At 38.0% G+C, this 115,343-nt stretch carries 107 protein-coding genes, 3 tRNA genes, 5 pseudogenes, 1 riboswitch and 2 other annotated features (2 of these 118 only partly in view); of the genes and pseudogenes, 104 read left to right on the top strand and 11 right to left on the bottom strand.

The features are described 5' to 3' along the window. The 10 genes and pseudogenes from NXS10_RS02515 to NXS10_RS02465 form a co-directional block, all read left to right on the top strand. Positions 1-167: the final stretch of a GNAT family N-acetyltransferase gene (locus tag NXS10_RS02515; RefSeq protein ID WP_259137290.1), read on the top strand. Its footprint begins 448 nt before the window's first position; 167 of the gene's 615 nt are visible here — the last part of the coding sequence; its start codon lies beyond the left edge, outside the window; it ends in the stop codon at positions 165-167. A gap of 563 nt (positions 168-730) precedes the next feature. Continuing rightward, complete coding sequence (locus NXS10_RS02510; protein WP_259137288.1) at positions 731-1,267, top strand: hypothetical protein; 537 nt, start codon at positions 731-733, stop codon at positions 1,265-1,267. Positions 1,268-1,291: 24 nt separating this feature from the next. Then, positions 1,292-1,420, top strand: a pseudogene (locus NXS10_RS02505) (helix-hairpin-helix domain-containing protein); the annotation flags it as partial. 144 nt (positions 1,421-1,564) lie between these two features. Further along, positions 1,565-3,544, top strand: a complete 1,980-nt coding sequence (locus NXS10_RS02500; protein WP_259137283.1) for an HsdM family class I SAM-dependent methyltransferase — start codon at positions 1,565-1,567, stop codon at positions 3,542-3,544. Continuing rightward, positions 3,537-4,547, top strand: a complete 1,011-nt coding sequence (locus NXS10_RS02495) for a virulence RhuM family protein (protein ID WP_259137282.1) — start codon at positions 3,537-3,539, stop codon at positions 4,545-4,547. Before NXS10_RS02500 ends, NXS10_RS02495 begins: the two co-directional genes overlap by 8 nt. Then, positions 4,540-6,115: pseudogene (locus NXS10_RS02490) on the top strand (restriction endonuclease subunit S). Before NXS10_RS02495 ends, NXS10_RS02490 begins: the two are co-directional and overlap by 8 nt. Beyond that, on the top strand, positions 6,116-8,767 hold the full coding sequence (locus NXS10_RS02480; protein ID WP_259137274.1) for a valine--tRNA ligase: 2,652 nt from the start codon (positions 6,116-6,118) through the stop codon (positions 8,765-8,767). A 182-nt stretch (positions 8,768-8,949) separates the two neighbouring features. Continuing rightward, complete coding sequence (gene pbp2b, locus NXS10_RS02475) at positions 8,950-10,983, top strand: penicillin-binding protein PBP2B (protein WP_259137272.1); 2,034 nt, start codon at positions 8,950-8,952, stop codon at positions 10,981-10,983. 17 nt (positions 10,984-11,000) lie between these two features. Further along, complete coding sequence (recR, locus tag NXS10_RS02470; protein ID WP_259137269.1) at positions 11,001-11,597, top strand: recombination mediator RecR; 597 nt, start codon at positions 11,001-11,003, stop codon at positions 11,595-11,597. Between the two features lie 53 nt (positions 11,598-11,650). Then, positions 11,651-11,863, top strand: coding sequence for a YdbC family protein (locus NXS10_RS02465; protein WP_259137267.1), 213 nt, complete (start codon positions 11,651-11,653; stop codon positions 11,861-11,863). A gap of 318 nt (positions 11,864-12,181) precedes the next feature. On the opposite strand, the gene NXS10_RS02460 is transcribed toward NXS10_RS02465, so the two are convergent. The 3 genes from NXS10_RS02460 to NXS10_RS02450 all read right to left on the bottom strand — a co-directional run bounded on the left by NXS10_RS02460 (position 12,182) and on the right by NXS10_RS02450 (position 15,585). Beyond that, on the bottom strand, positions 12,182-13,396 hold the full coding sequence (locus tag NXS10_RS02460; RefSeq protein ID WP_259137265.1) for an aminoacyltransferase: 1,215 nt from the start codon (positions 13,394-13,396) through the stop codon (positions 12,182-12,184). Next, entirely contained in the window at positions 13,396-14,205 is an 810-nt protein-coding gene (gene yidA / locus NXS10_RS02455) for a sugar-phosphatase (RefSeq protein ID WP_259137262.1), read from the bottom strand. Before yidA ends, NXS10_RS02460 begins: the two co-directional genes overlap by 1 nt. Positions 14,206-14,286: 81 nt before the next feature. Then, the gene (locus tag NXS10_RS02450; RefSeq protein ID WP_259137260.1) at positions 14,287-15,585 is read right to left on the bottom strand and encodes an HD domain-containing protein; all 1,299 of its coding nucleotides are present in this window, start codon (positions 15,583-15,585) and stop codon (positions 14,287-14,289) included. 75 nt (positions 15,586-15,660) lie between these two features. Between NXS10_RS02450 and NXS10_RS02445 the strand changes: the two genes are divergently transcribed. The 12 genes from NXS10_RS02445 (at position 15,661) to ftsX (ending at position 31,064) form a co-directional block, all read left to right on the top strand. Beyond that, entirely contained in the window at positions 15,661-16,044 is a 384-nt protein-coding gene (locus tag NXS10_RS02445; protein WP_259137258.1) for a YwiB family protein, read from the top strand. A 232-nt stretch (positions 16,045-16,276) separates the two neighbouring features. Beyond that, positions 16,277-18,970, top strand: a complete 2,694-nt coding sequence (locus tag NXS10_RS02440) for a cation-translocating P-type ATPase (RefSeq protein ID WP_259137256.1) — start codon at positions 16,277-16,279, stop codon at positions 18,968-18,970. Positions 18,971-19,097: 127 nt separating this feature from the next. After that, positions 19,098-20,885, top strand: coding sequence for an ABC transporter ATP-binding protein/permease (locus tag NXS10_RS02435; RefSeq protein WP_259137254.1), 1,788 nt, complete (start codon positions 19,098-19,100; stop codon positions 20,883-20,885). After that, positions 20,866-22,521 (top strand): amino acid ABC transporter ATP-binding/permease protein, encoded by a 1,656-nt coding sequence (locus NXS10_RS02430; RefSeq protein ID WP_259137252.1) that lies wholly within the window; start codon positions 20,866-20,868, stop codon positions 22,519-22,521. The genes NXS10_RS02435 and NXS10_RS02430 overlap by 20 nt, the downstream gene beginning before the upstream one ends. Before the next feature lie 12 nt (positions 22,522-22,533). Beyond that, entirely contained in the window at positions 22,534-23,130 is a 597-nt protein-coding gene (locus tag NXS10_RS02425) for an MptD family putative ECF transporter S component (RefSeq protein WP_259137250.1), read from the top strand. Further along, entirely contained in the window at positions 23,102-23,794 is a 693-nt protein-coding gene (locus NXS10_RS02420) for an energy-coupling factor transporter transmembrane component T (protein WP_259137248.1), read from the top strand. Before NXS10_RS02425 ends, NXS10_RS02420 begins: the two co-directional genes overlap by 29 nt. Then, on the top strand, positions 23,749-25,161 hold the full coding sequence (locus tag NXS10_RS02415; protein WP_259137246.1) for an ABC transporter ATP-binding protein: 1,413 nt from the start codon (positions 23,749-23,751) through the stop codon (positions 25,159-25,161). The genes NXS10_RS02420 and NXS10_RS02415 overlap by 46 nt, the downstream gene beginning before the upstream one ends. Positions 25,162-26,149: 988 nt before the next feature. Continuing rightward, positions 26,150-26,854, top strand: coding sequence for a class III lanthionine synthetase LanKC N-terminal domain-containing protein (locus NXS10_RS02410; RefSeq protein ID WP_259137244.1), 705 nt, complete (start codon positions 26,150-26,152; stop codon positions 26,852-26,854). 18 nt (positions 26,855-26,872) lie between these two features. After that, positions 26,873-28,135, top strand: a complete 1,263-nt coding sequence (locus NXS10_RS02405) for an MFS transporter (protein ID WP_259137241.1) — start codon at positions 26,873-26,875, stop codon at positions 28,133-28,135. A 193-nt stretch (positions 28,136-28,328) separates the two neighbouring features. Further along, a protein-coding gene (gene prfB, locus NXS10_RS02400) for a peptide chain release factor 2 (RefSeq protein WP_259137239.1) occupies positions 28,329-29,430 on the top strand; the annotation gives its coding sequence in 2 pieces (ribosomal slippage) (positions 28,329-28,400 and positions 28,402-29,430; 1,101 coding nt in all). A gap of 25 nt (positions 29,431-29,455) precedes the next feature. Then, positions 29,456-30,148, top strand: a complete 693-nt coding sequence (gene ftsE, locus NXS10_RS02395; RefSeq protein ID WP_259137237.1) for a cell division ATP-binding protein FtsE — start codon at positions 29,456-29,458, stop codon at positions 30,146-30,148. Next, positions 30,141-31,064: a permease-like cell division protein FtsX gene (ftsX, locus tag NXS10_RS02390; protein WP_259137235.1), complete on the top strand. Its 924-nt coding sequence runs from the start codon at positions 30,141-30,143 to the stop codon at positions 31,062-31,064. The genes ftsE and ftsX overlap by 8 nt, the downstream gene beginning before the upstream one ends. A gap of 74 nt (positions 31,065-31,138) precedes the next feature. Here ftsX and NXS10_RS02385 read toward each other — a convergent pair whose 3' ends face one another. Beyond that, the gene (locus NXS10_RS02385) at positions 31,139-31,777 is read right to left on the bottom strand and encodes an MBL fold metallo-hydrolase (protein ID WP_259137233.1); all 639 of its coding nucleotides are present in this window, start codon (positions 31,775-31,777) and stop codon (positions 31,139-31,141) included. A gap of 90 nt (positions 31,778-31,867) precedes the next feature. Between NXS10_RS02385 and NXS10_RS02380 the strand changes: the two genes are divergently transcribed. From NXS10_RS02380 to NXS10_RS02370, 3 genes are read left to right on the top strand one after another with little or no spacing between them, the layout of a single operon-like run. Then, on the top strand, positions 31,868-34,348 hold the full coding sequence (locus NXS10_RS02380; protein WP_259137231.1) for a bifunctional DnaQ family exonuclease/ATP-dependent helicase: 2,481 nt from the start codon (positions 31,868-31,870) through the stop codon (positions 34,346-34,348). A gap of 27 nt (positions 34,349-34,375) precedes the next feature. Then, positions 34,376-35,617, top strand: coding sequence for a peptidase T (gene pepT / locus NXS10_RS02375; RefSeq protein WP_259137229.1), 1,242 nt, complete (start codon positions 34,376-34,378; stop codon positions 35,615-35,617). Next, complete coding sequence (locus NXS10_RS02370) at positions 35,614-36,102, top strand: EbsA family protein (protein WP_259137227.1); 489 nt, start codon at positions 35,614-35,616, stop codon at positions 36,100-36,102. The genes pepT and NXS10_RS02370 overlap by 4 nt, the downstream gene beginning before the upstream one ends. On the opposite strand, the gene NXS10_RS02365 is transcribed toward NXS10_RS02370, so the two are convergent. Then, complete coding sequence (locus NXS10_RS02365; RefSeq protein WP_259137225.1) at positions 36,089-36,286, bottom strand: ferredoxin; 198 nt, start codon at positions 36,284-36,286, stop codon at positions 36,089-36,091. The genes NXS10_RS02370 and NXS10_RS02365 overlap by 14 nt on opposite strands. Positions 36,287-36,331: 45 nt before the next feature. Between NXS10_RS02365 and NXS10_RS02360 the strand changes: the two genes are divergently transcribed. The 9 genes from NXS10_RS02360 to ilvD all read left to right on the top strand — a co-directional run bounded on the left by NXS10_RS02360 (position 36,332) and on the right by ilvD (position 42,444). Then, a complete protein-coding gene (locus tag NXS10_RS02360; RefSeq protein ID WP_259137223.1) occupies positions 36,332-36,802 on the top strand; it encodes an SAG1386/EF1546 family surface-associated protein in 471 nt (156 codons plus the stop codon). Positions 36,803-36,812: 10 nt separating this feature from the next. Next, a complete protein-coding gene (gene cmk, locus NXS10_RS02355; RefSeq protein ID WP_259137221.1) occupies positions 36,813-37,496 on the top strand; it encodes a (d)CMP kinase in 684 nt (227 codons plus the stop codon). 21 nt (positions 37,497-37,517) lie between these two features. Beyond that, positions 37,518-37,646: a sequence feature (ribosomal protein L20 leader region), on the top strand. A gap of 14 nt (positions 37,647-37,660) precedes the next feature. Then, complete coding sequence (gene infC, locus NXS10_RS02350; protein ID WP_259137219.1) at positions 37,661-38,191, top strand: translation initiation factor IF-3; 531 nt, start codon at positions 37,661-37,663, stop codon at positions 38,189-38,191. A 38-nt stretch (positions 38,192-38,229) separates the two neighbouring features. Continuing rightward, the gene (gene rpmI, locus NXS10_RS02345) at positions 38,230-38,430 is read left to right on the top strand and encodes a 50S ribosomal protein L35 (protein WP_259137217.1); all 201 of its coding nucleotides are present in this window, start codon (positions 38,230-38,232) and stop codon (positions 38,428-38,430) included. Between the two features lie 41 nt (positions 38,431-38,471). After that, on the top strand, positions 38,472-38,831 hold the full coding sequence (rplT, locus tag NXS10_RS02340; protein ID WP_259137215.1) for a 50S ribosomal protein L20: 360 nt from the start codon (positions 38,472-38,474) through the stop codon (positions 38,829-38,831). Positions 38,832-39,488: 657 nt separating this feature from the next. Beyond that, positions 39,489-39,614, top strand: a complete 126-nt coding sequence (locus tag NXS10_RS02335) for a hypothetical protein (RefSeq protein WP_259137214.1) — start codon at positions 39,489-39,491, stop codon at positions 39,612-39,614. Between the two features lie 145 nt (positions 39,615-39,759). Then, positions 39,760-40,311: a GNAT family N-acetyltransferase gene (locus NXS10_RS02330; protein ID WP_259137212.1), complete on the top strand. Its 552-nt coding sequence runs from the start codon at positions 39,760-39,762 to the stop codon at positions 40,309-40,311. 66 nt (positions 40,312-40,377) lie between these two features. Next, a complete protein-coding gene (locus NXS10_RS02325) occupies positions 40,378-40,719 on the top strand; it encodes a metal-sulfur cluster assembly factor (RefSeq protein ID WP_259137210.1) in 342 nt (113 codons plus the stop codon). Positions 40,720-40,725: 6 nt separating this feature from the next. Next, entirely contained in the window at positions 40,726-42,444 is a 1,719-nt protein-coding gene (gene ilvD, locus NXS10_RS02320) for a dihydroxy-acid dehydratase (RefSeq protein WP_259137208.1), read from the top strand. A 227-nt stretch (positions 42,445-42,671) separates the two neighbouring features. On the opposite strand, the gene NXS10_RS08690 is transcribed toward ilvD, so the two are convergent. Then, positions 42,672-42,977, bottom strand: coding sequence for a transposase-like zinc-binding domain-containing protein (locus NXS10_RS08690; RefSeq protein WP_444544870.1), 306 nt, complete (start codon positions 42,975-42,977; stop codon positions 42,672-42,674). Positions 42,978-43,184: 207 nt separating this feature from the next. Beyond that, positions 43,185-43,258 (top strand) — a sequence feature (ribosomal protein L21 leader region). Between the two features lie 17 nt (positions 43,259-43,275). Here NXS10_RS08690 and rplU point away from each other — a divergent pair. From rplU to NXS10_RS02190, 26 genes and pseudogenes are all read left to right on the top strand, one after another. Continuing rightward, complete coding sequence (rplU, locus tag NXS10_RS02315) at positions 43,276-43,590, top strand: 50S ribosomal protein L21 (RefSeq protein WP_259137206.1); 315 nt, start codon at positions 43,276-43,278, stop codon at positions 43,588-43,590. A 5-nt stretch (positions 43,591-43,595) separates the two neighbouring features. Then, positions 43,596-43,955: a ribosomal-processing cysteine protease Prp gene (locus NXS10_RS02310; RefSeq protein WP_259137204.1), complete on the top strand. Its 360-nt coding sequence runs from the start codon at positions 43,596-43,598 to the stop codon at positions 43,953-43,955. After that, a complete protein-coding gene (gene rpmA, locus NXS10_RS02305) occupies positions 43,952-44,245 on the top strand; it encodes a 50S ribosomal protein L27 (protein ID WP_259137202.1) in 294 nt (97 codons plus the stop codon). Before NXS10_RS02310 ends, rpmA begins: the two co-directional genes overlap by 4 nt. Before the next feature lie 241 nt (positions 44,246-44,486). Continuing rightward, positions 44,487-45,500, top strand: coding sequence for an ornithine carbamoyltransferase (gene argF, locus NXS10_RS02300; protein ID WP_259137200.1), 1,014 nt, complete (start codon positions 44,487-44,489; stop codon positions 45,498-45,500). Between the two features lie 200 nt (positions 45,501-45,700). After that, positions 45,701-45,859 (top strand): hypothetical protein, encoded by a 159-nt coding sequence (locus NXS10_RS02295; protein ID WP_259137198.1) that lies wholly within the window; start codon positions 45,701-45,703, stop codon positions 45,857-45,859. 52 nt (positions 45,860-45,911) lie between these two features. Then, the gene (locus tag NXS10_RS02290; protein WP_259137196.1) at positions 45,912-46,955 is read left to right on the top strand and encodes a YcaO-like family protein; all 1,044 of its coding nucleotides are present in this window, start codon (positions 45,912-45,914) and stop codon (positions 46,953-46,955) included. A gap of 100 nt (positions 46,956-47,055) precedes the next feature. After that, positions 47,056-48,006 (top strand): ABC transporter ATP-binding protein, encoded by a 951-nt coding sequence (locus NXS10_RS02285; protein WP_259137194.1) that lies wholly within the window; start codon positions 47,056-47,058, stop codon positions 48,004-48,006. Between the two features lies 1 nt (position 48,007). Further along, a complete protein-coding gene (locus NXS10_RS02280) occupies positions 48,008-48,790 on the top strand; it encodes a hypothetical protein (RefSeq protein WP_259137192.1) in 783 nt (260 codons plus the stop codon). Position 48,791: 1 nt separating this feature from the next. Beyond that, positions 48,792-49,565, top strand: coding sequence for an ABC transporter permease (locus NXS10_RS02275; protein ID WP_259137190.1), 774 nt, complete (start codon positions 48,792-48,794; stop codon positions 49,563-49,565). 114 nt (positions 49,566-49,679) lie between these two features. Next, complete coding sequence (locus NXS10_RS02270) at positions 49,680-50,597, top strand: LysR family transcriptional regulator (RefSeq protein ID WP_259137188.1); 918 nt, start codon at positions 49,680-49,682, stop codon at positions 50,595-50,597. Positions 50,598-50,609: 12 nt separating this feature from the next. Beyond that, positions 50,610-51,074 carry a signal peptidase II gene (gene lspA / locus NXS10_RS02265; protein WP_259137186.1) on the top strand — a complete coding sequence of 155 codons (465 nt, stop codon included), beginning with the start codon at positions 50,610-50,612 and terminating at the stop codon, positions 51,072-51,074. Beyond that, positions 51,058-51,945 (top strand): RluA family pseudouridine synthase, encoded by an 888-nt coding sequence (locus NXS10_RS02260; RefSeq protein ID WP_259137185.1) that lies wholly within the window; start codon positions 51,058-51,060, stop codon positions 51,943-51,945. The genes lspA and NXS10_RS02260 overlap by 17 nt, the downstream gene beginning before the upstream one ends. Before the next feature lie 183 nt (positions 51,946-52,128). After that, positions 52,129-52,650: a bifunctional pyr operon transcriptional regulator/uracil phosphoribosyltransferase PyrR gene (gene pyrR, locus NXS10_RS02255; RefSeq protein WP_259137182.1), complete on the top strand. Its 522-nt coding sequence runs from the start codon at positions 52,129-52,131 to the stop codon at positions 52,648-52,650. 47 nt (positions 52,651-52,697) lie between these two features. Continuing rightward, positions 52,698-53,624, top strand: a complete 927-nt coding sequence (locus NXS10_RS02250; protein WP_259137180.1) for an aspartate carbamoyltransferase catalytic subunit — start codon at positions 52,698-52,700, stop codon at positions 53,622-53,624. Positions 53,625-53,658: 34 nt separating this feature from the next. Then, entirely contained in the window at positions 53,659-54,747 is a 1,089-nt protein-coding gene (locus NXS10_RS02245; RefSeq protein ID WP_259137179.1) for a carbamoyl phosphate synthase small subunit, read from the top strand. Between the two features lie 62 nt (positions 54,748-54,809). Then, positions 54,810-57,989, top strand: a complete 3,180-nt coding sequence (carB, locus tag NXS10_RS02240) for a carbamoyl-phosphate synthase large subunit (protein ID WP_259137177.1) — start codon at positions 54,810-54,812, stop codon at positions 57,987-57,989. 148 nt (positions 57,990-58,137) lie between these two features. Then, positions 58,138-59,349, top strand: coding sequence for an efflux RND transporter periplasmic adaptor subunit (locus tag NXS10_RS02235; RefSeq protein ID WP_259137175.1), 1,212 nt, complete (start codon positions 58,138-58,140; stop codon positions 59,347-59,349). A gap of 24 nt (positions 59,350-59,373) precedes the next feature. After that, positions 59,374-60,084: an ABC transporter ATP-binding protein gene (locus tag NXS10_RS02230; RefSeq protein ID WP_259137173.1), complete on the top strand. Its 711-nt coding sequence runs from the start codon at positions 59,374-59,376 to the stop codon at positions 60,082-60,084. Positions 60,085-60,094: 10 nt separating this feature from the next. Next, entirely contained in the window at positions 60,095-61,339 is a 1,245-nt protein-coding gene (locus NXS10_RS02225) for an ABC transporter permease (protein WP_259137171.1), read from the top strand. A gap of 142 nt (positions 61,340-61,481) precedes the next feature. Further along, on the top strand, positions 61,482-61,931 hold the full coding sequence (locus tag NXS10_RS02220) for a MarR family winged helix-turn-helix transcriptional regulator (protein ID WP_259137169.1): 450 nt from the start codon (positions 61,482-61,484) through the stop codon (positions 61,929-61,931). Beyond that, positions 61,925-63,754 (top strand): ABC transporter ATP-binding protein, encoded by a 1,830-nt coding sequence (locus tag NXS10_RS02215; protein ID WP_259137166.1) that lies wholly within the window; start codon positions 61,925-61,927, stop codon positions 63,752-63,754. The genes NXS10_RS02220 and NXS10_RS02215 overlap by 7 nt, the downstream gene beginning before the upstream one ends. Beyond that, a complete protein-coding gene (locus NXS10_RS02210; protein WP_259137164.1) occupies positions 63,744-65,558 on the top strand; it encodes an ABC transporter ATP-binding protein in 1,815 nt (604 codons plus the stop codon). Before NXS10_RS02215 ends, NXS10_RS02210 begins: the two co-directional genes overlap by 11 nt. A gap of 98 nt (positions 65,559-65,656) precedes the next feature. Further along, positions 65,657-66,211 carry a GNAT family N-acetyltransferase gene (locus NXS10_RS02205; RefSeq protein ID WP_259137162.1) on the top strand — a complete coding sequence of 185 codons (555 nt, stop codon included), beginning with the start codon at positions 65,657-65,659 and terminating at the stop codon, positions 66,209-66,211. Next, complete coding sequence (spxR, locus tag NXS10_RS02200; RefSeq protein WP_259137161.1) at positions 66,204-67,487, top strand: CBS-HotDog domain-containing transcription factor SpxR; 1,284 nt, start codon at positions 66,204-66,206, stop codon at positions 67,485-67,487. The genes NXS10_RS02205 and spxR overlap by 8 nt, the downstream gene beginning before the upstream one ends. 21 nt (positions 67,488-67,508) lie before the next feature. Then, complete coding sequence (locus tag NXS10_RS02195; protein ID WP_259137159.1) at positions 67,509-68,369, top strand: methionyl aminopeptidase; 861 nt, start codon at positions 67,509-67,511, stop codon at positions 68,367-68,369. Positions 68,370-68,417: 48 nt separating this feature from the next. Beyond that, positions 68,418-68,600 (top strand): annotated as a pseudogene (locus tag NXS10_RS02190) (YihY/virulence factor BrkB family protein); the annotation flags it as partial. A 129-nt stretch (positions 68,601-68,729) separates the two neighbouring features. On the opposite strand, the gene NXS10_RS02185 reads toward NXS10_RS02190, so the two are convergent. Beyond that, positions 68,730-69,170, bottom strand: a complete 441-nt coding sequence (locus tag NXS10_RS02185) for a GtrA family protein (protein WP_373317977.1) — start codon at positions 69,168-69,170, stop codon at positions 68,730-68,732. 80 nt (positions 69,171-69,250) lie between these two features. Then, positions 69,251-69,355: riboswitch (PreQ1 riboswitch) on the top strand. On the opposite strand from NXS10_RS02185, the gene NXS10_RS02180 reads away from it, so the two are divergent. The 11 genes from NXS10_RS02180 (at position 69,353) to NXS10_RS02130 (ending at position 79,550) form a co-directional block, all read left to right on the top strand. After that, complete coding sequence (locus NXS10_RS02180) at positions 69,353-69,862, top strand: QueT transporter family protein (protein ID WP_259137155.1); 510 nt, start codon at positions 69,353-69,355, stop codon at positions 69,860-69,862. (Overlaps the previous riboswitch by 3 nt.) 101 nt (positions 69,863-69,963) lie before the next feature. Beyond that, the gene (gene ligA / locus NXS10_RS02175) at positions 69,964-71,922 is read left to right on the top strand and encodes an NAD-dependent DNA ligase LigA (RefSeq protein ID WP_259137153.1); all 1,959 of its coding nucleotides are present in this window, start codon (positions 69,964-69,966) and stop codon (positions 71,920-71,922) included. Between the two features lie 29 nt (positions 71,923-71,951). Then, a complete protein-coding gene (locus tag NXS10_RS02170; protein WP_259137151.1) occupies positions 71,952-72,965 on the top strand; it encodes a diacylglycerol kinase family lipid kinase in 1,014 nt (337 codons plus the stop codon). A 232-nt stretch (positions 72,966-73,197) separates the two neighbouring features. Beyond that, entirely contained in the window at positions 73,198-73,398 is a 201-nt protein-coding gene (locus NXS10_RS02165; RefSeq protein ID WP_259137149.1) for a F0F1 ATP synthase subunit C, read from the top strand. 31 nt (positions 73,399-73,429) lie between these two features. Continuing rightward, positions 73,430-74,143: a F0F1 ATP synthase subunit A gene (gene atpB / locus NXS10_RS02160; RefSeq protein WP_259137147.1), complete on the top strand. Its 714-nt coding sequence runs from the start codon at positions 73,430-73,432 to the stop codon at positions 74,141-74,143. 19 nt (positions 74,144-74,162) lie between these two features. Next, entirely contained in the window at positions 74,163-74,660 is a 498-nt protein-coding gene (gene atpF, locus NXS10_RS02155; RefSeq protein WP_259137145.1) for a F0F1 ATP synthase subunit B, read from the top strand. Further along, positions 74,660-75,196: a F0F1 ATP synthase subunit delta gene (locus tag NXS10_RS02150; protein WP_259137143.1), complete on the top strand. Its 537-nt coding sequence runs from the start codon at positions 74,660-74,662 to the stop codon at positions 75,194-75,196. The genes atpF and NXS10_RS02150 overlap by 1 nt, the downstream gene beginning before the upstream one ends. 16 nt (positions 75,197-75,212) lie before the next feature. Continuing rightward, the gene (gene atpA, locus NXS10_RS02145; RefSeq protein WP_259137141.1) at positions 75,213-76,721 is read left to right on the top strand and encodes a F0F1 ATP synthase subunit alpha; all 1,509 of its coding nucleotides are present in this window, start codon (positions 75,213-75,215) and stop codon (positions 76,719-76,721) included. 11 nt (positions 76,722-76,732) lie between these two features. Beyond that, positions 76,733-77,611 (top strand): F0F1 ATP synthase subunit gamma, encoded by an 879-nt coding sequence (locus NXS10_RS02140; RefSeq protein WP_259137139.1) that lies wholly within the window; start codon positions 76,733-76,735, stop codon positions 77,609-77,611. A gap of 100 nt (positions 77,612-77,711) precedes the next feature. After that, positions 77,712-79,118: a F0F1 ATP synthase subunit beta gene (gene atpD / locus NXS10_RS02135; protein WP_259137136.1), complete on the top strand. Its 1,407-nt coding sequence runs from the start codon at positions 77,712-77,714 to the stop codon at positions 79,116-79,118. A 12-nt stretch (positions 79,119-79,130) separates the two neighbouring features. Then, entirely contained in the window at positions 79,131-79,550 is a 420-nt protein-coding gene (locus NXS10_RS02130; protein ID WP_259137134.1) for a F0F1 ATP synthase subunit epsilon, read from the top strand. Positions 79,551-79,591: 41 nt separating this feature from the next. On the opposite strand, the gene NXS10_RS02125 is transcribed toward NXS10_RS02130, so the two are convergent. Together NXS10_RS02125 and NXS10_RS02120 are read right to left on the bottom strand one after the other, a co-directional pair. Beyond that, positions 79,592-80,437, bottom strand: a complete 846-nt coding sequence (locus NXS10_RS02125; protein WP_373317970.1) for an alpha/beta hydrolase — start codon at positions 80,435-80,437, stop codon at positions 79,592-79,594. Further along, positions 80,421-81,551 (bottom strand): PTS sugar transporter subunit IIC, encoded by a 1,131-nt coding sequence (locus tag NXS10_RS02120; RefSeq protein WP_259137132.1) that lies wholly within the window; start codon positions 81,549-81,551, stop codon positions 80,421-80,423. The genes NXS10_RS02125 and NXS10_RS02120 overlap by 17 nt, the downstream gene beginning before the upstream one ends. Before the next feature lie 260 nt (positions 81,552-81,811). Here NXS10_RS02120 and NXS10_RS02115 point away from each other — a divergent pair, with 260 nt between their 5' ends. The 10 genes and pseudogenes from NXS10_RS02115 (at position 81,812) to NXS10_RS02070 (ending at position 91,758) form a co-directional block, all read left to right on the top strand. Beyond that, entirely contained in the window at positions 81,812-82,045 is a 234-nt protein-coding gene (locus NXS10_RS02115) for a DUF1146 family protein (protein WP_259137129.1), read from the top strand. A gap of 66 nt (positions 82,046-82,111) precedes the next feature. Beyond that, a complete protein-coding gene (murA, locus tag NXS10_RS02110) occupies positions 82,112-83,386 on the top strand; it encodes a UDP-N-acetylglucosamine 1-carboxyvinyltransferase (RefSeq protein WP_259137127.1) in 1,275 nt (424 codons plus the stop codon). Continuing rightward, the gene (locus tag NXS10_RS02105; RefSeq protein WP_259137125.1) at positions 83,386-83,574 is read left to right on the top strand and encodes a DNA-directed RNA polymerase subunit beta; all 189 of its coding nucleotides are present in this window, start codon (positions 83,386-83,388) and stop codon (positions 83,572-83,574) included. The genes murA and NXS10_RS02105 overlap by 1 nt, the downstream gene beginning before the upstream one ends. Before the next feature lie 175 nt (positions 83,575-83,749). Further along, positions 83,750-84,430: pseudogene (locus NXS10_RS02100) on the top strand (DNA/RNA non-specific endonuclease); the annotation flags it as partial. Positions 84,431-84,699: 269 nt separating this feature from the next. Continuing rightward, on the top strand, positions 84,700-85,740 hold the full coding sequence (gene pheS / locus NXS10_RS02095; protein ID WP_259137120.1) for a phenylalanine--tRNA ligase subunit alpha: 1,041 nt from the start codon (positions 84,700-84,702) through the stop codon (positions 85,738-85,740). Between the two features lie 103 nt (positions 85,741-85,843). Further along, the gene (pheT, locus tag NXS10_RS02090; RefSeq protein WP_259137117.1) at positions 85,844-88,249 is read left to right on the top strand and encodes a phenylalanine--tRNA ligase subunit beta; all 2,406 of its coding nucleotides are present in this window, start codon (positions 85,844-85,846) and stop codon (positions 88,247-88,249) included. Positions 88,250-88,347: 98 nt separating this feature from the next. Beyond that, a complete protein-coding gene (gene serB / locus NXS10_RS02085; RefSeq protein ID WP_259137115.1) occupies positions 88,348-88,998 on the top strand; it encodes a phosphoserine phosphatase SerB in 651 nt (216 codons plus the stop codon). 644 nt (positions 88,999-89,642) lie between these two features. Then, positions 89,643-90,038, top strand: coding sequence for a MarR family winged helix-turn-helix transcriptional regulator (locus tag NXS10_RS02080; RefSeq protein ID WP_259137112.1), 396 nt, complete (start codon positions 89,643-89,645; stop codon positions 90,036-90,038). A 10-nt stretch (positions 90,039-90,048) separates the two neighbouring features. Beyond that, positions 90,049-90,789 carry a pirin family protein gene (locus tag NXS10_RS02075; protein WP_259137109.1) on the top strand — a complete coding sequence of 247 codons (741 nt, stop codon included), beginning with the start codon at positions 90,049-90,051 and terminating at the stop codon, positions 90,787-90,789. Positions 90,790-90,801: 12 nt separating this feature from the next. Beyond that, positions 90,802-91,758 (top strand): glutathione S-transferase family protein, encoded by a 957-nt coding sequence (locus NXS10_RS02070; protein ID WP_259137106.1) that lies wholly within the window; start codon positions 90,802-90,804, stop codon positions 91,756-91,758. A 194-nt stretch (positions 91,759-91,952) separates the two neighbouring features. On the opposite strand, the gene NXS10_RS02065 is transcribed toward NXS10_RS02070, so the two are convergent. After that, positions 91,953-92,405 (bottom strand): DUF1694 domain-containing protein, encoded by a 453-nt coding sequence (locus tag NXS10_RS02065; protein WP_259137103.1) that lies wholly within the window; start codon positions 92,403-92,405, stop codon positions 91,953-91,955. A gap of 704 nt (positions 92,406-93,109) precedes the next feature. Between NXS10_RS02065 and eno the strand changes: the two genes are divergently transcribed. The 6 genes from eno (at position 93,110) to NXS10_RS02035 (ending at position 99,299) form a co-directional block, all read left to right on the top strand. Then, positions 93,110-94,408, top strand: a complete 1,299-nt coding sequence (eno, locus tag NXS10_RS02060; RefSeq protein WP_259137101.1) for a surface-displayed alpha-enolase — start codon at positions 93,110-93,112, stop codon at positions 94,406-94,408. A gap of 189 nt (positions 94,409-94,597) precedes the next feature. Next, positions 94,598-95,503 carry a UDP-N-acetylmuramate dehydrogenase gene (gene murB, locus NXS10_RS02055; RefSeq protein ID WP_259137098.1) on the top strand — a complete coding sequence of 302 codons (906 nt, stop codon included), beginning with the start codon at positions 94,598-94,600 and terminating at the stop codon, positions 95,501-95,503. Between the two features lie 24 nt (positions 95,504-95,527). Then, on the top strand, positions 95,528-96,682 hold the full coding sequence (locus NXS10_RS02050; RefSeq protein ID WP_259137096.1) for an ABC transporter ATP-binding protein: 1,155 nt from the start codon (positions 95,528-95,530) through the stop codon (positions 96,680-96,682). Continuing rightward, positions 96,666-97,460 carry an ABC transporter permease gene (locus NXS10_RS02045; protein ID WP_259137094.1) on the top strand — a complete coding sequence of 265 codons (795 nt, stop codon included), beginning with the start codon at positions 96,666-96,668 and terminating at the stop codon, positions 97,458-97,460. Before NXS10_RS02050 ends, NXS10_RS02045 begins: the two co-directional genes overlap by 17 nt. Continuing rightward, on the top strand, positions 97,457-98,233 hold the full coding sequence (locus NXS10_RS02040; protein WP_259137091.1) for an ABC transporter permease: 777 nt from the start codon (positions 97,457-97,459) through the stop codon (positions 98,231-98,233). Before NXS10_RS02045 ends, NXS10_RS02040 begins: the two co-directional genes overlap by 4 nt. Next, positions 98,226-99,299: an ABC transporter substrate-binding protein gene (locus tag NXS10_RS02035; RefSeq protein WP_259137088.1), complete on the top strand. Its 1,074-nt coding sequence runs from the start codon at positions 98,226-98,228 to the stop codon at positions 99,297-99,299. The genes NXS10_RS02040 and NXS10_RS02035 overlap by 8 nt, the downstream gene beginning before the upstream one ends. A 328-nt stretch (positions 99,300-99,627) precedes the next feature. Here the strand turns inward: NXS10_RS02035 and plsY are convergent, their stop codons facing one another. Further along, positions 99,628-100,266, bottom strand: a complete 639-nt coding sequence (gene plsY / locus NXS10_RS02030) for a glycerol-3-phosphate 1-O-acyltransferase PlsY (RefSeq protein ID WP_259137343.1) — start codon at positions 100,264-100,266, stop codon at positions 99,628-99,630. A 161-nt stretch (positions 100,267-100,427) separates the two neighbouring features. On the opposite strand from plsY, the gene NXS10_RS02025 reads away from it, so the two are divergent. The 17 genes and pseudogenes from NXS10_RS02025 to NXS10_RS01945 form a co-directional block, all read left to right on the top strand. Continuing rightward, entirely contained in the window at positions 100,428-101,255 is an 828-nt protein-coding gene (locus tag NXS10_RS02025; RefSeq protein ID WP_259137085.1) for a GIY-YIG nuclease family protein, read from the top strand. Positions 101,256-101,558: 303 nt separating this feature from the next. Further along, positions 101,559-101,750, top strand: coding sequence for a hypothetical protein (locus tag NXS10_RS02020; protein ID WP_259137082.1), 192 nt, complete (start codon positions 101,559-101,561; stop codon positions 101,748-101,750). After that, positions 101,747-101,947 carry a hypothetical protein gene (locus NXS10_RS02015; RefSeq protein ID WP_259137080.1) on the top strand — a complete coding sequence of 67 codons (201 nt, stop codon included), beginning with the start codon at positions 101,747-101,749 and terminating at the stop codon, positions 101,945-101,947. The genes NXS10_RS02020 and NXS10_RS02015 overlap by 4 nt, the downstream gene beginning before the upstream one ends. Positions 101,948-101,996: 49 nt before the next feature. Continuing rightward, positions 101,997-102,467: a hypothetical protein gene (locus NXS10_RS02010; RefSeq protein ID WP_259137078.1), complete on the top strand. Its 471-nt coding sequence runs from the start codon at positions 101,997-101,999 to the stop codon at positions 102,465-102,467. 230 nt (positions 102,468-102,697) lie between these two features. Further along, positions 102,698-104,641, top strand: coding sequence for a DNA topoisomerase IV subunit B (gene parE / locus NXS10_RS02005; RefSeq protein ID WP_259137075.1), 1,944 nt, complete (start codon positions 102,698-102,700; stop codon positions 104,639-104,641). Positions 104,642-104,771: 130 nt separating this feature from the next. Further along, positions 104,772-105,395, top strand: a pseudogene (fic, locus tag NXS10_RS02000) (protein adenylyltransferase Fic). Between the two features lie 255 nt (positions 105,396-105,650). Continuing rightward, positions 105,651-108,092, top strand: coding sequence for a DNA topoisomerase IV subunit A (parC, locus tag NXS10_RS01995; protein ID WP_259137073.1), 2,442 nt, complete (start codon positions 105,651-105,653; stop codon positions 108,090-108,092). An 84-nt stretch (positions 108,093-108,176) separates the two neighbouring features. Further along, positions 108,177-109,895: an aminodeoxychorismate synthase component I gene (gene pabB / locus NXS10_RS01990; protein WP_259137071.1), complete on the top strand. Its 1,719-nt coding sequence runs from the start codon at positions 108,177-108,179 to the stop codon at positions 109,893-109,895. 59 nt (positions 109,896-109,954) lie between these two features. After that, complete coding sequence (locus NXS10_RS01985; protein ID WP_259137069.1) at positions 109,955-111,037, top strand: branched-chain amino acid aminotransferase; 1,083 nt, start codon at positions 109,955-109,957, stop codon at positions 111,035-111,037. 68 nt (positions 111,038-111,105) lie between these two features. Beyond that, a complete protein-coding gene (locus NXS10_RS01980; RefSeq protein ID WP_259137067.1) occupies positions 111,106-111,336 on the top strand; it encodes a DUF2969 domain-containing protein in 231 nt (76 codons plus the stop codon). 97 nt (positions 111,337-111,433) lie between these two features. Continuing rightward, positions 111,434-111,514: transfer RNA gene (locus tag NXS10_RS01975), tRNA-Tyr, on the top strand. Positions 111,515-111,554: 40 nt separating this feature from the next. Next, a tRNA-Gln gene (locus NXS10_RS01970) sits at positions 111,555-111,626 on the top strand. A gap of 122 nt (positions 111,627-111,748) precedes the next feature. After that, the gene (gene rpsA / locus NXS10_RS01965; RefSeq protein ID WP_259137066.1) at positions 111,749-112,951 is read left to right on the top strand and encodes a 30S ribosomal protein S1; all 1,203 of its coding nucleotides are present in this window, start codon (positions 111,749-111,751) and stop codon (positions 112,949-112,951) included. A gap of 72 nt (positions 112,952-113,023) precedes the next feature. Beyond that, positions 113,024-113,095: transfer RNA gene (locus tag NXS10_RS01960), tRNA-Arg, on the top strand. A gap of 156 nt (positions 113,096-113,251) precedes the next feature. After that, positions 113,252-113,743 carry an NUDIX hydrolase gene (locus tag NXS10_RS01955; protein ID WP_259137064.1) on the top strand — a complete coding sequence of 164 codons (492 nt, stop codon included), beginning with the start codon at positions 113,252-113,254 and terminating at the stop codon, positions 113,741-113,743. Between the two features lie 10 nt (positions 113,744-113,753). Next, positions 113,754-114,938, top strand: coding sequence for an AI-2E family transporter (locus tag NXS10_RS01950; protein ID WP_259137062.1), 1,185 nt, complete (start codon positions 113,754-113,756; stop codon positions 114,936-114,938). Then, positions 114,928-115,343: the 5' portion of a tetratricopeptide repeat protein gene (locus NXS10_RS01945; protein WP_259137341.1), read on the top strand. It continues 823 nt past the right edge of the window; 416 of the gene's 1,239 nt are visible here — the first part of the coding sequence; it begins with the start codon at positions 114,928-114,930; the stop codon falls past the right edge of the window. Before NXS10_RS01950 ends, NXS10_RS01945 begins: the two co-directional genes overlap by 11 nt.

Below are 115,343 nucleotides of genomic sequence, written 5' to 3'. Positions count from 1 at the left end.
CAAGCTGGCGTATTGCTGAAAAACTAGGTTTTACCCTCGAAGCTCGAATCCGTGACCGCAAAGACGCACAAGGAAAACGCTGTGATTTATTACGTTATGGATTGTTGAAAAGTGAGTGGGAGGACATAGAAATAATAGGACGCGAAAATATTCCAACTAAAAAATAACTTATAAAGTATGTTATGGAGAAGTTGTGTAGTCAACTTGATAATTCAAGATAAAAAGGAAGACATCATGGCTAAAAAGAGAAATCGGAAAAAGAATTGAATCAGAAGCAAAAACAAGAAGATAACAAAATTATTGATTTTGCTTCCCCTTTCAGAAAAAGTTAATTATCCACTAGCTTTTTCTGAACCTGAATTAGATACAGAATCAGTTAATAGACTTTTTAAGGAATTTGAGCGTACTGGTAACCCTGAATTCTGGAAAAATTAGCTTCTATTTTAGATTTTGGAGATATTAAAATAGATGAAACAGATGAGCGTTTTTACCAAGTAATGTAAGAGGAAGACGAAGGGGTACAGCTTCGTTTACTTACCGACCTATTAGCAGATTATCCTAACCATTTTGAAGCAAACTTTCAGTCCTTGCTCTTAAGAAGCACAGAGTTTTCAGATAACTATTTAAAAGAGTTGTAAGATTTTTATCAAGTTGCTTTATTGGAATGGAAGAAGGTAGGTTATGAATCATGGTATAGTTTGGAAGCGCGCTCTTTTGATGGTTATCACTTTTGTGGACTTACTTGCAGGAAGGGCTGATTGGTCTGGCAGGGCAGGTAGTAGAGTTTGTTTGTTCGAAGATTGATGACGGTTTTCCACCTGGTTTTATCTATCTTATGATGAGTGTTTACAATGCGCTCTATCAAGAAGAGAAAATTGAAAATTTTTATAAAGAGCAGTTAGCCCAAGATTGGCAGGGTGACGGTGTCCTTGCACATCTGATTATTGTTAAGTTGCTAAAAGGGGACATTGAAGTAGCTAAATCGCTGTTTGCTGACTTAGTTGCAATTAATGGTGAAGTTATACAAGTTTTTGATACTCCTTATTGGGTATACTTGCTTGATATGGCTAATGAGGTTTTGACCTATAGCCTTAATTCAGCTTTATCTATCCAGATTGCCTTGCATCCTCTCCAGATCTTTTTGGAGACAAAAAACTTTGTTATTCATCAAATGGTCGTCTTAGCAGAAGACTATCAGGATAGTCTGCCTAATTTTCCACGTAAACGATTAGAATTTTTAAATTCTTCTTGCATGACGGGAATCTAGGTAGATAAAATCCGATATCTATGCGATGCTGGTATTATGAGCAAAGAAGATTTAGAAAAGTGTACTGAAAAAGAAATCTTAGCCATTCCAGGCATTGGGTCAGCAACAGTCAAAAAGCTCAAAGAAAATGGTGTGAGGTTTAAAAAGAACTAGGAACTCATGCAAAATTTGCACAAGTTCAACTGTTCGAAAAAATTGAACAGTTAGGAAAAACTATAAATGGGTATTGGTAAAGGTTTGACTTTCAAGGTTGCTAGAGAATGAATCTATCAACATATTTTATGAGGAATAAATTGTATGGCAAAAAAAGAAGTAAATACAGATTTATGGGTTCATGAGCTTTTAAAAGAAGCTGGAATTCGTGATAAATTTGATGCTCAAGGAAGCAATATAAAAGAAATTGACGAAGCTCTGAAGTCTGCTTCAAAAAGTGGAACAGGGAACTCAGGATATCCAGAGTATGTTGGTATTGTCAAAGATTTTTTGATTGTTATTGAAGATAAGTCTAGCTTATCCAAACATGTCAATTATACGGATGATGACTTAATTGCTGATGATGTCAAATCAAATACAGATTATGCAGTAAATGGTGCTGTATTTTATGCTAAGCACTTAGCAGATAAGGTCAGTTATAAAAAAATTATCGCCCTAGGCATTAGTGGTAATGAAAAAAAGCATCGTATTACACCTGTTTTTGTGAATGAGCGTGGTGAATATGTTGAGCTAGCCGATATTGAGACATTAATTTCGTTCTCATTGCAAAATATTGATGAATATTATATAAAAGAAATTCTTCAAGAAGAAACAAATTTTGAAAAAGAAACGGCTGAAATTTTAAAAGATGCAGCTACTTTACATAATGATTTAAGAAATTATGGAAACATTGAAGAAAAAAATAAACCATTGATTGTTTCGGGAATTTTACTTGCTTTAAGAGAAACAGAATATGGTACATTTTCAATTGACAGCTTAACAGCTGATCAGATTAAAACGGATGGCGCAAAAATATATGATGCCATTGAGAATAATCTAAAACGTGCTAACGTTTCTCCAGAGGTAAAAAAAGATAAATTGCTTAGTCAATTTTCTATTATTCGAGATGATATCAAAATCAATGAAGTGAATACTAGTTTAGGCAAAACACCAGTTAAGCATTTCACAGAGTTTCTTTATAAAAGTATCTATCAAAGTTTAAGATATCATAGTTCAGCAGAAGACTATCTTGGTCGCTTCTATGGAGAATTTATGTCATACTCTGGAGGAGATGGGCAGAACCTTGGAATTGTCTTAACGCCCAAACATATTACGGAACTTTTTTGTGATTTGGTTGACCTAAAACCAACTGATAAAGTTTTAGACCCTACCTGTGGCACAGCTGGTTTCTTGATTGCTGCGATGCACGATATGTTACAGAAGGCAAATAGTGATTATCAGTGTGAGCAGATTCGAAAACACCAATTATTTGGAATAGAAGAACAGTCGTATATGTTCACTATTGCTACAACGAATATGATTCTGCGTGGTGATGGTAAAAGTAATTTGGAAAACCAAGATTTCTTACGTCAAAATCCTAGTCAACTCCAATTAAAAGGTTGTAATGTAGGAATGATGAATCCTCCTTATTCTATGGGGTCAAAGGCAAATACTGATTTGTATGAAATTAACTTTACAGAACATTTGTTAAATTCTGTTGTAGAAGGTGGGAAAGTAGTTGTTATCGTACCTCAGTCAACTTTCACAGGAAAGACAAAATTTGAAAAAGAAACTAAACAAAATATTTTAAAATACCATACATTAGAAGGTGTCATCACTCTAAATAAAAATACTTTTTATGGTGTAGGAACCAATCCATGTATTGCTGTTTTTACTGTTGGTATTCCACATCGTCCTGATAAAGAATGTAAATTCATCAATTTTGAAAATGATGGTTTCGAAGTTTCTAAGCATATAGGCCTAGTAGAAACTGCTTCTGCTAAAGATAAAAAGCAACACTTGCTTGATGTTTGGTTTAACCGTACAGAAGCTGAGACAAAATTTTGTGTTAAAACAACGATTGAAGCTTCTGATGAATGGCTACATTCTTTTTATTACTTTAACGATGAAATTCCAACGGAAGAAGATTTTCAAAAAACAATTGCGGACTATTTGACCTTTGAAGTCAATATGATTACGCATGGTCGTGGATATCTCTTTGGATTAGAAGATGAGACTGAAAATTATGAACTTGGAAAAGAGTCAGATTTACTAGTAGCAGAGGAGGCAAGTGACTATGAATGAAGTCTCTAATTTTATCCTTTATACCACACCGAATGGTGATGTACATCTAGATATTCTTTTACAAGACGAAAACCTCTGGCTAACCCAAAGAGGGATTGCAGAGTTGTTTGGGACAAGTCCGCAAAATATAACAACCCACTTAAAAAATATTTATGAAAGTGGTGAATTGGAGCAGTCAGCAACTTGTAAAGAATTTTTACAAGTTCGTGAAGAGGGACAACGTCTTGTTAAGCGAAATGCTAAGTTCTACAATCTCGATGCCATTATCTCCGTTGGTTACCGTGTAAACTCAAATAAAGCCACCCAATTTCGTATCTGGGCAACTAATACTTTGAAAGAATTCATTATCAAAGGGTTTGTTCTTGATGATGGGCGATTAAAACAAGGGCAGACTGTTTTTGGGAAAGATTATTTCCGTGAGCTTCTAGAGCGTGTACGTTCTATTCGTGCTAGTGAGCGCCGGGTTTATCAGCAAATCACAGATATTTTTGCTGAATGTGCGATTGATTATAATCCTCATTCAGAAATTACAAAGAATTTCTACGCCATGGTACAAAATAAATTTCACTTCGCTATCACTGGAAATACAGCAGCGGAGATTGTTTATCATAAAGCCGATGCGGATAAAGAAAAAATGGGTTTAACCACTTGGAAGAACGCACCAGATGGCCGTATTTTGAAATCGGATGTCATGATAGCCAAAAATTATCTCCAAGAAACAGAAATTCGCCAACTAGAACGGACAGTTACTTCTTATTTTGACTATATTGAGGGACTGATAGAGCGTCAAAATACCTTTACTATGCAATCTTTGGCAGAGAGCATTGACCGTTTTCTATCGTTTAATGAATATAAAATTTTAGAGGGCAAAGGAAAGATCTCTAAAAAACAAGCCGAAGAAAAAGCTGGACAAGAGTATGAGAAATTCAACCGTACCCAAAAAATCGTGTCAGATTTTGATAAGCAAATCCAGAAACTGATGGCAGGTGATAAAGATGAGTAACTTAAAATTGACAGATGTGGAGTGGGGAGAATTTAAGATAGGGGATATTTTTGAAATAACTAGAGGAAAGCGTCACATTGAAAAGAATAGAAATAAAGGAAATATTCCATACTATTCAGCTAGTTCTGTGAATAACGGGGTAACAGATTTCATCTCTAATCCACTATTTACAATGAAAAATAAGATTGTAGTGACTACATTTTGTGATGCTTTTTATGCAATAAATACTTTTACAGCTAGTGATGAAATGACTATTTTAGATAATAAATATCTTAATAAGTATAATGGATTATTTATATCAAATAGTATAATGTCCAATAAATCTAAGTATGCATTTGGTAGAAAGGCATTTACTGAAAGAGTTAGAGAACAAATTATCTTACTTCCAATTGATTCTCAAGGTCAACTCAACTGGCAATTTATGGAAGACTACGTTAAACAGGAGCAGCAGCAACAAGCTCAGCAAGTCATTGACTATTATGAGCGTAAACTGGTTGAATTAGCTAGTGATGTGGTTGGATTGGAGAAAGTTGAGTATAAAACATTTCAGTTTACAGAAGTCTTTCAAGAAATCCAAAGAGGAAAGCGCCTAACAAGGGCTAACCAGACAGATGGACTTAAACCTTATATTTCCTCAACTGCTGAAAATAACGGTGTAGATGGCTTTATTGGAAATAATGCAGGAGTTAGGGAATTTGAAAATGTTCTAACACTTGCTAATAGTGGTAGTGTCGGTTCAACTTTTTATCAACAATTTGAGTTTGTAGCTAGTGATCATGTGACAGCTTTAAAATCAGAAAATGCAGATAAATATGCTTATTTATTTTTATCATCAGTCGTCAAACGCTTAGAAGAAAAATATTCTTTCAATAGGGAAATCAATGATACTCGTATAAAAAGAGAAAAAATCATTCTTCCTGCTGACAAAAATGGCAATCCTGATTTTCAATATATGTCAGACTTTGTGAAAAAATTAGAACTTGATAAAGTCCAAGAAGTGCTTGAATATATATATATATATATATATCAAACTGAAGACAATGATTAAAGAAAAAGTTTGTGAAATTTCTTGGAAAGATTTCTGGATTGAAGATATTTGTGACGTTAAATCTGGTGTTCGTCTGACAAAAGCTAATCAAGAAGTTGGGGAGCGCCCTTTTATTGGTGCCAGTGATAGCGACAACGGAGTGACGGCATTTGTATCCAATACGAATAAAAGTCTTGATGAAGATGTACTTGGTGTTAATTATAATGGCAGTGTTGTCGAAAATTTCTATCACCCTTACCAAGCTATTTTTTCAGATGATGTCAAACGCGTGAAATGGAAAGATGAGGCAAAGGGCAGTAAATACACCTATCTTTTCTTAAAGCAAATGATTTTATCTCAAAAAATCAAATATGCCTATGGTTATAAATTTAATGGTGAACGGATGAAACGCCAGAAGATTATGTTACCAGTTACTGAGGCTGGACTGCCAGATTATGACCATATGAAATCGTATATGCAGAAACAAGAGTTAGAGCAAATTTTTAATATTTTGAATTATTTAAAAAAGGAGAAAAAATAAATGTCAAAAGAACTTTCACCAAAATATAACCCAGCTGAGGTTGAGGCTGGGCGTTATCAAAAATGGTTAGATGAGGATGTTTTCAAGCCTTCTGGCGATAAGAAAGCTCATCCGTATTCTATCGTTATTCCACCACCAAACGTAACTGGTAAACTTCACCTTGGTCACGCTTGGGATACCACTTTGCAGGATATTATTATCCGTCAAAAACGTATGCAAGGTTTTGATACTTTATGGCTTCCTGGTATGGACCATGCAGGGATTGCAACACAAGCAAAAGTTGAAGCACGTCTTGCTGAAGATGGAATCTCACGTTACGACCTTGGTCGTGAATCTTTCTTGCAGAAAGTTTGGGAATGGAAAGATGAGTACGCATCAACAATCAAACAACAATGGGGTAAACTAGGTATTTCCGTAGATTATTCACGTGAACGTTTCACCCTTGATGAAGGATTGTCAAAAGCGGTTCGTAAAGTCTTTGTTGAACTTTATAAAAAAGGTTGGATTTATCGTGGTGAATTTATCATCAACTGGGATCCAAAAGCTCGTACAGCTCTTTCTGATATCGAAGTTATCCACAAAGATGTCGAAGGTGCTTTCTACCACATGAACTACATATTGGAAGATGGTTCACGTAGCCTTGAAGTTGCCACAACTCGTCCTGAAACAATGTTTGGTGACGTTGCCGTTGCGGTTAATCCAAATGATGACCGTTACAAAGATTTGATTGGCAAAAATGTTATCCTTCCAATCGTTAACAAAGCTATCCCAATCGTTGGTGATGAACACGCTGACCCAGAGTTTGGTACTGGTGTAGTTAAAATCACTCCAGCACATGATCCTAATGACTTCTTAGTTGGTCAGCGTCATAATTTGCCACAAATCAACGTCATGAATGATGACGGTACAATGAACGAACTTGCTGGTGAATTTGCTGGTATGGATCGCTTTGAAGCTCGCAAAGCTGTTGTTAAAAAATTGGAAGAAATCGGTGCGCTTGTTGAAATCGAAAAAATGGTTCACAGCGTTGGTCATTCAGAACGTACAGGTGTACCAGTTGAGCCACGTTTATCAACACAATGGTTCGTTAAAATGGATCAATTAGCTAAAAACGCTATTGCCAACCAAGATACTGATGACAAGGTGAAATTCTATCCACCACGTTTCAACGATACTTTCCTTCAATGGATGGAAAATGTTCACGACTGGGTTATTTCACGCCAGCTCTGGTGGGGACATCAAATCCCAGCATGGTACAACGCTGAAGGTGAAATGTATGTCGGTGAAGAAGCACCAGAAGGTGACGGATGGACTCAAGATGAAGATGTACTTGACACTTGGTTTAGCTCAGCACTATGGCCATTTTCAACAATGGGGTGGCCTGATATGGAAAGCGAAGACTTCAAACGTTACTTCCCAACATCTACATTGGTAACTGGTTATGACATCATCTTCTTCTGGGTATCACGTATGATTTTCCAATCATTGGAATTCACAGGACGCCGTCCATTTGAAAACGTGCTTATCCATGGTCTTATCCGTGACGAACAAGGACGTAAAATGTCTAAATCACTTGGTAATGGTATTGACCCAATGGATGTTATCGAGAAATACGGTGCTGATGCCCTTCGTTGGTTCTTATCAAACGGTTCTGCACCAGGTCAAGACGTTCGTTTCTCTTACGAAAAAATGGATGCTGCTTGGAACTTCATTAACAAAATCTGGAACATTTCTCGTTACATTTTGATGAACAATGAAGATCTTACGCTTGACCAAGCTAGCGCAAATGTTGACAAAGTTGTTGCTGGTACGGCTGGTAACGTAACTGACCGCTGGATTCTTCATAACTTGAATGAAACAATTGCCAAAGTTACTGAAAACTTTGATAAATTTGAATTTGGTGTGGCGGGTCACATCCTTTACAACTTCATCTGGGATGAATTTGCTGACTGGTACGTTGAATTGACAAAAGAAGTGCTTTATAGCGATAACGAAGACGAGAAAGTCATCACTCGTTCAACTCTTCTTTACACCCTTGATAAGATTCTTTGTTTACTTCACCCAATCATGCCATTTGTTACGGAAGAAATCTTTGAACAAATTTCTGAGGGTTCAATCGTAACAGCCAAATACCCAACAGTTAACCCAGCATTTGAAAATGAAGCTGCGCATAAAGGTGTTGAAAGCCTTAAAGACCTTATCCGTGCTGTCCGTAACGCACGTAGCGAGGTGAATGTTGCTCCAAGTAAACCAATCACACTTCTTGTGAAAACAAGTGATAAAGAATTGGAAGACTTCTTTAACAGCAATGTGAACTATATCAAGCGCTTCACAAATCCTGAAAAACTAGAAATGTCTTCTGACATTGAAGCGCCAGAATTGGCAATGTCTAGCGTTATCACAGGCGCTGAAATCTTCTTGCCACTTGCTGACCTTCTTAATGTCGAAGAAGAATTGGCACGTCTTGACAAAGAACTTGCTAAATGGCAAAAAGAATTGGACATGGTGGCACGTAAACTCAGCAACGAAAAATTCGTCGCTAATGCGAATCCAGAAGTTGTTCAAAAAGAACGCAACAAACAAGTTGACTACCAAGCCAAATACGATGCAACAGTCGCTCGTATTGCTGAGATGGAAATGTTAGTTAAATAATCTATAAAACCCAGTTATTGACTGGGTTTTATAGATTATTTTGACTATTTTTGGATATGCTTTAAATGTTTTTCATGAATTTGCCCTTTTAGATAAGATTTCTTTGTCGTTTTTGTGTTAAAATAGTAAGGAGAGTTTTTGGAAAGAGGTAAAAAATCCTTAGAAATGAGATGGGAACGTAAATGATTAAACGACAACATAAAAAGAAGATTAAGCGTATTGCTAATCTTCCTTTTCGCTTGAACGCTCTATTTTTTGCAGTAGCGCTTTTGTTTTCTATTTTACTTTTTCGTCTAGTCCAGATGCAGCTAGTGAATCATGAATTTTATCAAAAGAAGTTAACTGCCTCAACAACCTATACTGTTAAGACAGCTAATCAGCGAGGACAAATCTATGATGCCAATGGCACATCCCTTGTTAGCAATGTCGAAAAAAATGTTGTAACCTTTACTCGTAGCAATACTATGACTACTCAATACATTAGAGAGCTAGCACAAAAGTTACCTAATTATGTGACCCTTGGGGGAGGAACTGTTAGTACACGTGATAAAAAAGACTATTATTTAGCAGATACAGAGACCTATCAAAAGGTTGTTGACGCTCTGCCAAGGTCTAAAAAAGTGGATTATTTTGGAAATTCTCTCGCTCAGTCAACGATTTATAAGAATGCTGTCGCTAGTGTTCCTGACTCTGCTATTGATTATTCTGACGAAGAGTTACGTGTAGTATATGCTTTTACTGAGATGAATGCAGCGCAGACCTTTGCTACAGTTAATATCACGACAGAAGATTTGACACAGGATCAGATTGATGCGATTAGCGCTGCTAAATCATCTCTAAAAGGATTAGCTATTTCTAAGACTTGGGATCGTGATGTAGCGAATACGAGTCTAGCGAGTCTAGTGGGTAGTATCTCATCTGAAAAAACTGGTTTACCAAAAGAGGAAGCTAAAAATTACATCAAAAAAGGTTATTCGCTTAATGACCGTGTGGGAACGTCTTATCTCGAAAAGGCTTATGAGAGCGATTTGCAAGGTGAACATACAGTCAGAACAGTAGTGGTTGATCGCAATAATAAAATTGTCAGTGATAGAGTGACGAAAAAAGGTTCGGTAGGAAATTCACTCAAATTAACCATTAATCTTGATTTTCAAAATAAAGTCCAATCCATTTTGCAACAGTACTACAATGTTGATATTTCAAACGGTGAGGCGGTTAATTCAGATGGTATCTACGCAGTAGCTATTGAACCATCAACAGGGAAAGTGCTTGCTATGGCTGGACTCAAGCACGAAACTGGATCAAGCGCTACTACAGAGGATATATTAGGTAATATCAACAATGTCTTTACTCCAGGTTCTGTTGTGAAAGGAGCGACTCTTAGCGCTGGTTGGCAAAATAATGTTCTCTCAGGAAATGAAGTTCTTTATGACCAAGAAATCTCAGGTATTAAATCTTGGTTTACTTCAGGTAAAATGCCAATTACTGCAGTGCAGGCGCTCGAATACTCTTCAAATACTTATATGGTGCAGATAGCACTCAAACTCATGGGGCAAAGCTACACAGCAGGGGTTCCGTTATCTGATGATGGCTATACAGATGCTATGAGTAAACTACGTGCCACTTATGCAGAGTATGGACTTGGAACGACGACTGGACTTGATTTGCCAGAAGCGCAAGGCTATATTCCGTCTGACTTTACAGTCAGTGATACTTTGTTTGAATCTTTCGGACAATACGACTCTTACAGTCCTATTCAGTTAGCGCAGTATGTTGCTACAGTCGCTAATGGAGGCAATCGAGTATCAACACATGTTGTTGAGGGTATTTATAATCAGAAAGATGGCGCCCTTGGTGATAAAATAAAAGATATCACAGGCTCAATACTCAATACTGTGACACTTCCTGATGATGATATGGCATTGATTCAAGAAGGTTTCTACAATGTAGTCAATAGCAATTCCGCCTATGCTACAGGTAGTCAGATGAGAAGTAGTGTTACCACTATCAGCGGAAAGACTGGTACTGCTGAAACCTATACTAAAAATGTAAATGGAATAACAGTTAAAACTGTCAATCTTAATGCAGTAGCTTACGATGCCAATAAGACTATCGCTGTTGCGATTATGTATCCGCATGCAGCTTCATCAAACACTTATATTCATCAACAAATTGCGCGTGATATTATTAACCAATATGTCTCTAGCAATAACTAATCAAAAAGGAGGGCAATGTGCTTTATCCAACACCTATTTCTAAACTCATCGATAGTTTTTCAAAATTGCCAGGTATTGGTATAAAAACTGCTACACGACTCGCTTTTTACACGATTGGCATGAGCGATGAGGATGTTAATACGTTTGCGAAAAATCTCTTATCTGCTAAACGTGAGCTAACTTACTGCTCCGTTTGTGGAAATCTAACAGATGATAATCCTTGTGGTATCTGTACGGATGAGACTAGAGATGTATCAACGATTTTAGTCGTAGAAGATAGCAAGGATGTGACAGCCATGGAAAAAATTCAAGAGTATCATGGTCTTTATCATGTCTTGCAAGGTCTCATCTCACCGATGAATGGTGTGGGGCCTGATGACATCAATCTTAAGTCTCTGATTACACGATTGATGGATAGTGAGGTGTCGGAAGTAATTATTGCGACCAATGCTACTGCAGATGGAGAAGCGACAGCTATGTATATCTCACGTGTCCTCAAACCCGCTGGTATCAAAGTGACACGACTGGCAAGAGGACTTGCTGTTGGATCTGATATTGAGTACGCAGACGAAGTAACCCTACTACGTGCCATCGAAAATCGTACAGAACTTTAAAAAGAATGATTATTTTTAAAAATGATCGCGAATAAACAAGTGGAGGTAATAAAATGGCAGAATTTACATTTGAAATCGTTGAAAAATTATTAGTTCTTTCAGAAAACAATAAAGGCTGGACAAAGGAGTTGAATCGTGTCAGCTTTAATGGTGCAGAACCCAAGTTTGATATTCGCACGTGGAGTCCTGATCATAGCAAGATGGGAAAGGGTATTACACTTACTAATGAGGAATTTCAAGTTATTCTTGATGCTTTTCGTGGTTAAGAAAAAGTATCCTGCTAGATCTAGCAGGATACTTTTAGCGTCTGAATATTTTTGAGAGTTTGTTGAAGTTTTATGATTTTTTTAGTTAGCTTATCTTGGCCAGCTATTAGATGTTCAAAGTAGGTCTTAAAATGAGGTATTGCCACCGTAAATTCTGATTGTCAAAACTCTCATAGAAGTATTCGTAATAAGATAACAGAGTGATAGAAAATCGTCTAATAGTATCGTGTTTTCTTGACCGATTGCATAAATGATTTGTAAGAGACGGTGTTGTAAAAAGTCTCAAAAACTTTTTTTCGATAATCTCAAGAGAGGTTATTAATGGCTATTTCTTCTTTGTTTGCGAATATTGTAAGCCAAGTTTGAAAGTTTGTAAAGGAATGGATTGACTGGAATGTTAAATTCTCCAATGAATTCTTCAATAGTTGGGTTGAAGTTTGATTTAAATTTAGTTAAACCGTCATCAAGTGTTCCTTCAACTCCCCCCATATTTGCCCAAATAATATCGTCAGCGTAAGCATCTTCGAATACTTTTGGATAAAGGGAATATTGTGGGTAAAATTTCTTGAATTCATCATTCATACCAGCATAAAGCATTTCCATGACATTACCAAATGACACAGATAAGATACCTGCAATGATGAGTTCATCTGGGTATTTTTCAACAAATTCTTCAAACTCAGTGATATATTTTGTAACAGAATTTTTTTGTTGTGTTAACTTAGTCAAACGTTTTTTCTGATGTTCAGCGGTTTCAGACAAATCTTTTTCGATTTGAGCGAGTTGCTCTTTGTATTCAGTTAAGCGTTTTGGCAAATTAACTTTGGCAAGGTGTAGGTAAGCATCGTCACCGTAAGTTTCCATCATTTTGCGGAAATAATCTTCGTTACGAAGGGCAACGCCTTTACGGTTTTCAGTAAGAGCGACAACATCAGCGAAAGCTTTAACGTCATCAATTGTACCACGGCTAGTGATGACACCACGATGAATAGCATCTTTCATCAAACGTTTTGTGTGTTTAGGGAAAGTTGCTGTCATGTCTTCTTGAGTATAGACATTTGCTTGAAAACGAGGTTGGATACTTTCAGCAATTGTTGTTGTGCGTCCAGTCCATTTACAACCCGCTGCTTTCAGATTATCAACAGCAGTAAGTGTGTCTTTATTTTCATCAACTTCTTCACCGATTTTGTATTGTTTAAACAGTAAAGCAGGGTCCATTTTGATGAAGAGGGAGCGTTTTGTTTTACCGTACTTCTTAAGTGAGCTGATAACAAAGGCAACAAGTTCTTTGTCACTGTAGTCCATGATTGGTCCACGAGGGATATAAAGCATGGTAAAGCCAAGTGGTAAAGCTTTGATAAGGATAGAAGCAGAAGCAACTAAGATATCATCTTTGTAGAAACCAATGCGTTCGTTATCCCAATTATCTTTAATTTTTGCCCAATTTGATGATTGTAAAAGGTTTGTTTGGTTACTTGATTTTGCAAAATTATCGTGTTCTTCTGCAGAAATACCGATTTTATAGCTATACATTATTTTAAGACCCACTTTCTAAGGGCGTATGCAACGCCACTTTCTTCATTTGATTTTGTGATGTATTTGGCTATTTTCTTTAACTCAGAGTTACCATTTTCCATGACAACAGGATTTCCTACAACCTCGAGCATAGCACGATCATTTTCCTCATCGCCAATAGCCATGGTTTGTGCTTTTTCCAAGTTCATTTTTTTAGCGAGATGCAAGAGAGCGTTGCCTTTGCTGACTGTTTTAGGGAGAAGTTCTAGATAAAATGGTGTCGATTTGACGATATTGAAACGATCGTAGTACTGTTCTGGGATTTTTGCAATAGCAGCATCTAAGACGTCAGGCTCATCAATGAACATCATCTTAATAATAGATTTATCTATCATTTCTTCAGGTGTACGATAAAAGATTGGCATATGAACAAGATTAGACTCATGAACTGTGTATTTTCCAATATTACGGTTAGCAGTATAGATGCCTTTTTTTGTGATGGCATGCATATGCACTCCTAGCTTTCGGCTCAGAAATTCTAAATCAAGATAGTCGTCATAACTTAATGTCTCAGAGACAATAGTGTTACCGTTTACTGTATCTTGAACTAATCCTCCGTTGAAAGTGATCACATAGTCACCGTGTTCTTTGAGATTAAGTTCTTTAAGAAGATTCTCAACCCCTGCTATAGGACGTCCTGTTGCAATGACAACTTTAACTCCTTGTTTTTTAGCTTTCTGAACAGCAGCAAAAACCTCAGGAGTGATTTCTTTTTTATTATTTAATAAGGTTCCATCGATATCAACAGCTACAAGTTTGATAGACATAAATGTTTTCTCCTTCTTGTTATTTCGAAAAACTCAACTACTATGTTACTAAAAAAAAGTGACTTTGTCATGATATGCTAGCTAATCTGCTAGAAAATGGTCGTTTTCGAGATACGCTCCAAATTTCTTTTTGATGTCGGAGAACAAGTCATCCTGTATGAGCATTTCTTTTGGAAAATAAAATCTACAATCACCATAAGTTTCTCCAGAGATTGCACGTACTATAGGAGAGAGGGTTGATAGTTCTGCGAGACTGCCATTTTTTTGTAAAATTTCAATTTGGGTTCTAGGTTCTTTCTTCTCAGGGCGATAAATATCATAAGGTAAGTCAAAATTAATATGGATACCAGTGTAGTAGCGCGAATCAAAACCTACTTGAGCAACAAGATTCCTAAGAATATCAAGTTTATGCACATCGCCTTTATCAAAGGTCACAGACTTAAAAACATTACGATTGATGAAACGACTAGCAAGATCCGATAAGATAATATCACTGGAATGCATCCAAGACTGAAAGTAAGTGTTCATCACACCATCATCAAGAGCTAAGTAATCTACCAAGGTCTGTTCTTTTTTGAAAAAAGGTAACAAATGAGGCGATGTTTGTTCAAAAAAAGTAGGGTCATCTTGATAGAGCTCTTTGGCACGCTTTAGTAGTTGCTGTAAGAGTAACTCCATCGCTCGGCTAGCTGGGTGAAAATAAACCTGCATATACATCTGAAATCGACTTATGATATAATCCTCAACCGCATGCATGCCATTTTTTGCAAATGCAATGCCATTTTCGATAGGGCGAATAACTCGTAAAATGCGAGTTAAATCAAACTGACCGTAGTGAGCAGCGGTATAGTAGGAATCTCGCAAGAGATAATCCATACGGTCACAGTCAATCTGGCTTGAGATGAGCTCAACTACCTGTTTATTGGGATAAGTATGGTTAATGACGCTAGCCACCTTATCTGGGAAATCAGGTGCTACTTGACGTAAGATAGCATTTATTTGCGTTTTTGGGCTAATGATGATTTCCTGTGTGTAGCTCTCGTGGTCAGTCTCAAAGAGACGCTCAAAGGTGTGCGAGTAAGCACCGTGCCCAACATCGTGTAAAAGTGCAGCCACCATGACAAGAAGACTTTCATCGGCATTCCAGATATCTTTATAATCTTGCTCAAAAATAGAGACGACCTGTCTTGCAATCTCGTAGACACCAAGAGAGTGTGAAAAACGGCTATGCTCTGCTCCGTGAAAAGTGAAAGCAGTTGTTGGTACTTGCTTGATGCGGCGCAGACGCTGAAATTCACTTGTATTGATGAGGTCATAGATGACCTTGTGATTAATGTGTATATAGTTGTGAATAGGATCACGAAATACTTTTTCATTCATAGTTTTATTATATCAAAAATTGCAACTTTCTTCAGAAATTGTTACAATTGAGAAAATAGAAGGGATAGTGAACATATGCAATTAACACTGAATAATGAAATTAACCTTGGTGATCAGACAGAGCTTATTCGTGAAGTGCATACCTGTGATGTTATCCAAAAGGGTGGTTTTTATTATCTGGTTTATCACAATGAGGAAAATGAAAAAGTTGTTATGAAATATAATCATGAGATGATGATAATGACACGCTTCTCAACACCTAAATCTGTCATGCGTTTTCATCATAAGGAGATGGCTGTTGGCATGATTCCGACACCTATGGGGGTTCAGCACTTGACTACAAAAACAAAGTATTATCATTTGGATGTGACAAAACAGACACTTGCTATTCATTATACACTCACACAAGAAAGTGGTACCAAATTTGCTTCGTATCGGTTAGTTATTTCTTGGGTTTAGATTTAAAAAAAGAAGAATCTGTGTTCTTGTTTGTTGTACGAAATTTTGCTATAATAGAAACCATATCAAGGGAGTAGCAGACGGTTCTGGGATATGGGTTGGCTAGATACCGTGGCATAGTCGTCATTACGAAAGAAATTTCCGGCTATGTCTTAAACAGCGAGACTTGTTTTTTAGAAAACAGGTCTCTTTTTTGTAGCCCTGTGGAAAATATCAATGGAGGAATGAATTTTTGTCAAAAAAACAAAATAAAGCAAACTTTTATGCTAAAAGCCAAGAAGATGTATTGAAGAGTGTCGATGCAAACAAAGAGGGTCTTACTTCAGCAGAAGTCCAATCACGTCTTCAACTATATGGGCGTAATGAGCTTGAAGAGGGAGAAAAACGCTCTATTGTAGCAAAATTTTTAGATCAGTTTAAAGATTTAATGATTATCATCTTACTAGTGGCAGCTGTTTTATCTATCATTACCTCAGGTGGTGAGGGGATAACAGATGCAGTTATTATTTTGATGGTTGTTATTTTAAATGCTGCTTTTGGTGTTTATCAAGAAGGACAAGCAGAAGCAGCTGTTGAGGCACTCAAAAACATGTCTAGCCCCTTAGCTCGTGTGCGTCGTGATGGTCATGTGGTAGAGGTTGATTCTAAAGATTTAGTACTAGGTGATATTGTATTATTAGAGGCTGGAGACGTTGTACCAGCTGATATACGCCTTTTAGAGGCTTCTTCACTAAAAATTGAAGAAGCTGCTTTGACTGGTGAGTCTGTTCCTGTTGAGAAAGATGCGGACGCAGATGTTGCTTTAGATGCTGGAATCGGTGATCGTCTCAATATGGTCTATCAAAACTCAAATGTTACCTACGGACGAGGAGTTGGGGTCGTTACCAATACGGGTATGTATACTGAGGTTGGGCATATTGCTGGTATGCTAGCAAGTGCTGATGAGACAGATACCCCTCTTAAACAAAGTCTCAACCAGCTCTCAAAAGTTCTCACTTATGTGATTATCGTCATTGCCATTATTACTTTTGTTGTTGGTGTCTTTTTACGTGGCGAAGCTCCTCTATCTGGTCTGATGACAGCTGTTGCTCTTGCAGTTGCGGCTATTCCAGAGGGACTTCCTGCTATCGTGACAGTTGTTCTTTCATTGGGAACAAAGACTCTTGCAAAACGCAATGCTATTGTTCGCAAGTTGCCAGCTGTTGAGACGCTTGGCTCAACAGAGATTATCGCATCGGATAAGACGGGTACACTGACCATGAACCAGATGACGGTGGAAAAAGTCTTTTATGATGGTGTTTTGCATGAGGCGACTGCAACTATTCCTTTAGGTCTTGATTTGCCACTCTTGAAATCTGTTATTTTGGCAAATGATACCAAAATTGATAAAGAAGGTAATCTTATCGGAGATCCAACAGAAACTGCTTTTTTCCAATTTGCTTTAGATAAAGGTTATGATGTCGAAGCTTATTTGAAAGCTTATCCTAGGATTGCAGAGGTACCATTTGATTCTGAGCGTAAGCTTATGTCAACTATTCACCAATTGCCAAATGGGCAATATCTGGTTGCTGTCAAAGGTGCCCCAGATCAGCTTTTAAAACGTTGTGTAACACGTGATGATGCTGGTAACATAACAGCTATTACATCACAAGTCACATCTCTCATCGCAGAAAATAACTCTATGATGGCGCACCAAGCTCTTCGTGTTTTGGCGGGAGCGTACAAGATTATAGATAACCTGCCAGAAAATATTTCTTCTGAGACAGTGGAGACGGATCTTATCTTTGCAGGACTTGTAGGTATGATTGATCCTGAGAGACCAGAAGCTGCTCAAGCTGTATCTGTGGCAAAAGAAGCAGGTATTCGACCGATCATGATTACAGGGGATCACCAAGATACAGCGCAAGCTATTGCCAAACGCCTTGGTATCATTGAAGATGATGGCCAAGACCATGTCTTTACTGGTGCTGAACTTAATGAGTTTTCTGATGAAGAATTTCAAAAAGTTTTCAAACAATATTCAGTCTATGCGCGTGTGTCGCCAGAGCATAAAGTGCGTATCGTAAAAGCTTGGCAAAATGAAGGTAAGATTGTCGCTATGACTGGTGATGGTGTTAATGATGCGCCTTCACTCAAGACAGCTGATATTGGTATTGGCATGGGAATTACAGGTACAGAAGTATCTAAAGGTGCTTCTGATATGGTTCTTGCTGATGATAACTTTGCTACAATTATTGTTGCAGTTGAGGAAGGACGTAAAGTTTTTTCAAACATTCAAAAATCTATTCAATACCTTCTCTCAGCTAATATGGCAGAAGTCTTTACAATTTTCTTTGCGACATTATTTGGTTGGGATGTACTTCAGCCAGTGCATCTTCTGTGGATTAATCTTGTGACCGATACACTGCCTGCCATTGCTCTTGGGGTAGAACCAGCTGAACCTGGTGTCATGGGTCACAAACCTCGTGGTCGTAAATCTAATTTCTTTTCAGGAGGTGTTATGGGAGCTATCATTTATCAAGGTATCTTCCAGACTCTTCTAGTACTTGGTGTTTACGGTTGGGCATTGCTCTTTCCAGAACATGCTGGTAATAGCCGTGCTATTCATGAGGATGCTTTGACCATGGCTTATGCGACGCTTGGATTGATTCAGCTTATCCATGCCTTTAATGTCAAATCTGTTTATCAGTCTATCTTGACAGTTGGACCTTTTAGGAACAAGCTCTTTAATTGGTCGATTCCTTTAGCCTTTGTCCTTTTGATGATAACTATTGCTATTCCAGGGTTTAACGCATTTTTCCATGTGTCACAACTCTCTTTGACTCAATGGGGAGCTGTAATCATTGGAAGTCTGCTCATGATTGTCCTTGTTGAAATGGTCAAAGCCTTTCAGCGTGTATCTGGGCAAGATAAAAAAGCGATTTGATGTATGAAAGAAGCTAAGTTTATTTAGCTTCTTTTTTATAGTGGTTCTATTTTATTAGAATTGTATAGATAATTTAGAAAGAAAAGGTTATAATATAAGAATATCATTTTTATAAAAGGAGGAAATCATGGCAAATTCACAGCCAAAAAAGATTTCTCGTGAACGCAAAAAAGCGCTCTTAAAACGGTTGAAAGAGCAAGTTTCAATCAAGAAGAGCTTGATTTATAGATCGGCGATATTATCTTGGATACAGTTTCTCATGCGAGTGGCAAGTTTTGCTCTCATCGCCTATTATATAGCGATAGGTTTTAAAAGAGGCTTCGAACAGCTCAACTGGACTTTATTTGTACTGATTATTTTAGGACTTAATCTCACAGGTTTTCTGGTGGCAAGCCTAGCCAAAAAGTTTCAAGGAATCGTCTCTCAGTACGCTAGAAATCAGCTAAAGATGCAGTTTTTTGAGGCTTTTCAAACAAAAGCTGCTCAGTTTGAGGATAGTGCGACTGCTGCTGATGTATTGACAGTTGCTTCTCAAGGAATTGATAGTCTCGATACTTATTATGGACATTACCTTAATTTGTCCTTTCGGACTTATTTCAATTGTGCAACGATTTTGATTTTGATTACTTTCCTCTATCCTTTGGGTGGTGTCATTTTTCTCCTTTGTTTGCCTCTGATTCCTATCTCTATTGTACTGATGCAAAAGCGCTCGCGTCATATTATGGATCGTTATTGGGGATCTTATATGGACGTGGGCAATCGCTTTATGGATAATCTATCAGGTCTTAACACTCTCTATACTTATCAGGCAGATGACAAATATGCCAAGGATTTCGCTATGCAAGCAGAAGAATTTAGACAGGCCACCATGCTTCTTTTGCGTTTTCAGTTACAGTCTGTGGGCTATATGGATGCAGTCATGTATCTAGGTGTTGGATTGGCCGGTTTTGTAGCAGTTATGCAGTTGCTAGCAGGACATATCAGTCTTTTTACCATGATTTTCTTTATTCTCATTGCAACGGAATTTTTTGCACCCATTCGTGAGATGGGTTACGGTATGCATTTGGTCATGATGAATACTAAGATGGCAGATCGCATTTTTAGTTTTTTGGATGGTGTCAAAAAGAGCACAGAAAATAAGAATGGGTCTTTATCTTCCTTTTCTGATTTGAAGGTAAAAAATGTATCTTTTGGTTATACAAGGGATAAGCAAGTGTTATCAAGACTTGATTTTACCTTAGAAAAAGGACAGGTATTAGCAGTTGCGGGAGCATCTGGACAAGGAAAGACCACTCTCTCTGCTTTACTGACAGGCAGTTTGATAGCAAGTAGTGGCGATATTTTTTTTGGTGAGGTTTCTATTTCAAGCTTAGATAAACAAAGTATCGCCAAGGAGGTGGTTTATGTATCAAGTGAGAGCTATCTCTTTAACAAAACTATCTATGATAATCTGGTAATGGCAAGACCTATGACAAAAGAAGAAGTTTTGTCATGGGCAGACACACATGGTGTTTTACAGTTTATTCATGAGTTGCCAGAGGGGTTAGATACACCAGTCGGTGAAAATGGACGCAATCTTTCGAATGGACAACGTCAGCAAATTCTCTGTGCGCGTGGTGTTTTAGCAAAACGTAGTCTCTACATTTTTGATGAAATGACTTCAAGTGTAGATAGAGATAACGAGCGTGCCATCTCTGAACTCATTCATCTTATATCAAAAGAAGCTATGGTTATCATCATTACGCATAAGATGGCGCAGGTTATGGTGGAACCTTATGTGCTTTATTTGGACAATACGGGTGCGCATTTTGACAGTCCACAAGCCTTGTACGAGAAGGTAGAGAGTTTTAGAAATTTGGTGGACACTCAAGCTAATTTAGAAAGGGTAGTTTTTCATGAAAACAAAGTCAACTAAACAGTTACTTCTGCGACTTTTGTCTGTTATGAAACATCGTTTACCAGCTATTGGTTTAGCGATTGCTTTTGCTGTCATGGGATTTGTCATGACAGTGGCTATTCCTGTGTTATTGGTCAGATTGACTTTTGTAGCGTTAGCTGGTGAGTCCCCACGATTGATAAGTCTGGGTGTTCTCCTTCTCTTTGCACTTTTACGTGGGATTTTTCGCTACGGTGAGCATTATTTTGGACATTGGGTGGCTTTTCATACGTTGGCGGATTTTAGAAATATGGTTTTTGATAAATTACGTCGTTTAGCACCTAGCAAGTTAGATCGAACCGATAGTGGTCAATTGATTAAATTAATCGGAGAAGATATAGAAGCGTTAGAAGTATTCTTCGCTCATACTTTAGCACCTATTGGTACAGCCATCATTACTACTTTTGTCATGATATTTTATTTAGGACGGTATTCATTGGTTAATGCTGGGGTAGCTGTTATCACCTATTTTTTCCTTGCAGTGATTTTACCGATATTCTTTGCTAAAGTATTAACACCAAAGCTTGCTGAGCAAAGTCAAGTCAGAAAGGCCTATACGAGTAACTTTTTAGAAAGTCTGCGTGGCGGATCAGACTTGGCACAATACCAAAAAACAGCAGACACTTTTCAGCATTTGCAGACAGAAAGTCAGCGAGTCAATAAATTAGAATGTGAGGTGGCACAAGCCAACTTCATGCAACAAGCTTGGACGTTTTTAGTCGTTGGCTTATCTATTTTAGTGGTAACTATAGTCAGTCTGACAAGTGTGCAAAACAAGAATATAGAGTTGCCAAATGCTGTTGTTATGATTACTGCTTTTTCAGCCTCCTTTGCACCATTTTTGGAGCTTAGTCGTCTGCCGCTTGGCTTTAAACGTGCCATGAATGCAGGACAGCGTGTTTTTGAACTTTTGGAAGAGATTGAACCGTCTGCAAAAGGTTCTGTGCTACAAGAAAAAGTCACTCCCATTGCTTTGCATGAGATTAGCTTTGCTTATGATAATCGCAGTCAGCGAGTGTTGAACAGAGTATCAGTCAATTTTGATCAGCCAGTTATTATTGGTATCGTTGGAACATCTGGAGCTGGGAAATCTACACTTGTCAAGCTTATCATGCGTTGGTATGATGTGACGTCTGGTAAGATTGAATTGTCAGGAATTGGAATCAATCAGCTAGATAGGCAGAGCTTACAAGCGCATTTTGCTTACGTACCACAGACTGCTCAGATTTTCAATCAGACGATTAGGGAAAATCTGGTTTTATCAAATTCAAACATCACGGATGAAGCGATTTGGCAAGTGGCAGATAAATGCGACATGACTAGACGATTGCAGGAGGCGGAGTCTGGATTAGATACCGTCATCAGTCCTAGCCAGTTTTCAGCTGGAGAACGCCAGCGTTTGGAGCTGATGCGTGCTCTGCTTAAACAAACAGAAATCTATATCTTTGATGAGCCAACCAGTAATCTGGATGCTCTTAGCGAAGCTGCTTTTATTCACATTATAAAGACTTACTTCACAGGCACTGTCTTTCTTATCAGCCACCGTTCTTCAACGGTTGCTTCAGCTGATCTCATCTATGAAGTGAAGGAAGGTCAACTTTTAAGAAAACACTAAAGTGAGGTTCCTATGAAACAACTTACAATTAAAGATATCATTTTAACAGGTGCCCTGTCTGCTCTCTACTTTATTGGTGTGGGATTGGGGACACTTTTAGCCGTTCTAATATTTCATTCAGCAAATATGGCTGAAGCACCAGCGATTGCAGCGCTACTGTGCGGTGTCGTCTATATGCTTCTGATTGCCAAGGTTCAAAAGTTTGGTGCAGTATCTCTTATGGGTGCTATTATGGCTGTCTTTTTCTTCTTGTCTGGACACTTCATCTTGTCTTTTTTTCCAAGTTTGATTTGTGGTTTTTTAGCAGATAGTTTGGCAAAGTATGGAAACTACAAAAACCATCGGTATAATCTCTTGTCTTACGTCCTTTTTTCCTTTGGAAATCTAGGTCCTATATTTCTGATGTGGTTTATGCGTGATGCTTATATCCAAAAACTCTTAGAGCGTGGCAAGGATATGGCTTACGTTCAAAAAATTATGGTAGATTTCACTGTGGGTAATGTTCTCTATCTGGCAAGTTTTATCGTGTTCTGTGCTTTGGTAGGAGGTTGGTCAGGTCAACGACTTATTGCTAAACATTTTGCAGAAAGGGTGGACAATGGCGCTTGATGTCAGAACAAAAATCATTTGTCTGCTATTTTGCAACTTGCTCTTTCTCTACAATGTTACAGGGATTTTAGAATATCTTCTTTTTACAAGTCTTTTGTTTTTACAAATCAGCTATGGACAGTGGAGGAAAGCATTGGCTTATTTTCTCTTTTTTCTATTAAGTATAGCTTATGTAGATTTTGGCAATACCTCTTTATTGGATAGTCTGGCTCTTCTTTTGGTGGGAACAAGACGACTTCTCCCTAGTTTTATGGCTGGTGGTCTTATTTTTAGTACAACAACCAGTTACGATTTAGTGCATGCTCTTAGAAAATGGTACTTACCAGAAAGTTTACTCTTGACCTTAGCGGTTTGTCTGCGCTTTTTGCCGATGATTTGGAAAACGAGTCGTCAACTACATCGCAATTTACATCTCCGAAGTTGTTTTACAAGCTCTTGGGACTATCTGCGCCATCCCCACCGTTATGTCAGTTACCTCATCGTTCCTTTGCTTTTTGCGCTCTTACGACAAGTGGAAGATTTAACTATTGCTATTATGACAAAAGGTTTGGTGCTTTCTAAAAGACCAAGCTCTGCTTATCCTAAATGTTTTTCTGTTATAGATTGGAGTTTTTGCCTATGTTACCTGATGAGCAGTCTTTGGATTGTCCTCAAATTTCATTAAAAAATGTCAGTCTCACCTATCAAGGAGCAAAAAATCCTGCCTTTCAAGTGGCAGATATTAGCATTTCATCAGGCGAATGTGTGCTAGTTACAGGACGATCTGGAGCTGGTAAATCAACTTTTTTGCATCTTTTAAGTGGACTTTTACCAGATGAAGAGAGCCAGTTGTTTGGTACTATCAGAGTAGGTCGTTGTCGGGCTGGAAAAGAAACATCAAAAGAATTTGCTCATCAGGTGGCAAGCACTTTTCAAGAACCTATTCGTCAGTTTTTTCACCAAAAAGTAAAACATGAGTTGGCTTTTCCAGCAGAAAATCAAGGTTTAGCGACTACTCTTATCCAAAAACGTCTGGCAGAAGTAGCTGATTGTTTTGAACTCACTCATTTACTTGAACGTGATTGCTTGACACTTTCTGGAGGTGAACAGCAACGTTTAGCGATGGCAGTGGCAGTCATGCAGGATACCCCCATTATTATCTTGGACGAGCCAACCAGTCACTTGGATGCTGCTAGTATTACTCAATTACGCTCACAAATCATTCAATTGAAAAAAAGGGGAAAGACACTTCTTATTGCAGAGCACATGCTAGCGTATCTGCTAGATTTAGCAGATCGTGTGCTTTATATTGATAGCGGTCATTTGCGCTATGATTGGCTACCTAGTCAAGTGCTGTCCTTATCATCTGACAAGAGAAAGCAACTTGGCTTGCGTCAGCTAGATTTATCCACTTGTCAAACGCTTCTTGAACATAAAATTCAAGAGACATCGCCTAATTATTCGTCGGGACTAAGTATTGAAAATATTTCTCTTTTTTCAGATAGTCAATGTCTCTTATCTCATTTGTCAGTTGCTTGTGGTGAGATTGTAGGTTTGGTGGGTTCTAATGGACGAGGAAAATCAACATTAGCACAGATACTAGCGGGGACTATAAAGCCCAAACAAGGACGCATTTTTTGGCAAAGTAAAGTCACTAAGTCAAAAGAGAGATTAAAACTTGTTAGTTTAGTTCTACAAGATGTGCGTTTGCAACTCTTTACTGCTAATGTAGCAGAGGAGTTACGCTTGGGAGGGGCTAAAAAAGAGATACCCATTGATTTACTGTCTCATCTAGGTTTAGTTGATTTGCTTAAACGTCATCCACAGAAGCTTTCAGGAGGTGAGCAACAACGTCTTATGATTGCTGCTAGCCTTTTGTCTGAAAAACCAATATTTATTTTTGATGAGCCAACGAGTAACTTAGACGGAGCACAACTTCAAGCCTTTATGACACAAGTGATTCAGCTCAAACAAGAGGGCAAAGCTATTCTCATTATCAGCCATGATGTGGAGTTGCTGGCAAGTATTTGTGATTGGATATATCGGTTATAATAGGTTAAAACCACTCTTTTTGTTGAGTGGTTTTTGAAATGTTTACAAAAACTAAAAAGAGAGAGTGCTTTATGACAAATGGAAGATTATTGCAAGGATGAGTGGTATTTAAAAGTTGCTGGCAAGTACAGGATATGATTACTAAGGGAATTTCTTGTTTTGCTGGTCTATTTATCACTAAAACATGGACATCTCCAGCCTACAAAGCAACGAGTAATTATGATGTGGGCTATATATAGTATGTAATTTGTTTGCCTTAGGGGGCTATTCTTACCAATATAATTTTAAAAATGACGATATAAAATTGATAGCAATATTAAAAGAAAATGGCATTTTAGCTATTTCTTGTAAAAGTGGCTAGAAAGGAGTGCACTTGAGTGTTGATAAAATCCTTTGAGATGAAAGGTTGATAGATAAGGAAAATGATAATCGTAACTATACGATGTATGCTGAACTTTATCTTAAACACCTAGCAGAAGTTGTTCAAAATGCGTGATTGGGCGCATGGATACAACGATGTAGTAGATGTTGAACGCTGTCAATCACATTGCTTCTTTTTTAGGAATCATCATTATAATTTTTTGAAGCTAGGTTTGAAAAGGCGTGTTATAACTGACGTTTGATTTTTGACGAAACATCAGTCAAACATCATTCGGATAAATCTGCTAGTGTTTGGAGTTAGAAAAATTGACAGGAGCAAATGATCGAATCAGCTTCTACTGAATAAATGATACCACAAACACGATTAATATCTTTACTAGTCATATTTATATTAAAAAATAAAGACTTATCAAAATTTACAGAATATATTGACATCTAAAAAATGATGGTGCTATAATAACGATGTATTCGGATACATTGTTATTAAAATTGGAGGCTTTAATCATGGAAATACTATTAAAATTACCTAAAAAGAAAAAGAGATACTCATCAATGGCCCGTTCTACTAAGTGTCCACCTAGGGAGGAGTAGGATTGTCAACAAACAAATGAAAAGTGGGTCTGTTTTTGGCTCACTTTTTATTTTAGAAAGAGGTAATAATATGTTTTATTATGAGAATAACAATCTCATCTCTTTTGAGATACCACAATGTGAAAATCTAAAAGATGAATTTTTTAGATACTTTATATTTGAAAGAGGGAGGAGACAAGGATGGAAAATCCATATCTCTTGTACTGTTGATAATCATTTAAATATTATTAATGTTGTCGGAGATTATCTTTTGGAAAATAAGATTAGTTTTAAATATATTGATAATATAAATTCGCTATATTATTTGTTATCTGGGGATGCCCCTTATGGGCAGGCAGGAAAGTTTGTTACAATTTATCCTAAATCAGATAAACAATTTAAATCCATTATAGAAGATTTATATCCTAAATTGTATGGAATGGATGGTATCTATATTATTTCTGATAGGCAGTTCAAGGACTCGATTATTTATTATCGTTTTGGTTTATTTGAGAACGATGGTATCCCTTATTTAATCGATGGATTAGCTGGTTTAGTATTTATAGCTTTGGAATTATATAAACTAACGAAAAATCTTGAGTATAAAACTATGTTAGAAAAAGATATTATTAAGCCCTATTGCGAGACGTTGCGGAGGATAAAGTGGTGTAAAACTAGCGGTCTATTTTTTGGAGGATTAGGAGTTGTGATGATAGTGTTAAATCCCATCTTTTTGTTTTGAATGTTATAGGAATTTGATATGATAAAATTTTTTATAAAAAATCCACTGTTTAGAAATCTTCTATTATCAAATAGTTTTTCTGTGCTTGGAAAAACACTTTTTGATCTTGTTTTTATTATCTATGCGGCAACTTTTCCAAATCCGAAGTTAGCAGTAGGGATAGCTGGTATTGTATCTTCGCTCCCCTATGTGTTTTCGTTCATTGTCGGATATCTTTCGGATAAAACTTACAATAAATACTATTATTTGTTGAGAACAAAATTATGTCAGATTATTTTATATCTTATTTTTGCAGTTTCTACTTTGTTTGGTAAAAATATCGTATTATTTATTTTTATTATTTTTATCAATATTGTTAGTGATATTATTTCAGCTTATAACGGTTATTTAACTTTATCTTTGAATCAGAGGCTAGTTGAATCGGATGATTTATCCTATGCTTTAGGTATTCAGAATGGTTTTTATGACTCTCTTTCGTTAGTTGGGCAAGCTTTAGGCACATTTTTGCTAACGTTATTAGCCTATAATTATTTTCAATTCGGACTGGTTAATGCTGCTTTTTTTGCTCTATCTTTTATTTTTGCTCTATCTTTACGATCTTCTTTATCACATCAGGAGTATAAAACGAAGACAGTAACAGTAAAAGGTACTATTCATGGTAAGATAACAGAATTTTTCAAAGATACTATTCAAAATTTAAAATCTTTGGTTAAAATAAAAGTTATTTTTAAGTTTGTGTCTTTATTCTTAGCTATGAATTTTGTGTCATCAGGCCTGTATTCTCTTATGACTATGGCATTTGTGAGCAATTCTTCCTTACGGATAGGAAATCTAGCTTTAACTTTGACTATTGTAGAAGTTGTAGAAGTCTCTTCTAGTATTGTGGGCTCACTTTTTCCGATCAAATGGTATAGGAATTTGAAGTTAGAGTACAATATATTGGCAGAATTGGTATTTACTATTTTATTAATTATAAGTCTGGGTTATATTTCAAACATAGTTATGGTACTTTTTTCAAGCCTTGTTATGGGTTATCTAGGGGGGATATCTAATCCTAAAATTACAACTTTAATTTTAAAAACAGTTCCAAAGGAAAGACAGAATTCTATCTTTAGTATTTATGGTACACTTGTTACCTTCACGGTTCCTTTAGCAGCGGTTCTTATTGTAGCTATAAGTAATTTATTTGGTTTAGCTATATCATTTTTCTTATTACTCTGTATAATCATTATTTGTTTCGCTTATTTGGTTAATCGTTTAGTACAAGAAAGTGTATTTTAATATCCCCTTAGAAATTAAATTTTCATGATAAAAGCATGCGATACGAAAAAGTCAACTTGATACAGATAACTAGTTGTTTTTTGATAATAAAAAATAAGATATATTCAATTTTTCTAAAAAGGTAAAATATCCTATCTGGTAAAATATTTTATCTTATGGTAAAATAGATAGGATTACAAAAATGAGGTTTTTTATGGATATATTAGAAATACGGCAAAAAATAGTAGAAAACACAGAGAAGTTGACTAGCTTCAGGAGGTCTCTTTGACTTAGATAAATTGGAAGAAGAGATTGCTCTTTTGGAGAATCGCATGACTGAGCCTGATTTTTGGGATGATAATTTAGCCGCTCAAAAGGTTTCTCAGGAGTTAAATGAACTAAAGCAGACCTATGATACCTTTAATACTATGCAAGAACTCTCAGAAGAAAGTGAACTTTTACTTGAAATGCTGGATGAGGACGCTAGTTTGATGACAGAGCTTGAGGAAAATTTGGGTAAATTAGATAAGCTCATGACAAACTATGAGATGACATTGTTATTATCTGAGCCTTACGATCACAACAATGCGATTTTAGAAATCCATCCAGGGTCTGGAGGGACAGAAGCTCAGGACTGGGGAGATATGTTACTCCGTATGTACACTCGCTATGGCAATGCTAAGGGGTTTAAGGTTGAAGTTTTAGATTATCAAGCAGGTGATGAGGCCGGTATCAAGTCGGTGACCCTCTCTTTTGAAGGACCTAATGCTTATGGACTTTTAAAGTCAGAAATGGGAGTACATCGCTTGGTACGTATCTCCCCATTTGATTCGGCGAAACGTCGCCATACATCGTTTACATCTGTTGAAGTTATGCCAGAGCTTGATGAAACCATCGAAGTAGAAATTCATGATGATGATATCAAGATGGATACTTTCCGCAGTGGTGGTGCTGGTGGGCAAAATGTCAATAAGGTATCAACAGGTGTACGTTTAACTCATATTCCGACAGGTATTGTTGTCGCTTCTACAGTGGATAGAACGCAGTATGGTAACCGTGATCGTGCTATGAAGATGCTTCAAGCCAAACTTTACCAGCTTGAGCAAGAAAAAAAAGCGCAAGAAGTCAATGCTCTAAAGGGAGATAAGAAAGAAATCACTTGGGGGAGTCAAATTCGTTCTTATGTTTTTACCCCCTATACCATGGTCAAAGATCATCGTACAGGTTACGAAGTAGCGCAAGTGGATAAAGTTATGGATGGTGAAATTGATGACTTTATTGATGCTTATCTCAAATGGCGCCTCAACGGAGATTAGAAAGTGTAGAACAAAGGGGAAACATATGGCTTTAATTGAAATGCGAGACGTAAGCAAAAAGTATCGTCGTGCCTCAACCGCATTAAGAGGGATTAACTTGGCGGTCAATCAAGGAGAATTTGTCTATCTTGTTGGACCATCAGGAGCAGGTAAATCAAGTTTTATCAAACTATTGTACCGTGAAGAAGAAATAACATCTGGTCATCTAAAAGTCGGCAATGTTGATCTTACTAAAATAAAACGACGTAATATTCCCAAACTGCGACGTAGTATCGGCGTTGTTTTTCAAGATTTTAAATTGTTGCCGACAAAGACTGTTTATGAAAATGTAGCCTTTGCTATGCAGGTTATCGGCAGTCGTAGACGTGAGATAAAAAAACGTGTTCCTGAGGTATTGGAGCTTGTTGGGCTCAAGCATAAGCAACGTTCCTTTCCAACTCAACTCTCTGGTGGTGAGCAACAGCGTGTAGCGATTGCCCGTGCTATTGTCAATAATCCTAAATTGCTGATTGCAGATGAGCCAACAGGAAATCTTGACCCCGATATTTCTATGGAGATTATGAAAGTGCTGGAGCGAATCAATCTTCAAGGAACAACAGTTATCATGGCGACACACAATAGCCAAATTGTCAATCAGTTGCGTCACCGTGTTGTAGCGATTGAGGATGGACGTATTGTCCGTGATGAAGAGAGAGGAGAATACGGTTATCATGATTAGATATTTCTTCAGTCCCTTGTGGCAGTCTATCAAGAACTTAAAGCGTAATTTTTGGATGACTTTTGCTTCTATTACATCTATGGTTATTACACTGGCTTTGCTTGGTGTGGTCTCAGCGGTTCTTCTAAATGTTGAAAAAGTTGCATCAAATGTTGAGAACAAAGTGCAAATCAGCGTTTACTTAAACTATGATTCAACCGATGGTGCTAAAGAAATTACAGACCTTTCCGGACAGACAGGGGCAAATCCCAACTATCACAAGATTTATAATCAAATTAAGAAGATTGACGGTGTCAAGTCCATTACGTACTCTAGCAAAGACCAAGAGTTGAAAAAACTTCAAAAAACGTCACCAGATACCTTTAAATCACTAGAGGGTGACGCTAATCCCCTCCAAGATGTTTACTACATCAAGGTAAGTAAAGATAGTCAAGTTAAATCTGTTGCTAAGTCAATAAAAAAAATATCAGGTGTTGAGGACGTGACTTATGGTGGATCTGATGCTGATCAGATGATAAGTTTCTTACGAGGTGTTCGCCTTTGGGGAATTGTCGGTGTTGTTGCTTTCATTATTATCGCTATTTTGTTGACATCTAACACTGTGCGCTTGACAATTCGTGCACGTAAGCGCGATATTGAAATTATGCGATTGGTAGGTGCTAAAAATTCTTATATTCGTGGGCCATTTTTCTTTGAAGGAGCATGGATTGGTGTCTTAGGAGCTATTTTACCGACTATTATTCTATATGTTGGCTATCAGTTTGTCTATAAAGACTTGGTGTCAAATTACAAGGGTCTAGTACTTTATACACCACAAGAATTTTTGCCGTATGGTATAGGTGCGCTTTTTGCTTTTGGGATTATCATTGGAGCTTTTGCCTCAACTCTTTCCATGCGTCGCTATTTAAGAACATAAAACAAAATCCACAAGTTCTAAAACTTGTGGATTTTTCGTATTTTATTAAAACGAATGACTTTTGAGTAGGAAAATCAGTTGATAAAAAAGGGATTGCATTGTTTTTCGTGTCCGATAGTGGTATCAAAACCATGTCCAGGATATACTCGATAATGACTTGGAAGGGTAAAGAGTTGAGTTTTAATACTATCTAAAAGCAACGCCTTATTTCCTGTTGGAAGATCATAACGTCCGATAGACTCTCTAAAAAGAGCATCACCAGAAAGGATAAGAGCATCTTTCTTAAAAATAAAGGATACACCACCAATAGAGTGCCCAGGGGTTTGACGTACTTCAAAAACGAAACCGTTTAATGCATAAGTTTTTCCGATTTCAAAGAAAGCATCTGCAGGACTAACGATAACATCCACCATATCATTATGGCGAGGAAGCCCAGAGAGATTATCAAGAGGAGATCCTAGCCAGTCGGCTTCCTCAGCAGAGATATAGACAGGTGGATTGTCAAAATCGTGACGTACCAAATCAAGACTCATAATGTGGTCATAGTGCGCATGGGTTAGTAAAATGGCTGCAATCGGTTTTCCGATAGAGGATATGACCTTGTGGATTTTGACATAGTCACTCCCTGGATCCACCAAAAGGATGTGGCTATCATTGATGAGATAGTAAGTGTTTTCGTATGCAATAGCATTGATTGTTCTTTTTATTTCCATGCTGTCAGTATAACATAAAAAGTTTAAAAGTACTTTGTTTTAAAGATGATATTATCTATAACGAAAAAAGAGTGCTATAATAGAAGTATTATGTATGAAAATGCTAAACGAAAATATGCCGTTGTTGATTTAGAAGCTACCTCGGCAGGAAGTAATGCGGCAATTATTCAAGTTGGAATTGTTATCATTGAAAATAATCAGATATCAAAGACTTATAGTACAGATGTCAATCCACATGAAACATTAGAGAAAAACATCATCCAGCTAACAGGTATTACTGATGCTCAGTTGGCAAAGGCACCGGACTTTTCCCAAGTAGCTAGAGAAATTTTTGATCTCATTGAAGACTGTGTTTTTGTGGCTCATAATGTCAAATTTGATGCTAATCTTTTGGCTGAGCAATTGTTTTTGGAAGGCTATGAATTGAGAACACCTCGTGTGGATACAGTAGAGTTGTCCCAAGTCTTTTATCCTAGTTTTGAAAAATATGGACTGAGCTATTTAGCGGATGCTTTAGATTTAGATTTGTCGCAGGCGCACACAGCTGTTTCGGACGCCTATGCGACAGCTCAACTTTTTTTACAAGTAAAAGAAAAGATTGAAAATCTTCCAAAAGAGTTGCTAGAGAGCATACTTCCTTTTGCTGATGCGCTTTTATTTGAGAGCCGTATGCTTATTGATGATGCCTATCAGCTTGCTAGACCTTTGATGAATCCTGACTATGATCTGCGCCATGGATTGGTTTTACGTCGTGAAAAAAGAGTGAAAATATCAAAACAGATGTCACAGCAATTTGAGATCAATAGACATCTCTTAGGATTAGAGGATCGCCAGCAGCAAGAGCAATTTGTGCATGAGATATTAGCTGCATTCGAAGAAAATAGACCGACTTTTATCGAAGCACAGTCAGGTATAGGTAAGACCTATGGGTATCTTCTGTCATTATTGGCTAAAAAAGAGGTTGATCAGCTGATTGTTGCTGTGCCGACGAAGGTGTTACAGGATCAAATCATGGCGCAAGAAGCTACTGCTATCAAACGAGTTTTTGGTATAGAGGCATGTAGTCTAAAAGGACCAGCTAATTATATTAAATTAGATGCCTTTTATCATAGCTTGAAAAATCCGAGTGATAATAATTTGGTCAATCGTTTTAAGATGCAGTTGCTAATTTGGCTAATGGAAACTCAAACGGGAGATCTTGATGAGATTAAGCAAAAAAATCGCTTTGAGAGCTATTTTGATACGTTAAAGCATGATGGTTATCTAGCGTCAAACTCTTTGTTTAAGGATGTAGATTTTTGGGAACGTTGCTATGAGAGATCTAAATTTTGCAAACTTCTTGTGACCAATCATGCTTATTTTTTAGAGCGCATTCAAGATGATAAGGCTTTTGCAAAGGGGAAGCATATTATTTTTGACGAAGCACAGCGGTTAGTTTTAACACTAGATACTTTTTCACGTCAACAATTAGAGATCAAGAAATTGTTGATAGACCTCCAAAAAGCGTTGAATGAAACAGACTCTCTGCTTGATAAACGTCTCCTTGAGGAAATCATCTTTGAGTTGAATAATTTGGCAGAAAATGTTTATAAAGAACATTATGATAGAGGAATAAAGCAACTTGAACAAGATGACTTAGTCCTTTTAAAACAAGCTTTATCAGAACTATCACTTGCTTGTGTAAAACCTCTTCAAGATACGCTTTTATCACATTATAGCGACTTTTGGATTAGTACAGTCTACGATAGTGAAAGTGATATGCGTCATATTTTCTTCAATGCAGGAAGTAAAGAATTACTGAATTTTAAAAACATGCTACCTGACATGCAGAAACTCTACTTTATTTCAGCGACTCTTAAAATTAGTCATAACGTTAATCTAGCCAATCTTTTGGGCTTTGATACAGCTAGTTTTATTACATTACCACGACAAAAGGATAAACATCAACGTCTGTTGATTGATAGTAGTATGCCTTTGCTATCTGATATTAGCGAACAGCAGTATGCCTTAGAAATCGCTAAAAGAATTGATTTGCTTTTTCATTATCATTACCCTATCTTGGTTTTATTTACTAGTAAGCAAATGATGCTTTGGGTTTCTGAATATTTAGATTCTTGGTCAATTAAGCACCTTACTCAGATAAAAAATGGTACACCTTATCAGCTCAAAAAACGCTTTGATAGAGGAGATAGCACGATTCTTCTTGGAACGGGGGCTTTCTGGGAGGGAGTTGATTTTGTGCAGGCAGACCGTATGATTGAGATGATAGCACGTTTACCTTTTGACAATCCTAAAGATCCCTTGTCAAAAAAAATAGAGTTACAGTTAAAAGCGCAAGGCAAACAACCCTTTTGGGATTACTTTCTACCTTTATCTGTTTTAAAATTGAAACAAGCTATTGGAAGAACTCAGAGGCGTTATCAGCAAAAATCTGTTGTTCTTATCCTAGATAGTAGGATGTTGCATCGTCCTTATGGTTCTTTTGTTTATGAAGTGTTGAAAGAAGATTTTTATATTTCTTCGCAAAATTTTGCTAAATCTTTAGTAGAGATTTCAGAATTTTTGTTATAATAGAAAGAGAAAAAAATGAGGTGAACGATGTCGTACCAACACTTATTAGAACGTTTTTTGACCTATGTCAAAGTGAATACACGCAGTAATCCAAATAGCAAGACAACCCCAACAACACAAAGTCAAGTAGAGTTTGCTTTAGATGTCTTGAAGCCAGAAATGGAAGCTATAGGACTAAAAGATGTGCATTATTTGTATGATAATGGTTATCTTGTAGGTACCTTGCCGGCTACTAGCAAAGAGTTGACACATAAAATTGGTTTTATTGCTCACATGGATACTGCTGATTTTAATGCTGAAGGCGTTCGTCCACAGGTTGTTCAATATACAGGCGGAGATATTGTTTTAGGAGAGTCAGATTGTGTTTTGAGTCCTCTTGATTTCCCTGCGCTTAATGGTTATATTGGACAAACGCTTATAACGACAGACGGTACGACTCTTTTAGGGGCTGATGATAAGGCAGGGATTGCTGAGATTATGACAGCTATGGCTTATCTAGCAAAGCACCCTGAAATTCCACACGGTGAGATTCGTGTTGGTTTTGGACCTGATGAAGAGATTGGTATTGGGGCAGATAAGTTTGATGTTGCTGATTTCGATGTCGATTTTGCTTATACTGTAGATGGAGGTCCTCTTGGGGAATTGCAGTACGAGACTTTTAGTGCAGCTGGGCTTGAACTCACTTTTTTAGGTCGTAATGTTCATCCTGGAACAGCTAAAGATCAGATGATTAATGCTCTGCAATTAGCTGTTGATTTTCACAATCAACTACCAGAGGTTGAACGTCCAGAACTGACAGATGGCTATCAAGGATTTTTTCACTTACTCTCTTTAGAAGGTACTGTCGAGGAAGCTAAGAGTATTTATATCATCCGAGATTTTGAAGATAACGATTTTAAAAAGCGTAAAGAACTCGTTAAAACAATTGCAGCTGAGATGAATGCAAACTTTGATACAGAGCGTATTAAGGTTAATCTCTATGATCAATACTATAACATGAAAAAAATTATTGAAAAAGATATGACACCGGTTGTTATAGCTGAGAAAGTTATGAAAGATTTGGGAATTAAGCCTATCATTGAGCCAATTCGTGGTGGAACAGACGGTTCTAAAATTTCTTTTATGGGTATTCCAACACCAAATTTATTCGCAGGTGGAGAGAATATGCACGGTCGTTATGAGTTTGTCAGTCTCGAAACGATGCAAAAAGCTGTTGATGTCATTATTGGTATTGTTAAAGAGTCATCAGTTCAAAGGAGAACGACATGATAAAACTTTTAGGAAAAGTTAGGTATCATTGGCAACCTGAGTTGTCATGGTTGATTATCTATTGGTCTATCGCTTTTATTCCCGTTTTCCTTGGGGCAGCTTTAATTTTTGAAAATCTCACAGTATCAAAACAAGTCTTGATGTTATTTGCTATTTTTATCGTCTTGCTTGGTGTAGGGTTTCATCGCTACTTTGTCATTGAAAATGGTCGATTAGGTATTGTTTCTTTGAATGTTTTTAGGAAATCTTGTATTCCGTTGGAAAATGTCACCAAAGTGGAAGTGACTAAGTCGACAGTGACTCTGTACGTAAAAAATCAGAGAAAGCGTACTTTTTACATGCGAAAATGGCCTAAAAAATACTTTATCGATGCTCTTACTGTTGATTTAGCTTTTCAGGGTGAGGTTGAGCTAGTTGATAATTTTATCAAGCTAGACTATTTTAAGACTTATGAAAATGAGAAAAAAGCTCTTACAAAATCGTAAGAGCTTTGGTTGGACAGGATTTGACAGCTAAAATAGCATTATTGTCATCTGGTGAGAGAGAGCATTCTTTATCTTTTGTTTTTGCTAAAGTAACGATACCTTCATCATCGTAGTCAAATAGATTTGAATACGTTTGGCAAAGTCCACAAGCAATGCATTTTTCTGGAATAATTTTCATTTTCATACTCATATTGTAATATGATTTTATCAATTTAACAAGGGGGATAGCATGGCTAAAGAACCATGGGAAGAAAAAATCATTGAAACCAGAGAAGGGGCACGCTCAAAGCGTAATACCATTAGTACATCTTGGATTACAGGTGTTTTAAGCGTTTTCTTTATCATTATCGTCGCTATTTTGTTTGTTGTTTTTTATACTTCCAATAGAGGGGGAAACAAAGCGAGTGAAACGGCTGGTTTTGCTAGTTCATCATCTACTGTCAAAAGTTCTAATAAAGACACTTCAACATCACAAGAAAGTCAAAATAGTGAAAGTGCGACTGATAGTTCTTCAAGCACGAAAGAATCCTCTTCAACTCAAGGTAGTGGCGAGACTATTACGGTTCTTGCAGGTGAGGGTGCTGCTTCTATTGCGGCTCGTGCTGGCATTTCTGTTGCGAAACTGCAAGAACTCAATCCTGACCATATGACACTTGGTTATTGGTATGCAAATCCAGGTGATCAGGTTTATATTAACTAGAGAGGTCTTTATGAAATCTATTTGTATTGCCATTGACGGTCCTGCTTCTAGTGGTAAGAGTACAGTAGCTAAAATTATTGCTAAAAATCTTGGTTATACTTACTTAGATACAGGAGCAATGTACCGTTCGGCGACTTACTTAGTTTTAAAAGAGAAACTGACAAAAAACGATGTGGATACTATTTTAGACTTGTTGATTCAGTATCCTATTTCTTTTAGAAAGCAAGGAGATGGTACTCAGGCCATCTTTGTTGGTGATAAAGATGTTACACTCGCTATTCGTCAAAATGATGTGACCAATAACGTCTCTTGGGTAGCTGCCATACCAGAAGTACGCACTGAGCTTGTTAATCAACAGCGTCGTATCGCTGAACAGGGTGCTATTATCATGGACGGGCGCGATATTGGAACGGTTGTTCTACCAAATGCTGAACTCAAGATTTTTCTGATTGCTTCTGTTGATGAAAGAGCGGAGCGCAGATACAAGGAAAATCTCGAAAAAGGCATTGCAACAAATCTTGAACGCTTAAAAGAAGAAATTGTTGCGCGTGATTATAAGGATAGCCATCGTAAGGTATCTCCTCTAAAGGCGGCTGATGATGCTATTATATTCGATACCAGTGGTATTCCAATTGAAGAAGTTGTTCAATTTATTCAAGAAAAAGCTCAAAAAAAGATTGACAGCCTTTCTTAGATGTGCTACAATCATTATCAATGAGAAAAGCAGAAGTGAGAACTTCTCGCCTTGCGACTAACGTTGTCTGGCTCTACAAGTCAAGTTTCAGAGATGAGCTATAACTCGTAGTGCGGATTTGTGTTAGCAAGTCCGTTTTCGTTTTTCTCTAAAAATATGAAGAGGTGAAGAACATAGCTAAAAAAGATCTATTTATTAATGATGAAATTCGCGTTCGTGAAGTTCGTCTTGTTGGTCTTGATGGTGAGCAGCTAGGTATAAAACCATTGTCAGAAGCACAAGCTATTGCTGATGATGCTAATGTTGATCTGGTACTTATCCAACCACAAGCTACGCCACCTGTTGCGAAAATTATGGACTATGGAAAGTTCAAATTTGAGTATCAAAAGAAACGTAAAGAGCAACGCAAAAAACAAAGCGTTGTAACGGTTAAGGAGATTCGTCTTAGTCCTGTTATTGATAAAGGAGACTTTGAGACAAAGCTTCGTAATGGTCGTAAGTTCCTTCAAAAAGGAAACAAAGTTAAAGTTTCAATACGTTTTAGAGGACGTATGATTACTCATAAAGATATTGGAGCAAAAGTGTTGGCGGACTTTGCTGAAGCAACGCAAGATATTGCGATTATCGAGCAGAGAGCTAAGATGGATGGACGTCAAATGTTCATGCAACTTGCACCAATTTCAGACAAAAAATAATTGTCACTTACTACTATTATTAAAAGGAGAAATCTATCATGCCAAAACAAAAAACACATCGTGCATCAGCAAAGCGTTTTAAACGTACAGGTTCTGGTGGTTTGAAACGCTTCCGTGCTTATACTTCACACCGTTTTCATGGGAAAACTAAAAAACAACGTCGTCATCTTCGTAAAGCTTCTATGGTACACTCAGGCGACTTCAAACGTATCAAAGCAATGCTTACTCGCATGAAATAAGCAACTCATTTACTAAATTAAGATTTTCGGAGGATATATAAATGGCACGTGTTAAAGGTGGCGTTGTATCACGCAAACGCCGTAAACGTATTTTAAAATTAGCTAAAGGTTACTATGGAGCAAAACATATCTTGTTCCGTACTGCAAAAGAGCAAGTGATGAACTCTTACTACTATGCATACCGTGACCGCCGTCAGAAAAAACGTGATTTCCGTAAATTATGGATAACACGTATCAATGCGGCTGCTCGTATGAACGGTCTTTCGTACTCACAACTTATGCATGGTTTGAAGTTGGCTGAAATTGAAGTAAACCGTAAAATGCTTGCAGATCTTGCTGTCAATGATGCAGCAGCTTTCACAGCTCTTGCAGAAGCAGCTAAAGAAAAACTTGGTAAATAATGATTTTTAGACCTGAGTTCATCTCAGGTTTTTACTTATTTTTAGAATTATGCTTTAGATCTATCTTCTCTAATGCTATAATGGTAGTTGAAAGGCAGTGCGATGAAACAAATGAACAACAATTATCTCACTTGAGCTTGTTATTGATTTTGACTGTTGGGGAGGCATTCGATAAAAATTCTCCTTCACAAACAAAAAAAATTAAAAGAGACTATCAAGACAGATCGAGTTGTTGTGGATGGAGATACTTTCATTCACAATGTCCTTTACGCTAGCTCATAAAAAGTAGATGGTAACTATGACTCTTTATTCCTTACTCCTTACTTTACTTCTTATTTTAAATAGGGAAAGAACTGGATTTTAGAAGCGGATTTAGTTACGATTATGATTTATATGGTTATCCCTTGTTTGATGCGCCTGGAAATATCGCACAAGCTATTAAGGATATAGGCTATGATGTTGATTAAACACACAATCGTATCTTGGATTCTGGATTACAAGAAGCGCTTTATCATAAAATGATTGACTGAGGTACTGAGGTCGTCTTTGAGGATTACCCACGTGTGGTAGAGCTTGCTGAAACACTTACAAAGTACAGTGATAAAGAATATCATTTATTTTATGGGCAATTTCCTGTCAAATCAGCGGATCGAGAGCATGAATGGTGTTGAAAATGCTAAGTGGACAGAGCGTAGGTTGTTGATGGATGTGACTTTTAGGAAAAAAGGAAATCAAAAATCATTCTGGAAAAAGCTCACCCCCACTTGTTTGGGCTTGAAGTAAAGGTATTTATGGTAGTGAGGGGATGTGAGCGTTTTTATTAGCAAACTTATCTTAGCAGACTTTATTTAAGGCGATAAGTACCGTTATGAACTGGATACAACAACGAAAAAAAGAGTAGATACAGTTTATAAAGAAATGGTAGAGCATGTTAATCTTAAATAGTAATATGAAAAAACGACAGGTTAGATTATTTTCAAAGACATATAGACAAGTCAAAAAACTTTATGAGCAAGCTTTTCCAGCTTATGAGCGCTTACCTTATCTTCCTTTGATATTATTATCAGCACGGAGAAATACCCATTTTACAGCATACTATGATGAGGAAAAGTTTTGTGGCTTTACGTATAGTGTCGAATCCGAGGAAACAGTTTATATTTTATTTTTAGCAGTTAATGCCACTTATAGAGGTAAGGGATATGGTAGTGCTATTTTAGAGGATTGTAAACAACTTTCTAAAGGGCGTGCGCTTGTTTTAACGATTGAGCCTCTAGACAGTGATGCTGATAATTACGAAGAACGTATAAAGCGATTAGCCTTTTATGAGCGTAACGGCTTTAAAGAGACACCTTATGCTTACTATGAAGGAAAAGAGCATTACACGGTTTTAGCGACACAGATGAACCTAGATGAAAATAAACTTTTACGCTTATTTAAGCGAGCTGTCTGTTATTTAGTGCCTGTTTCGTTGGAAAAATAAAGATTTTTCTGATAAATCAAATATTTGTGGTATAATAGATACAGTAAGTCAAAAAGGGGTGGTGCAATGCGAGAGGATATTAAGGTTAATGACCTAGCGTTGGCAATTAGTGAGCAGTTGGTAGACAAGTTGCAGACCATTTATGATCCTGAGATTGAACTTGATATTTATAATTTGGGATTGGTTTATGAGATTTGCTTAGATGAGTCTGGGCATTGTCATGTGGTTATTACCTTTACAGAAGCCAGTTGTACCTGTGTTGATACTTTGCCGGCAGATATTGTCAAAGTACTCAGCAGTATTGATGAGGTTACATCTGTATCAGTGGAGGTTGTCTGGACACCTGCTTGGAAGATGACACGTATCAGTCGCCTAGGTCGTATTACACTAGGTATCAGTCCTAAATAAGGACATATGAAAGGGGAAAAAATGACAGAAGAAACAAAAGATTTTCGTATCAGAAGCCATGTCTATGATGGAATGGTTCGATCACCAAATCGCGCTATGTTACGTGCAACAGGTATGCGTGATGACAATTTTGAAAAGCCAATTGTAGGGGTTATTTCGACGTGGGCTGAAAATACGCCGTGTAATATCCACTTGCATGACTTTGGAAAGTTAGCCAAGGAAGGTGTGAAATCTGAGGGTGCTTGGCCTGTCCAGTTTGGGACTATAACGGTTGCAGATGGTATTGCTATGGGAACGCCAGGTATGCGTTTTTCACTACCTTCACGTGATATTATCGCAGATTCTATTGAAACAGCGATTAGTGGGCATAATTGTGACGCTTTAGTAGCCATAGGTGGTTGTGATAAGAACATGCCAGGTTCTATGATTGCTATTGCTAATACAGGTATTCCTGCTATCTTTGTTTATGGTGGTACGATTGCACCAGGAAATCTTGATGGTAAGGATATCGACCTTGTTTCTGTTTTTGAGGGTGTTGGTCAATGGAATCATGGAGACTTGAGCGCTGAGGAAGTACGCCGTATTGAGTGCAATGCCTGTCCTGGTCCTGGTGGTTGTGGCGGTATGTATACAGCAAATACTATGGCATCTGCTATCGAAGCTATGGGAATGAGTCTACCAGGTTCCTCCTCTCATCCGGCAGCTTCTGCTGAAAAACAGAAAGATGTTGAAGAAGCAGGTCGTGCTATTGTCAAATTACTGGAAATGGGTATCACTCCTAAAGACATCATGACACGCAAAGCTTTTGAAAATGCCATTACTGTCGTAATGGCGCTTGGTGGATCTACAAACGCTATTTTGCACCTTTTGGCTATTGCTCATGCTGCCAATGTAGAGTTGACTTTAGATGATTTCAATGATTTCCAAGCTCGTGTTCCGCACTTAGCAGATCTCAAACCGAGTGGTCAATACGTTTTCCAAGATTTGTATAATGTTGGTGGTGTGCAAGCTGTCATGAAATACCTCTATCAAAATGGCTATTTACATGGCGATTGCCTAACTTGTACTGGTAAGACATTAGCAGAAAATCTGGCTGAAGCTCCAGATCTCAAGGAAGGTCAAAAAGTCATCATGCCACTTGATAAGCCAAAACGTGTGGATGGACCACTTATCATTCTTCGTGGAAATCTTGCACCTGATGGTGCTGTTGCTAAAGTTTCAGGGGTCAAGGTTCGGCGACACGAAGGTCCGGCTAAAGTCTTTAATAGTGAAGAGGATGCCGTTAATGCAGTATTAGCAGATGAGATTGTGGATGGTGATGTTGTTGTAGTACGTTATGTTGGACCAAAAGGCGGTCCAGGTATGCCAGAAATGCTCTCACTTTCTTCTATCCTTGTTGGTAAAGGTCAGGGCGAGTCTGTCTGTCTCTTGACTGATGGTCGTTTTTCTGGTGGGACTTATGGTTTAGTTGTTGGTCATATTGCGCCAGAAGCTCAAGATGGTGGTCCGATTGCTTATCTTCGTGATGGTGATATTGTTGTTGTTGACCAAGATACCAAAGAAATCACTATGAAAGTTTCTGAAAAAGAGCTAGCTAAGCGTCAATCAGAAACCGAATTGCAACCACTTTATTCACGTGGTGTTCTTGGAAAATATGCCCACATCGTCTCAAGCTCTGCAAAAGGTGCTATTACAGACTTTTGGCATAAAGAAGATAACGAATAGATAAATACCTATCCTTGCGATAGGTATTTTATATTTGAAGTATTATTCTTCAATTTTTAAAAAATAATGTGTTTTTCCATAAAAATTATGGGAACTATATATATTGCATCTAGTGTAAATGGGGATATAGCTCCTTCAAAATCTTATTAAGGATGCTTTCTATCTCACTTTGAAAAGCTGAGTAGTAACCATTATAGACTCGTTAGTTTTGGATATAAGTGAAAGGATCAGTTTATAGAAACATTTGTCGCATCTTTGATGGAATGACTGCTGATAGTCATTTCTAGGACTTTAATCCAAATACTCCAATGCCAGCGTGCTTTTTCTAAAATTGTATTCATAAAGCGTGTAAGCCGTCTGTTGCAGATTTTGTATTTGAATTGTTGTATATTCTGCTTTTTTCCATTTTTAACCACGTTACTAGAAAAACACTCAGGGCAAGAGGAGTTAATCTTTAATTGTTCCAGACGGTTTTCAAAATGAGATATGGTTAGTTTATTTAAGTTATCAGTAAAATCACTGCCGAATAGCATTCAAATACATTTTTAAATTGAGTGCACTATTATACAAAACACACGTAAATCTTAACGATAAACCGCATAGAATAAAGGAAGTTAGATATAGAATAAGTTGATAAATAGAAAGTTATAGACATCACATTATTATTGGATAATATTTTTAATCATTTTTACTTGTCAGAAGGTAGAAAGTGTAGTATACTTGAGAAGTTGACTAATGCACATCCTGTGCAACCGCACGAACACTGTTTTTAAGTAGTTGATGCTCACAGTGCTAGGCGAGTCTTCACTAATATTTTATAGGAGGTGCATCATGAGCACATACGCAATCATTAAAACTGGCGGAAAACAAGTTAAAGTTGAAGCAGGTCAAGCAATCTACGTTGAAAAATTGAACGTTGAAGCAGGTCAAGAAGTAACATTTAACGAAGTTGTTCTTGTTGGTGGTGAAAAAACTGTTGTCGGAACTCCACTTGTTTCAGGAGCTACTGTAGTTGGAACTGTTGAAAAACAAGGCAAACAAAAGAAAGTTGTTACTTACAAGTACAAACCTAAAAAAGGTAGTCACCGTAAACAAGGGCATCGTCAACCTTATACTAAAGTTGTTATTAAGGCTATCAACGCTTAATAGCAATGATTCAAGCAATATTTACAAAGGATGTTGCAGGATGGTCTGAGATGACTATCACAGGTCATGCTGGTAGTGGTGAGTATGGCTTTGATATAGTATGTGCCTCGGTATCTATGTTAGTTCTTAACTTTGCTAATTCTATCGAAGTAATGACGCAGAAGATGCCACAGGTGGAAATGGTAGACGATGGTGGTTATTTGGTTATTCAAAAGCCACATAACCTGACAAAGGCAGATGATACGGTGTGGCAGACGCTTTTTGAATCAGTGGTGATTGGACTTGAAAATCTCTCTGAAAATGAAGGTGACTATGTGGCGACACCTATTATTCAACAATGTTCAACGAAAGGAAAAAACTCATGATTAAACTTAATCTTTTAAACTTACAATACTTCGCCCACAAAAAAGGTGGAGGTTCAACATCTAACGGACGTGACTCTGAAAGCAAGCGTCTTGGTGCTAAAGCAGCAGACGGTCAAACTGTAACAGGTGGTTCTATTCTTTACCGTCAACGTGGGACACACATCTACCCAGGTGTTAATGTTGGTCGTGGTGGAGACGATACACTTTTTGCTAAAGTTGAAGGTGTTGTACGCTTTGAACGTAAAGGACGCGATAAAAAGCAAGTTTCAGTTTATCCAATCGCAAAATAGTATCAAAAAGGCTTCTAAAACGAGGTCTTTTTGAATTGTATTGAAAGATGATGTGTATATAAATAAGTTAAGGTAGAGCAATTATTAAGAGATTTAAGAGAAAATGAGTATTATCTTACAGATGGACTTGACAAAAGAAGAGGCTATACGATACAATCATTAAAAATAACAAATTTAATAATGTATAAGCTATTGATTTATTCTATAAAAAATTAAATAAACTAAGAAAGAGGATAGATCCATGACATCAGTATTTCAAGGAAGAAGTTTTTTGGCAGAGAAGGACTTTACACGATCAGAATTAGAATATCTCATCGGTTTATCAGCTCACTTGAAGGACTTGAAGAAACGCAATGTTTCTCACCGCTACCTTGAAGGTAAAAATATTGCCCTTCTATTTGAAAAAACTTCAACTCGTACACGCGCAGCTTTCACAACTGCGGCTATCGACCTTGGTGCTCATCCAGAATATCTAGGGTCAAATGACATCCAACTTGGTAAAAAAGAATCAATAGAAGATACAGCTAAAGTATTGGGACGTATGTTTGACGGTATCGAATTCCGTGGCTTCAGTCAAGACACGGTTGAAGAATTGGCCAAATTCTCTGGTGTTCCAGTTTGGAACGGTTTGACAGACGTATGGCATCCAACTCAAATGCTTGCTGATTTTCTAACGATTCAAGAAAATTTTGGAAAATTAGAAGCCCTTACATTGGTGTACTGTGGTGATGGTCGTAACAATGTAGCGAACAGCCTTCTTGTAACTGGTGCTATCCTTGGTGTGAATGTTCGTATCTTTTCACCAAAAGAACTCTTTCCAGAAAAAGAAGTTGTTGATTTTGCAGAAACATTTGCAAAAGAAAGCGGAGCTCGTATCCTCATCACTGACAATGTTGATGAAGCGGTCAAAGGTGCTGACGTTCTCTACACAGACGTTTGGGTATCAATGGGTGAAGAAGACAAATTTGCAGAACGTGTTGCTCTCTTGAAACCTTACCAAGTGAACATGGAGCTTGTGAAGAAAGCAGAAAATGAAAATCTTATCTTCTTGCACTGCTTGCCAGCCTTCCACGATACTAAGACTGTTTACGGTAAAGATGTTGCTGAAAAATTCGACATAGAAGAAATGGAAGTAACAGACGAAGTCTTCCGAAGTAAATACGCTCGTCACTTTGATCAGGCTGAAAACCGTATGCACACTATCAAGGCTGTTATGGCAGCTACCTTAGGAAACCTCTATATTCCAAAAGTTTAGACAAAAGTAAATATTACAGTCGTTCTGGTCGTTTTAATATGAAAGAAGACGATAAATTAAGTTTATTGTGAATACTCTATTGACTTTTTTACTAATTAATGATATGTTGTATGCATAATTAAACAATACAAATCCTTCCTTAGGACGGTTTGGTTATATAAATCGACTAGGTAATGATTAGTATTTAAGGGGGTATTTATATGGGAAGAGCTAGATCAGAGATGACAGATAAGGGAACTTTGATGGTATGGAGTGATAAAGAGTTATCTGTTCTATCTAAAATTTTAGATGCTAATCAAACGTTAGTTCGCAACTCGCTGTCGAATTCTAAGTACACAGATGTGCAGATTGTTCGATAAAAAACTAGGTCTCTTTTAGAGGCTTAGTTTTTAGATTAAAGAGGAGAGTCAGATGTTTTATGAAAGAGATAATGATGTACAGTACTCCATAGGTTTAGCTAAGGATATTTTAGAGCGTTTAGGCATAGCTTACCAACTTAAAAGCTTCAATACTCACAGTAATGAATTTACTTCTGTAGCGGTGACTGTTAATGAAAATGGTAAGTTACTTCCCCTTTCTTCTGGAAAGGGACATTATAGTCAAGCTATAGCTAGTGGTTTATTTGAAGCGATAGAACATTATTATCTAAATGGAAGAGATACACATATTAAAATGTTATCTGTTCCAGATATTATAAAACAAAAGAAATCATTATTAGGTATAGTTCCTTTAAATTTACTTATGGATGTAGATATTCCTTGCTTAAAACTGAAAAATCTTGTTTTAGATGATACTATATGGTATCCTAAATGCTTTATAATGGATAGTAAGGATAAAATTGATATTCCCAATTTTGTTTTAAAGTATGTTTCTAATAATGGTATAGCAGTTGGATTAAGTGAAAAAGAATCTCTAATTCATGCATTGAATGAAATTATGGAGAGAGAAACACTCTCACGACATTTACAAGAAGTATTTTTGATGAACAATTTCAGCACGTTTCGTCAATTAGATATTGATACACTTCCTTGCTATTTGAGAAAAAAGATAATTGATATAGAGAAAACGACTGGTGAGGATTTAACAATATTAGACATTACCTGTTATGAAGGTTTTTATACATATTATGCATGGATAAAAGGAAATGTTGTTCCATTCAAAGGTAGTGGTACATCACAAGATCCTGAAATTGCACTTAATAGAGCACTATCAGAGTTATATCAATCCTATGCTATGTATAGTAATGAAGAATATGAGAAGGATTTATTATCTGTTAAGAATTTTAAGGCTATTCCACCGTATTTAGCTATTTTAAAATGCCACTACCCTAATGATGATTATGAGCTTGTTTCGTTTAAAACAATGAAAAATCAATTTAGATCATGCACTGAACTTCTAGAAAATATAAAGAATATTTTAATTAGTCAGAGATTATCAGCATATTGTATGTACTAAGGTCATCGTATTGGAGGCAGATAATTTTCAGTTAGTTAATCATGGTATAGGAGTTATCCCAAGAGAAAGATAATGATTATTTGATTAGAAGAGAGAAAAAATGATTCAAGTAGAAGAACTAACCTATGTCTATAAAACGTTTGAAAAATCAGTTGGTTTTTGGGGTTCTCTAAAGGATTTTTGGTCAAGACGCTATAAAACGATAGCTGCACTTGAAGCTATTCATTTTGAGATTGAAGAAGGCGAATGCATAGGACTTTTAGGGGCTAACGGAGCTGGTAAAACAACCTTAATAAAGTTATTGACAGGCATCTTAACGCCGACTAGTGGGACTCTATCAAATCAAGGATATACACCGTCTTTAAGACAAAAAGATTATTTAAAATCAATCGGTGTTGTCTTAGGGCAAAAAAGTCAACTGATTTGGGATTTACCAGCAAAAGAGACGCTCGAGATGCTAAAAGTCATCTATGAGGTGCCACAAAAGGATTATGATGAGCGCTTGGGGGAGCTTTGCCAATTATTGAGTGTTAGTCATAAACTGCAAACACCTGTCCGTAGTTTATCCTTGGGTGAGCGTATGAAGTTTGAGTTAATCTGTGCGCTTATTCACTCTCCTAAGATGTTGTTTTTAGATGAGCCAACGATTGGATTAGACATCAATAGTCAGCGCACTATTAGACATTTTTTAAAGGAAATTAACCGTAAAGAGAAGGTCACGATTTTGCTGACTTCCCACTATATGCAAGATATAGAAGAGACTTGTCAACGTGTCATGGTTTTATCAAAAGGGAGACTTTTGGATGATTTATCTATTGTAGATTTAAAGAAAAAATACGGAGCGCCCAAGGAAATCGTCATTACCTTTCAATCAGCTATTCCAGATAAACTCTCTCTTTATAAGATAAGCGATAGGAGTATAAAAATATCAGAAACATCCTATCAATCACTAGCGCTTACCTTGGATATAAAAGATATTGAAACGGTAACCAAGTATGACAGTCCTTTTGAGGATATTATTGCAGCATTATTTGAAACGGATAGGAGATGAGATGAAAAAGTATGTGGTCATTTTGGTTAATCACCTTCAAATACAGCTGACCTATAAGTTTAATGTTATCGTGGGGCTGTTTAATCAGTTACTTGGAGTGCTAGTTGCATTACTAACTTGGTCAGCGATTTTTAGCAGTAGTTCTCAAGGAGTTGTTGGTCACTTTACTCGCTCTCAGATGTTTGTGTATTTGATTATTGTGAACTTCAGTACTGTTCTTTTTTCGATGACAAGGGTTTCGTACTTGGGGGATTTGGTGCATACAGGTAAGTTGACTATGCACTTATTGCGACCGTATTCTTTTTTGGGACAAGAGATAGTATCCTTTTTGGGAGACCAATTTTTGCAGTTGCTCCTGTATCTTGTAGCGATTGTAAGTACTACTTTAGTTATAGGATATGAGTGGTATTACACGCTAGCGCTCTTAGTGCTTTTGATGAGTAACCTGATGATGTTTTCCTTATTGATTAATTTCATCGCTAATTTAGGATTTTGGATGATACAGACGTGGCCACTTCGACCAATATTAAATGCAGCCTATAGTTTATTAGGTGGCTTGCTCTTTCCGCTAAATTTATTGCCAAATCCGTTGTACCAGATAGTTGTTAACAATCCTTTCTCACTAGTAGGTTTTCAGTATACGCTTGCTTTGCAACACCGTTTGTTATTAGCAGAAATTTGGCAAAATAGTATTCTAGCTTTCTTGTGGTCATTTCTATTTTATATCGGTTATCTCTGGAGTTTTAAGTGTGGTTTAAAGCGTTACGAAGGAATGGGGGCTTAAGATGTCTTTTGCTTTATGGAAAAAGCTGGTGAGTCACAGTATTCAAGAAGTGCTCATCAATCGTCAAACAGCTGTCATAACCTTTGTGCTCGGTTCTTTATTCTTTACTTTAGAGATTATAGCTGGTTTTGTTTTCTTTGAATATACAGATACCCTTTTAGGATTTACCAAACAAGATTATCTGCTTTTGGTAGCGACCTCTTCAACTATAACTTTTCTTTATCAGACTTTGTTTGTTGTTTCTCATGAACATTTAGCAGAGACTATTCTAGAGGGGGAGCTAGACGCTACTCTCCTTAAACCTGTGGATTCGTTTTGGTATTTTGTGCTGTATCGACTTGATATTCCAAGTTTTTGTGACCTTATTATCAGTGTGGTGGCGCAGATTTACTTTTTATCAAGTTATAAGCTAGAATGGCTCCAGCTCGTTTTCTTCGTTATTAGTATATTGCTGGCTACTTATTTACTGTTTTTATTGAACCAACTAGCGGTGTCTATTGTTTTTTGGAAAGATAATGCAAATAGTATCCTTGGTTTACCAGAGTACCTGATGGAGTTCTCATCAAGACCGCTGACGATTTATCCATCATCTGTTCGTTTTATTCTGACTTGGGGTGTTCCAATTTTGATTAGCACAAACCTCCCTGTACTTATTGTCAAAGGGAAATTAGATATAGTGTATCTCGTTTTTTTGATAATCATGGATGTTCTAGGAACCTTTGTGGCTCGTTGGGTATGGAAGAAAGGTGTCGTTCGATATCATTCGGCTAATTAAAAAGACGTTGCTATGAGCGATAGTCTTTTTTCTTGTGAATTCTTATTTCCCTGTCGCACCTTAGCTTATTTTAGTGTATAATAGAAGAGACATCGTCAAAGAAAAGTGAGAAAAATGAATATACAACAATTACGTTACGTCGTAGCTATCGCAAATAGTGGCACTTTCCGTGAGGCTGCTAGCAAACTTTATGTCAGTCAACCGAGTTTATCTGTTGCCATTCGTGATTTGGAGAGTGAGATGGGCTTTCAGATTTTCACTAGAACAACGACAGGTGCTGTGCTGACCAGCCAAGGCATGTCTTTTTATGAAAAGGCACTTGAGGTTGTTAAAAGTTTTGACTCTTTTGAAAAAGCTTTTTCGCAGTCAGATGCTGACCAAAACGAGTTTTCGATTGCTAGTCAGCACTATGACTTTTTACCACCCTTGATTACGAGCTTTGCAACCGAATATCCTGATTATAAAAATTTCCGAATTTTTGAGTCAACAACCATTCAGATTTTGGATGAGGTTGCACAAGGTGATAGTGAAATTGGCATCATTTACATGAACAATCAAAACCGTAAGGGGCTTTTGCAACGTTTTGAAAAGCTAGGTTTGGAATTTGTCGAATTGAGTTCTTTTCAGACACATATTTATATAGGAAAAAATCATCCTCTGGCACAGAAGAAATCGCTGGTACTACAAGATTTAGTAGGGCTGCCAACGGTTCGTTTTACGCAAGAAAAAGATGAATATCTGTATTATTCTGAAAATTTTGTAGATACAAGTGATAGTTCAGCATTATTTAACGTCACTGACAGAGCGACACTTAATGGTATTTTGGAGCGAACAGACGCTTATGCGACAGGTTCGGGCTTTTTAGATAGCAGAAGTGTTAATGGTATTACCGTTGTTCCGCTTGAAAATCATTTGGATAATTACATGGTTTATATCAAGCGTCGGGATAAAAATCTGACTGTCTGTGCTGAAAAGTTTGTCGCTACCATGAAAGCATATTTTAAAAAATTTATGCCACGTCAACAAAAGTAGGAATAAAAAAGTATGGCTAAAAAGATAGGAGTTATGGTTAGTGTTGTCGTCTTGATTGTATTGGATCAGTTGAGTAAACTTTGGATTGTTAATAACATTTCCTTAGGTAGTCTCAGCCCTTTTTTAAAGGGTGTCTTTAGTTTGACTTACTTACAAAATCGAGGAGCAGCCTTTTCAATGTTGCAAAACCAGCAATGGTTTTTTATGTTTATCACAGTTATTGTTGTTAGTCTTGCTATTTATTATCTGATAAGGCATATTAATGGCAGTTGCTGGCTATTGATAGGCTTGATTTTAGTTATCGCTGGTGGTCTGGGGAATTTTTGTGATCGTTTGCGTCTTGGGTATGTAGTGGATATGGTTCATTTGGATTTTATGGACTTTGCTATATTTAATGTCGCTGACGCTTACCTCAGTATCGGTGTTGTTATTCTCATGATTGCACTATGGAGGGAAGAAGATGAAAGTCATCGTTAAAGAGGCGGGGATGCGCCTTGATAAGGCAGTTGCTGATTTGACTGAGTTATCGCGTAGCCAAGCCAATGAAGCGATAAAAACTGGCATGATTTTGGTCAACAATCAAACACAAAAAGCAAAATATGCTGTTAAGATAGGTGATGTCATCAGCTACGAGTTACCAAAAGAAGAAGTTCTGGATTATCAACCTGAAAATATCCCTATCGATATTATCTACGAAGATAAGGATGTAGCGGTTGTCAATAAACCTCAAGGAATGGTAGTTCATCCTTCGGTAGGGCATACGAGTGGTACCTTAGTTAATGCTCTACTTTACCACATCAAGGATTTATCTACTATCAATGGTGTTGTTCGTCCAGGAATAGTACATCGTATTGATAAGGATACTTCAGGGCTTTTGATGGTGGCAAAAAATGACAAAGCGCATCAATCTCTTGCAAAAGAACTCAAAAAGAAAAAATCTCTTCGTCAATACGTGGCTATTGTACATGGCAATTTACAAAATAATTGCGGTGTGATTGAAGCTCCGATAGGTCGTAGCGACAAAGACCGTAAAAAACAAGCGGTCACAGCAAAAGGAAAACCTGCTCTGACACGTTTTCAAGTTTTGGAGCGTTTTGGAAATTATACGTTTTTAAAGCTGACGCTCGAGACAGGACGGACGCACCAAATCAGGGTGCACATGGCTTATATCGGACATCCCATTGCTGGGGATCCTGTCTATGGGGTACGAAAGACCCTTTCTGGTCACGGACAGTTTCTTCATGCCAAAACGCTTGGTTTTACCCATCCGACAACAGGTGAGCTCATGACCTTTAGTGTGGATGCGCCAGCTATTTTCCAAGAAACGTTAGAGAAATTGCGTAACTAAGCATGTAATACTTGCAAAATGGTTTTGTTTTGGTATAATAGTGACAACAATATCCTTTAATCTTGTCCCGTGAGGCAAGTAAGGAGACGACGATAAAAGGACAGGGTGCTTTTTGCACGCAGTTATTTGTGGAATCTCCTTAACGTTAAGGAGATTTTTTCTATATTTCTAGAGAGGTGACTGATGAAATTCAAAGAAATTGTCGATGATATTACCATGAAACGTGCTATTACTCGTATTGCTTATGAGATTATTGAGCGTAACAAATCGCTAGATAAGATTGTTCTTGCTGGTATCAAGACACGTGGTGTTTATATCGCAAAACGTATTCAAGAGCGTCTAAAACAGATTGAAAATATTGATATTCCAGTTGGTGAAATTGATACTAAACCGTTTCGTGATGATGTGAAAGTTGAAGAGGACACAACGATGATGCCTGTTGATATTACGGAACGTGATGTGATTTTGGTCGATGATGTACTTTATACAGGTCGTACTATCCGTGCTGCTATTGATAATATCGTCAGTCTTGGTCGCCCAGCTTGTATTAGCTTAGCGGTTTTGGTGGATAGAGGTCATCGTGAATTACCTATTCGCGCAGATTATGTTGGTAAAAATATCCCAACCAGCAGTTTTGAAGAAATTGAAGTGCAAGTTATAGAACATGATGGTAAAGATAGTATCAGTATTATTGATCCTAGATAAAGAGTAGCGACAATAGAGTAAAAGATTAAGGAATCGAGGGTAAACTAATGGTTGTTACAGATGGACAAGTATCGCTAAAGCATTTAGTGGCGATGGACACTTTGACAAACGATGAGGTTCTAGGTTTGATTGAGCGTGGTATTGCTTTTAAAAAAGGGTGTGCTGAGTTTTCCTTGGATAGACAATATTTTGCAGCTAATCTTTTCTTTGAGTCGTCAACACGGACGCATAAGTCGTTTGAAGTAGCTGAGCGTAAGTTAGGACTGGATGTCATTGAGTTTGATGCAAAGACAAGTTCAGTCAATAAGGGTGAGACTCTTTATGATACTATTTTAACGATGAGCGCACTTGGTGTGGATATCTGTGTCGTTCGTCACCAAGAAGTGGATTATTACAAACAGCTGATTGATAGCAGAACGATTCAAACTGCTATTGTCAATGGAGGTGATGGTTCTGGGCAACATCCGAGTCAGTGCCTGTTAGATTTAATGACCATTTACCAAGAATTTGGATGCTTTGATCAGTTGAAAATTGCTATCGCAGGTGATTTGACACATTCGCGTGTTGCAAAATCTAATATGCAGATTTTAAAACGTCTAGGTGCTAAACTTTACTTTGCAGGTCCTAAAGAGTGGTACTCAAGTGAGTTTGATGTTTATGGAACTTACGTTGATCTTGATGATGTCATTGAGGAATTGGACGTTTTGATGTTATTGCGTGTTCAGCATGAGCGTCATGATGGTAAAGAGAGCTTTTCAAAAGAGGCTTATCACAAACAGTTTGGTCTTACAATGGAGCGTTATGAGCGTCTAAGAGATCATGCTATCATCATGCATCCAGCGCCTGTTAATCGTGGTGTTGAAATCGCAGATAACTTAGTTGAATCTCCCAAAGCACGCATTGTAACACAAATGCAAAATGGTGTCTTTGTGCGCATGGCTATTTTGGAAGCTATTTTACGTGGAAAGTCCTAATAAAATCAAGTACATGATAAGAAAGGGTGGAGATATGAGACGACTTTTAATATTAGAAGATGGAACAATCTTTGAAGGAGATGCTTTTGGTGCAGATATTGATGTCACTGGTGAGATTGTCTTTAATACTGGAATGACGGGTTACCAAGAATCCATCACTGACCAATCATATAACGGACAAATTCTAACTTTCACATATCCTTTGATTGGTAATTATGGGATTAATAGAGATGATTATGAGTCCATCCAGCCGACGTGTAAGGGAGTTGTTGTCAGTGAAAATACTCGACTTGCTAGTAATTGGCGAAACCAAATGTCACTAGATACATTTTTGAAAGCTAAAAATATCCCAGGAATTTCTGGAATTGACACACGTGCTTTGACTAAGATTATCCGTCAGCATGGGACAATGAAAGCGACTTTGACAGACAGACTCAATGATAGTATGGATCATCTTTGTGATCAATTGCAAGCAACAGTTCTTGCTACTAATAATATCGAGCAAGTCTCAACTAAAACACCTTATCCAGCACCGGGTGTTGGTAAGAATATTGTTCTTGTGGATTTTGGCTTGAAGCATTCCATTTTGCGTGAATTTTCAAAGCGTGATTGCAACGTAACGGTTGTGCCTTATAATACAACTGCCAAAGAGATTTTAACGCTAAATCCTGATGGTGTTATGCTCTCAAATGGGCCTGGTAATCCCAAAGATCTTTCTGAAGCGCTTGAGATGATTCGGGGTATTCAGGGGAAAATTCCGATTTTTGGTATCTGTATGGGACATCAGCTTTTTAGTCTAGCTAATGGTGCTAAAACCTATAAAATGACCTTTGGTCATCGTGGATTTAACCACGCTGTGCGTGAGATTGCAACAGGTCGTATTGATTTTACCAGTCAAAACCATGGTTATGCGGTTGAACGCGATACACTTCCAGATTGTCTCATCATCACTCACGAAGAAATAAACGACAAGTCTGTGGAAGGTGTGAGACATCGTGACTTTCCTGCTTTTTCAGTACAATTTCACCCCGATGCAGCGCCAGGTCCGCATGATGCTAGCTATCTGTTTGATGAATTTTTAGAAATGATTGAAGCCTATCAAGCAGATTTTGCTAAACGTTAAAGCAGATTGATCTCTTATCATGTAGAGATGTGATAAATAAGGAAAGGATTTGTATCATCATTATGCCAAAACGTACAGATATAAAGAAAATCATGGTCATCGGTTCTGGTCCAATTATTATTGGTCAGGCGGCTGAATTTGATTATGCAGGGACACAAGCTTGTCTTGCACTCAAAGAAGAAGGCTATAGCGTTGTTCTTGTCAACTCAAACCCAGCAACCATCATGACAGATAAGGAGATTGCTGATAAGGTCTATATCGAGCCTATCACAATGGAGTTTGTGACACGTATTCTTAGAAAAGAGCGCCCAGATGCTCTTTTACCGACCCTTGGTGGTCAGACAGGGCTAAATATGGCAATGGAATTGTCAAAAGCAGGGATTCTTGATGAGCTTGGTGTGGAATTGCTGGGTACTAAACTTTCTGCTATTGACCAAGCAGAGGATCGTGATCTCTTCAAGCAACTCATGGAAGATCTTAAACAGCCTATTCCAGAATCTGAAATTGTTCATACGGTTGAACAAGCAATTGTTTTTGCCAATAGTATTGGCTATCCGGTCATCGTGCGTCCTGCTTTTACTCTTGGAGGAACAGGTGGTGGTATGTGTGCTAATGAAGAGGAACTCCGTGAAATTGCTGAAAACGGACTTAAACTTTCACCAGTCACCCAATGTTTGATTGAGCGTTCAATTGCTGGTTTCAAAGAAATTGAATACGAAGTGATGCGTGATGCTGCTGACAATGCTCTTGTTGTTTGTAATATGGAAAACTTTGATCCCGTTGGGATTCATACTGGTGATTCAATCGTATTTGCTCCAACGCAAACCCTCTCAGATATTGAAAATCAGATGCTACGTGATGCTAGTCTCAAAATCATTCGTGCTCTAAAAATTGAAGGAGGATGTAATGTCCAACTTGCACTTGATCCAAATAGCTTTAAATACTATGTCATCGAAGTGAACCCACGTGTATCACGTTCATCAGCTCTTGCTTCAAAAGCAACCGGTTACCCAATTGCGAAACTAGCTGCCAAAATTGCTGTAGGCTTAACACTAGATGAGATGATTAACCCTGTTACAGGAACAACTTATGCTATGTTTGAACCAGCTCTTGATTATGTGGTCGCTAAAATTCCGCGTTTTCCATTTGATAAGTTTGAGCATGGGGAACGTCGCTTAGGAACACAGATGAAAGCGACTGGTGAAGTGATGGCGATTGGACGTAATATCGAGGAAAGTCTCCTCAAAGCCTGTCGTTCACTTGAAGTTGGTGTCCACCACAATGAAATGCCAGAACTTGCTGATGTGAGTGATGATAATCTTGTTGATAAAATCGTGAAAGCACAAGACGATCGCCTCTTCTATCTTTCTGAAGCTATTTGTCGCGGTTATACGATTAATGAGTTGGCTAACTTGACTAAGATTGACCTCTTTTTCCTCGATAAATTACTCCATATCTTTGAAATTGAGCAAGACTTAGCGGTTCATATTGGAGACGTTGACGTTCTTAAAACAGCAAAACGCAATGGCTTTTCTGATTGTAAGATTGCAGAGCTTTGGAACATGACTGCCGATGATGTGCGTATCATTCGTGTTAAAAATAACATCATTCCAGTTTATAAGATGGTTGATACATGTGCAGCCGAATTTGAATCATCAACACCTTATTTTTACTCAACTTATGAGTGGGAAAATGAATCAATCAAATCTGATAAAGAATCAATCTTGGTGCTTGGTTCTGGTCCTATTCGTATCGGACAAGGAGTCGAATTTGACTATGCAACGGTGCATTCTGTTAAGGCTATACAAGCAGCAGGCTATGAAGCAATTATTATGAACTCAAATCCAGAAACGGTCTCCACAGATTTTTCTGTTTCAGATAAGCTTTATTTTGAACCATTGACATTTGAAGATGTGATGAATGTCATTGATCTTGAGAAACCAAAAGGTGTCGTGGTGCAGTTTGGCGGACAAACAGCTATTAATCTCGCTGAAAGTCTCTCCAATGCAGGTGTCAAAATATTAGGAACACAAGTAGCCGATCTTGATCGAGCAGAAGATCGTGATTTGTTTGAGCAAGCTCTTAAAGAACTTAATATTCCTCAGCCACCAGGTCAAACTGCAACCGATGAGGAAGGTGCAGTGGCAGCTGCAAATAAGATAGGCTTTCCAGTTCTTGTTCGTCCATCATACGTACTTGGAGGACGTGCTATGGAAATTGTAGAAAATGAAGCAGATTTGCGTTCTTATATGCGTACAGCTGTTAAAGCTAGCCCAGATCATCCAGTCCTTGTTGATTCGTACATTGTTGGTCGCGAATGTGAAGTGGATGCTATTTCAGATGGGAAGGACGTGCTTATCCCTGGTATCATGGAGCATATAGAGCGTGCAGGTGTTCACTCTGGAGATTCAATGGCGGTCTATCCTCCACAAGGTCTATCTGAAAAAGTGAAAGAAATAATCACGAATTATACAAGAAGATTGGCTCTTGGACTAAACTGTATCGGTATGATGAATATCCAATTTGTTATTAAAGACGAAACAGTCTATGTTATCGAGGTGAATCCACGTGCTAGTCGTACCGTGCCTTTCCTTTCTAAAGTCACAGATATTCCGATGGCGCAGGTAGCCACCAAGATTATTCTTGGTGAGAGTCTTAAAGATCAAGGTTACAAGGATGGTCTTTATCCAGAAAGCCAGCAAGTCCACGTCAAAGCACCCGTTTTCTCATTCACCAAACTGGCTAAAGTCGATAGTCTTCTAGGACCTGAGATGAAATCTACTGGTGAGGTTATGGGAACGGATACGACGCTTGAAAAAGCACTTTACAAAGCGTTTGAAGCCACTTACTTCCACTTACCTCCATTTGGCAATGTTATCTTTACGATTGCTGATGATACAAAAGAAGAAGCGCTTATATTAGCAAAACGTTTCGCAAATATTGGTTACAGTATTTTAGCGACTGCTGGAACAGCACAATTCTTTAATACAAACGGTGTAACATCAACTTTAGTTCATAAGTTAGGAGAAAATGACGATAATGATATTCCTGCTCTTGTCCGCCAAGGAAAGGTACAAGCTATCATCAACACCGTTGGTACAAAACGCACCTTTGATGGTGATGGTCAAGTGATTCGTAGCTCAGCTATTGAACATGGCGTTCCTCTCTTTACAGCACTGGATACCGCTGATGCTATGGTGCGTGTGCTGGAGAGCAGAAGCTTCCTCACACAAGCTATTTAGGAAAAAGTACACTTCTTAAAGAGGTGTGCTTTTTTAGTATTATCATATTGTATGATTATCTATATATAATATAAAAAGACTTGCATTTAAGATTTCTTTAGGATATAATACAATTGTTAGATTGTATTATATAAAGGAGAAAGGTCGTATGGCAAGACGTCAAAAGAAAAAATGGTCTAAAAAGAAAAAAGTGCTTATTTTTGGAGGATTAGCAGTAGCTATTGTAGTAGGTATTTATAGTGCTATAGTGACGGGGAATGCTAGTAAAAAACAGGCAGTTACAGCTGATTCATATAAAACTTATCAGGTTAAGGAAGGGACTGTTTCGACATCTACTATATTGACGGGTATTGTGAAAGCAAACGCTGAGCAATATGTCTACTTTGATAGTAGCAAAGGAGCGAGTGCGCAAGTTTTGGTATCTGTTGGACAACAGGTTGATGCAGGAGAGCAAGTTGTTCAATATGATAAGACAACCGCTCAAGCCGCTTACGATACTGCTGTGCGCAATCTTAACAAGATTGGACGTCAGATTGATTATCTAAAGACATATGGGGTTGCTCCAGCAACAACGCAAACGACATCGAATGAGACAAGTGATGAGGAGAATGCAACTACTGTTCAGCAAAGTCAACAACAAGCAACACAGGATAAGGCTAACTACAATCAGCAGTTGCAGGATTTGAATGACAGCTATGCTGATGCACAAGCAGAAGTCAATAAAGCTCAAGTTGCCTTGAATGATACTGTCGTGACGAGTCGTGTGTCAGGAACAGTTGTAGAAGTTAACAATGATATTGATCCCTCTTCAAAGGAAAATAAAACATTGGTTCATATCGCGACAGAAGGAGAGTTGCAAGTTCAAGGAAATCTTAGTGAGTATGATTTATCAACAGTCAAGGTTGGACAAGCTGTTACTATCAAATCAAAAGTCTATACTGATAAAACATGGCAAGGACAGATTTCTTATATTTCCAATTATCCAAATGATTCGTCAACAACTGCTACTACAACTGCGACAAATAGTGGTGCTTCAGCGTCGAACTATGAGTTCAAAGCAGATATTACGAGTCCTTTAGATGAGTTGAAGCAAGGTTACACGGTATCTCTTGAAGTGCAAAATAATGATAAGCATACCTTAGTACCGATATCGGCTATTGTCAAAAAGAATAAGAAAGCTTATGTCTGGGTTTACGATAAGGACAAGCAAAAAATTGCCAAAGCAGAGGTCAGCTTGGGGCAAGCCGACGCTAAATCGCAGGAAGTTTTAACAGGGTTGCAAACAGGACAAACGGTTATTGCAAACCCAAGTTCAGATTTTAAAAACGGACAAAAACTAGATGATGTAGTATCCGAATGAGATAAGAGATTGAGGTGATATACCATGACAGCTAATCCTAAAACGATAATCAAACTCAGTCAGATTGTGAAAAGTTATCAGAATGGTGAAGAAGAACTTCAAATTCTAAAAGGCATTGATTTGACGGTAAAAGAGGGCGAATTTCTAGCTATTATGGGTCCTTCTGGATCAGGAAAGTCAACTTTGATGAACATGATAGGACTTCTAGATCATCCAACATCTGGTGATTATTGGCTCAATGATGAGAATGTTGAAGTACTCAATGAAAAGGAACAAGCAAGAGTACGCAACGAGGAAATTGGATTTGTTTTTCAACAATTTTTCTTGCTTTCAAAGTTGGATGCGAGACAAAATGTGGAGTTGCCCTTAGTCTATGCAGGAATGTCTGCTAAAAAAAGAAAATTGCTTGCTGAACAATATTTATCAAAGGTAGAGTTAAAAGAGCGTATGAATCATTTACCATCTGAACTATCTGGTGGGCAAAAGCAACGAGTCGCTATTGCAAGAGCTTTGGTTAATAGCCCCTCAATTATCCTTGCTGATGAGCCTACTGGAGCGCTAGATACCAAGACAGGTGAGCAAATTATGGAGCTTCTAACCGCTCTCAACGAAGAGGGAAAAACCATTATCATGGTAACCCATGAACCAGAAATTGCAGATTATGCTAAACGCAAGATTGTCATTCGTGATGGTGAGATTACACTAGATACGACAGATAGCGTCCGAATAGGGTAAGGAGAAGTGAATGGAAAATTGGAAATTTGCTTTAAGTTCAATCATGGCGCATAAGATGCGCTCTCTTTTGACGATGTTGGGTATTATCATCGGAGTTGCATCTGTGGTTCTGATTATGGCTTTGGGGGACGGTATGCGGGCAGGTGTCTTAGATGAGATAACTGCAACGCAAAAGGATTTACAAGTTTATTACAAGTCTAAAGAAACCGAAAAACTTGAGCAAGCAGCAGCTAAAGAGGGGGGGATGATAGAAGCTGGTGGCGATGAGACGAATGAACCGGAAATAAAAGAAGAGTGGCTAGCCTCTATCGTCAAAGATTTCCCAGAAGTAACAGGCTACTATGTCACAAACCAATCAGTAGGGAAAGTCAGCTATCAGAAGAAAACAATGGATAATGTGGCTATTACAGGAATCAATCGCACTTTTATGGGAATAAAGAAGTATAATGTAGTCGCAGGACGTTCTTTTCAAGAGAGTGACTATACAAACTTTTCACGTGTGATGTTACTAGAAGAAAAGGTTGCTAAGTACTTGTTTCAAACACCGAAAAAAGCGTTGAATAAATTAGTTACCGTTTCAAATAAAGAATATCGTGTCATTGGAGTTTATAAAGACCCTGATGCGGGTAGTGCATTGTATGGTGCTGGGGATGGAAATGCTTTGATGACCAATACTCAGCTGGCTTCTGAAATGGGAGAAAAAGAAATAGGCAATATGTATTTCCACATTGAGGATGTAACGCAAGCCAATCGCTTAGGTGAGGAGATTGGTAATCGTTTGACAAAGCTTAGTCATGCTAAAGGTGGGCATTTTGCTAGCTATGATATGACAGCGATTATCAATAGTGTGAATCAGCAAGTTGGTATCATGACAGGTGTTATCGGTGGTATAGCCGCTATTTCTCTGCTTGTAGGTGGCATTGGTGTGATGAATATCATGCTTGTCTCTGTGACAGAACGTACGCGTGAGATTGGGCTTAGAAAGGCTATAGGTGCGACACGTTCTAAAATTTTGATGCAATTTTTGATTGAATCTATGGTTTTAACCTTGATTGGTGGTTTGATCGGTCTAGGTTTAGCTTATGGTTCGTCAGCACTTATTGCTTCCCTTCAGAGTCTGATCAAACCAACAGTGTCCGCACAAGTAGCTTTGTTTAGTTTGTTCTTTTCAGCAATTATTGGGATTTTGTTTGGTATATTGCCAGCCAATAAAGCAAGTAAACTCAATCCGATTGATGCTCTTCGTTATGAATAAAAGCCAGTCGATACTATCGGCTGGCTTTTGTCTGAAAAAATAGTTCTCTTGGAAACTTATTTATTGACAAATTTTTAGAAGAAAGATAAAATAATTATCATAGAAACTAATTGAACCTTTTCTAAAAAAGTGAGGTGTTTTTATGGGAGACCCTTTTAGTGATTTACGAAACTTAGTGACTCTGTTTGAAAGACGTGTTCAGCAAATTGCAAAAGAACATGATGTTGAGCATTTAAGTGGCCCACAGGGATTTGTCGTGATGTATCTTTATAAGCACTCTGGTGAGGAAGTTTTTATCAAAGATATAGAACAAAGATTGAAAATTTCAAAATCTGTTGCTAGTAATCTGATTAATCGGATGGAAAAAAATAGCTTCATCAAAGTTATTCCATCTCAAAAAGATAAACGTTATAAGCAATTGGTTTTGACATCGTTAGGAAATCAAAAAGCGGCAAAATTAGCAAATTTTCATCAGGTGATTCATGATAAAATCCTAGCGGATATTGATCTGACAGAGTTAAAAATAGCTAAGAAAGTCATAAGAAAAATTCGGGAAAATTTAGAAATTAAGGAGTATAGTAAGCGATGCTAAAAATTTTCAAACGCTTGATAGCTAAAGAATGGCTGATGATGTTATTGAGTGTAGTGTTTGTATGTATCGAAGTTTGGGCAAATTTAAAAGTGCCTGACTACATGTCTAGTATTACAAAATTACTGCAAAGTAGCAGCACAAAAGTTTCTGATGTGATGAATCCTGGTTGGAAAATGATTGGATTTTCACTTCTAGGATTTGCTTCAGCGGTTGTTGTTGGATTTATTGCAGCACGTGTTGCTGCTAGTTTCACAACACGTTTACGTGAGGATATTTTCAATCGTGTCATGGATTACTCAGATGCTGAAATTAAAAACTTTAGTATTCCAAGTCTTTTGACGCGTACGACTAATGACCTTACACAAATTCAAATGTTAATCACAATGGGGTTGCAAGTGGTGACTATGGGACCTATCATGGCAATCTGGGCTTTGACCAAGATTTGGGGCGAAAGCTCTAGCTGGACAATGACATTAGGTGTTGCCATTGTTGTTGTTATCATTATGATATCCATCTTACTTATCTTAGCTTTTCCAAAACAAAGTAAGGTTCAGGTTTTAACAGATAAGCTCAATGCTACAACACGTGAGATTCTAACAGGTATTCGGGTAGTACGTGCTTACAACGCTGAAGATTATCAAGACGATAAGTACAATGCGGTCAATAATAACATTACTCGCCTAAACCTCTTTGTTTACCGCTTGATGGCTTTGATGAATCCTGTTATGACAGCTGTTTCGTCTGGTTTGACCTTGACAGTTTATTGGATTGGAGCTTATTTGATTAATGATATTAAGCTACCAGGGTTGACACAAAAGGCATTAGCTAATGGTTCTTATGCGACGAACCTTGCTACTAGTATGAAAGATCGTGTTGCTGTCTTTTCGGATATGGTTGTGTTCTCAAGCTACGCTATGCAAGTCATCATCGGCTTTATGCTTATGGCATTTGTCTTTATGATTTTGCCACGTGCTCTTGTTTCTGCACGTCGTATCAATGAAGTTTTCGCTTTAGAATCTTCGGTTATCTTTGAAGAAGAAACTGCTAAAATGAGTCATACAACAGGTGAAGTCGAGTTTCATGATGTTTCTTTCCGATATTCAAAAACCTCTGACGATGTGATTGAGCATGTTAATTTCACCGCTAAAAAAGGTGAAACGGTTGCATTTATTGGTTCAACTGGTTCTGGGAAATCAACTCTGATTAGCCTTATTCCACGCTTTTATGATACGACTGGAGGTTACATCAAGGTAGATGGTGTCAAACTAAAGCACTATTCTGAAAAAGATTTGAACGATAAGATTGGCTTTATTCCCCAAAAAGCTGTACTTTATAGTGGAACCATTCGATCAAATATGACTTTTGGTGAAAGCAGCCAAGGATCACTCTCAGATGAAGCTATTTGGGAGGCACTCGAATTAGCACAGGCGAGAGATTTTGTGGAGTCCAAAGAGAAGGGACTAGACACAGAGGTTGCTCAAGGCGGAACTAACTTTTCAGGTGGTCAACGGCAACGTTTAGCTATCGCACGTGCATTGGCTCGTAAGCCAGAAGTACTCATCTTTGATGATTCTTTCTCCGCTTTAGATTACAAGACAGATAAGAAATTGCGTCATGAGTTGCATGAAAAATTAGCAGATACAACAAAACTCATTGTTGCACAACGTATTTCAACTATCATGGATGCCGATCAGATTCTTGTACTTGATAAAGGGGTCGTTGTTGGTCAAGGAACACACCAAGAGTTGCTTGCAAACAATGCTGTTTATCAAGAAATTGCTTATTCTCAATTATCTAAGGAGGAATTAGAAAATGGAAAATAAAGAAAAAACCGCTCTAATCAAGCGCCTCCTTCCCTATACGAAAGGTTTTCGTCTGCCATTTATCTTGGCGCTGATATGTGCAGTGATTTCAAGTTGGATTACCGTCTATGGCCCAAATATTATCAGTGATATTACCAATACCATTTCATCTTCACTTAAGAATGCTTCTCAGATTGTAGCTTATCTACAAGCAGGTCACATCAAAGAAGCTATGGGTGTCAATGCAGATGTGGATACTGCCAAGGTTGCACAGCTAGCAGGTCGATTAGCTGTTCTTTATGGTATTGGAGCTTTAGTATCATACTATCAACAATACACTTTTACAACGATTATTCAAAAGTTTTCAAATCGTATGCGAAAAGCTATCGCAGAAAAAATCAATCGTGTACCACTAGCTTATTTTGATTCACATACACAAGGTGATACGCTTTCTCGTGTGACGAATGATGTTGATACGATGGCGCAATCCCTCCAACAAAGTTTAGGAACAATTTTTTCAAGTTCTATTCTCCTGATTGCTGCTATCATCATGATGATAAAAACCAATGGACGATTAGCCACTGTCGCTATTCTTTCTGTTCTTATCGGTTTTATTATTACTATGGTTATCATTGCAAGTTCCCAACCGCTCTTTAAACGTCAGCAAAAAAACTTGTCCAATGTATCTGGTTATGTCGAGGAGATTTACTCAGGACATAATGTTGTTAAGTCTTATTCTGCAACAGCAGAAGTCAAAGAGCAGTTTAAAAAGTTGAACAGCGCCCTTTACAAGAGTATGTGGCAATCACAGTTTTTCTCAGGGATTATGATGCCTTTGATGCAATTTATTGGGAATTTCGGTTACGTCATGGTCTGTGTCTTTGGTGCCATCTGGATGATTGATGGTAAAGTCAGCATGGGAACAATCGTCGCCTTTATGATTTATGTCCGTATCTTTTCTCAACCCCTTTCCCAACTAGCACAAGCCTTTGGTCAGTTGCAACAAGCAAGTGCTGGTATGAACCGTGTTTTTGAATTCTTAGAAGAAAATGAGATGGAAGAGGAGAGCGGTAAAACAAAACAATTAACTACTATCAAGGGAGACGTTTCCTTTGAGCATGTCAATTTTGGTTATTCAAAAGATAAGACAATCATTCACGATTTCTCAGCACAAGCTAAGGCAGGACAAAAAATTGCCATTGTAGGACCAACAGGTGCTGGTAAAACGACTCTAGTTAACCTGCTCATGCGTTTTTACGAAGTAGATGGTGGTCTGATTAGTATTGACGGTGTCAATGTCCATGATATGACACGTGAAGAAGTCCACGATGCTTTTTCTATGGTGCTTCAAGATACTTGGTTGTTTGAAGGAACCATCAAGGAAAACTTAATTTACAATCAAAAAGGTATCACAGATGAGCAAGTAGAAGCTGCAACAAAAGCTGTAGGTGTCCACCACTTTATCAAGACTTTGCCAAATGGCTATGATAGTGTCTTAGATGATAGTTTGACATTATCTGTTGGACAAAAGCAATTATTAACTATTGCGCGTGCGTTGCTTAAAGATGCACCACTTCTTATCTTAGATGAAGCTACGTCATCTGTTGATACACGTACAGAAGAGCTTATCCAAAAAGCAATGGATAAGTTGATGGAAGGTCGTACTTCATTTGTTATTGCTCATCGTCTCTCAACGATTAAAAATGCTGATTTGATTTTGGTAATGAAAGATGGTAATATTATTGAGCAGGGCAACCATGATGCTCTTATGGCTCAAAATGGTTTCTATGCAGACCTCTACAATTCTCAATTTGAAGAAAATTAAGCCAAAGTCCGAGCTTAGCTCGGACTTTTTAGATATTTGATTTCATTAGGGAATTATCAAAATTAGTCAAATTATTTTTGCTATGTTATAATAATCTTATGAACATTTGGATGGGACTAGCTCAGTTTGCGACATTTGAGACAGAACGCTTAATTTTACGCCCATTTACCTTTACAGATGAGAGAGATTTTTGGGAGATTACAAAAAGACCTAGCAATCTTCGCTTTATATTTCCAAGCCCTAAAACCAAAGAGGAAAGTTCAAGACTAATGGTTGAACGTTTTATGCGTATGCCTTTGGGAATATGGGCTATTGAGTTAAAAACGAATCAGCAGATGATTGGTGCTATTTCTTTTGATAAGCTTGATTGTTACGACGAAACTTGTGAAATTGGTTATTTTTTAAAAGAGAGCGAGTGGGGATGTGGTTACATGACAGAAGCATTGAAAAATATTGTTTTTCTTGCTTTTTATGAGTTAAAGTTAGCACGTTTAACCATTATCACACATGAGGAAAACAAGGCTAGTCAGCGTGTTGCACAAAAAGCAGGATTTACGCTCTTGCGCTACTATAAGGGTAGTGATCGTTACACACATCAGATGAGTTCTTATGCAGAGTATGCTCTAAGTAGAAAGGACTACCACTATGAGTAAGCATCAGGACATTTTAGATTATCTTGAAAATCTCGCTATTGGGAAACGTGTCAGTGTCCGTAGTATTTCTAATCATCTGAAAGTAAGCGAGGGAACAGCTTATCGCGCTATAAAAGAGGCTGAAAATCGTGGAATCGTTGCGACAAAGCCCCGTAGTGGTACAATTCGGATTGCTCAATCCAATAAAGTGCAGATTGAAACGTTGACCTATTCCGAAATTGCAAGAATTAGCGATTCACAGGTATTGGCAGGTGAGGCGGGGTTGAGCCATGAGTTTAGTCGGTTTTCTATAGGTGCTATGACGCGTGAAAATATTGGACGTTACTTGGTACGTGGAGGATTGTTGATTGTTGGCGATAGAGAGAATATTCAGCTATTGGCTCTAGAAAATCACAATGCCATTTTGATTACAGGAGGTTTTGGCGTATCACAGCGTGTCATAAAAACAGCAGATAGTCTGGGCATCCCTGTCATGGTGACGCATTATGACACTTTTACAGTTGCTACTATGATTAACCACGCCTTGTCTGATGTGCGTATTAAGACTGATTTGAAAACGGTTAATCAAGTTTACCAATCAAAGCATGATTATGGTTATTTGACAACAATTCATACACTAAAAGATTTCAATCAACTCGTCAAACAAACAAAGCATGTGCGCTTTCCAGTCGTTGATGAGGATAATTATGTTGTTGGTGTGATTAGTGTGCAAGATACTGTTAGTAAACCAAATGATACTCAAATAGAGCTTGTCATGTCAAAAGATGTCATCACAGCAAAACCGCATATGAGTCTAGCTAATATTAGTCAAAAGATGATTTTTGAAGATCTCAATATGCTTCCCGTGATGACAGAGGATAGGCAACTATTGGGGGTGATTACGAGACGTCAAGCTATGGAAAATCTACCCAATACGCAACCACGTGAGGTTTATACGGTAAGTGATCAGATTATTACCAATCTTCAGTATGATCATGGTGATTACTGCTTGATTGTAGAGCCTGCTTTGGTGGACAGTTCGGGTAATATTGCACAGGGTGTTTTAGTAGAGGCTTTGCATGCCATTATCAATCGTAAATTGACCAAAAAAAGTCCTAAAAATATTATCGTTGAAGAACTGTCTATTCATTTCTTACAAGTAGTACAGATTGATGATATTTTGCGAATACGTCCTAAAGTGATTAGTGAAAAGCGACGTAGCGCATTACTAGATTTTGATATTTGTTTAGATGACCAACTGATTGCAAAAGCAATAATCACAGCTAAAATAAATTAAGTAAAAATAAAAGGAGACAAGATGATTACTCTAAAATCAAAACGAGAAATTGAAGCTATGGATCGTGCTGGTGATTTTCTAGCTAGCATTCATATTGGGCTTAGAGATGTGATTAAGCCAGGTATAGATATGTGGGAAGTCGAAGAATACGTTCGTCGTCGTTGTAAAGAAGCAAATGTACTTCCACTCCAAATTGGGGTTGACGGTTCTATCATGGATTATCCTTATGCGACTTGTTGTGGGCTAAATGATGAAGTGGCACACGCTTTCCCACGTCATTATATTTTGAAAGATGGTGACCTCCTTAAAGTGGATATGGTGCTTAGTGAACCACTTGATAAGTCAGTTGTTGATGTCTCAAAACTTAATTTTGATAATGTCAAACAAGTCAAAAAATATACCCAAAGCTATACGGGTGGCTTAGCTGATTCTTGCTGGGCTTATGCTGTTGGTGAGGTGTCTGATGAAGTCAAAAATTTGATGAACGTTACTAAAGAATGCCTTTATATTGGGATTGAAAAAGCCGTTGTTGGCAACCGTATCGGTGATATTGGCGCAGCGATTCAAGAATACGCTGAAAGCCGTGGATACGGTGTTGTTCGTGATTTAGTAGGACACGGCGTTGGTCCTACAATGCACGAAGAACCAATGGTTCCACACTATGGAAAAGCTGGACGAGGCCTTCGTTTGCGTGAAGGTATGGTATTGACTATTGAGCCGATGATTAATACAGGCACTTGGAAAATTGACACGGATATGAAAACTGGTTGGGCTCATAAGACGCTTGACAGTGGTTTGTCATGCCAATACGAACATCAATTTGTCATCACTAAAGATGGACCTGTTATTTTAACAAGTCAAGGAGAAGAAAGAACTTACTGATACGACTGAAAAGTCAGTTGTTGAAAAGTGGACAGATAAGCTTGATTTTTGCCATTAAAAATTTATTTTAAACATTACCAAAGTACAGAGATGGATTTATCAACTATCGCAATGGCTTATTATCTGTTGCTAACAACTTTTCCACTAGTGGTAATTGCAGCTAATATTTTTCCTTATCTCAATATTGATACCACTGACTTTTTGAGCTGTTTTGAGTGCTATCTATCAAGAATTGCATGAAGGTTTTGCAGAAAATAGAAGAGGGGATTTAGTTTCTATCTTGCAGAGTCGTTCAAAAAATGAAAGAGATTTTATAGATAACGATGATAAAAAGCAGTGTTTTGTAAAATCACTGCTTTTTTAGTGAGCTAAGTTTTTAAAGACAAAGACTTTACTTAAAATATAGTTTAGTAAAATGACAAATGTTTGAGAGAAAAATATCTCTATGAGATTGATTAAGTGTTCATTGTCGTTTACAAAATATCCGATAAAATGAGGATAGTGTGCAACTAGGAGGTAAGCAAACGCAATATCAATTAAGGCAGTTGCTAATCTAGAGATTATAAATTTTCCAAGACGACAAAGCCATCCTTGACGTATCTGGCGAAAGACGATGGTATCGTTTGTGATAAAGGCAAAGAGTATAGACAGAATATTGGCGATGGTAGCTGATACGCTAGCATCTAGGGATAAAATGGCTAACAATAGGCGAGTTATCAAGTAAACGAACGTTGTCAAACCGCCAAAAATCAAATATAAAATACCCTCGTTTTGTAGCACCTTTTGAGATAAGGCTATCATTTGTTTCATACTTTTATTATATCATATCCCCCAGTAAAATAGAATTGCAAAAGAAAAAGGTCTTGGCAAGCGCATTTGTTTGTGATAGAATGAAGAAGCTGTTATATCAGCCCTTGGTGCTTTGCTTCTTTCACCAAGCATATTACAAACCTTAGTTTATCTAAGTGTTAAAGGAGATACTCATGAAATATTTAACGATTAACGATTTTGCTAAAATAGCTATTGTTGCAGCGCTTTACGTCGTTCTAACCATTACACCGCCGCTCAACGCTATCTCTTATGGGGCTTATCAGTTTCGTGTTGCTGAGATGCTAAATTTTTTAGCTTTTTATAACCGCAAATATATCATTAGCTTGACGATTGGTTGTATGATTGCTAATTTCTTTAGTTTTGGCTTGATTGATGTGGTTGTAGGAAGCTTATCGACTTTGATTTTTGTTAGTCTTGGGGTATGGCTGTTTGAACGCTACGTGGATGAGCGTATTATTAGAGGAGCATTTAACAAAGCCTTTTTCTTCTTTGCGTTCTTCTTTTCAGCTTCTATGGTGACCGTCGCAGCTGAGTTAGCTGTTATTGCGGAAGCGCCGTTCTGGATAACTTGGCTCACAACAGCTCTAGGAGAGTTGGCATCACTCTTGGTTGGAGCAGTTGTAATTGATCGAATTGCAAGAAGAATTGACTTTACAAAATAGAGGTATAAAGAGCGAGTTATCGCTCTTTATTTATAATTTAGGAAGATAGAAAATGAGTTAAAATCTTACATAAAATGGCACTTTTGTGGTAAAATAAGACTATGTTAGATCGAATGAATGAACTCGTAAAACTTCTCAATCGTTATGCGAGAGAATACTATACAGAAGATAATCCTAGCATTGCTGATAGCGAGTATGACGCACTTTATCGAGAGTTAATAGAGCTTGAAAAGAAATATCCCGAAGGGATTCTACCAGATAGTCCAACCCATCGTGTGGGTGGTCTTGTGCTTTCTAATTTTGATAAATACAGGCATGTCTATCCTCTCTACTCTTTGCAGGATGCTTTTTCTCGTGAGGAATTAGAGGATTTTGACCGTAGAGTTAAGGAGCGTTTTCCTGAGGCTCGCTATGTTGTGGAGCTAAAAATTGATGGTCTATCAATTTCTTTGACTTACCATGATGGTGTCTTGCGGGTGGGAGCAACACGTGGTGATGGAATGATTGGTGAAAATATCACGGAAAACTTAAAGCGTGTTAAGGATATTCCTTTAGTGCTTGATAAGCCACTTAGTATTACCATTCGTGGCGAGTGTTATTTGCCAAAGGCTTCTTTTGACAAGATTAACCAAGATCGTCGATTTAACGGTGAATCTGAGTTTGCTAACCCTAGAAATGCAGCCGCAGGGACACTGAGACAGCTTGATACAACAGTTGTCGCTAAGCGCAATCTTGCTACTTTTCTTTACCAAGAGGTTAGTCCTACCACTTGCACTAGCCAAGAGGAAGTTTTGCAAGCACTAGCAAAAGAAGGCTTTTCAGTCAATCATCATTATATCGTGACATCATCTATGAATGAGATTTGGCAGTTTATCGAAGAGATTGGAGATGAGCGCAAGCAACTTTCCTATGACATTGATGGAATTGTCATTAAGGTCGATGATCTTGCTATGCAAGAAGAGCTAGGCTATACTGTTAAAGCACCACGTTGGGCGATTGCTTATAAATTTCCTGCTGAGGAAAAAGAAGCTGAAATTTTGGGTGTGGATTGGACTGTTGGGCGAACAGGGGTTGTGACACCAACAGCTAACTTAACACCTATTCAGTTAGCTGGAACTACGGTTAGTCGTGCGACTCTTCATAATGTTGACTATATCATTGAAAAAGACATCCGTATAGGTGATACTGTTGTCGTCTACAAAGCTGGCGATATTATTCCTGCAGTTTTACATGTAGTTGAGACAAATCGCCATCAGGAGTTAGTTATGCCCATTCCCAGCAAATGCCCTTCTTGTGATAGTGACTTAATCCATTTTGAGGATGAGGTGGCATTGCGTTGTATCAACCCTATCTGTCCGAGTCAAGTCAAGGAACGCCTTGCGCATTTTGCCAGTCGTGATGCGATGAATATTACAGGATTTGGTCCTTCTCTTGTTAAAAAGCTCTATACTGCGCATCTAGTGCGTGACGTGGCAGATATTTATAAGCTGACCCTTGATGATTTTTTGAGTCTTAAAGGTATCAAGGAAAAATCAGCTACAAAGTTAATTAAGGCTATCCAGACCTCCAAAGATAATTCAGCAGAGCGTCTATTGTTTGGATTGGGAATTAGGCATATTGGTAGCAAGGTTTCACGTCAACTTTTGGAGACTTTTCATAGTCTAGATGCGCTAAGGCATGCTTCCTTTGATGAAATAGCTCAAATAGAAGGTCTTGGTGAGGTGATCGCCGATTCCCTTACTAGCTATTTTGCAAAGACAGAAGTACATGAGCTTATATATGATCTAGATTCTTATGGTGTTAATATGACTTTTCTGGGTCAGGATAGCAGTCGCAGTGGTACTTTGACAGGTCTTACTGTTGTTTTGACAGGAAAATTAGAGGAATTAACACGAAATGAAGCTAAGGAAAAGTTACAGAATCTAGGCGCTAAAGTGACAGGAAGCGTGTCGAAAAAGACAGATATTGTGGTAGCAGGTAGTGATGCTGGAAGCAAACTCACCAAAGCTCAAGAACTCGGTATTGAAGTTCGTGATGAAAATTGGTTGCGAAGTTTATAGACCTTATTTAGAAAGAAGAGAGTGGTGCTATGCGTAAACAATTAAAAGCACGTTTGATTTACAATCCGACCTCTGGTCAAGAGTTGATGAAACGCTATGTCGGTGAAGTTTTGAATATCCTAGAAGGATTTGGTTATGAAAGCTCAGCTTTTCAGACTACACCAGAGAAAAACTCAGCTCGTAATGAAGCTGAACGTTCTGCAAAGGCTGGTTTTGATTTGGTCATTGCAGCCGGAGGAGATGGAACAATCAACGAGGTGGTAAATGGCATCGCTCCTCTCAAAAAACGTCCTAAAGTAGCAATTATTCCGACAGGCACGACTAATGATTTTGCAAGAGCTTTAAAAATTCCTCGAGGAAATCCTGTTGCCGCCGCCAAAGTTATTGGAAAAAAACAGATTGTTAAGATGGATATTGGTCATGCTCGTGATGATACTTATTTTATCAATATTGCTGCAGCAGGGACGCTGACAGAGCTGACCTATAGTGTGCCGAGTCACCTAAAAACGACTTTTGGCTACCTTGCTTATCTAGCTAAAGGTGCGGAGCTTCTTCCGCAAGTGAGTAAAGTCCCTGTCAAAATTACTCACGATGAAGGTATCTTTGAGGGTGAAACGTCAATGATTTTTGCAGCTATTACAAACTCCGTTGGAGGATTTGAACAGATTGCTCCGGATGCTAAGTTGGATGATGGTTTGTTTACCCTGATTATTGTCAAAACTGCGAATCTTCTCCATCTACTAAGTTTAATTAGGTTACTTCTTTCGGGAAAACACATTTATGATAAGCGTATTGAGTATATCAAAACAAGCAAGATTATTATTGAGCCACAGTCTGACAAACGCATGATGATTAATTTGGATGGTGAGTATGGTGGTGATGCTCCTATTACACTGATTAATCTGAAAAATCATATTTCCTTTTTTGCTGATACTGATGAGATTTCAGATGATGCCCTGCTCCTTGATACAGAGGATTTGGCAATGGAAGCTATCGCCCAAAAATTCGCAAATGAGGTAGAAGATTTGGAAAAACAGTCTTAAAAAGGCAATAGACAGCATTAGTCATAATGCTGTCTATTTTTGGTATTTTTAAAAATGCTGTAGCGTAAAAAGCGGATAAAATCTAGTCACATTTGGCAATAATGTCCATTAATAGTGAAAAAAGATGAGTTATTTACTGAAAATGTCATCAAAAACCTCCCATTTCATTGACATTAATCCCAAATAGGTCTAAAATAGAAAGGGTAAATTTATAAAAAAGGAGAATTCTATTATGAATTTAGCTATTTTAGCACTTGGTTTTGCCGTGATGGGTGTGTCTATCGGTGAAGGTATCTTAGTAGCCAATATCGCCAAATCTGCAGCACGCCAACCGGAAATGTTTAGTAAATTGCAAACATTGATGTTTACAGGTGTTGCCTTTATTGAAGGAACTTTCTTCGTTCTCTTTGCCTTTACATTCTTGGTAAAATAGCCGTAGTATTAGAAGGAAGGAGGGATGAGGATTGGAAACAACTGTTAATCCAACCGTATCTTTTTTAGGCATTGAGTTTGATTTGACCATCCTTGCTATGTCTCTCTTGACGGTTACGATTATTTTTTTCTTGGTCTTTTGGGCCAGTTGCAAGATGACTCTAAAGCCAAAAGGCAAGCAAAATGTGTTAGAATTTCTCTACGAATTGGTTAATGATACCATTTCACAGAATCTAGGGGACTATACGAAAAACTACAGTCTTTTGATGTTTGTCATCTTTACCTTTGTTTTTGTGGCAAATAACTTGGGACTTCTAACAAAATTAGAAGTTAATGGTTATAATTTGTGGATGGGTGAGACGGAAAATTTTGGTGTTACCTTTACTCTTTCACTACTTATTTCCCTTATTTGTCATGTTGAAGGTATTCGCAAAAAAGGAGTCTCAGGTTATCTCAAGGGTTTTTTAACACCTTATCCAGCCATGTTACCGATGAACCTTTTAGAAGAAGTGACCAATCTTGCTTCTCTTGCTCTACGTCTATTTGGTAATATTTACTCTGGTGCTGTGGTAACCTCGCTGATCTTACAACTCGCTCACTTATCTATTTTTACTGGTCCTGTTGCTTTTTTACTTAATATGGTTTGGGTCGCTTTTTCGATTTTTATCGGCTTTATTCAAGCTTATGTCTTTATCATTTTGAGTTCAAGCTACATCGGTAACAAAGTTAATGGTGAAGGTGAATAAGTTATGGAAGAGGAAAAATATGTCAATACTAATCAATAGTACAACGCTTGGTAATATTATTATCACTACAGGTTCTGTGATTCTTTTACTTGTTTTGATTCGATTGTTTGCTTGGGATAAACTCACGGGTATTTTTGAACAACGTGCTAATAAGATTGCAACGGATATTGAAGCAGCAGAAACAGCACGTAAGGAAGCAGAAGGCTTAGCAACTAAGCGTCAAGTAGAACTAGCTAACGCTAAAGGAGAAGCTAGTCAAATCATCGAAACAGCCAAAGAAATTGGTAATACAAAAAGTAATCAAATAATCGCAGAAGCTCGTACAGAAGCTAGTCGTCTTAAAGATAAGGCTAAGCAAGATATTGAACAAAGCAAGACAGAAGCACTTACAAGTGTTAAGGAAGATGTCGCTGATCTTACCATTTTGCTTGCTGAAAAAGTGATGACAGCACAGTTAGATCAAAAAGCTCAGAGTGATTTGATTGATAATTATCTCAAACAATTAGGAGATGCTTAATGGAGAAAAAAACTGGGACACTCGTTGAGCAATACGCTATGAGTTTATTAGAAGTAGCACTTGAACATGAACAGTTAGCTCCTGTCAAAGCTGATGTTGAGGCTATTGTTGCTATCTTTGAAGATAATGATTTAGAGACTGTGATGTCAGATTTTGCTTTGTCAAGAGAAGATAAAGCGTCCATTATAAAGTTGTTTCAAGAGACTAGCTCGACTTATGTGAGCAATTTTCTTGAAATTATTTTACACAATGAGCGTGAGGATTTACTCTATGCGATATGTCAAACTTTTTTAGTCAAGGAAGCGCAAGCTACCAATACCCATGATATCCTTGTGACAACAGCAATTGAGATGTCAGATGAGCAAAAAGAGCGTCTCTTGGCTTTAGCAAAAGAGAAATTGACTGTTGCGCATGGTCGTCTAGTTGAAAGACTTGATCAAAGCATTATTGGTGGTTTTATTATCAATGCGAATAATAAGGTAATTGATACAAGTATTAAGAGTCAATTACGTCAATTTAAACAAAATCTAAAATAGAAGGTGGTGTAGATTTTTGGCAATCAATGCACAAGAAATTAGCGCTTTAATTAAAAAGCAAATTGAAAACTTCCAGCCAAATTTTGACGTCACAGAAACTGGTGTAGTCACTTATATAGGTGATGGTATTGCCAGAGCTCGTGGTCTTGATAATGCCATGAGCGGTGAACTTCTCGAATTTTCAAATGGTGCTTACGGTATGGCACAAAACTTGGAATCAAATGACGTAGGGATTATCATCCTTGGGGATTTTTCTGAAATTTGTGAAGGTGATGAGGTGAGACGTACTGGTAAAATTATGGAAGTGCCAGTAGGTGAGGCTCTTATTGGTCGCGTTGTAAATCCACTTGGTCAACCAGTGGATGGTCTTGGAGATATCAAGACAACTGCAACTCGCCCAGTTGAAACACCTGCACCAGGTGTTATGCAACGTAAATCAGTTTCTGAACCACTCCAAACGGGTCTCAAAGCAATTGATGCTTTGGTTCCAATTGGTCGTGGTCAACGTGAGTTAATCATTGGTGACCGTCAAACAGGTAAAACTTCTGTTGCGATTGATGCGATTTTGAACCAAAAAGGACAAGATATGATTTGTATCTATGTTGCCATTGGTCAAAAAGAATCAACTGTTCGTACACAAGTTGAAACCCTTCGTAAATACGGTGCTCTTGATTATACAATTGTTGTGACAGCCTCAGCTTCACAACCTTCTCCATTACTTTACATTGCTCCTTATGCTGGTGTGGCAATGGCAGAAGAATTTATGTATAACGGGAAACACGTTTTGATTGTTTATGATGATTTATCAAAGCAAGCGGTAGCTTATCGTGAACTTTCACTTCTTCTTCGTCGTCCACCAGGACGTGAAGCTTATCCTGGTGATGTATTCTATCTTCACAGTCGCTTACTTGAGCGCTCAGCTAAAGTTTCTGATGCACTTGGTGGTGGTTCTATCACAGCTCTTCCGTTTATCGAAACACAAGCTGGTGATATTTCAGCTTACATTGCAACAAATGTGATTTCTATCACTGATGGGCAAATCTTCTTGCAAGAAAATCTTTTCAACTCAGGTATTCGTCCTGCAATTGATGCTGGCTCTTCGGTGTCACGTGTTGGTGGTGCTGCACAGATTAAGGCAATGAAGAAAGTTGCTGGTACCCTTCGTCTTGACTTGGCTTCTTACCGTGAACTTGAAGCTTTTACGCAATTTGGTTCTGATTTGGATGCCGCAACCCAGGCTAAACTTAATCGTGGGCGTCGTACAGTTGAAGTACTTAAACAACCTGTTCATAAACCACTTCCTGTTGAAAAACAAGTTGTGATTCTTTATGCGCTTACCCATGGTTTTCTAGATGATGTTCCAGTTAATGATATTTTAGCATTTGAAGAAGCTTTGTTTGATTATTTTGATGAACATCACAAAGATATCTTTGAAACGATCGTTTCAACCAAAGATTTACCTGAAGAAACTGTTCTTGATGCAGCTATTCAAGAATTTAAAGATCAATCAGAATTTAAAGCGTAGGAGGGTATAATATGGCAGGCTCTCTTAGTGAAATCAAAGAGCGTATTACCTCAACTGAAAAAACGAGTAAAATTACAAGTGCCATGCAGATGGTATCCTCTGCAAAGCTTGTTAAGTCTGAACAGTCCGCACGTGATTTTCAAGTCTATGCTTCAAAAATCCGTCAGATTACTACAGATCTTTTGAAATCTGAGTTAACAACAGGTTCTGATAATCCCATGTTGGTGTCACGTCCTGTTAAAAAAACAGGCTATATTGTTATCACATCAGATAAAGGATTAGTCGGTGGCTATAATTCAAAGATTTTAAAAGCGATGATGGATTTGATTGCAGAGTATCATGTTGAAAAAGATGATTATGCTATTATTTCTATTGGTGGCATTGGCTCTGATTTCTTTAGAGCACGTGGTTTAAATGTAGCATTTGAATTGCGTGGTTTAGAAGATCAGCCAAGTTTTGAGCAAGTTGGAAAGATTATTTCCAAGTCTGTTGAGATGTACAAAAATGAATTATATGATGAGCTTTATGTCTGCTACAATCACCATGTCAATAGTTTGACTAGTCAAGTTCGTGTGCAACAAATGCTTCCAATTGCGGATCTTGATGCACAAGAAGCTAGCGAAGATGGTGTTTCTGGTTTTGAATTAGAGCCAGATCGTGAAGCTATATTGGAACAATTGTTGCCTCAATATACAGAAAGTCTGATTTATGGAGCGATTGTTGATGCGAAAACAGCAGAACATGCTGCAGGGATGACGGCTATGCAGACAGCTACAGATAATGCTAAAAATGTCATCAACGATTTGACTATCCAGTATAACCGTGCTCGTCAGGCTGCTATTACGCAAGAAATTACTGAGATTGTAGCGGGAGCGAATGCGCTTGAGTAATCTTGAACATTCTTTTGTCTACAATTTTATAAAAATGCTCTCTTTTACGAATTAGCAAAAGAGTGATAAAATTTGTATCTTAGTTGAAAAGGAGAAATAAATGAGCTCAGGCAAAATTGCTCAGGTTGTAGGTCCTGTTGTTGATGTTGTTTTCTCAACAGGTGATAAACTTCCTGAGATAAACAATGCATTGATTGTTTATAAAAATGGCGATAAAAATCAAAAAATCGTACTTGAAGTAGCTCTTGAATTGGGAGATGGAGTTGTACGTACTATCGCCATGGAATCAACCGATGGGCTTACTCGTGGAATGGAAGTTCTTGATACAGGTCGTCCTATCAGTGTTCCTGTTGGGGATAAAACGCTTGGTCGTGTGTTTAATGTTCTTGGGGATACGATTGACCTTGAAGAACCTTTTGCAGAAGATGCACAGCGTGAACCTATCCATAAAAAAGCTCCATCATTTGATGAATTGTCCACTTCTTCAGAAATTTTAGAGACAGGTATCAAAGTTATTGACCTTCTTGCCCCTTACCTAAAAGGGGGTAAAGTCGGACTTTTCGGTGGTGCCGGTGTTGGTAAAACCGTTCTTATCCAAGAATTGATTCACAATATTGCTCAAGAACACGGTGGTATTTCAGTATTTACTGGTGTCGGAGAACGTACGCGTGAAGGTAATGACCTTTATTGGGAAATGAAAGAATCTGGTGTTATCGAAAAAACGGCTATGGTCTTTGGTCAGATGAATGAACCACCTGGAGCACGTATGCGTGTTGCCCTTACTGGTTTGACGATTGCTGAATATTTCCGTGATGTTGAAGGACAAGATGTGCTACTTTTCATCGATAATATCTTCCGTTTCACTCAAGCAGGTTCTGAGGTATCGGCGCTTCTAGGGCGTATGCCATCAGCTGTTGGTTATCAACCGACACTGGCGACTGAAATGGGTCAATTGCAAGAACGTATCACATCAACGAAAAAAGGTTCTGTTACATCAATTCAAGCCATCTATGTGCCAGCTGATGACTACACTGACCCAGCTCCAGCAACAGCGTTTGCTCACTTGGATTCAACAACTAACCTTGAACGTAAGTTGACTCAAATGGGTATCTATCCAGCCGTTGATCCTCTTGCTTCCAGCTCACGTGCCCTTGCGCCAGAGATTGTAGGTGAGGAACATTATCAAGTAGCAACCGAGGTACAACGTGTTCTTCAACGTTACCGTGAGTTACAAGATATTATTGCTATCCTTGGTATGGATGAATTGTCTGAGGAAGAGAAAACTTTGGTTGGACGTGCACGTCGTATCCAATTCTTCCTTTCACAAAATTTCAACGTAGCTGAAACTTTCACTGGACAACCTGGTTCTTATGTACCAGTAGAAGAAACGGTTCGTGGATTTAAAGAAATTTTGGAAGGTAAGTATGATGATCTTCCAGAGGATGCTTTCCGTATGGTTGGTGGTATTGATGATGTGGTTGAAAAAGCTAAGAAAATGAAGTACTAATGAGGTGATATGATGGCAGAAATGACTGTTCAAGTAGTAACACCTGATGGTCTGAAATACGATCACCATGCAACTTTTATTCATGCAGTGACAAAAGAAGGAGAAATTGGGATTTTACCAGAACATATTAATCTCATTGCTCCTCTAAAGGTCAACGAGTTAAAAGTACGTCGTGTAGATGATGATAATCATGTAGATTGGATTGCAGTCAATGGTGGCATCATTGAGATTAAAGACAACGTTGTAACGATTGTGGCAGATTCTGCTGAGCGTGAACGTGATATTGATGTAAGTCGTGCAGAGCGTGCAAAATTACGTGCTGAACGCGCTATCGAAGTTGCTCAACAAGAGCATAAGGCTGATGAAGTTCAGCGTGCTCAAGTTGCTCTTAGACGTGCGCTTAATCGTATCAATGTTGGAAATAAACATTAAAAAACAGTTGATATGTATCAACTGTTTTTTGTTTAGAGAGACTAAAGCTTAGCACCTTCTTTTTCTTTTTTATCTTTGTAGACAATTTTTTCAGCTATATATCTGATGACCTCAGGATTACTTGGAAGATCGGAATGACTAGCATCATCACCTGTCACAGTCACCTGAGTATAGTGTTTGACGATTTTTTGATAGATGTATTTTCCAGCCTCAACACTGGCAAGAGGAACAATCTTATCTGCATCGTAAGTGTTTGTGCCAGCTAGATTATAGACGGAGAGTTCACTAGGGATATTTTCTTTTTGGGCAATCAAATCTTTTAACATTTGCGTACGATTAGAGAGATTGCTTTCCTCAAAGTTGTAGGGCGTGCCGATGGTTATAAGTGTTTTTATTTCAAAGTCATCAGATTCAATATATTGCTCTAGGAAAATGGTCCAGTTTAAGCCACCGTTAGAATGCCCGATAGCATTGAAACGTTTAAATTTATAGCGTTTTTGTAGAGCTAACATGGCTTCGTTGAGCCATGTGGCTTGCTTTTTGATATTCTTGTAGCCATCTTGGTTATTTTCAAAGGCTATGACAATATAAGGTTTGCGGTCATTGGTATCTAGTTTTCCTGTATAGACGATTTTGCCACTAGTTTTGACTGTAAGTTTTAAAACACTATGCTTTTCTCCCATTTTATTGAGTTGTTCGAGAAGTGTATTAAACCGTTCTTGACCAGCGCTAGACCCTGGAACTAAAATAGTTGGGTTCATTTTAGAATTATTGATACGGTATTGTGTTGTTGTCAAGTTGTTGATATAGTGTCTTCCAAAAACTGCCATAGCTGTTGGAAGAGAAAAAAGGAGTAGGACAACGAAGCGTTTAAACCATTTCATCATATGTCTTTTCCTTTCTAAAAGCGAGTGTGACAAAGGGACGATAAATAAAAATAGAAATGACTAAAATCACTACGGTAAATAGCAGATAGCGCCAATCTCCATTAGAAGCAAGAAAACCAAAGAGAATACTTGGTGTTCCAAGTGGTGTTGCATAGATAGCAGGTTCAAGGAAATGTGTAGAAAGTGCCAGAGCACCAAGTAACTCAGACAATATAGTTGATAACATCATAGGGATTAATAAAATTGGCTGAAAGAGAATGGGTAAGCCAAGAAAAAGTGGAAGTTGCTGGTCAAAAAGAAGAGGAATAGCTGACAATAGAGCAATACGATAGTAACGTTTGTTATTAAGCTTACGGCTTTTTTCAAGGATACTAATCATCAGCGCTAAAAGTAGCCCGACACCTCCAAACAGAGCAAAACTATCTTGCAAAGTGTAGATGGTAAAGAGATGTGGTATTGTTATGACAGTATTGTTTAGAGCTGCAGTGAGATTTTCACTGGCTACAGTTACATCAATGTCGGCTGTCTGGAGCATATAAGGTGGAGTAAAACCAAAAACCATCATGATGACAGCAAGAAGTGACCATGAGAGTACACCTAGTAGATGATTAGAGCCATTTCCTAAGAGATTCTCAAAAATGGTCTGTAGTAGAAAATTAAGATTTAGATAAGGATATTTTTGAGCTGCTTGATTGAAAGTGTAAGCACCATAAAGTAAAAGAATTCCGAATAAACTATTGGCGTAAGTAAAGCGAGCTCTCATATGTTTGATAACAAAGACAATTACTAATCCAAATAAAACTAAAAGTAGCCAAAAAGGTTGGTCATTATAATAAATACGCCCATTGGTTTCCGTTGTAAATAATAGCCAAGTGGTCAAAAAGCCAATCAAAGATGGAAATTGCCAATCAATGATATTATTATCTAAACTACGACGAATAAAAGTTGCTACAAAGTAGCTCATTAAAAAGGATAACAGAATATCTGAGAGGGTACTTAATCCTAGTGATAGCGCTGCAACAATCTGATTGTCCTTTAAAAATCCTGTTGTTTCTTGGAAAAAAGCATTTTCAAAAAGAAAGAGTTGCTGAAAAACTTGAATCCACGCATACATCAAAGCAAATGGGAATAGCTCTCTAAGACTCTCAAAAATTAAAAAACGGAGTCTGTGAAAAGTGGGAAGAAAGAATTGTTTTCGATACATAAGTCACCTAACTTTCTATGTCTATTATAACGTTAAATGTCACATCTTGCTAGGTCTGTTAGGTATTTTTTAAAGAAGTACGAAAAGGAGTGCTCTACTAGGCTATCGTAAAATAGACAATCCTTTATTTGAAGTTTGGTGAGGAGGGGAAAATATGCTATAATATCAGTATGGAATATATATTGTCGCTTGTGACCCTGATGAGTCATTTGATTTTTATTTTGTTGGTGCACCGCCTGTTGGTGATGCTTTTTGATTGGTCTAAACTTGTCAAAAATCCTCAGGACAAGGTGGGACAGTTGCGTGTTTTCTTGATTTTAGTGAGTATGGCTGTGGGCTATATGGTCAGTCATTTTATGTTGGAAGTGCTCTCTATTATACAGACTGCTATTTTAGGTCAATAAAAGTTAAAAATGATCAAGTAAAAAGTTTGTGTTATAATCAATATACTATTTTAGATGGAGAATATCATGGATAAAATCATAATTGAAGGTGGCAATACACGATTGTCAGGTCAAGTAACTATTGAAGGGGCTAAAAATGCTGTTTTGCCTTTGCTTGCAGCGACTATATTAGCTGAAAAAGGTAAGACAATCTTGACCAATGTTCCTATTTTATCAGATGTTTATACAATGAATAATGTGGTGCGAGGTTTAGATGTTGATGTTGTCTTTGATGAAGCGCATAACCAAGTCACTATAGATGCAACAGGTATTCTTTTAGATGTTGCTCCTTATGAATATGTGAGTAAAATGCGTGCTTCTATTGTTGTCTTAGGTCCTCTACTTGCTCGAAAAGGGCATGCTGTTGTCTCAATGCCTGGTGGCTGTACTATTGGTAGTCGTCCAATTGATTTGCATTTAAAAGGACTTGAAGCCCTTGGTGCTGTGATTACACAGACAGGAGGAGATATTACAGCGACAGCAGATAAGTTAAAAGGTGCAACCATCTACATGGATTTTCCGTCTGTTGGTGCGACGCAAAACCTTATGATGGCAGCTACTCTTGCAGAAGGTACAACGATTATTGAAAATGCTGCTCGTGAGCCAGAAATTGTTGATCTTGCTGTTTTACTCAATAAAATGGGAGCTAGGATTAAAGGAGCAGGAACTGAGACTCTGACTATTGTTGGAGTAGATAGTTTACATGGAGTTGAGCATGATGTTGTTCAGGATCGTATAGAGGCAGGAACCTTTATGGTAGCGGCTGCTATGACCTCAGGCAATGTTCTTATCAAAAATGCTATTTGGGAGCATAATCGTCCCTTGATTTCAAAATTGATTGAAATGGGTGTCGAGGTATCTGAGGAGAATGAGGGGATTCGTGTTAAGTCTGATGTCACTAAACTTAAACCAGTAACTGTTAAGACACTTCCTCATCCAGGGTTTCCAACGGATATGCAAGCGCAGTTTACAGCACTGATGTCAGTTGTTTCTGGAGAATCTACAATGATTGAGACAGTTTTTGAGAATCGTTTCCAACACTTGGAGGAAATGCGTCGTATGGGTTTACAATCTGAAATCATGCGTGATACTGCGGTTATCCATGGAGGTAAACATTTACAAGGAGCAACTGTCATATCAACGGATTTACGATCGAGTGCAGCTTTGATTTTAGTTGGGCTTGTGGCTGATGGTGTAACTACTGTTGGCAAACTTAATCACCTAGATCGTGGCTATTACAAGATTCATGAAAAATTGCAAGCTCTAGGTGCTACAATTCGTCGTGTAAGTGAGGAAAATTGATGAATACAGGTTGGCGTTATGTTGTTAAGCAATTTAGTTTGCTGTTGGTGGTTGCTCTTCTTTGTTTACTCTTTTTAGCATTGGGTCTTGTGATTGGCTATGGAATAATTGGTGATGGGAAAAATCCCTTTGCTATCCTCTCGTTGGAGACATGGAAAACCTTAATTGGAAAATTCACAGGAAACTGATATGGTGAAGAAAAAAACAATAAGACGACGAACTTCTTACTCTCTAGCTGTTCTCTTTTTAGGGATGTTTGCCCTGATTTTAGGTCATTTGTCAGATAATCCTATCTATCAAATGACGACAAACCTTGAGGCAAAGGCGATACAGACGAGTAAAGAACAGACAGAAGTCATAGGAAAAACACCTAGTCAAAGTCTATCTGAGTCTGTCCTTACGTCATCTGTCAAAAGTCAGTTAAAAGGAACAATCCAATGGAATGGAGCGGGTGCTTTTATCATCAATGATAACAAGACGACTCTTAATGTTAAAGTTTCTAGTGTTCCTTATGCTGATAATAAAACGAAAATAGTTCAAGACCAAACTGTTCCAACTGTTGCGAATGCTCTTTTGACAAAAAATACACGTCAATATAGGAGTCGTAAAGAGACAGAAAATGATTCGACTTCTTGGAAGCCAGCAGGATGGCATCAGCTCTATCATTTAAAAGGTGCCTACAACCATGCTGTTGACAGAGGACATTTGCTGGGTTATGCCTTGATTGGTGGTTTGAGAGGCTACAACGCTTCAACCAGCAACCCCAAAAACATTGCGACACAAGCCGCTTGGGCAAATCAGGCTAATAGTAATCACTCGACAGGTCAAAACTACTATGAGACGCTCGTTCGTAAGGCTCTTGATGAGAACAAACGTGTGCGCTATCGAGTGACCCTCATCTATGATGGAGATAACCTCCTAGCTTCAGGAACTCATTTAGAAGCTAAATCATCTGATGGCAGTTTAGAGTTTAACGTCTTTGTTCCCAATGTCCAGTCTGGCTTAACTTTCAATTATACAAGTGGTGAGGTTTTTATAGACTAGAGACTTGAAATAAAGAGATGTTTTTGGTAAAATAGGTGAAAATTAAATAGTGATCGATGGGACTAGTAGCCTTGTGGCATTTTGTCAGGGAATGCTAACCGTGACTGGAAGTTAGCTAAAAGAAAGCAAGGTGAATTCACTCATGAGAAGATCTCAATTAAGGTCTGCTTAGCAGATGGAAACGGATGGTACCGCGTGTCAACGCTCCGTATGGGGAGCATTGGCATTTTTTTATTGTCTGTCTTTTATTATAAGATATTGGAGGAAATATGGATTTACAAGAACAATTAGAAGAACTACGGATATCAACGCAAAAAAAACTCAAGGAAATGCGTGAGGATAATGCAAAGGAACTGCAAGAACTTCGTGTCCAGATTTTAGGGAAAAAAGGTTCTTTAACAGAGCTTCTCAAGGGGCTGAAAGATTTATCGCATGAGATGCGCCCTATTATCGGAAAGCAAGTCAATGAAGTGCGTGATGTGTTGACACAGTCTTTTGAGGAGCAGGCCAAACGAATTGAAATGGAATGTATTGCTAAAAAATTAGAGTCTGAGAGTTTGGACGTAACCTTGCCTGGACGTCAGATGACAGTTGGACATCGGCATGTTCTCACACAAATTAGCGAAGAGATTGAAGACATATTCTTAGGTATGGGCTTTCAAGTGGTGGATGGTTTTGAAGTTGAAAAAGATTACTACAACTTTGAACGTATGAATTTGCCTAAGGATCATCCCGCTCGTGATATGCAGGATACTTTCTACATCACAGAGGAAATTCTCATGCGTACGCATACTTCGCCTGTTCAGGCGCGTACAATGGACAAACATAACTTTTCAAAAGGACCTTTGAAGATGATTTCACCAGGGCGTGTGTTTCGCCGTGATACAGATGATGCGACACATTCTCATCAGTTTCATCAGATTGAAGGACTTGTTGTTGGCAAAAACATTTCGATGGGTGACCTCAAGGGAACGCTTGAGATGATTATTCAAAAAATGTTTGGTGCAGAGAGACAAATTCGTTTGCGCCCAAGTTACTTTCCTTTTACAGAGCCATCTGTTGAGGTGGATGTTTCTTGCTTTAAGTGTGGTGGTAGTGGCTGTAATGTCTGCAAGCAAACTGGTTGGATAGAAATTCTTGGTGCTGGTATGGTTCATCCAAGCGTGCTTGAGATGTCTGGACTTGATTCTGAGGAATATTCTGGTTTTGCCTTTGGTTTGGGGCAAGAGCGTATTGCTATGCTTCGCTATGGTATCAATGATATCCGTAGTTTCTACCAAGGTGATATCCGTTTTATAGAGCAATTTTAAAGCGAGAGGTATAGTTTTTTAATTTTTAAAGAGTATTGTTGTGCGCTATTTAAAGTAAAAGAAAGGAGTAAGCACACGATCTGTCATCGTGTGTCACAAATATATGTTAGTATCTTATAAATGGCTCAAAAAGCTTGTTGATGTGAATGTGACAAGTACTGAGTTAGCTGAAAAGATGTCAACGACAGGGATTGAAGTAGAGGGTGTAACAAGCCCACAAACAGGTTTGTCCAAGCTTGTCGTTGGTGAGGTTCTATCTTGTGAGGATGTGCCTGATACCCATCTTCATCTTTGCCAAGTGGATACTGGGGAGGAAAGCTTGCGACAAATTGTTTGCGGAGCACCGAATATCACAGCAGGTATTAAGGTCATCGTAGCACTGCCTGGTGCTCGTATTGCGGATAATTATAAAATTAAAAAAGGAAAAATCCGAGGTATGGAATCGCTGGGGATGATTTGCTCACTACAAGAACTTGGTTTACCAGATAATATTATTCCAAAAGAATTTTCTGATGGTATTCAAATATTACCTGATGTATCTGTGCCAGGCGATAGTGTTTTTCCATATCTAGATTTGGATGATGAGATTATTGAGCTTTCCATCACACCAAACCGTGCCGATGCCCTATCTATGCGTGGAGTTGCCTATGAAGTAGCAGCGATTTATGACAAAACTGTGCATTTTCCAGAGATTGCTTTATCTGAGACTGACAACTCTGCATCTGATGAGATTTCGGTTGCTATTGCATCTGATAAGGTTTTGACCTATGCTAGCCGTGTTGTGAAAAATGTTGTCGTCAAACCAAGTCCGCAGTGGCTTCAAAATCTCTTGATGAATGCAGGAATTCGTCCGATTAACAATGTTGTCGACGTGACGAATTATGTTCTTTTGTACTTTGGACAACCCATGCATGCCTTTGATTTGGATAAATTTGATAGTCGAGACATTATAGCACGTGAAGCGCATGAAGGTGAGCAGTTGGTAACACTGGACGGTGAAGTACGTGAACTTGTTGCGGGGGATTTAGTGATTACCGTTGAGGATAAACCTGTAGCGCTTGCTGGTGTTATGGGGGGACGTAATACGGAGATTGACAGCCATTCCAAAAATGTCGTTCTCGAAGCCGCTGTCTTTGATGGCACAAGCATTCGCAAAACAAGTGGACGTCTCAATCTTCGATCTGAAAGTTCTTCACGTTTTGAAAAAGGTGTGAACTACGCTACTGTCCTTGAAGCACTTGACCTTGCTGCAGCCATGTTGATGGATCTAGCTGGAGGTGAGGTGCTTGCAGGGCGTGTTGTTGCAGGTCATTTACCAACACAGCCTATCCAAGTGAGCAGTAGTCTTAGTTATGTCAATCATCGTCTAGGAACAGCTCTGACTGGTGCTGATCTTAAAGACATCTTTAATAGGCTTGATTTTGGCTTAGAATTTTCTGGAGATGCCTTTACAGTATCAGTTCCTAGGAGACGCTGGGATATTAGCATTCAAGCAGATTTAGTAGAAGAGATTGCTCGTATTTATGGTTATGAAAATTTACCAACGACTCTGCCAGAATCTGGTAATACAATTGGTGAATTGACGCTTTCTCAGCGTCTACGTCGCAAAGTACGTACGATTGTTGAAGGATTAGGGCTTTCTGAGATTATTACTTATACCCTTACGACACCTGAAAAAGCAGTCGAATTCACCCAAAAACCGAGCCATATCACAGAGTTGATGTGGCCAATGAGTGTGGAGCGCTCTGCTCTGCGCCAAAATATAGTCTCTGGAATGCTAGACACTGTCGCTTACAATAACGCCCGTAAAAATACCAACCTAGCCCTCTATGAGATTGGTAAAGTCTTTGAGCAAATTGCTGATCCAAAGGTTGATTTGCCAGATGAAATGACTAATCTATCCTTTGTTTTATCCGGTCAGGTGATTGAAAAAGACTTCCAAACAAGAGTTGTTCCTGTTGATTTTTTCTATGCTAAAGGTCTTTTGGAAGCGTTATTTACTAAATTAGGGGTTGAAGTCGATTATATTCCAACTAAAGAAATCGCAAGCATGCATCCGGGACGTACAGCTCTCATTATCTTAGAAGGTCAAGAGATTGGATTTGTTGGTCAAGTGCACCCGCAAACCGCTAAGCACTATACTATAGGTGAAACCTACGTCGCTGAGATTAACCTCGATGCTATAGAGTCTTACTACCGTAAGCCTCACATCTTTAAGGAAATCACTAAGTTTCCAACTGTCAGTCGTGACATCGCTCTTCTAGTTGAAAATAATATCAGTCACAGTGACATTCTTTCTGCTATTGCTGCAGCTGGCGTTAAACGCTTAACAGACGTCAAACTTTTTGATGTTTATGCTGGAGAGTCTATCGAAAAAGGTTTTAAATCAATGGCTTACAGCCTTACTTTTCAAAATCCAACAGATAATCTGACTGACGAAGAAGTTGCTAAATATATGTCTAAAATCGCAGCATCTTTAGAAGAAAAAGTTGGTGCAGAAATTCGCTAATCATAACAAAAGCTTCCACTAGTTTTCTAGGGAAGTTTTTGTTGTGATTATCAAAATTTTCTATTAAAATAATAGTATAATAAACTGGGAGGATAGAAATGAGTATTAAGGGATTGTTAGTGATGGATGTTGACTCTACCCTGATTCGAGAAGAAGGGATAGATTTACTAGGAGAAGAAGCAGGTGTGGGGGATCAGGTTGCTAAGATAACAGAACGAGCGATGAGAGGAGAGCTTGATTTTAAAGAAGCGCTGAACGAGCGTGTCCGCTTGCTAAAAGGTTTATCGATAACTGTATTTGAGCGTATTTTGGAGAAAATCCATTTTACCCCAGGTGCTGAACAATTGGTTGCTGAACTGAACGATCGTGGTTATAAGGTAGCAGTTGTTTCAGGTGGCTTTCATCAGACAGTAGATAGCTTAGCGGAGCGTTTAGGGCTAGATTATGTAAAAGCCAATCGTTTAGAAGTTGAAAATGGTATCCTGACAGGACGGGTTGTTGGTGAGATTGTGACCAAGGAAACTAAAAAAAACTGCTTGAAGCAATGGGCTGCCGAAAATGGTTTGTCTTTGAGTCAGACGATTGCTATGGGTGATGGTGCCAATGACTTACCGATGATTCAAACTGCAGGAATTGGAATTGCCTTTTGTGCCAAGCCAATTGTCAAAGAGCAGGCATCGTACGCAATAACTGAAAAAAATCTGTATAAAGTTATTGAGATACTTGATGCAGTACAAAAAGGTCAATAAATTCGTTTTTCAATCGTTATCAATACTGCCATATGAGGTTGTCAATTTTGAAACTTATCTTATTGAAAAAGGGATGAGGATAAGTTGGTAGCTTTCATGTTTTCTATCAATGCTCAACTATTTTAATTCTTGAAAGAGTGCGAAATGAACTATATTTTCATATTTGTTGGTGAAAGAAAAAGTTATTAAAGAGTTGTAATAAATATGCTCCCAGCCAAATGAGCTGGATATGCGAATAGTTGAAAAGGTCATTTTTGTATTGTTTCTGACGGATAAGCTATTGTTTTGTCCTTGTTATGGTGAATCTCCTTTAGAACATGCGATATGGGTAGATGTTGATACGATGTTTTAGTCAGAGATACTATTCAATATCTTGATTTTTAGCGGTGTTTTTGAGCAGAATTATAGTGATTTGATTTAGGAATAGGACTAGGCAATGAGTCACAAATATAACTAGGGGTTAATCAAGACGAGTTAACGACGTCCTGACCTCAATTCAAAATACTATACTATATTTTATGAATTTCTTCTACTGTGTGTAACGGTGGGAGATTTTTTTGAGCAAAAGTCTTGCTTTTTTAATGGTTTAGGTATAAACTATACATATCAAATAGTTTAGAACTAAACTATTGAAAGGAGTTAGCATGGAAGGTATTGAATTATTTCATCAAGTCATGTGCGTTTACAAGAAAAATCTAGCAGGAGCTAGTCAAGTCTTGGCAGAGCATGATATAACAGTAGCTCAAATGGATGTGCTATGCACCCTATCACGTATGGGACCGCAAACTCAGCAAGAATTGGCTAACCATGCTCAGGTTACTAAGGGCAATATGGCTCAAATTTTAGCTAAAATGGAAAAGTCAGATTTAGTATCACGCACGCAAAATCAGCGCTCAAAAGAGATTCGTTTGACAGAGAAATCGCGTGAATTGTATGCTGCTATTTTGCCAGCATTGGAGACTTATCACGAGAACTTTTTTGTTTCCTTATCAGGGGAAGAAAAAGTCACTCTTCATCATCTTTTGAAAAAAATAAAATAAAGGAGCACTCATGAAAATCTATACAGAAGAATTAACTTACACGAATGGAAATCCTCGTTTTCATTTGACATTTTATCGTCCAGGCTTGATTGACCGAGATTTTGACAAGGATGACTTTGCTTTTGGTCCTTTGGCTCGGATTGACCATGCTCATATTCGTCAAGAGGTTCTTGTACCGATGCACGAACATATCAATGATGAGATTTTCAGTTATATCCATAAGGGGAAGATGCTGCATGAAGATTCAGTGGGAAATGTCGAGGTTGTAACACCAGAACATCGTATGCTTATGGGAGCAGGTAAGAGCTTTTTCCACCAAGAATCTACACCAGAGGGGCAAGTGGAGATGTTGCAAGTTTTCATACGACCAGAAGAGGCTGACCTAGAACCCTTAGTTCAGTTTTCAAGTGATGAAAAAGTCGAATTAGAGGAGTGGAATCATCTAGTGGGACCAAATGGAAGTGGTGCCCCTCTTGTACTCCGTCAGGATGTACAGATTTTGGACAAACATTTGACGGAAAATCAAGATTTTAACTTACCTAGTCTAGAGGGCTATACTCCTTGGCTCTATGTTATGGAGGGGAGCATTGCTATCAATGGGAAGGAAATTTCAAAAGGTCAGGCAGTGACTTTGGAAGAGGGCGATGAGTTTGTAGGTAAGAGCTTGGAAAAGACAACCTTGGTGCTTTTTTTAGTTAATCTTGGAGCTCCCATGACGTATGCAGGTAATTTTAGTGGACAGAAACGATAAGGAGAGTACAATATGGGATTATTGGTTAATGGCGTGTGGCAACAGCAAAGTTTGGAAGAATTGTCAAAAAATGGCAACTTTGTCAAACCAGATGCAGCCTTTAAAAACTGGGTAACAGCAGACGGTTCGGCAGGTCCAACAGGAGTTGGTGGTTTTAAGGCGGAAAAAGGTCGGTATCATCTAGTGGTATCCTACGCCTGTCCGTGGGCTTCAAGAACCTTGGTCATGCGTGTTTTAAAGGATTTAGAAGATATTGTGAGTTTATCGGTAGTCAATCCTCTCATGTTGGAGCAGGGTTGGACATTTGAAGCTGGAGATAAGGTTGTGGCTGACCCGATTATGGGTGCAGACTATCTTCATCAACTCTATACTCTTTCAAATCCTGATTATACAGGGCGAGTTAGCGTGCCGATTCTCTGGGATAAAAAAACAGGTCAAATCGTCAGCAACGAGTCAGCAGATATTATGCGAATGTTTAATTCTGCCTTTAACGATTTGACTGGTAATCAAGTGGATTATTATCCAGAATCTCTCCGTGAGCAAATCGAGCAGATGAATGAGTGGATTTATACGACTTTCAATCAAGGAGTTTATAAGGCAGGTATGGCTTCAAGTCAATCTGCTTATGAAAAAGCAGTAACAGATGTCTTTGAGACTATGGAAAAATTGAATCAACTGTTTACCAAGCAGACCTATTTATTAGGTGATAAGGTGACAGAGGCGGATTGGCGTCTCTTTACTACCTTGGTACGGTTTGATGCGGTCTATTATGGGCATTTTAAATGTAATCTCAAGCGCCTAGTGGATTTTCCCAACCTCTGGAATTACACTAAGCGTCTCTATCATCAGCCCAAGATTGCGGATACTGTGCATTTGGACCATGTTAAAATTCATTACTATGGTAGTCATCGTCATATCAATCCAACAGGTATTGTTCCTCTGGGACCTGATATTGATTGGAGTTTATAAATTAAAACCTTCCCTAATGACGTTTGTTAGGGAAGGTTTGATTATACAAAGTATGTTAAGAAAGCTGATAAGCTACTGGGAAGGATTTATTGATAGGGCTGAATGAGCGACTAAGTCTATATAGTAAATACTTTAAACGAACAGTCATTTATTACTAGTATTGCTTTTAAAAGTTTACTGATATAACGTATCTCTTAAAAGAATTTTCGCCAAAATGAATTTTTTGATTTTTTTGGTTCATTCTTGGTCTTGTTTTCTTTAAGAAGTTCTGCAAACAGAATGCTTATTTCTTTATTGGTCTTTTCCACGGGGTGGTCGGTGTGAATAACTAAGCCAAAAGGAGAGTGTCCTTTTTCTGAAACAATAGTTGCATTGCACCCTAAGTTCTGAGCTGTTTTGAGATAGGAGATTTGCTTTTGGCTATCAATTTCAGGGGAAATCTTGACCAGAACAGGCTGAAAATCTTGGCAAATCTTTTCTAAGATTTCCTGAAAATAATTCAAAACCACATCGCTATTTGCCTCCTCAATGTTGCAGTTCGCAATGACCCGCTCTTCAAAGGTGGTGAGGTATTTTCGCTGTTCATCAGGATTGCATTTTAAACCGCCTGCTGCGGTCTGCAGAATACGTGTATCTAAATCAGTCATGCGTTAATCATATCATAAAAATCATGAAAATAAAAGACTCTAGTTGTTCTCTTTTTGATATGATAAACCGTAGCTAATGGGATACAGTAATAGAAACGAATCAGATTTTGGAAAATAGTGCCTTTTAAGTGGAGTTCCAGTCGGTGGGATAGGTTGTAGCGTCATCTAGTCTGATAAATGCTGAAGCGACTCAGTATGCTATGTTGTTTGAGATGATACGCCTCTTACTTGTAGTGGTAGTCGTTTTTATTTTTGAAAGGCGAAGATTGGGTAAGCAAAAAAGGAACAGTCCGTCTCTACTCAACCAGCAAATCATCTATTATCCAGCATTCCTTGGTATATATTGGTTTTCTTAGGCTCTTGTATTGCTAATAGCTTGTTAAGATTACCCATTATTGGTTCATCGTCTAAATTTTTCAGCTCGTAATTTGAAATGATTGTCTTAGCTGCTATCGGCTTACATCTTGACTTTAAAAAAGATTTTTACAAGAAGGAACTCGATTTATTATATACATGGGATTGATAGGAATAGTTCAACTAACTCTAGCCTTATTTTTGATTTTTTATTACATATTGGATAAGATAAAATGTAGGAAACGTTATCATATAAGATATGAGGAATTTTTCAGTTTTTCCTTGAAAAAAACGTACTTTTAAGGTATGATAATTGAGTAAATAAAATTAACTCATAAGGAGAGCATGTAATGTCAATTATTACTGATGTTTACGCACGCGAAGTCCTTGACTCACGTGGTAACCCAACACTTGAAGTAGAAGTTTATACTGAATCAGGAGCATTCGGTCGTGGTATGGTTCCTTCAGGAGCTTCTACAGGTGAGCACGAAGCAGTAGAACTTCGTGATGGAGACAAGTCTCGCTACAACGGTCTTGGAACCCAAAAAGCTGTTGATAATGTAAACAACATCATTGCCGAAGCAATCATTGGTTACGATGTACGCGATCAACAAGCTATTGACCGTGCTATGATTGCTCTTGACGGTACTCCAAACAAAGGAAAACTTGGTGCAAATGCTATTCTTGGTGTTTCTATTGCCGTAGCTCGTGCAGCAGCAGACTACCTTGAAGTTCCACTTTACAGCTACCTTGGTGGATTCAACACAAAGGTTCTTCCAACTCCAATGATGAACATCATCAACGGTGGTTCTCACTCAGATGCTCCAATTGCTTTCCAAGAATTCATGATTGTACCTGCTGGTGCACCTACATTCAAAGAAGCTCTTCGCTGGGGTGCTGAAATCTTCCACACTCTTAAGAAAATCCTTAAAGAACGTGGTCTTGAAACAGCTGTCGGTGACGAAGGTGGATTTGCTCCTAAATTTGACGGAACTGAAGATGCTGTAGAAACAATCATCAAAGCTATCGAAACTGCTGGTTACAAACCAGGTGAAGATGTATACCTTGGATTCGACTGTGCTTCATCAGAATTTTATGATAACGGAATCTATGACTATACTAAATTCGAAGGTGAAGGTGGAGCTAAACGTACTGCTTCAGAACAAATCGATTACATTGAAGAATTGGTTAACAAATATCCAATCATCACAATTGAAGATGCAATGGATGAAAACGACTGGGACGGTTGGAAAGAACTTACTAAACGTCTTGGTAAACGTGTTCAATTGGTCGGTGATGACTTCTTTGTAACGAACACTTCATACCTTGAACGTGGTATCAAAGAAGGAGCTGCTAACTCAATTCTTATCAAAGTTAACCAAATCGGTACTTTGACGGAAACATTCGAAGCTATCGAAATGGCTAAAGAAGCTGGTTACACTGCCGTTGTATCACACCGTTCAGGTGAAACTGAAGATTCAACAATCGCTGACATCGCAGTTGCAACTAACGCTGGTCAAATTAAGACTGGTTCACTTTCACGTACTGACCGTATTGCTAAATACAACCAATTGCTTCGTATTGAAGATCAACTTGGTGAAGTTGCAGAGTATCGTGGTTTGAAATCATTCTACAACTTGAAAAAATAAGTCTTGATAAAACAAGATATTAGAGCTATTGGAATTTCCAATAGCTTTTTTTGTATGATATGCAGATCCTGTAAAAAATATAGCCCAAATCACTTTTTTTTGTTATAATGTATATAAGTATTTTTGCTTATAATTAGAATAAAAATTGAAGGAAAGCTGAGACAACTGTCCCAGCTACTTTATTGTCAGATGCTTGATAAATTACATAAAAATTTAAGAGGAATTGATGTTCGTATCAACGAACCTTTACGAAAATATACTTATACTAAGGTTGGCGGTCCAGCAGATTTTTTGGCTTTTCCGAGAAATCGCTATGAACTCTCACGAATTGTTCAATTTGCTAATGGTGAGGGTATTCCTTGGATAGTGCTTGGTAATGCCAGCAATCTCATTGTACGTGATGGTGGTATTCGTGGCTTTGTCATTATGTTTGACAAATTAAATACCATTACTGTTGATGGTTATATTATTGAGGCAGAAGCAGGAGCCAATCTGATTGAGACGACACGTGTCGCTCGTTTTCACAGTTTGACTGGCTTTGAGTTTGCCTGTGGTATTCCTGGTAGTATTGGTGGTGCTGTTTATATGAATGCTGGTGCTTATGGAGGTGAGATTTCTCATATTTTGCTCTCAGCACAGGTCTTGGATAAATCTGGTGAGATTTACACAATTGATGCGCATGAGATGAAATTTGGATATCGCCACTCTATCTTACAGGAAGAGGACAGCATTGTTATTTCTGCTAAGTTTGCGCTAAAGCCTGGAGATTATACGCGAATTAGTCAGGAAATGGATCGTTTGACGTATTTACGTCAGCTTAAGCAACCCCTCGAATACCCATCTTGTGGTTCTGTTTTCAAGCGTCCTGTTGGACATTTTGCGGGTCATCTTATTAGCGAGGCGGGTTTGCAAGGATTGCGTGTGGGTGGTATTGAGGTGAGTAAGAAGCATGCAGGTTTTATGATCAATGTTGCTGACGGCACCGCTAAAGATTATGAAGATTTAATTGCCCAAGTGATTGCAACCGTAGAAAAAAAATCTGGTGTCACTTTAGAGCCAGAAGTGAGAATTATTGGAGACTATATGAGTGACTAGAAATCTGTGGAGGTTTCAGGTTAAGTGACTAATCCTATTATTTCATTTAAACATGTATCAAAAGTTTTTGAAGATAGTGGAACAATTGTCTTAAAAGATATCAATTTTGAGTTAGAAGAGGGAAAATTCTATACGCTTTTGGGCGCTTCAGGAAGTGGGAAATCAACGATTTTAAATATTATCGCAGGTCTTTTAGACGTAACATCTGGTGATATTTATTTAGATGGAAAACGTATTAACGATATTCCAATCAATAAACGCGACGTGCACACTGTTTTTCAAAATTATGCTTTATTTCCGCATATGTCGGTTTTTGAAAACATCGCTTTTCCACTAAAATTGCGCAAAGTTGAAAAAAAAGAGATCAGAAAGCGTGTCACAGAGGTACTTAAAATGGTGCGTCTTGATGGGTTTGAAAATCGTGCCATTCAAAAGTTATCTGGTGGGCAAAAGCAACGTGTTGCTATTGCTAGAGCTATTGTCAATCAGCCTAAGGTTGTGCTTTTAGATGAGCCTCTTTCTGCACTAGATTTGAAGTTGCGTACTGAGATGCAGTATGAATTGCGTGAGCTACAACAGAGACTTGGCATTACCTTTGTCTTTGTCACGCATGATCAAGAAGAGGCGCTTGCTATGAGTGACTGGATTTTTGTTATGAATGATGGTGAGATAGTCCAGTCTGGCACACCTGTTGATATCTATGATGAGCCAATCAACCACTTTGTGGCAACCTTTATCGGAGAATCTAATATTATTTCTGGTAAGATGATAAAGGATTATCTTGTTGAATTCAATGGGCAACGGTTTGAAGCGGTTGATGGAGGGATGCGTTCTAATGAGCCAGTTGAGATAGTTATTCGCCCAGAAGATTTGCAAATTACGCTACCAGAGGAAGGCAAACTCAAAGTTACCGTTGATACTCAGCTTTTTCGTGGTGTTCACTATGAGATTATCGCCTATGATAATCTGGGTAATGAGTGGATGATTCATTCAACTAGAAAAGCGATTGAAGGTGAAATTATAGGATTGGACTTTACTCCTGAGGATATCCACATCATGCGTCTCAATGAAAGTGAAGAGGAATTTGATGCCCGAATTGAAGAATATGTTGACCTCGAGGAGCCAGAGGATGGGTTAATCCATGCTATTGAGGAGGAGCGCCATGAAGAAAACCACTAGTCTCTTTTCACTTCCTTACCTTCTGTGGCTGTTTTTGTTTGTTTTAGCACCTGTAGCACTTATCATTTGGACTTCTTTTTTGGATAGTCTGGGACACTTTACACTAGATAACTACAAGACTTTTTTTAGCTCATGGGTTTACTTACTCATGAGTGTTAATTCTGTTCTTTATGCTGGTATCATTAGCTTAGTGACACTTGTCATTGGTTATCCAGCAGCTTATGTACTCACAAGGCTGAAGCATAAGCAGTTGTTGCTCATGCTGGTTATTTTGCCGACGTGGATTAATTTACTCTTGAAAGCTTATGCTTTTATGGGAATTTTTAGTCAACAAGGTAGTATCAATCAGTTTTTAAATTTTATCGGTATCGGCTCTAAGCAATTACTTTTTACAGACTTTGCTTTTATTCTTGTGGCTAGCTATATTGAATTACCTTTTATGTTGTTGCCTATTTTTAATGCACTTGATGATATTGATCCTAATCTCGTCAATGCTAGTTATGACCTTGGTGCAAATGCTTGGCAGACGTTTAGAAAAGTGATTTTTCCTTTGTCGTTAGATGGTGTTAGAAGTGGTGTGCAGTCCGTTTTTATTCCTAGTCTCAGTCTTTTCATGTTGACACGTCTCATTGGAGGAAATCGAGTGATTACGTTAGGAACAGCAATTGAGCAGCATTTTTTGACAACACAAAATAGAGGAATGGGCTCAACTATTGGTGTCATTTTAATTTTGGCTATGGTTGCTGTGATGTGGCTGACAAAGGAGCGAAAACGATGAAAAAACTAGCAAATCTCTATCTCATATGCGTCTTTGCACTTCTTTATATTCCTATTTTTTATCTGATTGTTTACTCTTTTAATCGTGGAGATGATATGAATGGTTTTGTGGGGGTGACACTTGAGCATTACAAAGACCTGTTTTCAGATAATCGGTTGATGTTGATTTTACTTCAGACCTTTTTCTTATCATTTTTGAGTGCTTTATTAGCGACTATTATTGGAACTTTTGGAGCAATATGGATTTATCAAGTCAAACAAAAGCGACAACAGACTCTACTTTCTCTTAATAACATCCTCATGGTGGCACCCGATGTGATGATTGGTGCTAGTTTTCTATTGTTTTTCACAGTACTTGGATTTCAGTTGAGTTTTAGTTCAATCTTATTGAGTCATGTTGCTTTTTCGATTCCTATTGTGGTTTTGATGGTACTTCCTAGGTTAAAAGAAATGAATGATACTATGGTACAGGCAGCTTATGACCTTGGCGCAACGACATGGCAGATGTTACGAGAAGTCATGTTACCTTATCTAACACCAGCTGTTATCTCAGGTTTTTTTATGGCCTTTACTTATTCGTTAGATGATTTTGCAGTGACTTTCTTTGTGCAGGGAAATGGTTTCTCGACGTTGTCAGTTGAAATTTATTCACGTGCTAGACGTGGTATTTCTCTTGAAATCAATGCTCTTTCAACCATCGTTTTTCTTTTTAGTATCTTGTTAGTGATTGGTTATTACTATATCGTGAGGGAAAAGGAGAACAAACATGCGTAGATTGTATTCCTTTACGTTAGGTATTGTATTGGTTATATTTCTCCTTTTGATAGGTATAACCATTATGAAACAGACAGAAAAAAGTAACACACAGTCTGATAAGCTTGTTATCTACAATTGGGGAGATTATATGGATCCAGCTCTAATTGCTAAGTTTACAAAAGAAACAGGCATCGAAGTTCAGTACGAGACGTTTGATTCTAATGAGGCTATGTATACCAAAATCAAACAAGGTGGAACGACTTACGACTTGGCTGTTCCCAGTGACTATATGATTGATAAGATGATTAAGGAAAATCTGGTCGTTAAGCTAGATAAAAAGCATATCAAAGGTTTAGAAAATATTAGTAGTGCATTTTTAGGGAAATCTTTTGATATTCATAATGACTATTCTATTCCTTATTTTTGGGGAACGGTTGGTATTGTTTACAATGTTAAGTTAGTTAAAACCGCTCCTAAGCATTGGGAAGATTTATGGGATAGTAGCTATCGTAATAGTATTTTACTGGTTGATGGGGCACGTGAGGTTATGGGAATTGGACTCAATTCTCTTGGATACAGTGTCAATACGAAAAACATGGCAGAATTAAAACAAGCGCTAGTCAAACTTCAAAAGCTTACACCAAATATCAAAGCTATTGTCGGTGACGAGATGAAAGGGTATATGATACAGGGAGATGCTGCCCTTGGTGTAACTTTTTCTGGCGAGGCTAGTGAAATGTTAAAAGCTAATCCTGATCTTCGCTACATTGTTCCAAGTGAAGGTTCCAACCTTTGGTTTGACAATCTAGTTATTCCTAAAGCGGTTAAGCATAAGAGTCAAGCCTACGCTTTTATCAATTTTATGCTAGATCCTAGAAATGCTGCGAAAAATGCAGAGTATATTGGCTATGCTACACCGAATCAAGCTGCTAGAAAACTCTTACCAAAAACACTTCAAGAAAATAAAGCGTTTTATCCTGACCAATATACAATCAATCATCTGGAAGTTTATAATAATTTAGGACTCAAGTGGTTAGGTATTTATAATGATTTCTATCTTCAATTTAAAATGTATCGTAAATAGTCAAGAAGCAAGTTAGTATCAATTGTATTCAATTTGAACTGACTTCTTTTTTCATAATAAACTCAAAAAAGCTTTAAAAGATGTTTTTGCGCATTATTTGAATACTACTATTTTTTAACCAAGTTTTAGCGAGGGAAAGGAACAAATAACTGTTCTTTATCGAACCATGGATTTCACTACAGAGGGTTGTAGTGCATGGATGTTATCCAGTCAAAGATAACTTTTACTATCCTCTGAAAAGAACTCACTTTCTCTAAATTTCAAAAAGCGAAAAATAAATAGAAAAAGCCAAAACCGTTTGGTTCTAGCTTTTTCTATCTTAGTGTGCTCATCGAGTTGGACTTTGGTGACTAAGATTCCATCCAAAAGGCACAATATTTTCCTTTTTCTGGCGGATACGTTTTAGATTTTCACGATGTCTAATGATGATAAGTGTAGCAATTGCAAAAGTTATCAGCATGAACAACGGATCATAGATGGTCAGGATAAAATGATAAGCAGGGAAAACAACAACATTAATAATAGCGACACTAGCTGCAACAACACTGGCAAGAGAGATCATACTATATAAGTAAAGCACAATTCCAAAAATAGCGATTAAGAAGAGAAGAAAAAGTGGGGAATAACCAAGCAGTACCCCTGCACTAGTAGCAACAGCTTTTCCCCCTTTAAACTTAGCAAAAACAGGGAAAGTATGTCCAATGATAGCAAAAAATCCAAATAAAAAAGGATTGATGCCTACACCAAAGAGAGCGGGTAAACACGTCGCAATAGTTCCTTTTAGAGCATCAATGATGAAAGTTGCTATGCCGGCTTTAGCCCCTAAAATACGAAAGGTGTTGGTTGTACCGGTATTACCGCTACCGTGTTCACGTAGATTTTTCTTGTAAAATACTTGCCCAATCCAAAGTCCTGTAGGAACAGAACCAAGAAGATAGGCAATTAATAAAAGTAAACTTATTTTCATCATGGCTTTATTATACCATGAAATATCGTCATCAGCTATGTAAGAAACGAGAATATTTTTCAAAACCACGATAAGTACAAAAAAGCCTATTATACTAAGTATAATAGGTATTGACTTAACATTCAATACCTCATACTATTGGTATATGGAGGAACGTTAAGATGAGTAGCATTAGACTAGAAGATTTATTCAATTTGACCTCTAAGAATTTAGGGACAATAAAAGTCAAATTTAATGATTGGAAAGATGAAAATGCTGTAGAAAACTATCTGGCTAATCCAGACAGAATAAATAATTTTAATCTTTTTTGGAGAAGTCAGATGCGTTATTTTAATGTTGGTGATATCGCGATTAATTTTATTCGATTAGAGAATGATAAATGGTTATTAACAACTATTAAAAAGGTGACGGAAGAATTAGGGGTGGTGCACGGGCAAAATTATCAAGGGATTGAGTTGGCGGAGTTTGCTCCTTATTTTGGTCGCTTGATTGTGAAGTATAAAAAAGTAGGGAGAATTTCTGTTCAAAAATATGATCGTATTTTACAAAAGCTGGAAATTTATCAGTTGTTACCAGAAGTTTATAGTGGATTAGACTTTAAAGGTTATGACTGTATTTGCTTATCTTATGCGCAATTAGCGTCTATTTTACGTTTTGAAAAAAAGGATTGGCTAACAGCTTTGCAAAATCAAAAAGCAGTCTATCTGATTACTGATACCTATACAGGGAAATTATACGTTGGTTCGGCTACTAGTGATAATGGTATGCTATTGAATCGTTGGAGGACTTATATCGCCAATGGGCATGGAGGCAATGTTGCTTTGAAAAAATTGGTAAAACAAGAAGGAATAGCCTATGTGAAAAAGAATTTTCAATACAGTGTTTTAGAAAATTATAACGGGAAAATAGATGATCAATTCATTTTACAACGTGAATCGTGGTGGAAAGAAGTACTGAAATCAAGAGACTTTGGCTATAATGAAAATTAGGAACAAAGAACGCAAATGATAGCCGTAAAGTATGTGCCGTCTGAGATACGTAAAATTCAGAAGTCCTTAAACGAGTAAATAAAGAGGGATGCTCGGTGACGGAGACTGTAAAAGACAATAGGAACTGGCTTGTTTATAGAAAGACAAAAATGTTAGTGATTATTTGAGAGAATGGAGAAAAATCAAGTGTGATGTAACTCAGATGGTTAAAGACCTGTATTAGCGACAAGGGCTTTCGATGGGATATTTTATTGGAAGGATTTGGGCAGAAAATTTGTGAAGTAGGATGGAAAGGATAGAAAAATGGATTGGGAGACAGAACGTAGGCATAATGAATTACAGGAGAGTGCTGACGAACAGAATCGTTTGTTAAGGGAGCAAAATGAACTTCAAGAGCAAGCATTATGGCAACAGAGGGCATTGGAACGAGACCGTCAGATAGCAGAAGAACGTCGCTATGAGGAGGAAGTAAAACGGCGTGAAAAAAAGAGATGAAAGACAGGATCCATCAATTGCAGATTTCACTGGCTCAAACAACTAATCCAATCAAAAGGGAGCAATTGCAGAAGTTAGTGGATGAGGCGGTGGACGAATACGAAACCTATCTCTATCGTTTGCAAAAAGAAGAAGAGGAACGAGAGAGACAGCTACAGTTATTTGAAAAGGAACAAGAGACAGCAGCAGCTATTTGAAAAGGAACAATTAAAAAGACGGAGAAGAGAAAGGATAAAATCCATTATTGTGATGATGGTGACTATCCCAATTCTATTGCTGGTTTTTGTGATTGGCATGAATTGGTTACTGAAAAAGGATGCTAAAAAGGAAGTTTTTGGAACTAGAACTTCTGCTTCAAGTGTTATAACATCTCCTGATAGAAATAATAATCAAACAGCTTCTTCATCTTCTAGATTAAATGTAAACAGTACTCAAGCTTCCTCCAACTCGAAAGTAAATACAAAGGATTTGACCACCGAGCAGGTCAAGAAATGGGTGACCTATAGTATTTATTCCATTGAGCATGAACATGCGACGATTGAAAATATAGAGGTTAGCATGCGTGATGATGGCTTGGTTTATGCAGTGGTAAGGTTGACCGACAAAAGACTTAATTCAGGACTATCTCGTACCTATCGTATTTCTAGCGAGGGCTATTTGGAAGAAGAATCTGGTTTCAGTGGTTGGAAAATCATTTCAAAAGACTATCATGAATGAGGTTAGAATAACATTCTTCCTCTTTTTATTGACTTGATTTAGCGGTTGATGAAGAAATCTATATTTAAGCGCGGATTTTCTATTAATGCTGTCAAACATGAGATAGAAATCGTCGTTTTGAGATGATTATGCACTCGTGTGACATTCTCTTATAATCTTTTCTTTTTAAGATTTGCAAAATTTCTCAAAAGCTTGTAAGATAGTAAAGATGAAGAAACAGGAGGTTCCTTGTGGCAAAACAGGAAATCAATATTAACAATTATAATGATGACGCGATTCAGGTCTTAGAGGGGTTAGATGCTGTCCGAAAACGTCCTGGTATGTATATTGGGTCAACAGACGGAACTGGTCTTCACCACTTGGTTTGGGAAATCGTTGATAATGCCGTAGATGAGGCTCTATCTGGTTTTGGGGATAAGATTGATGTAACCATTCATAAAGACGGTAGTATCAGTGTCGCTGACCACGGTCGTGGGATGCCTGTTGGTATGCATGCCATGGGTATTCCGACTGTTGAGGTTATCTTTACCGTTCTTCATGCGGGGGGAAAATTCGGTCAAGGGGGCTATAAGACTTCTGGAGGACTTCACGGTGTAGGGTCTTCTGTGGTTAATGCCCTCTCTAGCTGGTTAGAAGTTGAGATTGTACGAGAAGGTGCGGTTTATCGTCAGCGTTTTGAAGAGGGTGGAAAACCAGTTACTAGTCTTGAAAAGGTAGGAACAGCTCCCAAGTCTAAATCGGGAACTAAGGTTCGCTTTATGCCAGATGCTAGCATTTTTTCAACTACGGACTTTAGGTATCATACCATTGCTGAACGCCTGAATGAATCTGCTTTTTTATTGAAACAAGTCACTTTGAGTTTGACAGATGAGCGAACTGGTGAAAGTAGCCAGTTTCATTATGAAAATGGGGTGCAGGACTTTGTTAGCTATTTGAATGAAGATAAGGAAACTCTTACTCCAGTGCTTTATTTTGAGGGAGAAGAGGGTGGTTTTCAAGTAGAGGTAGCCTTGCAGTACAATGACGGTTATTCTGATAATATCCTCTCCTTTGTCAACAATGTTCGGACAAAAGACGGTGGAACGCACGAAACAGGCCTAAAAACAGCTATTACAAAAGCTATGAATGATTATGCGAGAAAGACAGGCTTGCTCAAGGAAAAGGATAAAAATCTTGAAGGGTCAGACTACCGTGAGGGCTTGTCGGCTGTCTTATCCATTTTAGTACCTGAAGAGCATTTGCAGTTTGAGGGTCAGACCAAGGATAAGCTGGGAAGTCCTCTAGCTCGCCCAGTTGTTGATGGCATTGTATCGGACAAATTGACTTTCTTTCTTTTGGAAAATGGGGAATTAGCTAGTAACCTTATTCGTAAGGCTATCCGTGCTAGAGATGCGCGTGAAGCAACTCGTAAGGCACGTGATGAGAGCCGAAATGGTAAGAAAAATAAAAAGGATAAGGGACTATTATCAGGAAAATTAACGCCTGCCCAGTCTAAGAATGCTGCGAAAAATGAACTTTATTTAGTCGAGGGAGATTCTGCCGGAGGGTCTGCCAAACAAGGACGAGACCGCAAGTTTCAGGCAATCTTACCTCTAAGAGGAAAGGTTATCAATACCGCCAAGGCTAAAATGGCAGATATTCTCAAGAATGAAGAAATCAATACTATGATTTATACTATTGGTGCTGGTGTTGGTTCAGAGTTTAACTTGGAAGATGCCAACTATGATAAAATTATTATCATGACCGATGCGGATACGGACGGTGCCCACATTCAGACCTTGCTTTTAACTTTCTTTTATCGCTATATGCGACCACTTGTAGAAGCAGGAAAGGTTTATATTGCCCTACCTCCCCTCTATAAGATGAGCAAGGGGAAGGGCAAGCAGGAAAAAATTGCTTACGCTTGGTCGGACAATGAGTTAGAAGAGTTAAGAAAAGACTTTGGAAAAGGAGCAACGCTCCAACGCTACAAAGGACTTGGAGAAATGAATGCAGACCAGCTTTGGGAAACAACCATGAATCCTGACACTCGTACCTTAATTCGAGTAACCATTGAAGATTTAGCGCGTGCTGAACGTCGTGTCTCTATCCTTATGGGCGATAAGGTAGAACCACGCCGTAAGTGGATTGAGGACAATGTGATGTTTACGCTGGAAGAAGCGACAGTGTTTTAGGTCAGTACCTAAATAATATGATTATCTAGTTCTTATGTTATAGAGATTTTAATTAACTAGAACAATAAACAAGTGATATTGTTTTGAAAATGTTAGGACCAAAAGGATACCAACCGGAAAGTGAGAGGACATGACTTTAGAGAATAAACTAGAGATTGAATCTTCAGCTCGCTTGGCAGAAGTGGAAGAGCAAATGAGTAAGAAACAAGCTGCTCTTCTATTTAAAACAGGACAATTGTTTCAAATAGAAGTTGGTACTTTTAAGAGATTGTCTGCCATTCACAAGGCTCTTTTTTCAGAAATTTATGATTTTGCAGGGAAAATTCGTGATGTCAATATTGCCAAGGATAATTTTCAGTTTGATCCTCGTATTTTTTTAGAGCAATCTCTCGCTTATATTGATAAACTTCCTCATACCACTTTTGATGAGATTGTTGAGAAATATGTAGATATGAACGTGGCACACCCTTTTCGTGAAGGAAATGGACGAAGTATGAGAATTTGGCTAGATCGTATGTTCCGTGAAAAGTTGGGGGGGAAAGTAGTCGATTGAAATGCTATTGATAAAGACGAGTATTTCAATGCTATGATACGAAGTCATGTGTCAACAGGAGAACTTAAATATCTCTTATTGAACGCTTTGACAGATGATATGAGCCAAGCGAGCTTTTTTAAGGGTGTAGATGCTTCCTACTACTACGAAGGCTACACTCTTTATCAGACGCAAGACTTGATAAATGGTTCTGATGATTGAGATATTTTATTAGTAGTTTGCTTTACTCTAATAGGTGAGTAAGTGATTGTCATAAAGGCAATGAAAAAAGTTAGTTATGGTAAATTTTTGTGAAAAAGATTTTAGCTACTATACCAGACTAGAGTAAAGATAAAATATTTAGAAACAGTTTCAAAACGTTTATCGAAAGTCAAGGTTTCAATAGCTTATACAGTAATATGAAACCTTGAAACTAAAGAAAGGAAATGAATAGCTCTGAGGGGCTTTCTATCTAATATGAGTACAATTCAAAACATGTCCTTAGAGGACATTATGGGAGAGCGTTTTGGGCGTTACTCCAAATACATTATTCAAGAGCGGGCTTTGCCAGATATTAGAGACGGTCTAAAACCTGTTCAAAGACGGATTCTTTATTCTATGAATAAGGACGGCAATACCTTTGATAAGAGTTACCGTAAGTCTGCCAAGTCCGTCGGAAATATCATGGGGAATTTTCACCCACACGGAGATTCCTCTATTTATGATGCCATGGTTCGCATGAGTCAGGACTGGAAAAATCGTGAGATTTTGGTGGAAATGCACGGAAACAATGGTTCCATGGACGGCGACCCGCCTGCAGCTATGCGTTATACAGAAGCCCGTTTGTCAGAGGTAGCTGGTTTTCTTTTACAAGATATTGAGAAAAAGACCGTGCCTTTTGCTTGGAATTTTGATGATACTGAAAAAGAACCGACTGTTTTGCCGGCTGCTTTTCCAAATCTCTTGGTCAATGGAGCGACAGGGATTTCGGCAGGGTATGCGACGGATATTCCACCTCATAATTTAGCAGAAGTGATTGATGCGGTCATCTATATGATTGATCACCCGTCTGCTAAGGTGGACAAACTCATGGAATTTTTACCGGGACCAGATTTTCCAACAGGAGCCATTATTCAAGGGCGAGATGAAATTAAAAAAGCCTATGAAACAGGTAAGGGGAGAGTGGTTGTCCGCTCAAAAACAGAAGTTGAGCAATTAAAAGGCGGTAAAGAACAAATCGTTGTTACTGAAATTCCTTATGAAATCAATAAGTCTGTCTTAGTCAAGAAAATTGATGAGGTGCGGGTCAATAACAAGGTAGCAGGCATTGTAGAAGTTCGAGATGAGTCAGACCGTAATGGTTTGCGTATTGCGATTGAGCTGAAAAAAGACGCTAACCGTGAATTGATTTTAAATTACCTCTTTAAATACACAGATTTGCAGGTCAACTATAACTTTAACATGGTGGCGATTGACCATTTTACCCCTCGTCAAGTGGGGCTTGTTCGTATTCTGACAAGCTATATTGCTCACCGAAAAGAAGTGATTTTGGCTCGTAGCCGTTTTGACAAGGAAAAAGCAGAACGCCGTCTGCATATTGTGGAAGGCTTGATTCGAGTGCTATCCATTTTAGATGAAATCATCGCTCTTATTCGTGCCAGTGAGAACAAAGCAGATGCCAAGGAAAATCTCAAGGTTAGCTATGACTTCACAGAGGAGCAGGCTGAGGCTATTGTTACCTTGCAACTCTATCGTTTGACAAATACAGACGTGGTTGTTTTAGAAGAGAAAGAAGCTGAATTGAGGGAGAAAATTGCCCTGCTTTCTGCCATTATCGGAGATGAAAGAACCATGTATAACCTCATGAAAAAAGAACTTCGAGAGGTAAAAAAGACTTTTGGCAATCCTCGCCTCAGTGAGTTGCAGGATACAGCTAAGACCATTGAGATTGATACAGCTAGTCTGGTTGTTGAGGAAGAGACCTATGTCAGCGTTACTAAGTCGGGCTATCTTAAGCGAACCAGTCCTCGTTCCTTTGCGGCATCAAGTCCTGAAGAGATTGGTAAGCGTGAAGATGACCGTCTTGTATTTATGAGTCAAGCAAAGACGACACAACATCTTCTTTTGTTTACCACTTCGGGAAATGTCATCTATCGTCCAGTCCATGAATTGGCAGACATCAAATGGAAAGACATCGGAGAACATATCAGTCAGACCATTACCAATTTTGAAGTCAAGGAAGAGATTCTTCATGCTGAATTGGTCGATAATTTTGATACAGGTGTTTATATCGTTGCTACCAAATTGGGGCAAATCAAGCGAGTTAAGCGGAGCGAGTTTAGCCCTTGGCGAACCTACAAGTCTAAATCCATTAAATTTGCTAAATTGAAAAATGAAGTAGATAGTGTCTTATTTGTTCAAGCAGTGGATATGCAAGATGTCATGCTTATTACAAAAAACGGTTACGCTCTGCGATTTAACACGCAAGAAGTGCCAATAGTTGGTGCTAAAGCAGCAGGTGTAAAATCAATAAATCTCAAAGATGGAGATGTTATCAACAGTGCCTTTTTGGTGTTGACAGATAGTTTTTATATTCTTACTCAGCGTGGAAGTCTCAAACGTATGTCAGTGGATGTGATTCCACAAACGAGCAGAGCAAAGCGTGGACTGCTTGTTTTGCGGGAGTTAAAAACAAAGCCTCACCGTGTGTTTAAAGCAGGGAGCGTAGGAGAAAATACGTCAGCACTTGCACCACAAGAACTTGAAATCGTATCTAGTACAGGACAAAGCTATCGTGTTGTTTTATCAGATTTGTCACTGTCAGAGCGCACTAGTAACGGTAGTTTCATCTCAGAGACAATATCAGACGAGGAAGTAATGTCAGCTCATTTTCTCAATGATATGTTTATAGCCAAGTAGTTATTGTTCTACTTGGTTTTTCATTTTGCTTTTTGCTATAATGACAGGTAGATAAAGATGGAATGTTGGAAGTAGGTAGTTATCGTGCACAAAAAGACCATTATTGATTTTAAAGATTTGGGAAAACGTCTTATTTTTACAGAACCGATAGAAGAGCTTATAGCAGAGGCGCTTAGCGATGTGAGAGAGGTACTGGATAAGGTGAGTATTTATCAAAATCAAGGTTATTATGTCGTGGGTTATGTCAGCTATGAGGCGGCACCTGCTTTTGAGCCACATTTTCTGGTTAAGAAAGATCGCTTATCTAAAGAATATTTGGCTTATTTTACAGTTCATAAAACAGTTCAGGAAGTTCCTTTTCCAAATTGTTATGAGGCGATTGATATGCCCACAAAGTGGGAAAATGTAGTAGCAGAGTCTACTTATCAAGCAGCTATTGAGAGCATTCATCAGCAAATCAAGCAAGGCAATACCTACCAAGTTAACTACACGACTTGTTTGACAGCACCTCTAATGGTAGATAGCCTTGCGGTTTACAATCGTCTGGTGGTTGAGCAAGGAGCTTCTTATAATGCTTATATTGCCCACGATGATTTTGCAGTGGTTTCTGTTAGCCCAGAGTTATTTTTTGAAAAAAAAGGGCGGACGCTTACAACAAGACCGATGAAAGGGACAACAAAGCGAGGAATAAATATTTCTGATGACCTTAAAAACAAGGAATGGCTTAGTAAAGATGCTAAAAACCGTTCTGAAAATGTGATGATTGTTGATTTACTGCGTAATGATATGGGACGTATCTCAGAGATTGACAGCGTTCAGGTCACTCGATTGTGCCAAATAGAGCAGTATTCGACAGTCTGGCAGATGACTTCAACTATCACTAGTCAAATTAAACGAGACCAAGATTTGTTGGCTATTTTTGAAGCTCTCTTTCCGTGTGGGTCAATTACAGGAGCACCTAAGATTGCAACGATGTCTATCATTTATCAGCTTGAGACACAGGCGCGTGGTGTCTATTGTGGAACGATTGGACTTTGTTTACCAAATGGGGATGCTATTTTCAATGTGGCTATTCGTTCGCTTCAGATAGCAAATGCTAAAGCTTACTATGGTGTAGGCGGTGGTATTACTTGGGATAGCAAATGGGAGGATGAATACGTTGAAACACAGCAAAAAAGTGCAGTTCTCACGCATGTCAATCCAAGCTTTGAACTCTTAACAACGGCAAAGATTGCATCGCGTCAGGTTCTTTTTCTTGAGCAACATTTGGAACGTTTAAAGAAAGCTAGTCGTTATTTTGCTTATCCGTTTGATGATGAGATGTGCTTAGTGCAACTCTTAGAGACATGTCAGAATATGGACGTAGAAAAAAATTATCGCTGTCGCATACGTTTGGATAAATTTGGGAATCTAAACATTAACTGTGAAGAGTTGCAACCATTAGCAAAAGAGCGAAAACGAGCGGTTATTGTCCAACGAAAAAATCAAGCGGACACACCCTTTTATTATTTTAAAACGACCTATCGCAAACATATCCCAAACGCATCTTATGAGCAGATTTTTATCTCAGCGGATGGTTTTTTGCAAGAAACCTCTATAGGTAATATTATCCTAAAATGTGGAGATAACTACTATACGCCACCGGTAAGTATCGGTATTGTAGACGGTATTTACCGTAACTATCTTCTGAACAAAGGAAAAATAAGTGAAAAACAATTGGCACGTAGTGACCTAGAAAAAGCAGACGCTATCTATACCTGTAATAGTGTGAGAGGTCTCTATGAATTAACACTGATAAAATAAAAAACATCTCTTCTAAGAGATGTAGTCAAAGAAAATTTTCTGAATTTTTAGAAAAACACTTGAAAAAACGTGAAAAAAGCGTACAATATAATACAAGTAAACAAGAAAGAGGATATATTATGACAGTAGAACTTGACTGGGAAAATTTAGGTTTTTCTTATCGTAAATTACCGTTTCGTTATATTTCATATTATAGAAACGGAAAATGGGATGATGGGCAATTAACAGAAGATGCTACACTGCATCTCTCTGAAAGTTCACCTGCTCTCCACTATGGACAACAAGCTTTTGAAGGTTTGAAAGCTTACCGTACCAAGAATGGTTTCATTCAGCTTTTTCGTCCAGATAAAAATGCTGAGCGTCTGCAAAGAACAGCTGATCGTCTCCTTATGCCAAAAGTACCAACAGATAAGTTTATTGATGCTGCTAAGCAGGTTGTTAGAGCCAATGAGGAATTTGTCCCCCCTTATGGTAGCGGTGCAACTCTCTATCTTCGTCCGCTATTGATTGGTGTAGGGGATGTTATTGGTGTCAAACCAGCTGATGAATACATCTTTACGATTTTTGCTATGCCTGTTGGAAATTATTTTAAAGGTGGTCTAGCACCAACGAATTTTCTTGTCTCTGAGAACTATGATCGTGCAGCACCGCACGGAACTGGTGCTGCTAAGGTAGGAGGTAACTACGCAGCTAGTTTATTACCTGGAAAATACGCTCATGACCACCAATTTTCAGATGTCATTTACTTAGATCCTGCAACTCACACCAAAATTGAAGAAGTTGGCTCTGCTAATTTCTTTGGAATTACGAAAGACAATCAATTTATTACTCCTTTAAGTCCATCTATTTTACCATCTATTACTAAGTATTCATTGCTCTATTTGGCTAAGGAAAGATTTGGTATGGAAGCTATTGAAGGAGAAGTGAGAATTGATGAGCTTGATAAGTTTACTGAGGCAGGTGCCTGCGGAACAGCAGCTGTTATTTCTCCAATCGGAGCTATCCAATATCGTGATGATTTTCATGTTTTCTATAGTGAGACAGAGGTTGGACCAGTTACCCGTAAGCTTTATGATGAGTTGACTGGTATTCAATTTGGAGATATTGAGGCACCAGAGGGTTGGATTGTTAGGGTAGATTAAGGTAAAGAGCTTGTTCTTGCAAGCTCTTTACTTTTTTTGTAAAATAGAAAAAGCGAAAGGAGTTTTCTATGGCAAAAAAAGATAAAAAAATTGAAATTCAACTCATTGATGCCAAGGTCAAAGTGAACGAAACGTTCGTTGATGGTAGTCAGTTAGTGATTGGCAAACGTATTGTTGGTAATATTGTAGAGTTAGATGGTAAGTATGCAGTCATTAAAAATGAGCAAGTAGCTAGCTTCTATAAATCACTTGACCAAGCTATAGAGAATGTTATCGAGGAGTATAACCTTAACCATTAATTTAAAGTATCTCTTGTAGATAGATACTTTAAGGGAGAATAAATAGTAAAAAAAGCTTGCATATTAACAAAAACTATGTTAAAATAGTGTTTGTTTTGGAAGGGTAGCGAAGAGGCTAAACGCGGCGGACTGTAAATCCGCTCCTTCGGGTTCGGGGGTTCGAATCCCTCCCCTTCCATTTTTTAGGTTGTGCTGGTTTGCATAGTTTAAAGTACATTTGGGGTATAGCCAAGCGGTAAGGCAAGGGACTTTGACTCCCTCATGCGTTGGTTCGAATCCAGCTACCCCAGTCAAAGGTATCAAACTGAGTTTGACACCGTAAAAGCGATAGTTATTGTCCTTGCGGGTTACCTTGAAAAATATATTGTTATCAAAAGTTAGTTTATTAACTTTTGTTGGAGGATTTTTTAGAATGAATGAATTTGAAGATTTGCTAAACAGTGTTAACGATGTTAACCCTGGTGATGTTGTCACCGCGGAAGTTTTAACAGTTGATAATGATCAAGCAAACGTTGTTATTGAAGGAACTGGTGTTGAGGGTGTTTTGACACTTCGTGAGTTGACTAATGATCGTGATGCTGATATTAATAACTTTGTTAAAGCTGGCGACACTGTTGAAGTGCTTGTTCTTCGTCAGGTTGTAGGTAAAGATACAGATACTGTGACTTTCCTTGTCTCTAAAAAACGTTTGGAAGCTCGCAAGGCATGGGATAAACTTGTCGGTCGTGAAGGTGAAGTTGTTACCGTTAAAGGAACACGCGCTGTTAAAGGTGGACTTGCGGTTGAGTTTGAGGGTGTTCGAGGTTTTATTCCAGCTTCAATGATTGATACACGTTTTGTACGTAATACTGAAAAGTTTGTCGGTGAAGAATTTGAAGCTAAAATCAAGGAAATTGTTCCATCTGAAAACCGTTTCATCTTATCACGTCGTGAAGTTGTAGAAGAGGCAGCAGAAGCTGCACGTAAGGAAGTTTTTTCTAAACTTGAAGTTGGTTCGGTGGTTAAAGGAACGGTTGCTCGTTTGACTAGTTTTGGTGCATTTGTTGACCTTGGTGGTGTTGATGGACTTGTTCATGTGACTGAATTATCTCACGAACGTAATGTGTCACCAAAAACAGTAGTTTCTGTAGGTGAAGAAATTGAAGTTAAAGTACTTGCTATTGACGAAGAAGCAGGTCGTGTATCACTTTCATTGAAGGCGATTACACCAGGTCCTTGGGATGGTGTTGAACAAAAGCTTGCTGCTGGCGATCTTATTGAAGGTAAAGTTAAACGTTTGACTGACTTTGGTGCGTTTATTGAAGTTTTACCAAGTATTGATGGACTTGTTCATATCTCACAAATTTCTCACAAGCGTGTTGAGAATCCAAAAGATGTTCTTTCAGTTGGTCAAGATGTTACTGTTAAAGTTCTTGATGTGAATGCTGCTGATGAGCGTGTTTCTCTATCTATCAAGGCTCTCGAAGAACGCCCTGCACAGTCTGACGATAGCAATAGTGAAAGACGTCAATCACGTTCACGTCGTCCACGCCGTCAGGAAAAACGTGATTATGAACTTCCTGAAACACAAAGTGGTTTCTCAATGGCTGATTTATTCGGTGATATTGAGTTATAATAAAATAAAAAGATTTATCATGTTGATAAGTCTTTTTATTTTATTTAAAATATGATATAATAACTTTCGTTGCTACCTTTAGTGTAATGGATATCACGTAAGATTCCGGTTCTTAAGATGGGGGTTCGATTCCCTCAAGGTGGATAAAATGATATGTAAAAACCCTTTATATTTAGGGTTTTTTTGATGCTTATTTTTATATCCTCCTCAAATTATCTAGGAACTTTTAGATAACTAGCTGAGGTTAGGGGAAAAATTTGCTATAATAAAAGCGGTAGTATATTTTTAGGGGGAGAAAAGATGACGAAATTAGCGACAATTTGTTATATTGATAATGGTAAAGAATTGTTATTACTTCATCGTAATAAGAAAGCTAATGATGTGCATGAGGGTAAGTGGATATCTGTTGGTGGAAAGTTAGAGCCAGGTGAAACACCAGATGAGTGTGCTCGTCGGGAAATTTTTGAGGAGACGCATCTGCATGTGACAGAAATGGACTTTAAAGGAATTATCACTTTTCCAGAGTTTACTCTTGGGCATGATTGGTACACTTATGTTTTTAAGGTGACAGCTTTTGAAGGAAAACTTATCTCAGATGAGGATTCTCGTGAGGGGACACTAGCATGGATTCCTTATGACAAGGTTCTTGAGATGCCGACGTGGGAGGGAGATTATGAGATTTTTAAGTGGATTTTAGAGGATGTCCCTTTCTTTTCTGCTAAATTTCGCTATGATAGTCAGCAAAAGCTTATCGAAAAAGCTGTGCAATTTTATGATGTGAAACCTGTGTGAGGAGATACAAATGAAGCAACCTTCGGATAAACGTTTTTCAGATACATGGTTTTTTAAATGGGTTTTAAATAACCAAGCTGTTGTAGCCATTTTTATTACCTTGCTAGTTGGTTTGATGGGCTTGGTGTTGGTCAAAATATCTCCTTTGTTTGCCCCTATTTGGGACTTTATCGGTATCATTATGCTACCGATTGTTATCTCTGCTCTTTTGTATTATCTTTTGGAACCATTGGTTGATTGGCTTGAAAAAAAAGGTATTGGACGCACGATAGCTATTGTTTTAGTTTTTATAGCTATAGTGTCACTTTTGGTGTGGGCTGTTGCCAATGTTATCCCCATGATAACGCATCAATTGATGACCTTTATGGATGATTTGCCAACTTATATCCAGACGGTCAATAAGGAAATCAATCGGTTTTTAGAACATCCTTTTTTGAAAAATTATCAAGGACAATTACAAGATACGATTAGTAATATTAACACTAAAGCTGTTGATTATGCAGAGAGTATTTCTAAAAATGCGCTGTCATGGGCAAGTCGTTTTGCAAGTGCCTTTGCTAGGGTGACTGTAGCTATTATCATTGCACCTTTTATTTTGTTTTATTTATTACGTGATGGGCATACGATGAAAGATGGTATTTTAAAGGTATTGCCAACACGTGTTCGTTCTTCCTTTTCACACATTCTAAGCGATGTTAATTCTCAGTTGGCAGGTTATGTGCAAGGACAAGTGGTAGTTGCTATTGTCGTTAGTATCATGTTTGGTGTCATGTATAGTATTGTTGGCTTGCGCTATGGTGTGACTTTGGGTATCATTGCAGGTATTTTAAATATGGTACCTTATCTTGGAAGTTTTTTGGCACAAGTTCCTGTATTCATCCTTGCTATTGTTGCAGGTCCTATCATGGTGGTTAAGGTGGCGATTGTTTTTGTCATTGAGCAAACTATTGAAGGGCGTTTTGTTTCACCGCTTGTCTTGGGAACAAAGCTCAATATCCATCCAATAACGATTATGCTGATTTTATTGACAGCAGGGTCTATGTTTGGTATCTGGGGTGTCTTTTTAGGTATACCTATCTATGCGTCAATTAAAGTTATCATTAAGGAAGTATTTGACTGGTACAAGAGCATCAGTGGTTTGTATGAGGAAGAAAGAACAATTGATGAAAGAAGGGATAGCACTCATGCAAAATAGCGAAAAAATGATTGTTGCTTTGGATAATCAAGATTTAACACGTGCTGATAAATATTTTGAACGTGCGCTTAGAGAAGACGATGATGAGATGCTGTTAGATCTTGGTGCTTATCTAGAAAATATTGGTTTTTTACCTCAAGCTAAACGGATTTATCTAAAACTTCGTAAGGATTTTCCAGAGGTCAATATTAATCTAGCTCAGATTGCAGCAGAAGACGATGATATTACAGAGGCTTTTTTGTATTTGGATGCGATTGATGAAACCAGTCCAGAGTACGTATCTGCTCTTTTGGTGATGGCTGATCTTTATGATATGGAAGGCTTGATAGATGTGGCTCGTGAGAAGTTATTGTTAGCAGCTACGATTAGCCCAGAACCAATTGTTTTGTTTGGTCTAGCGGAGTT

This window comes from Streptococcus sciuri (assembly GCF_024814375.1).
In the GTDB taxonomy this organism is placed as follows: Bacteria; Bacillota; Bacilli; order Lactobacillales; family Streptococcaceae; genus Streptococcus; species Streptococcus sciuri.
Note: the sequence above shows the minus strand (reverse complement) of the source record. Positions and strands in the feature narration are given on the sequence as shown.

Coding starts and splice junctions, on each gene's coding strand:
- NXS10_RS02500 (WP_259137283.1), top strand. CDS start 1,565: ATGGCAAAAAAAGAAGTAAATACAGATTTATGGGTTCATGAGCTTTTA.
- NXS10_RS02495 (WP_259137282.1), top strand. CDS start 3,537: ATGAATGAAGTCTCTAATTTTATCCTTTATACCACACCGAATGGTGAT.
- NXS10_RS02480 (WP_259137274.1), top strand. CDS start 6,116: ATGTCAAAAGAACTTTCACCAAAATATAACCCAGCTGAGGTTGAGGCT.
- pbp2b (WP_259137272.1), top strand. CDS start 8,950: ATGATTAAACGACAACATAAAAAGAAGATTAAGCGTATTGCTAATCTT.
- NXS10_RS02465 (WP_259137267.1), top strand. CDS start 11,651: ATGGCAGAATTTACATTTGAAATCGTTGAAAAATTATTAGTTCTTTCA.
- NXS10_RS02460 (WP_259137265.1), bottom strand. CDS start 13,396: ATGTATAGCTATAAAATCGGTATTTCTGCAGAAGAACACGATAATTTT.
- yidA (WP_259137262.1), bottom strand. CDS start 14,205: ATGTCTATCAAACTTGTAGCTGTTGATATCGATGGAACCTTATTAAAT.
- NXS10_RS02450 (WP_259137260.1), bottom strand. CDS start 15,585: ATGAATGAAAAAGTATTTCGTGATCCTATTCACAACTATATACACATT.
- NXS10_RS02445 (WP_259137258.1), top strand. CDS start 15,661: ATGCAATTAACACTGAATAATGAAATTAACCTTGGTGATCAGACAGAG.
- NXS10_RS02435 (WP_259137254.1), top strand. CDS start 19,098: ATGGCAAATTCACAGCCAAAAAAGATTTCTCGTGAACGCAAAAAAGCG.
- NXS10_RS02430 (WP_259137252.1), top strand. CDS start 20,866: ATGAAAACAAAGTCAACTAAACAGTTACTTCTGCGACTTTTGTCTGTT.
- NXS10_RS02425 (WP_259137250.1), top strand. CDS start 22,534: ATGAAACAACTTACAATTAAAGATATCATTTTAACAGGTGCCCTGTCT.
- NXS10_RS02415 (WP_259137246.1), top strand. CDS start 23,749: ATGTTACCTGATGAGCAGTCTTTGGATTGTCCTCAAATTTCATTAAAA.
- NXS10_RS02410 (WP_259137244.1), top strand. CDS start 26,150: ATGAAAAGTGGGTCTGTTTTTGGCTCACTTTTTATTTTAGAAAGAGGT.
- NXS10_RS02405 (WP_259137241.1), top strand. CDS start 26,873: ATGATAAAATTTTTTATAAAAAATCCACTGTTTAGAAATCTTCTATTA.
- ftsE (WP_259137237.1), top strand. CDS start 29,456: ATGGCTTTAATTGAAATGCGAGACGTAAGCAAAAAGTATCGTCGTGCC.
- ftsX (WP_259137235.1), top strand. CDS start 30,141: ATGATTAGATATTTCTTCAGTCCCTTGTGGCAGTCTATCAAGAACTTA.
- NXS10_RS02385 (WP_259137233.1), bottom strand. CDS start 31,777: ATGGAAATAAAAAGAACAATCAATGCTATTGCATACGAAAACACTTAC.
- NXS10_RS02380 (WP_259137231.1), top strand. CDS start 31,868: ATGTATGAAAATGCTAAACGAAAATATGCCGTTGTTGATTTAGAAGCT.
- pepT (WP_259137229.1), top strand. CDS start 34,376: ATGTCGTACCAACACTTATTAGAACGTTTTTTGACCTATGTCAAAGTG.
- NXS10_RS02370 (WP_259137227.1), top strand. CDS start 35,614: ATGATAAAACTTTTAGGAAAAGTTAGGTATCATTGGCAACCTGAGTTG.
- NXS10_RS02365 (WP_259137225.1), bottom strand. CDS start 36,286: ATGAAAATGAAAATTATTCCAGAAAAATGCATTGCTTGTGGACTTTGC.
- NXS10_RS02360 (WP_259137223.1), top strand. CDS start 36,332: ATGGCTAAAGAACCATGGGAAGAAAAAATCATTGAAACCAGAGAAGGG.
- cmk (WP_259137221.1), top strand. CDS start 36,813: ATGAAATCTATTTGTATTGCCATTGACGGTCCTGCTTCTAGTGGTAAG.
- rpmI (WP_259137217.1), top strand. CDS start 38,230: ATGCCAAAACAAAAAACACATCGTGCATCAGCAAAGCGTTTTAAACGT.
- rplT (WP_259137215.1), top strand. CDS start 38,472: ATGGCACGTGTTAAAGGTGGCGTTGTATCACGCAAACGCCGTAAACGT.
- NXS10_RS02335 (WP_259137214.1), top strand. CDS start 39,489: ATGAATGGTGTTGAAAATGCTAAGTGGACAGAGCGTAGGTTGTTGATG.
- NXS10_RS02330 (WP_259137212.1), top strand. CDS start 39,760: ATGTTAATCTTAAATAGTAATATGAAAAAACGACAGGTTAGATTATTT.
- NXS10_RS02325 (WP_259137210.1), top strand. CDS start 40,378: ATGCGAGAGGATATTAAGGTTAATGACCTAGCGTTGGCAATTAGTGAG.
- ilvD (WP_259137208.1), top strand. CDS start 40,726: ATGAAAGGGGAAAAAATGACAGAAGAAACAAAAGATTTTCGTATCAGA.
- NXS10_RS08690 (WP_444544870.1), bottom strand. CDS start 42,977: ATGCTATTCGGCAGTGATTTTACTGATAACTTAAATAAACTAACCATA.
- rplU (WP_259137206.1), top strand. CDS start 43,276: ATGAGCACATACGCAATCATTAAAACTGGCGGAAAACAAGTTAAAGTT.
- NXS10_RS02310 (WP_259137204.1), top strand. CDS start 43,596: ATGATTCAAGCAATATTTACAAAGGATGTTGCAGGATGGTCTGAGATG.
- rpmA (WP_259137202.1), top strand. CDS start 43,952: ATGATTAAACTTAATCTTTTAAACTTACAATACTTCGCCCACAAAAAA.
- argF (WP_259137200.1), top strand. CDS start 44,487: ATGACATCAGTATTTCAAGGAAGAAGTTTTTTGGCAGAGAAGGACTTT.
- NXS10_RS02295 (WP_259137198.1), top strand. CDS start 45,701: ATGGGAAGAGCTAGATCAGAGATGACAGATAAGGGAACTTTGATGGTA.
- NXS10_RS02290 (WP_259137196.1), top strand. CDS start 45,912: ATGTTTTATGAAAGAGATAATGATGTACAGTACTCCATAGGTTTAGCT.
- NXS10_RS02285 (WP_259137194.1), top strand. CDS start 47,056: ATGATTCAAGTAGAAGAACTAACCTATGTCTATAAAACGTTTGAAAAA.
- NXS10_RS02280 (WP_259137192.1), top strand. CDS start 48,008: ATGAAAAAGTATGTGGTCATTTTGGTTAATCACCTTCAAATACAGCTG.
- NXS10_RS02275 (WP_259137190.1), top strand. CDS start 48,792: ATGTCTTTTGCTTTATGGAAAAAGCTGGTGAGTCACAGTATTCAAGAA.
- NXS10_RS02270 (WP_259137188.1), top strand. CDS start 49,680: ATGAATATACAACAATTACGTTACGTCGTAGCTATCGCAAATAGTGGC.
- lspA (WP_259137186.1), top strand. CDS start 50,610: ATGGCTAAAAAGATAGGAGTTATGGTTAGTGTTGTCGTCTTGATTGTA.
- NXS10_RS02260 (WP_259137185.1), top strand. CDS start 51,058: ATGAAAGTCATCGTTAAAGAGGCGGGGATGCGCCTTGATAAGGCAGTT.
- pyrR (WP_259137182.1), top strand. CDS start 52,129: ATGAAATTCAAAGAAATTGTCGATGATATTACCATGAAACGTGCTATT.
- NXS10_RS02250 (WP_259137180.1), top strand. CDS start 52,698: ATGGTTGTTACAGATGGACAAGTATCGCTAAAGCATTTAGTGGCGATG.
- NXS10_RS02245 (WP_259137179.1), top strand. CDS start 53,659: ATGAGACGACTTTTAATATTAGAAGATGGAACAATCTTTGAAGGAGAT.
- carB (WP_259137177.1), top strand. CDS start 54,810: ATGCCAAAACGTACAGATATAAAGAAAATCATGGTCATCGGTTCTGGT.
- NXS10_RS02235 (WP_259137175.1), top strand. CDS start 58,138: ATGGCAAGACGTCAAAAGAAAAAATGGTCTAAAAAGAAAAAAGTGCTT.
- NXS10_RS02230 (WP_259137173.1), top strand. CDS start 59,374: ATGACAGCTAATCCTAAAACGATAATCAAACTCAGTCAGATTGTGAAA.
- NXS10_RS02225 (WP_259137171.1), top strand. CDS start 60,095: ATGGAAAATTGGAAATTTGCTTTAAGTTCAATCATGGCGCATAAGATG.
- NXS10_RS02220 (WP_259137169.1), top strand. CDS start 61,482: ATGGGAGACCCTTTTAGTGATTTACGAAACTTAGTGACTCTGTTTGAA.
- NXS10_RS02215 (WP_259137166.1), top strand. CDS start 61,925: ATGCTAAAAATTTTCAAACGCTTGATAGCTAAAGAATGGCTGATGATG.
- NXS10_RS02210 (WP_259137164.1), top strand. CDS start 63,744: ATGGAAAATAAAGAAAAAACCGCTCTAATCAAGCGCCTCCTTCCCTAT.
- NXS10_RS02205 (WP_259137162.1), top strand. CDS start 65,657: ATGAACATTTGGATGGGACTAGCTCAGTTTGCGACATTTGAGACAGAA.
- spxR (WP_259137161.1), top strand. CDS start 66,204: ATGAGTAAGCATCAGGACATTTTAGATTATCTTGAAAATCTCGCTATT.
- NXS10_RS02195 (WP_259137159.1), top strand. CDS start 67,509: ATGATTACTCTAAAATCAAAACGAGAAATTGAAGCTATGGATCGTGCT.
- NXS10_RS02185 (WP_373317977.1), bottom strand. CDS start 69,170: ATGATAGCCTTATCTCAAAAGGTGCTACAAAACGAGGGTATTTTATAT.
- NXS10_RS02180 (WP_259137155.1), top strand. CDS start 69,353: ATGAAATATTTAACGATTAACGATTTTGCTAAAATAGCTATTGTTGCA.
- ligA (WP_259137153.1), top strand. CDS start 69,964: ATGTTAGATCGAATGAATGAACTCGTAAAACTTCTCAATCGTTATGCG.
- NXS10_RS02170 (WP_259137151.1), top strand. CDS start 71,952: ATGCGTAAACAATTAAAAGCACGTTTGATTTACAATCCGACCTCTGGT.
- NXS10_RS02165 (WP_259137149.1), top strand. CDS start 73,198: ATGAATTTAGCTATTTTAGCACTTGGTTTTGCCGTGATGGGTGTGTCT.
- atpF (WP_259137145.1), top strand. CDS start 74,163: ATGTCAATACTAATCAATAGTACAACGCTTGGTAATATTATTATCACT.
- NXS10_RS02150 (WP_259137143.1), top strand. CDS start 74,660: ATGGAGAAAAAAACTGGGACACTCGTTGAGCAATACGCTATGAGTTTA.
- NXS10_RS02140 (WP_259137139.1), top strand. CDS start 76,733: ATGGCAGGCTCTCTTAGTGAAATCAAAGAGCGTATTACCTCAACTGAA.
- atpD (WP_259137136.1), top strand. CDS start 77,712: ATGAGCTCAGGCAAAATTGCTCAGGTTGTAGGTCCTGTTGTTGATGTT.
- NXS10_RS02130 (WP_259137134.1), top strand. CDS start 79,131: ATGGCAGAAATGACTGTTCAAGTAGTAACACCTGATGGTCTGAAATAC.
- NXS10_RS02125 (WP_373317970.1), bottom strand. CDS start 80,437: ATGATGAAATGGTTTAAACGCTTCGTTGTCCTACTCCTTTTTTCTCTT.
- NXS10_RS02120 (WP_259137132.1), bottom strand. CDS start 81,551: ATGTATGCGTGGATTCAAGTTTTTCAGCAACTCTTTCTTTTTGAAAAT.
- NXS10_RS02115 (WP_259137129.1), top strand. CDS start 81,812: ATGGAATATATATTGTCGCTTGTGACCCTGATGAGTCATTTGATTTTT.
- murA (WP_259137127.1), top strand. CDS start 82,112: ATGGATAAAATCATAATTGAAGGTGGCAATACACGATTGTCAGGTCAA.
- NXS10_RS02105 (WP_259137125.1), top strand. CDS start 83,386: ATGAATACAGGTTGGCGTTATGTTGTTAAGCAATTTAGTTTGCTGTTG.
- pheS (WP_259137120.1), top strand. CDS start 84,700: ATGGATTTACAAGAACAATTAGAAGAACTACGGATATCAACGCAAAAA.
- pheT (WP_259137117.1), top strand. CDS start 85,844: ATGTTAGTATCTTATAAATGGCTCAAAAAGCTTGTTGATGTGAATGTG.
- serB (WP_259137115.1), top strand. CDS start 88,348: ATGAGTATTAAGGGATTGTTAGTGATGGATGTTGACTCTACCCTGATT.
- NXS10_RS02080 (WP_259137112.1), top strand. CDS start 89,643: ATGGAAGGTATTGAATTATTTCATCAAGTCATGTGCGTTTACAAGAAA.
- NXS10_RS02075 (WP_259137109.1), top strand. CDS start 90,049: ATGAAAATCTATACAGAAGAATTAACTTACACGAATGGAAATCCTCGT.
- NXS10_RS02070 (WP_259137106.1), top strand. CDS start 90,802: ATGGGATTATTGGTTAATGGCGTGTGGCAACAGCAAAGTTTGGAAGAA.
- NXS10_RS02065 (WP_259137103.1), bottom strand. CDS start 92,405: ATGACTGATTTAGATACACGTATTCTGCAGACCGCAGCAGGCGGTTTA.
- eno (WP_259137101.1), top strand. CDS start 93,110: ATGTCAATTATTACTGATGTTTACGCACGCGAAGTCCTTGACTCACGT.
- murB (WP_259137098.1), top strand. CDS start 94,598: ATGCTTGATAAATTACATAAAAATTTAAGAGGAATTGATGTTCGTATC.
- NXS10_RS02045 (WP_259137094.1), top strand. CDS start 96,666: ATGAAGAAAACCACTAGTCTCTTTTCACTTCCTTACCTTCTGTGGCTG.
- NXS10_RS02040 (WP_259137091.1), top strand. CDS start 97,457: ATGAAAAAACTAGCAAATCTCTATCTCATATGCGTCTTTGCACTTCTT.
- NXS10_RS02035 (WP_259137088.1), top strand. CDS start 98,226: ATGCGTAGATTGTATTCCTTTACGTTAGGTATTGTATTGGTTATATTT.
- plsY (WP_259137343.1), bottom strand. CDS start 100,266: ATGAAAATAAGTTTACTTTTATTAATTGCCTATCTTCTTGGTTCTGTT.
- NXS10_RS02025 (WP_259137085.1), top strand. CDS start 100,428: ATGAGTAGCATTAGACTAGAAGATTTATTCAATTTGACCTCTAAGAAT.
- NXS10_RS02020 (WP_259137082.1), top strand. CDS start 101,559: ATGGATTGGGAGACAGAACGTAGGCATAATGAATTACAGGAGAGTGCT.
- NXS10_RS02015 (WP_259137080.1), top strand. CDS start 101,747: ATGAAAGACAGGATCCATCAATTGCAGATTTCACTGGCTCAAACAACT.
- parC (WP_259137073.1), top strand. CDS start 105,651: ATGAGTACAATTCAAAACATGTCCTTAGAGGACATTATGGGAGAGCGT.
- NXS10_RS01980 (WP_259137067.1), top strand. CDS start 111,106: ATGGCAAAAAAAGATAAAAAAATTGAAATTCAACTCATTGATGCCAAG.
- rpsA (WP_259137066.1), top strand. CDS start 111,749: ATGAATGAATTTGAAGATTTGCTAAACAGTGTTAACGATGTTAACCCT.
- NXS10_RS01955 (WP_259137064.1), top strand. CDS start 113,252: ATGACGAAATTAGCGACAATTTGTTATATTGATAATGGTAAAGAATTG.
- NXS10_RS01950 (WP_259137062.1), top strand. CDS start 113,754: ATGAAGCAACCTTCGGATAAACGTTTTTCAGATACATGGTTTTTTAAA.